At 40.3% G+C, this 115343-nt stretch carries 93 protein-coding genes, 1 tRNA gene and 6 pseudogenes (2 of these 100 only partly in view); 55 read left to right on the top strand and 45 right to left on the bottom strand.

Features of this window, described 5'->3' with window-relative positions; genetic code table 11:
- The 4 genes from xseA to hppD form a co-directional block, all read left to right on the top strand.
- Window positions 1–314: the 3' portion of an exodeoxyribonuclease VII large subunit gene (xseA, locus tag NG743_RS05675; RefSeq protein WP_257121665.1), read on the top strand. 907 nt of this gene lie to the left of the window's left edge; the window shows 314 of its 1221 coding nt (coding positions 908–1221); the start codon falls outside the window, past its left edge; the stop codon is at window positions 312–314.
- A gap of 68 nt (window positions 315–382) precedes the next feature.
- On the top strand, window positions 383–1732 hold the full coding sequence (locus tag NG743_RS05670) for an NYN domain-containing protein (RefSeq protein WP_257121664.1): 1350 nt from the start codon (window positions 383–385) through the stop codon (window positions 1730–1732).
- Between the two features lie 314 nt (window positions 1733–2046).
- Window positions 2047–2757 carry an SDR family oxidoreductase gene (locus NG743_RS05665; protein WP_257122123.1) on the top strand — a complete coding sequence of 237 codons (711 nt, stop codon included), beginning with the start codon at window positions 2047–2049 and terminating at the stop codon, window positions 2755–2757.
- Between the two features lie 47 nt (window positions 2758–2804).
- Window positions 2805–3866, top strand: a complete 1062-nt coding sequence (hppD, locus tag NG743_RS05660; RefSeq protein ID WP_257121663.1) for a 4-hydroxyphenylpyruvate dioxygenase — start codon at window positions 2805–2807, stop codon at window positions 3864–3866.
- Window positions 3867–4316: 450 nt separating this feature from the next.
- On the opposite strand, the gene NG743_RS05655 is transcribed toward hppD, so the two are convergent.
- The 4 genes from NG743_RS05655 to NG743_RS05640 form a co-directional block, all read right to left on the bottom strand.
- Entirely contained in the window at window positions 4317–18086 is a 13770-nt protein-coding gene (locus NG743_RS05655) for a DUF11 domain-containing protein (RefSeq protein WP_257121662.1), read from the bottom strand.
- A 47-nt stretch (window positions 18087–18133) separates the two neighbouring features.
- On the bottom strand, window positions 18134–18859 hold the full coding sequence (locus NG743_RS05650; RefSeq protein WP_257121661.1) for a hypothetical protein: 726 nt from the start codon (window positions 18857–18859) through the stop codon (window positions 18134–18136).
- Between the two features lie 789 nt (window positions 18860–19648).
- On the bottom strand, window positions 19649–20128 hold the full coding sequence (locus tag NG743_RS05645; protein WP_257121660.1) for an SH3 domain-containing protein: 480 nt from the start codon (window positions 20126–20128) through the stop codon (window positions 19649–19651).
- Window positions 20129–20256: 128 nt separating this feature from the next.
- Window positions 20257–21768 carry a Ycf46 family AAA ATPase gene (locus NG743_RS05640; RefSeq protein ID WP_027404491.1) on the bottom strand — a complete coding sequence of 504 codons (1512 nt, stop codon included), beginning with the start codon at window positions 21766–21768 and terminating at the stop codon, window positions 20257–20259.
- A gap of 189 nt (window positions 21769–21957) precedes the next feature.
- Between NG743_RS05640 and glcD the strand changes: the two genes are divergently transcribed.
- The 4 genes from glcD (at window position 21958) to NG743_RS05620 (ending at window position 25732) form a co-directional block, all read left to right on the top strand.
- On the top strand, window positions 21958–23427 hold the full coding sequence (gene glcD, locus NG743_RS05635; RefSeq protein WP_027404492.1) for a glycolate oxidase subunit GlcD: 1470 nt from the start codon (window positions 21958–21960) through the stop codon (window positions 23425–23427).
- Between the two features lie 77 nt (window positions 23428–23504).
- Complete coding sequence (locus tag NG743_RS05630; RefSeq protein WP_193963769.1) at window positions 23505–23654, top strand: hypothetical protein; 150 nt, start codon at window positions 23505–23507, stop codon at window positions 23652–23654.
- Between the two features lie 249 nt (window positions 23655–23903).
- Window positions 23904–25145 (top strand): glycoside hydrolase family 10-like protein, encoded by a 1242-nt coding sequence (locus NG743_RS05625; protein WP_027404493.1) that lies wholly within the window; start codon window positions 23904–23906, stop codon window positions 25143–25145.
- Entirely contained in the window at window positions 25145–25732 is a 588-nt protein-coding gene (locus NG743_RS05620; RefSeq protein WP_035083301.1) for a hypothetical protein, read from the top strand. The genes NG743_RS05625 and NG743_RS05620 overlap by 1 nt, the downstream gene beginning before the upstream one ends.
- A gap of 339 nt (window positions 25733–26071) precedes the next feature.
- Here the strand turns inward: NG743_RS05620 and cysS are convergent, their stop codons facing one another.
- Entirely contained in the window at window positions 26072–27535 is a 1464-nt protein-coding gene (cysS, locus tag NG743_RS05615) for a cysteine--tRNA ligase (RefSeq protein WP_193963281.1), read from the bottom strand.
- A 471-nt stretch (window positions 27536–28006) separates the two neighbouring features.
- Here cysS and NG743_RS05610 point away from each other — a divergent pair, with 471 nt between their 5' ends.
- Entirely contained in the window at window positions 28007–29125 is a 1119-nt protein-coding gene (locus NG743_RS05610) for a CobW family GTP-binding protein (protein WP_027404496.1), read from the top strand.
- A 230-nt stretch (window positions 29126–29355) separates the two neighbouring features.
- On the opposite strand, the gene NG743_RS05605 is transcribed toward NG743_RS05610, so the two are convergent.
- The 4 genes from NG743_RS05605 to hemC form a co-directional block, all read right to left on the bottom strand.
- Window positions 29356–29907: an SMI1/KNR4 family protein gene (locus NG743_RS05605; protein WP_080683952.1), complete on the bottom strand. Its 552-nt coding sequence runs from the start codon at window positions 29905–29907 to the stop codon at window positions 29356–29358.
- A 94-nt stretch (window positions 29908–30001) separates the two neighbouring features.
- On the bottom strand, window positions 30002–31495 hold the full coding sequence (gene glgA, locus NG743_RS05600; RefSeq protein ID WP_051424469.1) for a glycogen synthase GlgA: 1494 nt from the start codon (window positions 31493–31495) through the stop codon (window positions 30002–30004).
- Entirely contained in the window at window positions 31492–31659 is a 168-nt protein-coding gene (locus tag NG743_RS05595; protein WP_257121659.1) for a hypothetical protein, read from the bottom strand. The genes glgA and NG743_RS05595 overlap by 4 nt, the downstream gene beginning before the upstream one ends.
- 85 nt (window positions 31660–31744) lie before the next feature.
- On the bottom strand, window positions 31745–32713 hold the full coding sequence (hemC, locus tag NG743_RS05590) for a hydroxymethylbilane synthase (RefSeq protein WP_257121658.1): 969 nt from the start codon (window positions 32711–32713) through the stop codon (window positions 31745–31747).
- Window positions 32714–33163: 450 nt separating this feature from the next.
- On the opposite strand from hemC, the gene NG743_RS26655 reads away from it, so the two are divergent.
- Window positions 33164–33346 (top strand): hypothetical protein, encoded by a 183-nt coding sequence (locus NG743_RS26655; RefSeq protein WP_306459827.1) that lies wholly within the window; start codon window positions 33164–33166, stop codon window positions 33344–33346.
- On the opposite strand, the gene NG743_RS05580 is transcribed toward NG743_RS26655, so the two are convergent.
- From NG743_RS05580 to NG743_RS05560, 5 genes are all read right to left on the bottom strand, one after another.
- Window positions 33343–33717 (bottom strand): hypothetical protein, encoded by a 375-nt coding sequence (locus tag NG743_RS05580; RefSeq protein ID WP_193964968.1) that lies wholly within the window; start codon window positions 33715–33717, stop codon window positions 33343–33345. The two genes, NG743_RS26655 and NG743_RS05580, sit on opposite strands and share 4 nt — an antisense overlap.
- A gap of 362 nt (window positions 33718–34079) precedes the next feature.
- Window positions 34080–34481, bottom strand: coding sequence for a CAAD domain-containing protein (locus NG743_RS05575; protein ID WP_236630643.1), 402 nt, complete (start codon window positions 34479–34481; stop codon window positions 34080–34082).
- A 212-nt stretch (window positions 34482–34693) separates the two neighbouring features.
- Window positions 34694–35101, bottom strand: coding sequence for a GFA family protein (locus NG743_RS05570; RefSeq protein ID WP_027404500.1), 408 nt, complete (start codon window positions 35099–35101; stop codon window positions 34694–34696).
- A gap of 239 nt (window positions 35102–35340) precedes the next feature.
- Entirely contained in the window at window positions 35341–36549 is a 1209-nt protein-coding gene (locus NG743_RS05565; RefSeq protein WP_257121657.1) for a tetratricopeptide repeat protein, read from the bottom strand.
- 655 nt (window positions 36550–37204) lie between these two features.
- On the bottom strand, window positions 37205–39112 hold the full coding sequence (locus tag NG743_RS05560; protein ID WP_257121656.1) for a hypothetical protein: 1908 nt from the start codon (window positions 39110–39112) through the stop codon (window positions 37205–37207).
- Between the two features lie 309 nt (window positions 39113–39421).
- Here NG743_RS05560 and NG743_RS05555 point away from each other — a divergent pair, with 309 nt between their 5' ends.
- From NG743_RS05555 to NG743_RS05540, 4 genes are all read left to right on the top strand, one after another.
- Window positions 39422–40654, top strand: coding sequence for an ATP-grasp domain-containing protein (locus NG743_RS05555; RefSeq protein WP_257121655.1), 1233 nt, complete (start codon window positions 39422–39424; stop codon window positions 40652–40654).
- Window positions 40655–40738: 84 nt separating this feature from the next.
- A complete protein-coding gene (locus NG743_RS05550) occupies window positions 40739–41623 on the top strand; it encodes a succinate--CoA ligase subunit alpha (protein WP_193963666.1) in 885 nt (294 codons plus the stop codon).
- 185 nt (window positions 41624–41808) lie between these two features.
- Window positions 41809–43092 (top strand): carboxyl-terminal processing protease CtpC, encoded by a 1284-nt coding sequence (ctpC, locus tag NG743_RS05545; RefSeq protein WP_257121654.1) that lies wholly within the window; start codon window positions 41809–41811, stop codon window positions 43090–43092.
- A gap of 217 nt (window positions 43093–43309) precedes the next feature.
- Entirely contained in the window at window positions 43310–43459 is a 150-nt protein-coding gene (locus NG743_RS05540) for a hypothetical protein (RefSeq protein ID WP_160170657.1), read from the top strand.
- Window positions 43460–43650: 191 nt separating this feature from the next.
- On the opposite strand, the gene NG743_RS05535 is transcribed toward NG743_RS05540, so the two are convergent.
- Complete coding sequence (locus NG743_RS05535) at window positions 43651–44076, bottom strand: hypothetical protein (RefSeq protein ID WP_027404505.1); 426 nt, start codon at window positions 44074–44076, stop codon at window positions 43651–43653.
- 400 nt (window positions 44077–44476) lie between these two features.
- Here NG743_RS05535 and sat point away from each other — a divergent pair, with 400 nt between their 5' ends.
- The 3 genes and pseudogenes from sat (at window position 44477) to NG743_RS05520 (ending at window position 49276) form a co-directional block, all read left to right on the top strand.
- The gene (sat, locus tag NG743_RS05530; RefSeq protein WP_027404506.1) at window positions 44477–45652 is read left to right on the top strand and encodes a sulfate adenylyltransferase; all 1176 of its coding nucleotides are present in this window, start codon (window positions 44477–44479) and stop codon (window positions 45650–45652) included.
- 460 nt (window positions 45653–46112) lie between these two features.
- Window positions 46113–48242 (top strand): caspase family protein, encoded by a 2130-nt coding sequence (locus NG743_RS05525; RefSeq protein ID WP_257122122.1) that lies wholly within the window; start codon window positions 46113–46115, stop codon window positions 48240–48242.
- Between the two features lie 249 nt (window positions 48243–48491).
- A pseudogene (locus tag NG743_RS05520) lies at window positions 48492–49276 on the top strand (Uma2 family endonuclease).
- A 34-nt stretch (window positions 49277–49310) separates the two neighbouring features.
- Here NG743_RS05520 and NG743_RS05515 read toward each other — a convergent pair.
- Window positions 49311–49478: pseudogene (locus NG743_RS05515) on the bottom strand (magnesium-protoporphyrin IX monomethyl ester (oxidative) cyclase); the annotation flags it as partial.
- 176 nt (window positions 49479–49654) lie between these two features.
- On the opposite strand from NG743_RS05515, the gene NG743_RS05510 reads away from it, so the two are divergent.
- Window positions 49655–50167: a hypothetical protein gene (locus NG743_RS05510; protein WP_027404510.1), complete on the top strand. Its 513-nt coding sequence runs from the start codon at window positions 49655–49657 to the stop codon at window positions 50165–50167.
- Window positions 50168–50286: 119 nt separating this feature from the next.
- A pseudogene (locus NG743_RS05505) lies at window positions 50287–50382 on the top strand (coproporphyrinogen III oxidase); the annotation flags it as partial.
- A gap of 159 nt (window positions 50383–50541) precedes the next feature.
- Here NG743_RS05505 and NG743_RS05500 read toward each other — a convergent pair.
- The 5 genes from NG743_RS05500 to NG743_RS05480 form a co-directional block, all read right to left on the bottom strand.
- Window positions 50542–51414, bottom strand: coding sequence for an S-methyl-5'-thioadenosine phosphorylase (locus tag NG743_RS05500; RefSeq protein WP_027404511.1), 873 nt, complete (start codon window positions 51412–51414; stop codon window positions 50542–50544).
- Window positions 51415–51995: 581 nt separating this feature from the next.
- Window positions 51996–54284 (bottom strand): pentapeptide repeat-containing protein, encoded by a 2289-nt coding sequence (locus tag NG743_RS05495; RefSeq protein WP_152540515.1) that lies wholly within the window; start codon window positions 54282–54284, stop codon window positions 51996–51998.
- A gap of 16 nt (window positions 54285–54300) precedes the next feature.
- Window positions 54301–55293 carry a zinc-dependent alcohol dehydrogenase family protein gene (locus tag NG743_RS05490; RefSeq protein WP_027404513.1) on the bottom strand — a complete coding sequence of 331 codons (993 nt, stop codon included), beginning with the start codon at window positions 55291–55293 and terminating at the stop codon, window positions 54301–54303.
- A gap of 112 nt (window positions 55294–55405) precedes the next feature.
- On the bottom strand, window positions 55406–56038 hold the full coding sequence (locus tag NG743_RS05485) for an ExbD/TolR family protein (protein ID WP_027404514.1): 633 nt from the start codon (window positions 56036–56038) through the stop codon (window positions 55406–55408).
- Window positions 56028–56870, bottom strand: coding sequence for a MotA/TolQ/ExbB proton channel family protein (locus tag NG743_RS05480; protein ID WP_027404515.1), 843 nt, complete (start codon window positions 56868–56870; stop codon window positions 56028–56030). The genes NG743_RS05485 and NG743_RS05480 overlap by 11 nt, the downstream gene beginning before the upstream one ends.
- 186 nt (window positions 56871–57056) lie before the next feature.
- On the opposite strand from NG743_RS05480, the gene NG743_RS05475 reads away from it, so the two are divergent.
- Window positions 57057–57365: a YkvA family protein gene (locus NG743_RS05475; RefSeq protein ID WP_027404516.1), complete on the top strand. Its 309-nt coding sequence runs from the start codon at window positions 57057–57059 to the stop codon at window positions 57363–57365.
- 633 nt (window positions 57366–57998) lie between these two features.
- On the top strand, window positions 57999–58664 hold the full coding sequence (locus tag NG743_RS05470; protein ID WP_027404517.1) for an N-acetylmannosamine-6-phosphate 2-epimerase: 666 nt from the start codon (window positions 57999–58001) through the stop codon (window positions 58662–58664).
- 405 nt (window positions 58665–59069) lie between these two features.
- Here NG743_RS05470 and modB read toward each other — a convergent pair whose 3' ends face one another.
- The 4 genes from modB to NG743_RS05450 all read right to left on the bottom strand — a co-directional run bounded on the left by modB (window position 59070) and on the right by NG743_RS05450 (window position 63345).
- Window positions 59070–60866 carry a molybdate ABC transporter permease subunit gene (gene modB / locus NG743_RS05465; protein ID WP_257121653.1) on the bottom strand — a complete coding sequence of 599 codons (1797 nt, stop codon included), beginning with the start codon at window positions 60864–60866 and terminating at the stop codon, window positions 59070–59072.
- Between the two features lie 43 nt (window positions 60867–60909).
- Complete coding sequence (modA, locus tag NG743_RS05460) at window positions 60910–61704, bottom strand: molybdate ABC transporter substrate-binding protein (RefSeq protein ID WP_027404519.1); 795 nt, start codon at window positions 61702–61704, stop codon at window positions 60910–60912.
- A gap of 383 nt (window positions 61705–62087) precedes the next feature.
- Window positions 62088–62921: a M56 family metallopeptidase gene (locus NG743_RS05455; RefSeq protein ID WP_193963132.1), complete on the bottom strand. Its 834-nt coding sequence runs from the start codon at window positions 62919–62921 to the stop codon at window positions 62088–62090.
- 4 nt (window positions 62922–62925) lie between these two features.
- A complete protein-coding gene (locus tag NG743_RS05450; protein ID WP_027404521.1) occupies window positions 62926–63345 on the bottom strand; it encodes a BlaI/MecI/CopY family transcriptional regulator in 420 nt (139 codons plus the stop codon).
- A gap of 461 nt (window positions 63346–63806) precedes the next feature.
- Between NG743_RS05450 and NG743_RS05445 the strand changes: the two genes are divergently transcribed.
- The 11 genes and pseudogenes from NG743_RS05445 to NG743_RS05395 all read left to right on the top strand — a co-directional run.
- On the top strand, window positions 63807–64928 hold the full coding sequence (locus NG743_RS05445; protein ID WP_257121652.1) for a sensor histidine kinase KdpD: 1122 nt from the start codon (window positions 63807–63809) through the stop codon (window positions 64926–64928).
- 283 nt (window positions 64929–65211) lie between these two features.
- Entirely contained in the window at window positions 65212–65742 is a 531-nt protein-coding gene (locus NG743_RS05440; protein WP_027404523.1) for a universal stress protein, read from the top strand.
- A 257-nt stretch (window positions 65743–65999) separates the two neighbouring features.
- On the top strand, window positions 66000–66512 hold the full coding sequence (gene hoxE, locus NG743_RS05435; protein WP_027404524.1) for a bidirectional hydrogenase complex protein HoxE: 513 nt from the start codon (window positions 66000–66002) through the stop codon (window positions 66510–66512).
- Complete coding sequence (locus NG743_RS05430) at window positions 66499–68106, top strand: NuoF family protein (protein ID WP_027404525.1); 1608 nt, start codon at window positions 66499–66501, stop codon at window positions 68104–68106. The genes hoxE and NG743_RS05430 overlap by 14 nt, the downstream gene beginning before the upstream one ends.
- 25 nt (window positions 68107–68131) lie before the next feature.
- Window positions 68132–68266, top strand: coding sequence for an alpha/beta hydrolase (locus NG743_RS05425; RefSeq protein WP_257121651.1), 135 nt, complete (start codon window positions 68132–68134; stop codon window positions 68264–68266).
- Window positions 68263–68979, top strand: coding sequence for a bidirectional hydrogenase complex protein HoxU (gene hoxU / locus NG743_RS05420; protein ID WP_257121650.1), 717 nt, complete (start codon window positions 68263–68265; stop codon window positions 68977–68979). Before NG743_RS05425 ends, hoxU begins: the two co-directional genes overlap by 4 nt.
- A 35-nt stretch (window positions 68980–69014) precedes the next feature.
- Window positions 69015–69536: a DUF3122 domain-containing protein gene (locus NG743_RS05415; protein WP_027404527.1), complete on the top strand. Its 522-nt coding sequence runs from the start codon at window positions 69015–69017 to the stop codon at window positions 69534–69536.
- 12 nt (window positions 69537–69548) lie between these two features.
- Window positions 69549–70094 (top strand): NADH-quinone oxidoreductase subunit B family protein, encoded by a 546-nt coding sequence (locus NG743_RS05410; protein ID WP_027404528.1) that lies wholly within the window; start codon window positions 69549–69551, stop codon window positions 70092–70094.
- 158 nt (window positions 70095–70252) lie between these two features.
- Window positions 70253–70867 (top strand): CP12 domain-containing protein, encoded by a 615-nt coding sequence (locus tag NG743_RS05405; RefSeq protein WP_027404529.1) that lies wholly within the window; start codon window positions 70253–70255, stop codon window positions 70865–70867.
- Between the two features lie 117 nt (window positions 70868–70984).
- On the top strand, window positions 70985–72433 hold the full coding sequence (locus NG743_RS05400) for a Ni/Fe hydrogenase subunit alpha (RefSeq protein WP_193962342.1): 1449 nt from the start codon (window positions 70985–70987) through the stop codon (window positions 72431–72433).
- A 40-nt stretch (window positions 72434–72473) separates the two neighbouring features.
- Window positions 72474–72596: pseudogene (locus NG743_RS05395) on the top strand (Uma2 family endonuclease); the annotation flags it as partial.
- 132 nt (window positions 72597–72728) lie between these two features.
- Here the strand turns inward: NG743_RS05395 and NG743_RS05390 are convergent.
- Window positions 72729–73118: an Alr5209 family pentapeptide repeat protein gene (locus NG743_RS05390; RefSeq protein WP_193962341.1), complete on the bottom strand. Its 390-nt coding sequence runs from the start codon at window positions 73116–73118 to the stop codon at window positions 72729–72731.
- 359 nt (window positions 73119–73477) lie between these two features.
- On the opposite strand from NG743_RS05390, the gene NG743_RS05385 reads away from it, so the two are divergent.
- The 5 genes from NG743_RS05385 to NG743_RS05365 all read left to right on the top strand — a co-directional run bounded on the left by NG743_RS05385 (window position 73478) and on the right by NG743_RS05365 (window position 79123).
- The gene (locus NG743_RS05385; protein ID WP_027404532.1) at window positions 73478–73921 is read left to right on the top strand and encodes a hydrogenase maturation protease; all 444 of its coding nucleotides are present in this window, start codon (window positions 73478–73480) and stop codon (window positions 73919–73921) included.
- Between the two features lie 106 nt (window positions 73922–74027).
- Window positions 74028–76781 carry a bifunctional acetate--CoA ligase family protein/GNAT family N-acetyltransferase gene (locus NG743_RS05380; RefSeq protein WP_257121649.1) on the top strand — a complete coding sequence of 918 codons (2754 nt, stop codon included), beginning with the start codon at window positions 74028–74030 and terminating at the stop codon, window positions 76779–76781.
- Window positions 76782–76898: 117 nt separating this feature from the next.
- Complete coding sequence (locus NG743_RS05375) at window positions 76899–78311, top strand: glycosyltransferase family 2 protein (RefSeq protein ID WP_193962339.1); 1413 nt, start codon at window positions 76899–76901, stop codon at window positions 78309–78311.
- A gap of 360 nt (window positions 78312–78671) precedes the next feature.
- Window positions 78672–78902, top strand: coding sequence for a type II toxin-antitoxin system HicA family toxin (locus NG743_RS05370; RefSeq protein WP_257121648.1), 231 nt, complete (start codon window positions 78672–78674; stop codon window positions 78900–78902).
- The gene (locus NG743_RS05365) at window positions 78899–79123 is read left to right on the top strand and encodes a type II toxin-antitoxin system HicB family antitoxin (RefSeq protein ID WP_193962338.1); all 225 of its coding nucleotides are present in this window, start codon (window positions 78899–78901) and stop codon (window positions 79121–79123) included. The genes NG743_RS05370 and NG743_RS05365 overlap by 4 nt, the downstream gene beginning before the upstream one ends.
- Before the next feature lie 33 nt (window positions 79124–79156).
- On the opposite strand, the gene NG743_RS05360 is transcribed toward NG743_RS05365, so the two are convergent.
- Window positions 79157–79633 (bottom strand): DUF29 domain-containing protein, encoded by a 477-nt coding sequence (locus NG743_RS05360; RefSeq protein WP_257121647.1) that lies wholly within the window; start codon window positions 79631–79633, stop codon window positions 79157–79159.
- A 125-nt stretch (window positions 79634–79758) separates the two neighbouring features.
- On the opposite strand from NG743_RS05360, the gene NG743_RS05355 reads away from it, so the two are divergent.
- The 4 genes from NG743_RS05355 (at window position 79759) to NG743_RS05340 (ending at window position 81455) form a co-directional block, all read left to right on the top strand.
- Window positions 79759–79983: a DUF433 domain-containing protein gene (locus tag NG743_RS05355; protein ID WP_193962337.1), complete on the top strand. Its 225-nt coding sequence runs from the start codon at window positions 79759–79761 to the stop codon at window positions 79981–79983.
- 166 nt (window positions 79984–80149) lie between these two features.
- Window positions 80150–80407, top strand: a complete 258-nt coding sequence (locus tag NG743_RS05350; RefSeq protein ID WP_257121646.1) for a hypothetical protein — start codon at window positions 80150–80152, stop codon at window positions 80405–80407.
- Window positions 80408–80475: 68 nt separating this feature from the next.
- Window positions 80476–80826: a hypothetical protein gene (locus NG743_RS05345; RefSeq protein WP_257121645.1), complete on the top strand. Its 351-nt coding sequence runs from the start codon at window positions 80476–80478 to the stop codon at window positions 80824–80826.
- Between the two features lie 143 nt (window positions 80827–80969).
- Complete coding sequence (locus NG743_RS05340; protein ID WP_193962335.1) at window positions 80970–81455, top strand: GNAT family N-acetyltransferase; 486 nt, start codon at window positions 80970–80972, stop codon at window positions 81453–81455.
- A 72-nt stretch (window positions 81456–81527) separates the two neighbouring features.
- Here NG743_RS05340 and NG743_RS05335 read toward each other — a convergent pair whose 3' ends face one another.
- The 4 genes from NG743_RS05335 to NG743_RS05320 form a co-directional block, all read right to left on the bottom strand.
- The gene (locus NG743_RS05335; RefSeq protein ID WP_193962334.1) at window positions 81528–82025 is read right to left on the bottom strand and encodes a PIN domain-containing protein; all 498 of its coding nucleotides are present in this window, start codon (window positions 82023–82025) and stop codon (window positions 81528–81530) included.
- Window positions 82018–82272 carry a UPF0175 family protein gene (locus NG743_RS05330; protein ID WP_027404542.1) on the bottom strand — a complete coding sequence of 85 codons (255 nt, stop codon included), beginning with the start codon at window positions 82270–82272 and terminating at the stop codon, window positions 82018–82020. The genes NG743_RS05335 and NG743_RS05330 overlap by 8 nt, the downstream gene beginning before the upstream one ends.
- A gap of 187 nt (window positions 82273–82459) precedes the next feature.
- The gene (locus NG743_RS05325; protein WP_257121644.1) at window positions 82460–83710 is read right to left on the bottom strand and encodes a DNA-processing protein DprA; all 1251 of its coding nucleotides are present in this window, start codon (window positions 83708–83710) and stop codon (window positions 82460–82462) included.
- Between the two features lie 6 nt (window positions 83711–83716).
- Complete coding sequence (locus tag NG743_RS05320) at window positions 83717–85840, bottom strand: RecQ family ATP-dependent DNA helicase (protein ID WP_257121643.1); 2124 nt, start codon at window positions 85838–85840, stop codon at window positions 83717–83719.
- A gap of 184 nt (window positions 85841–86024) precedes the next feature.
- On the opposite strand from NG743_RS05320, the gene NG743_RS05315 reads away from it, so the two are divergent.
- Both NG743_RS05315 and NG743_RS05310 read left to right on the top strand, forming a co-directional pair.
- On the top strand, window positions 86025–86249 hold the full coding sequence (locus tag NG743_RS05315) for an addiction module protein (protein ID WP_027404545.1): 225 nt from the start codon (window positions 86025–86027) through the stop codon (window positions 86247–86249).
- Window positions 86246–86425 carry a hypothetical protein gene (locus NG743_RS05310; protein WP_027404546.1) on the top strand — a complete coding sequence of 60 codons (180 nt, stop codon included), beginning with the start codon at window positions 86246–86248 and terminating at the stop codon, window positions 86423–86425. Before NG743_RS05315 ends, NG743_RS05310 begins: the two co-directional genes overlap by 4 nt.
- Before the next feature lie 305 nt (window positions 86426–86730).
- Here NG743_RS05310 and NG743_RS05305 read toward each other — a convergent pair whose 3' ends face one another.
- From NG743_RS05305 to NG743_RS05285, 5 genes are all read right to left on the bottom strand, one after another.
- Window positions 86731–87555 (bottom strand): Rpn family recombination-promoting nuclease/putative transposase, encoded by an 825-nt coding sequence (locus NG743_RS05305; protein ID WP_257121642.1) that lies wholly within the window; start codon window positions 87553–87555, stop codon window positions 86731–86733.
- 119 nt (window positions 87556–87674) lie between these two features.
- Complete coding sequence (locus tag NG743_RS05300; protein WP_257121641.1) at window positions 87675–88571, bottom strand: Rpn family recombination-promoting nuclease/putative transposase; 897 nt, start codon at window positions 88569–88571, stop codon at window positions 87675–87677.
- Between the two features lie 125 nt (window positions 88572–88696).
- Window positions 88697–89533, bottom strand: coding sequence for an Rpn family recombination-promoting nuclease/putative transposase (locus NG743_RS05295; protein ID WP_015079796.1), 837 nt, complete (start codon window positions 89531–89533; stop codon window positions 88697–88699).
- Between the two features lie 125 nt (window positions 89534–89658).
- Window positions 89659–90519, bottom strand: a complete 861-nt coding sequence (locus NG743_RS05290) for an Rpn family recombination-promoting nuclease/putative transposase (RefSeq protein WP_257121640.1) — start codon at window positions 90517–90519, stop codon at window positions 89659–89661.
- Between the two features lie 172 nt (window positions 90520–90691).
- Window positions 90692–90838 (bottom strand): hypothetical protein, encoded by a 147-nt coding sequence (locus tag NG743_RS05285; RefSeq protein ID WP_173401727.1) that lies wholly within the window; start codon window positions 90836–90838, stop codon window positions 90692–90694.
- A 336-nt stretch (window positions 90839–91174) separates the two neighbouring features.
- On the opposite strand from NG743_RS05285, the gene NG743_RS05280 reads away from it, so the two are divergent.
- Window positions 91175–92269, top strand: a complete 1095-nt coding sequence (locus tag NG743_RS05280; RefSeq protein WP_027404548.1) for a phosphotransacetylase family protein — start codon at window positions 91175–91177, stop codon at window positions 92267–92269.
- Between the two features lie 51 nt (window positions 92270–92320).
- Here the strand turns inward: NG743_RS05280 and NG743_RS26815 are convergent, their stop codons facing one another.
- Window positions 92321–93244, bottom strand: a complete 924-nt coding sequence (locus NG743_RS26815) for a Ycf66 family protein (RefSeq protein ID WP_193962329.1) — start codon at window positions 93242–93244, stop codon at window positions 92321–92323.
- 465 nt (window positions 93245–93709) lie between these two features.
- On the opposite strand from NG743_RS26815, the gene gnd reads away from it, so the two are divergent.
- Window positions 93710–95140, top strand: a complete 1431-nt coding sequence (gene gnd / locus NG743_RS05270) for an NADP-dependent phosphogluconate dehydrogenase (RefSeq protein WP_168467138.1) — start codon at window positions 93710–93712, stop codon at window positions 95138–95140.
- Between the two features lie 558 nt (window positions 95141–95698).
- Here gnd and NG743_RS05265 read toward each other — a convergent pair.
- Together NG743_RS05265 and NG743_RS05260 are read right to left on the bottom strand one after the other, a co-directional pair.
- A complete protein-coding gene (locus NG743_RS05265) occupies window positions 95699–95950 on the bottom strand; it encodes a DUF4926 domain-containing protein (RefSeq protein ID WP_193964441.1) in 252 nt (83 codons plus the stop codon).
- Between the two features lie 423 nt (window positions 95951–96373).
- Window positions 96374–96655, bottom strand: coding sequence for a DUF6883 domain-containing protein (locus tag NG743_RS05260; protein WP_193964440.1), 282 nt, complete (start codon window positions 96653–96655; stop codon window positions 96374–96376).
- 40 nt (window positions 96656–96695) lie between these two features.
- On the opposite strand from NG743_RS05260, the gene NG743_RS05255 reads away from it, so the two are divergent.
- Both NG743_RS05255 and NG743_RS05250 read left to right on the top strand, forming a co-directional pair.
- Window positions 96696–96938: a hypothetical protein gene (locus tag NG743_RS05255; RefSeq protein WP_039203610.1), complete on the top strand. Its 243-nt coding sequence runs from the start codon at window positions 96696–96698 to the stop codon at window positions 96936–96938.
- 123 nt (window positions 96939–97061) lie between these two features.
- The gene (locus NG743_RS05250) at window positions 97062–97619 is read left to right on the top strand and encodes a Uma2 family endonuclease (RefSeq protein ID WP_053540480.1); all 558 of its coding nucleotides are present in this window, start codon (window positions 97062–97064) and stop codon (window positions 97617–97619) included.
- A gap of 65 nt (window positions 97620–97684) precedes the next feature.
- On the opposite strand, the pseudogene NG743_RS05245 reads toward NG743_RS05250, so the two are convergent.
- Window positions 97685–97795, bottom strand: a pseudogene (locus NG743_RS05245) (transposase); the annotation flags it as partial.
- Window positions 97796–98285: 490 nt separating this feature from the next.
- On the opposite strand from NG743_RS05245, the gene cobN reads away from it, so the two are divergent.
- Together cobN and NG743_RS05235 are read left to right on the top strand one after the other, a co-directional pair.
- Window positions 98286–102020, top strand: coding sequence for a cobaltochelatase subunit CobN (gene cobN, locus NG743_RS05240; protein WP_193962165.1), 3735 nt, complete (start codon window positions 98286–98288; stop codon window positions 102018–102020).
- Window positions 102021–102039: 19 nt separating this feature from the next.
- Entirely contained in the window at window positions 102040–103017 is a 978-nt protein-coding gene (locus tag NG743_RS05235) for a peptidoglycan-binding domain-containing protein (protein ID WP_027404554.1), read from the top strand.
- A 206-nt stretch (window positions 103018–103223) separates the two neighbouring features.
- Here NG743_RS05235 and NG743_RS05230 read toward each other — a convergent pair whose 3' ends face one another.
- From NG743_RS05230 to lipA, 4 genes are all read right to left on the bottom strand, one after another.
- The gene (locus NG743_RS05230) at window positions 103224–103679 is read right to left on the bottom strand and encodes a Fur family transcriptional regulator (protein ID WP_027404555.1); all 456 of its coding nucleotides are present in this window, start codon (window positions 103677–103679) and stop codon (window positions 103224–103226) included.
- 240 nt (window positions 103680–103919) lie between these two features.
- Window positions 103920–105152: an RNA polymerase sigma factor SigC gene (gene sigC / locus NG743_RS05225; RefSeq protein ID WP_027404556.1), complete on the bottom strand. Its 1233-nt coding sequence runs from the start codon at window positions 105150–105152 to the stop codon at window positions 103920–103922.
- Between the two features lie 548 nt (window positions 105153–105700).
- Window positions 105701–106672, bottom strand: a complete 972-nt coding sequence (locus NG743_RS05220; RefSeq protein ID WP_027404557.1) for an NAD(P)H-dependent glycerol-3-phosphate dehydrogenase — start codon at window positions 106670–106672, stop codon at window positions 105701–105703.
- A 27-nt stretch (window positions 106673–106699) separates the two neighbouring features.
- Window positions 106700–107569: a lipoyl synthase gene (gene lipA / locus NG743_RS05215; protein WP_027404558.1), complete on the bottom strand. Its 870-nt coding sequence runs from the start codon at window positions 107567–107569 to the stop codon at window positions 106700–106702.
- 177 nt (window positions 107570–107746) lie between these two features.
- Here lipA and NG743_RS05210 point away from each other — a divergent pair.
- From NG743_RS05210 to NG743_RS05185, 6 genes and pseudogenes are all read left to right on the top strand, one after another.
- Window positions 107747–107820: transfer RNA gene (locus NG743_RS05210), tRNA-Pro, on the top strand.
- Window positions 107821–108277: 457 nt separating this feature from the next.
- Entirely contained in the window at window positions 108278–109792 is a 1515-nt protein-coding gene (locus NG743_RS05205; RefSeq protein WP_257121639.1) for a class I SAM-dependent DNA methyltransferase, read from the top strand.
- Entirely contained in the window at window positions 109789–110109 is a 321-nt protein-coding gene (locus NG743_RS05200; protein ID WP_257121638.1) for a DUF1016 N-terminal domain-containing protein, read from the top strand. Before NG743_RS05205 ends, NG743_RS05200 begins: the two co-directional genes overlap by 4 nt.
- Before the next feature lie 87 nt (window positions 110110–110196).
- The gene (locus NG743_RS05195) at window positions 110197–110421 is read left to right on the top strand and encodes a hypothetical protein (RefSeq protein ID WP_257121637.1); all 225 of its coding nucleotides are present in this window, start codon (window positions 110197–110199) and stop codon (window positions 110419–110421) included.
- Window positions 110422–110439: 18 nt separating this feature from the next.
- Complete coding sequence (locus NG743_RS05190; RefSeq protein ID WP_257121636.1) at window positions 110440–110628, top strand: restriction endonuclease subunit S; 189 nt, start codon at window positions 110440–110442, stop codon at window positions 110626–110628.
- Between the two features lie 265 nt (window positions 110629–110893).
- Window positions 110894–112485 (top strand): annotated as a pseudogene (locus NG743_RS05185) (IS1634 family transposase).
- Window positions 112486–113284: 799 nt separating this feature from the next.
- Here the strand turns inward: NG743_RS05185 and NG743_RS05180 are convergent.
- Window positions 113285–115343, bottom strand: partial view of an arylsulfatase gene (locus NG743_RS05180; protein WP_257121635.1) — the 3' portion only. It continues 296 nt past the right edge of the window; the window shows 2059 of its 2355 coding nt (coding positions 297–2355); its start codon lies beyond the right edge, outside the window — the gene reads right to left on this strand; it ends in the stop codon at window positions 113285–113287.

The raw sequence follows: 115343 nt of genomic DNA, 5'->3' as shown, positions 1-115343 counted from the left end.
AACATCGGTTGCGTCAATTGCGGTTAGATAGACAAGTAGAACAGGAAAGAGACAAGTTATCTTGGAAACAGCGGCAATTATTACAAGTAACAACGGGAAAATTACAACAAGCCAATCAACACTTAGAAATGTTACGCCAAAAATTGGCTAGTATTGACCCTCAATCTGTATTACAGCGTGGTTACGCAGTAGTGATAACAGAAAATGGTGTAATTCCTCATTCTGTATCAGAATTAACTATAGGAGAAAATTTAGTGATTCAGTTGGCACAAGGTAAGGTAACAGTTAAAGTTATAGAAGTTACTGAAAGTTAAATTCTGGAAAAGTATATTTTCAGACTTCAGACTTTATGCCCAGGATGCTCTACTCTATGATGTAAGCTATGTCCTATCATGATTCTGCCTTACTACAAAAAATTTCCGTCGAGATTTGTCAATCAATTATTGCCATTCAACAACAGCAACCAGAATTACTGATTGCAAAATATCGGACTATTAACTGGCAAATATCTACAAATAAATCGGCTCTAAGTGCAAAATTTAGAGCTATACTCAGCCAAACTCAAAGCTGGGACGAATTATTACAAAAACTGCAATCATCACTTAAAGCAGTGCTTGTTCCCGCAGCTTTTGATTCACAAATAATATCAGATTTAATATCTGTTATTGAGCAGTTAAATTCCGAAAATATTGATGTAAATGCTAACCATTTACTTCAACGACAATCTGTAAATATAACTATTTTGCTTTTAGATGCAGAAAACTTACAACTGAACACGAATACAGAAAAGTTTTTAACTACAATTTGTAATTCTCCTGTACAAGTTAAAATTGCTTTTGCTAATTGGTCAAATCGCGGAAAATTGGATGTAGAATTACATGAACGTGGCTATGATTTAATTCATGTTCCTGCTGGTAGAGATAATGCTGATGGTAAAATGATTGCGGTGGGTTCTTCTATTCATGAGCGCTATCCTAATGTTAAGGAAGTGTTTGTTTGTTCCTCAGATAAGGTAATGACCAACTTATGTAATACGTTACAGCAAAATGGGATATTAGTTTATCAAGTTAGTCAACATGGAGAAAATATTAAGGTATTTAATAGTGCAACCAATGAAACTGTTAATTATTCTCTGAAACCTGCGCCAGAAATACCTTCTATAGAGCAGTTTATTTTTCAAATCAAGGGTTTGATTAAATTACAACAAAAGCAAACTGCTAGTTATTGGGTGAAACTTTCGATTCTGTCTAAATTATTTAAAAGCAAACATCAATTAACTATTAGTCAAATTATTGCTCATCATTTTCCTGGTAAAAAAGCCAAAGATGTATTTATTAACTATCCATCTGAGATTGTCATTCATCAAATTGATGAGAAATCTGAATTATATGTCACAATCTTTGAACATCAACAAATCCAATCAGAAGATAGTCAAGCTAATGTAAAAGCTACAATATCAAGCGGATTACCTGCTATTAATTCTGCCGCAGATTTAGAACAGGCGATTAAAAATATTTTGACAGCTTTAAGTAAATTAGATAATCAGCAATTTGTAGATATTAGTATTTTGGGTAGTAAGTTTTATCAGCAATATGGTCAACCGATTACGGAACAAATAAAACAATTGCAGATTGGTGGTAGTTTTGTGAAGTTTTTACATTCTTGTAATTCTTTGCAAATTCAGCAGCTAGGTAAAAGATGGGAGGTGGGTGTGAAAAAATCTGAACTATGATTTGTCTGATTTATTTGATTGGGATGATGAAACATAGAATACCGAGATAGGTTAGAGAACTCCACAAAAAAGATGAACTGCTTGCAGCAGCGCCTCGCTATCCAATCTTGTGGGATGGGCATCTTGCCCGTCCTTGTATTATTAGCGGGCTTTTCCACCCGCACCACAAGAAATTTTGGGATACTTTTTTAATTGGAGAACTCTTAATAATTCTTTTTTCCTTATTCCCTCTTTCTGACTCCTTCTTCTGGTTAAACCCAGAATACCGAGATAGACTGTACTATAAATATAGTCTGTAAAGAAATGTAAATATGATGATGTTACAAGATAAAGTTATTGTCATTGTCGGTGCTACTGGTGGTATTGGTGCTACTTTAACTCGTAAGTTGTCCTCCACTGGTGCGCGGTTGGTACTTGCGGCTAGAGACAGGGAAAGTTTAGCTGCATTAGCAAATGGATTATCAGCAGATGTGCTGACAGTTCCCACCGATATTACTCAACCTCAACAGGTGGAAGCGTTAATCCAAGCAACAATATCCCAGTTTGGACAAATTGATGTCCTGGTAAATGCAGCCGGAGCGGGGATTCTCAAAGCCTACAACAACATTGAATCAGCAGATTTAGAAGCAATGCTGGATCTAAATTTAAAAGGCTGTTTTTACACGACTCAAGCAGCAGCGAAGGAGATGCAAAAACGGAAATCTGGTCATATTTGTAATGTTGTCGGTATTCTTGGTAAACATTCAATGCCTATGGCTGCGGCTTATTCTGCATCTAAGTTCGGTGTGGTGGGTTTTAGTAAATGTATAGCGGAAGAACTGAAACGTTTTGGGGTGAAAATGACACTTTTTTACTTTGGAGGGATAGATTCTCCTTTTTGGGATAAGGTAAATTTAAAAGTAGATCGGAGTAAGATGCTGAGTTGTGAGACTGCGGCAAGTGCTATTTTTTATGCTTTATCGGCTGAACCACAGGCTATACCTATGGAAATTAATATTCAACCTGAGAGTCATTTATTTTTTTAGTATGTGATAGATCAAGGTGATAGTAAATACTGGATTTAAAAGAAATTATGCTGCAAATTGATCACGTTCACTTTTATGTCGAAGATGCCCAAAGGTGGCGAGATTGGTTTGTATATTGTCTTGGTTTTCAAGCAGTGAATGATGGTATTTTTCCCAGGTTTTTTCATCATCCAAAATCCTTACATACTTGTACAGAAGTGGTGAAAAGTGGATCTGTCTACTTTTTGCTTTCTTCTGCAATTTTACCGACTAGTCCGGTGGCTGAGTTTTTACGTGAACATCCTCCTGGTGTGGCTGATATAGCTTTTGTAGTTGATGACGTGGAAGATGTGATAGCAAGGGCTATAAGCAATGGTGCAAGGATTCTCCAACCTGTTCAAGATGGTGGATTTTGTCAGTATGCTAAAATTGCTGCTTGGGGTGGTTTAAATCATACGTTAATTAGTAGGAAAAAGGCAAAAATAGTAGAGGTTGACAATATTTCCCGTCATTTCATTACTGCTATTGATCATTTAGTTTTAAATGTGGGTGTGGGTGAGTTGGCAATTGCTGTTAATTGGTATGAAAAAATATTTGATTTTCAACCTCAACAAAGTTTTAATATTAAAACTGATCGTTCCGGTTTGCATAGTCAGGTAATGATTTCTCCTAATGGCAATATTCAATTACCAATTAATGAACCGGCTTCACCTAGTTCGCAAATTCAGGAGTTTTTGGAGGTGAACAGAGGTGCAGGTATTCAACATATTGCTTTATTAATACCTGATCTTGTTGATGCAATTTCTCGGTTTCGGGCTGCTGGTTTATCTTTTCTGTCTGTTCCTCAAAATTACTATTTCCAACTCCAACAACGATATAAATTTTCTCTGTCAACTGAAGAATTGCAAGCCATATCTGACCAAGAAATTCTGGTAGACTGGCATGAAGATTCTCAACCAGGGCAGTTATTATTGCAAATTTTTAGTCAACCAATTTTTTTTAAACCAACTTTTTTCTTTGAGTTTATTGAACGTCGTTCTCTTGCCCAAGGTTTTGGGGAAGGTAACTTTCTGGCTTTATTTCAAGCCATTGAACGCGAGCAAATTAACCGCGGTTTTGTCAGCGGTTAATAGACTGGTAATTGGGGAATATGTAGACAAATTTTCCAGATGTCAAACAATTTTGCTTTACAAGAATACCCGGTAAGCGTAAAGCTCAGTCACTTCAGTGCTGAGATATAAGCGACACGGGCGGTTTTAACCGCCTTCAGTCATGTACTATCAAAGAACTACAAAAAAGTGCGCTGAAAAAATCATAATATATCACCTTCTGGGTGACTTAGGGACTTCCAATTAAAAAAATACCCAAAAATTTCTTGTGGTGCGGGACGAAAAGCCCGCTAATCATCAAGGACGGGCAGGATGCCCATCCCACAAAATTGGGTAATTTGTTTTTTTTGTGTTCCCTAAGGAATGTGGATTTATTAACTTACAATTCTTGATAACGACCGTCTAACCTAATGTTAAATTACATCCATCAAGATTTGCACTTTATTTAATCCTCATTCCTAAGAACCCTACCTAGAAGATATTGTTGTTGTAATTATCCAGGTGTGTGTGAATAGTGATGCCAGCGTCTATAGGATAGAGAACGTCGGTGTTCGATTTATAGAGGTTCGGTAAATTCGATGCACTGGAAATACCAGATTTCCAGTAGGAAGATGTAGTTAGAATCCTTGGAGTCCGTGAATTGGAGGTTTCGTTACCTGTTAATCCTTGCAGATAGCCATCACCTTTGCCATCCCTATTTTGATCTGGCGTTAAGGCTTGCAGCCAGTGAATTCCCTCGTTGATATAGTCACGAGCATCTTGATCGTTAGAATTAGGGGTATCAATCGAATTACCAGCGAGGTAATTCAGCCAGCTAGTCACTAAATCCCGTCCGAGTATGTAACGCGCATCTCGGTTGTTGGGGTGCATTGAGGAATCAACAATCTGAAGTGCCTGTGCGCGGGTGTAGAAGAGGGTATCTTCTCCTCGGTCAGTTTTGCCATTGCGATTGTAGTCTCCTATGAGCAGTCCCACTCCGTATCTACGGGTAACCGGATCTAAGGCTTTTCCGGGACGGGCAGAGTTGGTATAGGGTGAGAGTAAGAGGTCGCTATCTGGGAAATTCGGCCTTGTTTTTTGGGAGGGTTCGTTACCTTGGATGCCGTCCCAGAATTTCTGCCATTTGGTGTTTTGCCAAAAATAAGCATTGCGGACACCGGGTGCGGACATGATTGTGTCAATATCGGTGGCAGTGTTGTTTTCGAGGTTGGTGTCGGTGAAGTCAGAAGGGGCGGTAACCGTCGCGGTATTGGTTAAGGTTCTATGATAGTCGGAAACTTTGTGGCTGGCAGGTCCACCAACTACTGTTCCCGTCACTTTGTAGGTGATGCTACTACCCGCTGGCAGGGTTACGTAATCCTCGATATTGTCAGTTCCTCTGGCTTCATTGTCTGTGGCTCCCTTAGCTGCCTTGCTTGTCCACTTCACGTCTGTCAGGTTGCTGGGGAATAAATCCTCTACCAGCGCGTGAGTAGCGGTATCAGGACCATAATTGCTAACTACAATGGTATAAGTTACCAATTGTCCGGGTACTACTTTGGTCAGGTAATCGGTCTTGTCAATGGTCAGGTCTGCGGAACGACCAACTAGTGTGGCTTCAATGTCAGTGTTGTTAGTCGTATCTGGGTCTGGATCTTGACCTGTTACCACTACCTTATTGTTCAAGGTTGTCCCAGCAACCACATCAGGTGCTACATAAACCTTGACATCGAAGGTGCGATTGCCGCCCGCAACGATATCGGTATCGCTGGAGAAGAGTACGCTTCCCGTAAGGACACCGTTGCCACCATTGGTTGAGTCGGTGTCGGTATCGTTGCCAACAACAGTTTTGATGTCCCCGTTATTAGCAAAGACGAAGGTCAGCCCCGTCGGCAAGGTATCCGTAATTGTCCAACCAGAGGAGTCAGATGTGCCCAGGTTGGTGACGGTGAAGGTGTAGTCAAAGGCTTGACCAGCAATGGCTGTGATGCCCGCATCATCTTTGATAATCTTCAGGTCAGCCGAACGGTCAACGGGGGTTTCCTCGTTATCGGTGTTATTGCCCGGAACGGGGTCTGGGTCTTGACCTAGTACGGTCGCATCATTGGATAGGACAGCATCACCAGACAGGTTCGCCGCCGCCGTCACGTTGATGGTCAGCGCCTTGGAAGACCCTGCCGCCAAATCGTTGTTGGTGGTGATGGTCAGCGCCCGCGTGGCAGCGTTGTAGGTGACATCAATACCAGCACCTAAAGCGTTAGCTCCAGTCAAACCAGTGTAGCTCAAACCAACTGGTAAGGTATCCGTAATTGTCCAACCAGAGGAGTCAGATGTGCCCAGGTTGGTGACGGTGAAGGTGTAGTTAAAGGCTTGACCAGCAATGGCTGTGATGCCCGCATCATCCTTGATAATCTTCAGGTCAGCCGAACGGTCAACGGGGGTTTCCTCGTTATCGGTGTTATTGCCCGGAACGGGGTCTGGGTCTTGACCTAGTACGGTCGCATCATTGGATAGGACAGCATCACCAGACAGGTTCGCCGCCGCCGTCACGTTGATGGTCAGCGCCTTGGAAGACCCTGCCGCCAAATCGTTGTTGGTGGTGATGGTCAGCGCCCGCGTGGCAGCGTTGTAGGTGACATCAATACCAGCACCTAAAGCGTTAGCTCCAGTCAAACCAGTGTAGCTCAAACCAACTGGTAAGGTATCCGTAATTGTCCAACCAGAGGAGTCAGATGTGCCCAGGTTGGTGACGGTGAAGGTGTAGTTAAAGGCTTGACCAGCAATGGCTGTGATGCCCGCATCATCCTTGATAATCTTCAGGTCAGCCGAACGGTCAACGGGGGTTTCCTCGTTATCGGTGTTATTGCCCGGAACGGGGTCTGGGTCTTGACCTAGTACGGTCGCATCATTGGATAGGACAGCATCACCAGACAGGTTCGCCGCCGCCGTCACGTTGATGGTCAGAGGTACGGAACCATTGACCGCCAAATCGTTGTTGGTGGTGATGGTCAGCGCCCGCGTGGCAGCGTTGTAGGTGACATCAATACCAGCACCTAAAGCGTTAGCTCCAGTCAAACCAGTGTAGCTCAAACCAACTGGTAAGGTATCCGTAATTGTCCAACCAGAGGAGTCAGATGTGCCCAGGTTGGTGACGGTGAAGGTGTAGTTAAAGGCTTGACCAGCAATGGCTGTGATGCCCGCATCATCCTTGATAATCTTCAGGTCAGCCGAACGGTCAACGGGGGTTTCCTCGTTATCGGTGTTATTGCCCGGAACGGGGTCTGGGTCTTGACCTAGTACGGTCGCATCATTGGATAGGACAGCATCACCAGACAGGTTCGCCGCCGCCGTCACGTTGATGGTCAGAGGTACGGAACCATTGACCGCCAAATCGTTGTTGGTGGTGATGGTCAGCGCCCGCGTGGCAGCGTTGTAGGTGACATCAATACCAGCACCTAAAGCGTTAGCTCCAGTCAAACCAGTGTAGCTCAAACCAACTGGTAAGGTATCCGTAATTGTCCAACCAGAGGAGTCAGATGTGCCCAGGTTGGTGACGGTGAAGGTGTAGTTAAAGGCTTGACCAGCAATGGCTGTGATGCCCGCATCATCCTTGATAATCTTCAGGTCAGCCGAACGGTCAACGGGGGTTTCCTCGTTATCGGTGTTATTGCCCGGAACGGGGTCTGGGTCTTGACCTAGTACGGTCGCATCATTGGATAGGACAGCATCACCAGACAGGTTCGCCGCCGCCGTCACGTTGATGGTCAGAGGTACGGAACCATTGACCGCCAAATCGTTGTTGGTGGTGATGGTCAGCGCCCGCGTGGCAGCGTTGTAGGTGACATCAATACCAGCACCTAAAGCGTTAGCTCCAGTCAAACCAGTGTAGCTCAAACCAACTGGTAAGGTATCCGTAATTGTCCAACCAGAGGAGTCAGATGTGCCCAGGTTGGTGACGGTGAAGGTGTAGTTAAAGGCTTGACCAGCAATGGCTGTGATGCCCGCATCATCCTTGATAATCTTCAGGTCAGCCGAACGGTCAACGGGGGTTTCCTCGTTATCGGTGTTATTGCCCGGAACGGGGTCTGGGTCTTGACCTAGTACGGTCGCATCATTGGATAGGACAGCATCACCAGACAGGTTCGCCGCCGCCGTCACGTTGATGGTCAGAGGTACGGAACCATTGACCGCCAAATCGTTGTTGGTGGTGATGGTCAGCGCCCGCGTGGCAGCGTTGTAGGTGACATCAATACCAGCACCTAAAGCGTTAGCTCCAGTCAAACCAGTGTAGCTCAAACCAACTGGTAAGGTATCCGTAATTGTCCAACCAGAGGAGTCAGATGTGCCCAGGTTGGTGACGGTGAAGGTGTAGTTAAAGGCTTGACCAGCAATGGCTGTGATGCCCGCATCATCCTTGATAATCTTCAGGTCAGCCGAACGGTCAACGGGGGTTTCCTCGTTATCGGTGTTATTGCCCGGAACGGGGTCTGGGTCTTGACCTAGTACGGTCGCATCATTGGATAGGACAGCATCACCAGACAGGTTCGCCGCCGCCGTCACGTTGATGGTCAGCGCCTTGGAAGACCCTGCCGCCAAATCGTTGTTGGTGGTGATGGTCAGCGCCCGCGTGGCAGCGTTGTAGGTGACATCAATACCAGCACCTAAAGCGTTAGCTCCAGTCAAACCAGTGTAGCTCAAACCAACTGGTAAGGTATCCGTAATTGTCCAACCAGAGGAGTCAGATGTGCCCAGGTTGGTGACGGTGAAGGTGTAGTTAAAGGCTTGACCAGCAATGGCTGTGATGCCCGCATCATCCTTGATAATCTTCAGGTCAGCCGAACGGTCAACGGGGGTTTCCTCGTTATCGGTGTTATTGCCCGGAACGGGGTCTGGGTCTTGACCTAGTACGGTCGCATCATTGGATAGGACAGCATCACCAGACAGGTTCGCCGCCGCCGTCACGTTGATGGTCAGAGGTACGGAACCATTGACCGCCAAATCGTTGTTGGTGGTGATGGTCAGCGCCCGCGTGGCAGCGTTGTAGGTGACATCAATACCAGCACCTAAAGCGTTAGCTCCAGTCAAACCAGTGTAGCTCAAACCAACTGGTAAGGTATCCGTAATTGTCCAACCAGAGGAGTCAGATGTGCCCAGGTTGGTGACGGTGAAGGTGTAGTTAAAGGCTTGACCAGCAATGGCTGTGATGCCCGCATCATCCTTGATAATCTTCAGGTCAGCCGAACGGTCAACGGGGGTTTCCTCGTTATCGGTGTTATTGCCCGGAACGGGGTCTGGGTCTTGACCTAGTACGGTCGCATCATTGGATAGGACAGCATCACCAGACAGGTTCGCCGCCGCCGTCACGTTGATGGTCAGCGCCTTGGAAGACCCTGCCGCCAAATCGTTGTTGGTGGTGATGGTCAGCGCCCGCGTGGCAGCGTTGTAGGTGACATCAATACCAGCACCTAAAGCGTTAGCTCCAGTCAAACCAGTGTAGCTCAAACCAACTGGTAAGGTATCCGTAATTGTCCAACCAGAGGAGTCAGATGTGCCCAGGTTGGTGACGGTGAAGGTGTAGTTAAAGGCTTGACCAGCAATGGCTGTGATGCCCGCATCATCCTTGATAATCTTCAGGTCAGCCGAACGGTCAACGGGGGTTTCCTCGTTATCGGTGTTATTGCCCGGAACGGGGTCTGGGTCTTGACCTAGTACGGTCGCATCATTGGATAGGACAGCATCACCAGACAGGTTCGCCGCCGCCGTCACGTTGATGGTCAGAGGTACGGAACCATTGACCGCCAAATCGTTGTTGGTGGTGATGGTCAGCGCCCGCGTGGCAGCGTTGTAGGTGACATCAATACCAGCACCTAAAGCGTTAGCTCCAGTCAAACCAGTGTAGCTCAAACCAACTGGTAAGGTATCCGTAATTGTCCAACCAGAGGAGTCAGATGTGCCCAGGTTGGTGACGGTGAAGGTGTAGTTAAAGGCTTGACCAGCAATGGCTGTGATGCCCGCATCATCCTTGATAATCTTCAGGTCAGCCGAACGGTCAACGGGGGTTTCCTCGTTATCGGTGTTATTGCCCGGAACGGGGTCTGGGTCTTGACCTAGTACGGTCGCATCATTGGATAGGACAGCATCACCAGACAGGTTCGCCGCCGCCGTCACGTTGATGGTCAGAGGTACGGAACCATTGACCGCCAAATCGTTGTTGGTGGTGATGGTCAGCACCCGCGTGGCAGCGTTGTAGGTGACATCAATACCAGCACCTAAAGCGTTAGCTCCAGTCAAACCAGTGTAGCTCAAACCAACTGGTAAGGTATCCGTAATTGTCCAACCAGAGGAGTCAGATGTGCCCAGGTTGGTGACGGTGAAGGTGTAGTTAAAGGCTTGACCAGCAATGGCTGTGATGCCCGCATCATCCTTGATAATCTTCAGGTCAGCCGAACGGTCAACGGGGGTTTCCTCGTTATCGGTGTTATTGCCCGGAACGGGGTCTGGGTCTTGACCTAGTACGGTCGCATCATTGGATAGGACAGCATCACCAGACAGGTTCGCCGCCGCCGTCACGTTGATGGTCAGAGGTACGGAACCATTGACCGCCAAATCGTTGTTGGTGGTGATGGTCAGCGCCCGCGTGGCAGCGTTGTAGGTGACATCAATACCAGCACCTAAAGCGTTAGCTCCAGTCAAACCAGTGTAGCTCAAACCAACTGGTAAGGTATCCGTAATTGTCCAACCAGAGGAGTCAGATGTGCCCAGGTTGGTGACGGTGAAGGTGTAGTTAAAGGCTTGACCAGCAATGGCTATGATGCCCGCATCATCCTTGATAATCTTCAGGTCAGCCGAACGGTCAACGGGGGTTTCCTCGTTATCGGTGTTATTGCCCGGAACGGGGTCTGGGTCTTGACCTAGTACGGTCGCATCATTGGATAGGACAGCATCACCAGACAGGTTCGCCGCCGCCGTCACGTTGATGGTCAGCGCCTTGGAAGACCCTGCCGCCAAATCGTTGTTGGTGGTGATGGTCAGCGCCCGCGTGGCAGCGTTGTAGGTGACATCAATACCAGCACCTAAAGCGTTAGCTCCAGTCAAACCAGTGTAGCTCAAACCAACTGGTAAGGTATCCGTAATTGTCCAACCAGAGGAGTCAGATGTGCCCAGGTTGGTGACGGTGAAGGTGTAGTTAAAGGCTTGACCAGCAATGGCTGTGATGCCCGCATCATCCTTGATAATCTTCAGGTCAGCCGAACGGTCAACGGGGGTTTCCTCGTTATCGGTGTTATTGCCCGGAACGGGGTCTGGGTCTTGACCTAGTACGGTCGCATCATTGGATAGGACAGCATCACCAGACAGGTTCGCCGCCGCCGTCACGTTGATGGTCAGCGCCTTGGAAGACCCTGCCGCCAAATCGTTGTTGGTGGTGATGGTCAGCGCCCGCGTGGCAGCGTTGTAGGTGACATCAATACCAGCACCTAAAGCGTTAGCTCCAGTCAAACCAGTGTAGCTCAAACCAACTGGTAAGGTATCCGTAATTGTCCAACCAGAGGAGTCAGATGTGCCCAGGTTGGTGACGGTGAAGGTGTAGTTAAAGGCTTGACCAGCAATGGCTGTGATGCCCGCATCATCCTTGATAATCTTCAGGTCAGCCGAACGGTCAACGGGGGTTTCCTCGTTATCGGTGTTATTGCCCGGAACGGGGTCTGGGTCTTGACCTAGTACGGTCGCATCATTGGATAGGACAGCATCACCAGACAGGTTCGCCGCCGCCGTCACGTTGATGGTCAGAGGTACGGAACCATTGACCGCCAAATCGTTGTTGGTGGTGATGGTCAGCGCCCGCGTGGCAGCGTTGTAGGTGACATCAATACCAGCACCTAAAGCGTTAGCTCCAGTCAAACCAGTGTAGCTCAAACCAACTGGTAAGGTATCCGTAATTGTCCAACCAGAGGAGTCAGATGTGCCCAGGTTGGTGACGGTGAAGGTGTAGTTAAAGGCTTGACCAGCAATGGCTGTGATGCCCGCATCATCCTTGATAATCTTCAGGTCAGCCGAACGGTCAACGGGGGTTTCCTCGTTATCGGTGTTATTGCCCGGAACGGGGTCTGGGTCTTGACCTAGTACGGTCGCATCATTGGATAGGACAGCATCACCAGACAGGTTCGCCGCCGCCGTCACGTTGATGGTCAGCGCCTTGGAAGACCCTGCCGCCAAATCGTTGTTGGTGGTGATGGTCAGCGCCCGCGTGGCAGCGTTGTAGGTGACATCAATACCAGCACCTAAAGCGTTAGCTCCAGTCAAACCAGTGTAGCTCAAACCAACTGGTAAGGTATCCGTAATTGTCCAACCAGAGGAGTCAGATGTGCCCAGGTTGGTGACGGTGAAGGTGTAGTTAAAGGCTTGACCAGCAATGGCTGTGATGCCCGCATCATCCTTGATAATCTTCAGGTCAGCCGAACGGTCAACGGGGGTTTCCTCGTTATCGGTGTTATTGCCCGGAACGGGGTCTGGGTCTTGACCTAGTACGGTCGCATCATTGGATAGGACAGCATCACCAGACAGGTTCGCCGCCGCCGTCACGTTGATGGTCAGAGGTACGGAACCATTGACCGCCAAATCGTTGTTGGTGGTGATGGTCAGCGCCCGCGTGGCAGCGTTGTAGGTGACATCAATACCAGCACCTAAAGCGTTAGCTCCAGTCAAACCAGTGTAGCTCAAACCAACTGGTAAGGTATCCGTAATTGTCCAACCAGAGGAGTCAGATGTGCCCAGGTTGGTGACGGTGAAGGTGTAGTTAAAGGCTTGACCAGCAATGGCTGTGATGCCCGCATCATCCTTGATAATCTTCAGGTCAGCCGAACGGTCAACGGGGGTTTCCTCGTTATCGGTGTTATTGCCCGGAACGGGGTCTGGGTCTTGACCTAGTACGGTCGCATCATTGGATAGGACAGCATCACCAGACAGGTTCGCCGCCGCCGTCACGTTGATGGTCAGAGGTACGGAACCATTGACCGCCAAATCGTTGTTGGTGGTGATGGTCAGCGCCCGCGTGGCAGCGTTGTAGGTGACATCAATACCAGCACCTAAAGCGTTAGCTCCAGTCAAACCAGTGTAGCTCAAACCAACTGGTAAGGTATCCGTAATTGTCCAACCAGAGGAGTCAGATGTGCCCAGGTTGGTGACGGTGAAGGTGTAGTTAAAGGCTTGACCAGCAATGGCTGTGATGCCCGCATCATCCTTGATAATCTTCAGGTCAGCCGAACGGTCAACGGGGGTTTCCTCGTTATCGGTGTTATTGCCCGGAACGGGGTCTGGGTCTTGACCTAGTACGGTCGCATCATTGGATAGGACAGCATCACCAGACAGGTTCGCCGCCGCCGTCACGTTGATGGTCAGCGCCTTGGAAGACCCTGCCGCCAAATCGTTGTTGGTGGTGATGGTCAGCGCCCGCGTGGCAGCGTTGTAGGTGACATCAATACCAGCACCTAAAGCGTTAGCTCCAGTCAAACCAGTGTAGCTCAAACCAACTGGTAAGGTATCCGTAATTGTCCAACCAGAGGAGTCAGATGTGCCCAGGTTGGTGACGGTGAAGGTGTAGTTAAAGGCTTGACCAGCAATGGCTGTGATGCCCGCATCATCCTTGATAATCTTCAGGTCAGCCGAACGGTCAACGGGGGTTTCCTCGTTATCGGTGTTATTGCCCGGAACGGGGTCTGGGTCTTGACCTAGTACGGTCGCATCATTGGATAGGACAGCATCACCAGACAGGTTCGCCGCCGCCGTCACGTTGATGGTCAGAGGTACGGAACCATTGACCGCCAAATCGTTGTTGGTGGTGATGGTCAGCGCCCGCGTGGCAGCGTTGTAGGTGACATCAATACCAGCACCTAAAGCGTTAGCTCCAGTCAAACCAGTGTAGCTCAAACCAACTGGTAAGGTATCCGTAATTGTCCAACCAGAGGAGTCAGATGTGCCCAGGTTGGTGACGGTGAAGGTGTAGTTAAAGGCTTGACCAGCAATGGCTGTGATGCCCGCATCATCCTTGATAATCTTCAGGTCAGCCGAACGGTCAACGGGGGTTTCCTCGTTATCGGTGTTATTGCCCGGAACGGGGTCTGGGTCTTGACCTAGTACGGTCGCATCATTGGATAGGACAGCATCACCAGACAGGTTCGCCGCCGCCGTCACGTTGATGGTCAGCGCCTTGGAAGACCCTGCCGCCAAATCGTTGTTGGTGGTGATGGTCAGCGCCCGCGTGGCAGCGTTGTAGGTGACATCAATACCAGCACCTAAAGCGTTAGCTCCAGTCAAACCAGTGTAGCTCAAACCAACTGGTAAGGTATCCGTAATTGTCCAACCAGAGGAGTCAGATGTGCCCAGGTTGGTGACGGTGAAGGTGTAGTTAAAGGCTTGACCAGCAATGGCTGTGATGCCCGCATCATCCTTGATAATCTTCAGGTCAGCCGAACGGTCAACGGGGGTTTCCTCGTTATCGGTGTTATTGCCCGGAACGGGGTCTGGGTCTTGACCTAGTACGGTCGCATCATTGGATAGGACAGCATCACCAGACAGGTTCGCCGCCGCCGTCACGTTGATGGTCAGAGGTACGGAACCATTGACCGCCAAATCGTTGTTGGTGGTGATGGTCAGCGCCCGCGTGGCAGCGTTGTAGGTGACATCAATACCAGCACCTAAAGCGTTAGCTCCAGTCAAACCAGTGTAGCTCAAACCAACTGGTAAGGTATCCGTAATTGTCCAACCAGAGGAGTCAGATGTGCCCAGGTTGGTGACGGTGAAGGTGTAGTTAAAGGCTTGACCAGCAATGGCTGTGATGCCCGCATCATCCTTGATAATCTTCAGGTCAGCCGAACGGTCAACGGGGGTTTCCTCGTTATCGGTGTTATTGCCCGGAACGGGGTCTGGGTCTTGACCTAGTACGGTCGCATCATTGGATAGGACAGCATCACCAGACAGGTTCGCCGCCGCCGTCACGTTGATGGTCAGAGGTACGGAACCATTGACCGCCAAATCGTTGTTGGTGGTGATGGTCAGCACCCGCGTGGCAGCGTTGTAGGTGACATCAATACCAGCACCTAAAGCGTTAGCTCCAGTCAAACCAGTGTAGCTCAAACCAACTGGTAAGGTATCCGTAATTGTCCAACCAGAGGAGTCAGATGTGCCCAGGTTGGTGACGGTGAAGGTGTAGTTAAAGGCTTGACCAGCAATGGCTGTGATGCCCGCATCATCCTTGATAATCTTCAGGTCAGCCGAACGGTCAACGGGGGTTTCCTCGTTATCGGTGTTATTGCCCGGAACGGGGTCTGGGTCTTGACCTAGTACGGTCGCATCATTGGATAGGACAGCATCACCAGACAGGTTCGCCGCCGCCGTCACGTTGATGGTCAGAGGTACGGAACCATTGACCGCCAAATCGTTGTTGGTGGTGATGGTCAGCGCCCGCGTGGCAGCGTTGTAGGTGACATCAATACCAGCACCTAAAGCGTTAGCTCCAGTCAAACCAGTGTAGCTCAAACCAACTGGTAAGGTATCCGTAATTGTCCAACCAGAGGAGTCAGATGTGCCCAGGTTGGTGACGGTGAAGGTGTAGTTAAAGGCTTGACCAGCAATGGCTATGATGCCCGCATCATCCTTGATAATCTTCAGGTCAGCCGAACGGTCAACGGGGGTTTCCTCGTTATCGGTGTTATTGCCCGGAACGGGGTCTGGGTCTTGACCTAGTACGGTCGCATCATTGGATAGGACAGCATCACCAGACAGGTTCGCCGCCGCCGTCACGTTGATGGTCAGCGCCTTGGAAGACCCTGCCGCCAAATCGTTGTTGGTGGTGATGGTCAGCGCCCGCGTGGCAGCGTTGTAGGTGACATCAATACCAGCACCTAAAGCGTTAGCTCCAGTCAAACCAGTGTAGCTCAAACCAACTGGTAAGGTATCCGTAATTGTCCAACCAGAGGAGTCAGATGTGCCCAGGTTGGTGACGGTGAAGGTGTAGTTAAAGGCTTGACCAGCAATGGCTGTGATGCCCGCATCATCCTTGATAATCTTCAGGTCAGCCGAACGGTCAACGGGGGTTTCCTCGTTATCGGTGTTATTGCCCGGAACGGGGTCTGGGTCTTGACCTAGTACGGTCGCATCATTGGATAGGACAGCATCACCAGACAGGTTCGCCGCCGCCGTCACGTTGATGGTCAGCGCCTTGGAAGACCCTGCCGCCAAATCGTTGTTGGTGGTGATGGTCAGCGCCCGCGTGGCAGCGTTGTAGGTGACATCAATACCAGCACCTAAAGCGTTAGCTCCAGTCAAACCAGTGTAGCTCAAACCAACTGGTAAGGTATCCGTAATTGTCCAACCAGAGGAGTCAGATGTGCCCAGGTTGGTGACGGTGAAGGTGTAGTTAAAGGCTTGACCAGCAATGGCTGTGATGCCCGCATCATCCTTGATAATCTTCAGGTCAGCCGAACGGTCAACGGGGGTTTCCTCGTTATCGGTGTTATTGCCCGGAACGGGGTCTGGGTCTTGACCTAGTACGGTCGCATCATTGGATAGGACAGCATCACCAGACAGGTTCGCCGCCGCCGTCACGTTGATGGTCAGAGGTACGGAACCATTGACCGCCAAATCGTTGTTGGTGGTGATGGTCAGCGCCCGCGTGGCAGCGTTGTAGGTGACATCAATACCAGCACCTAAAGCGTTAGCTCCAGTCAAACCAGTGTAGCTCAAACCAACTGGTAAGGTATCCGTAATTGTCCAACCAGAGGAGTCAGATGTGCCCAGGTTGGTGACGGTGAAGGTGTAGTTAAAGGCTTGACCAGCAATGGCTGTGATGCCCGCATCATCCTTGATAATCTTCAGGTCAGCGTTCTGCTGCCGATTGCCGAAATTGAAAGTCGTAATAATGGGCGTTGTTTCGTTGATGGTTGCGGTGTAATACCCAAGACCGTTATCTGGCGATGTTGGGGTCGTAGGGGTCGTAGCAGTCCATCCAAGCTGGAGTACCTCCCGAACGAAGTATGTTCCACGTATTACTGAAGTACCTGTAGCACCCGAGAACATATAGTTGCCGGAGGCATCTGTAGTTCTGGTTCCAACTAAAGTATCAGCAGTAGTACCACTACTGGCAGTAACTGGTTCAAAGATACCGTCGCCGTCGTCCTTATACAGCTGGATTTCCCACCCAGGTAGTTTAGACTCCGTGCCGTTTAAAGTTGTACTGCCATCTGCATCGTTCCACTTGTAACCAGAGATAGATCCCTGCGTGACAGCCCCTGGAGCAAGTTGAACATTGCCTCCCCCTCCAATCGCAGGACCTATTGGCCCATTCTCTACGCTCGACTGGAGAGACAAACCTGTAAACCCGTCTGCTCCCTGTGTTCCAGGAGCCACTTCACCCGGCAACGCAAGACGAAGCCCATAATAGATTGTGGCATCGCTGTTAGTCGCAGTAAAGGTGACTAATGCCCGCTTCTCCACATCTGAACTGCTAATTGTTCCGCTATCAATAAACACATTGCCAACGCTTGTCACATCGGCATCATTCATTGAATTGTTATTGAAGTCAGAAGTGTAGAAAAATCCACTCGTGCCAGTCCCGGTCATTGGTGTGGTATCAACTAGAGGACCACCACTGCTTGCGGGGAATAGCAATGTCGGTTGAACTGACTGGTTATAAGTGCCGATAGCAACATACCCGCCAGCATTGGAAGTAGCTTGATAAGCATTAAAGCTAATCTTGAAGGTGTAGGTAGTACCTACCGTCAAACCCTTAAAGTAGACTGCATGGGGTACATAGTCACCTTCTAAATAGAGGCCTTGCCCTTGATTAATTCCTCCATTTGCCCATTCGACTCCGGCTGAGACTATATTCTCCCAACCACGATAATCTGTTTGGAGTGCATCCATAAACATCGTCGTCGCTGCCTGACCATCCGGACCCGTCGCCGTCAAATTCAAGGTCGCATTCAACGCATCGGGAGTACCGCTACCAGTGCCATTGTTATCCGTCGGCACGCGCCAGGCTACCAACACCTGTCCATCGGGTATGCCATCCGAGTCACCAGATCCCCCATCTGTAACAGAAAAGGGCTTATAAACATCTGCCTCTCCATCATCTCCTGGATCGTTGGGGTCATCTTCGATCGCAAATGTAATCGTTGAGCCTACAGCGAAGCCCCTCGCCGTAATCACAACGATATCACCAGGGCTGTAATTGGATTTATCCGTGCTGACTGTCCGGTTATTTGTCATGACTATTTGCTCTGAGTAAAATAGTTGAATTGAAGTGAATTTCCCACCTATAGGGCAAGGGCAGGGAAGACACTGATCGCATTTCCCGTGGTCTGTGCTAAAAACTGGCTGTCAATCAACTCCTCATAGGCAGCTAAATCCTGCTGCCAGTGAGCGATCGCCTGATTTAAATTCTCCAAACGTTCCTCCCCTGATTCACCACTCACTTCATGGTGGAAATTGCCGGCAAACAACACTGCGGGAACTTCTTCATCTAGCATTTTTAGCTTCACCTCATTAATACCCAATCGCAGTTGGCAGCTTTCTAAGGTGTAAATCAAGTTAATTCCCGCCTGCATCGGTGCAGTGCCGAAATTCTGCCAGCTACCTTGGACAAGAATTGTTTCCGTAATATATTTGTAAGCGGCATCTGGCTGACCTTCAAAGGTGACAAACCGCTGAGGATTGATGCCCACCGCTTGGTAATCAAGATTAGGCAAAACGGCAGCATAGCGGCGAGCAATGTCGGCAATCTGCATCTCTTCAAGGTGGTTGCTTATGCCTTGGGAAAAGCTCACCATTTCCGACTGCGCCGACATCCTGATGCCATTTTTGAAGATAATGTGAGTCCCTCGTGGGGATATGACCGGAGGACGCGCCAATTCCCAGTCTGTGGGAATTACACCACTACCATTCAGGAAATCTGGAGTTAACAGGGTCGAACTGTGGTTTCTAATAGCTAAGACAATGGATATATCCTGAATATGTGCAGTTTCATGAAAGTTTTTTAGCATCAATCAATTACTCCTTTCTAAGGTATTGAAGTTAAGATCAATCGAAATTACTAGTAGACAACGCCGAAAATAACCAATCATTAAAAATTCCTAAAAAGCTGATTTAGTAGGCTCTTGAAGTCTCTCCAAGTAGAGCAAATACCCTTGTTTAATCTGCTTTTTACATTTTTAATTGTTAATTCTAACGTCCTGTACTATTCCTAATAAATACCTGATTTATTCAGCTTTCATGTATTAGGCAAGGTTGATTTTTTGCAGCGTAAAGCTATTACTCATAATTAATCACGACACTTTTCATAACCTTTGTGGAAAATACAAACATTATGATGCCAAGCAATTTTTATCCACAAATAAGCAAGTGGAAAATTATGAGAAACTCCTTGCTCGTTAAAACCCATCGGTTCAACAGCATTGTGTTTTGGTTGATAAGCCCGTTACTTTATGTAGGTATAGTACCCACACAAATATATTATTAATTGACAATCTCTTTTACCCTGAGATTTCAGAACAAACATAACATGGATATCTTTACTTAGCAATAACTATTCTCAAAATTTTCCAGCCAAATTGGCGATTTTCATCCGATAAAACCCTTACCGGAAAAAGAACCTGCTAGAGAATATACAAGCTACTTGATTATAAATAGAGGCAATATTTGATAATAATATGCAACAAAAGGTCTGTTTAATGTCTCTGGTGCTAGGTTTGATATCGTTTGATATTGGAGGAGGTTGGGGGTTGGGTTCTTGTATTTCACTCAACCAAGAACCGCCATAAGCTAAAATTTGCTCACTGAGAACGTTGAATGTTACCTGATTTTACCCAACCTTCTTTATCGGTATTAGGAATGCGAATTTTTTGCCATTTTTTATCGGCGCTTTCTTCTAAAATAATTACTTTTTTATTACCACCAACTCCACCAATAGTGGAAGAATTTGCGTCTGGTTCAGACCGCATACTTAACCCATCTGCCCAAGTGACAGTTCCTTCGTAGGCATCTGGAGGTAGTGGTTTGGGTGATTCTGTGGGTGTGGGAGTAGCCATAGGACTAGATGTGGGTTTGGGAGTAGTTGGTTTTTTAGGTGGAGATTTGGCAATGGCTTTGGGCTTTTTGGCTGAGAAAGAAGGATTATCGTTAGGATACATTGGTTTGGGAGGAGTTACGGCGGTACGGTTAACAAAATAGAGGGCAACTGTTAAGCCAGTACCTAATAAAACTGCGATCGCTAAGACAAAACCGAGTATAACTTTAAGTAAGTTTGTCAGCATATAGTAGGGAATTGGTAATTGGTAATTGGTAATTGGTAATTGGTTAGTTTTTTTCTTCTTCCTTCTTCCTTCTTTCTTTTCTTACTTCTGATAAAGGGCGCGGGGCCCGCGCCCCTACCTCCTGACTCCTATAATTGACGTTGAATGCGATCGCTTAAAGGACTATATTTAGATGCTAGACGCGCCCTACCGGCGGCTGCCCATTCTTGGAGTTTTTGAATCTGTTCCACAGCGGTTCGCGCTAAGGGGATAATTTGACTGGCAGCTTCTAAAATATCATCAGTGGTGAAATCACGGTTTTGACTAAAGCCAATGTGCATGGCTTCAATTAACGTTTGTTCAATTTCTGCACCGGAAAAATCGGGAGTTTCGTAGGCTAATCTTTCGATTTCATAGCTGTTCAAATTATGGGGACGCAATCGGGATAAATGCACATTGAAAATAGCTTTTCTTTCTTCTTGGCTGGGTAAACCGACAAAGAAAATTTCATCAAATCGCCCTTTTCGTAACATTTCTGGTGGTAAAGCCTGAATATCGTTAGCAGTAGCTACGACAAAGACAGGGGAAGTTTTTTCCGCTAACCAATTAATAAAAGTCCCAAATACTCGGCTTGTAGTTCCCGCATCACCTTTGCTACCCAAACCAGAAAAAGCCTTATCAATTTCATCAATCCAGAGTATACAGGGAGCGAGCGCTTCTGCGACTTGAATCATTTGCCGAGTGCGGGATTCTGACTCACCCACCAAACCGCCAAATAGCCGCCCTACGTCTAATCGTAACAGAGGTAAGTGCCAATGGTGAGCGATCGCCTTGGCGGTTAAAGATTTCCCAGTTCCCTGAATTCCCACCAACATTAACCCACGAGGATGAGGTAAACCGTATTGTCGGGCTTTTTCGCTAAACGAACCCCCACGCCGAATTAACCAATCCTTCAAATTATCCAAACCACCAATATCAGTAATTTCTTCAGTGGCGGGGTAAAAATCAAGAATTTGGGTTTGGCGGATAGTTTGCCGCTTTTCTGCCAAAACTAAATCTACATCTTCTGGTTCTAATTGTCCATGAGTGGCGATTCCTCGCGCCAATACCCGGCGGATTCTTTCCATAGACAACCCTTGACAAGAACGCACCAAATCATCCAAAAACTTGCCAACAGGTGGATTTCCAGTAGCTTGTAACAACCGTTCCACCTCCGTTTTGATTTCCGGGGCGTTAGGTAAAGGAAACTCAACCACCGTCAGCACTTCCGTTAAATCATCAGGAATAGCAACGCGAGGGGATAATAAGACAATATTTTTCGGTTGGGATTTCAGGAGTCGGGCTAAATTACGGAGTTTGCGAGAAATAGCCACATCATCCAAAAATCTATGATAATCTCGTAAAATCAATACCGCAGGTGCAGCGGCAGTCAACTTTTCCACAAACTCCAAAGCCTGTAAAGGATTGCGTTTACCAAACCCCACATCATTCGGACTACCCTGATAACCGTCCACAAAATCCCAAGTATACACCGGACGATTACCTTGATTTGTCGCCTCTTCCCGAATCGCCGCCTCTACCCGTTCCTCCTCATAAGTAGGAATATAAATCAACGGATAACGGGCGCGGAGTAACAATTTAAACTCATCACGAAAATTCATAAAAACAAGTATGGCTAAAGCCGTATTATCAAAATCAATAAGGTTTAGTATAATACTATATCCGATTGTACACCCCCCATTGAGAATCAATGCAGACTTACCAGAGTGAAATTAAAAAATCAAAGATTATAAACTCTTACTCTCTGCGACTCTGCGCCTCTGCGTGAAACAAATCCAAAATAAAAATCCATGCTTACCCAAGATAAAAAACAAATCAACTGGAAACCTATTATCAAAAAATTTGTCGCTGTAGTTGGTGAAAAAGGCGTAGTTCAACGTAAAGAAGAACTCCTCACCTATGAATGTGACGGTTTAACCAGCTACAAACAACGTCCCCCAGTTGCAGTATTACCCAGAACCACAGAACAAGTATCAGAAATTGTCAAAATTTGCAATCAATACTCCGTTCCTTTTATCGCTAGAGGTTCAGGAACAGGTTTATCTGGTGGTGCTTTACCAACAGAAAATTCCGTTTTGATTGTCACTTCTTTAATGCGACAAATCCTCAGCATTGACGTAGAAAATCAACGGGCCGTAGTGCAACCAGGAGTAATTAATAGTTGGGTGACACAAGCAGTTAGCGGTGCTGGGTTTTATTTTGCCCCTGACCCTTCCAGTCAAATTATTTGTTCCATTGGTGGCAATATTGCCGAAAATTCTGGGGGAGTCCATTGTTTAAAATATGGTGTAACAACAAATCATGTTTTAGGTTTAAAACTTGTGCTTCCTGACGGTGAAATAGTTGATGTTGGTGGACAAATTCCTGAAATGCCGGGTTATGATTTAACAGGTGTATTTGTCGGTTCAGAAGGAACATTAGGGATTGCCACAGAAATCACCTTAAAAATCCTCAAAAGTGCCGAATCAATTTGTGTATTACTCGCAGATTTTACCAGCGTAGATGCTGCGGCTGCCACTGTTTCTGATATTATCAGCGCGGGGATTATTCCTGGTGGCATGGAAATGATGGATAATATTAGTATTAATGCTGTAGAAGATGTTGTTGCCACTAATTGTTATCCCCGTGATGCCACAGCTATTTTATTAGTAGAAATTGATGGTTTAGAAGTAGAAGTTTCTGCAAATAAACAGCGAGTTATAGAAATTTGTCGCCAAAATGGGGCACGAAATGTCACCAGTGCTAGTGACCCAGAAACTAGATTAAAATTATGGAAAGGCAGAAAAGCGGCTTTTGCGGCTGCGGGACATATTAGCCCTGATTATTATGTGCAAGATGGCGTAATTCCTCGGACTCAATTACCTTATGTCCTCCAAGAAATTGAGAGATTAAGTCATGAATATGGTTATCCTATTGCCAATGTTTTTCATGCTGGAGATGGGAATTTGCACCCATTAATTTTATTTGATAATTCTGTACATGGAGAATTAGAAAAAGTCGAAGAATTAGGGGGAGAGATTCTCCGGCTATGCGTAAGAGTAGGTGGTAGTATTTCCGGTGAACATGGTATTGGTGCTGATAAGAAATGCTATATGCCAGATATGTTTAGCGAAGCTGATTTAGAGACTATGCAATGGGTAAGACAGGTATTTAATCCCCAAGGTTTAGCAAATCCCGGCAAGATTTTCCCCACACCCCGCACTTGTGGAGAAGCAGCGAAAGCCTCCATTCAACAATTCCCAGGAGTAGAAAGATTCTAAGTAGGGTGAGGTTTCCCCGCCCAGAAATGAAAAAGAAATCTCTCTATTTCTCCTCCCTCTGCGTCCTCTGCGCCTCTGTGGTTCGTTTTTTTCATTTATTGCTTATTTTTGGTAAGTTTCAACAAGTAGATGCTACTGACTCTCGTGAAAAAGGAGGAACAGGTTTAGATTTAGCTATTTGTCGGAGTATTAGTATTACAAATAACAGAAATGCTGCAATGAAATAATGTTCTATGGCATTACTCAGATCCAAGGCTGCAAGGCTGAAAATATCCTCACGGGGGAGGAGAAGCAGTTTTGCCATCTTCAAAAAATCTTTAGAATTCTTCACATATCACTTATAATTCTAAAAGATACATAAATATTGTGTCTTTTTTACTGTTTTATTAAAAAATATCCATATCTTTATCTAATCCCCATAATAAAATTAGATTTTGTAGTTATATGGATATTAGCAATCTCGATTTATTTAACAAATGAATTCTGTATTTCAGCAAGTTTTCGGATATTTTGTATGTTTGGGATTTGTCATCAGTTTAACAATATTCCCCATTTTTGCAAATCCTGATTATACTCAAAATTCAAATTCTTTACCTGTAACTACAGAAATTCGTGGTGTTTGGCTGACTAATGTTGCCAGTGGTGTTTTTTATATCCCTTGGGGTATTGATAGGGCAATAAATCAATTAGCCAACCTCAATTTTAATACTATTTATCCGGTAGTGTGGAATCGAGGTTACACCTTTTATAAAAGTCCTTTAGCCAAAAAAATCACAGGTTCAGATAGTCAACCTTTGCTGAATTTTATTCATGGTAAAAATGATTTTTTAGCCAAGGTAGTTAAATTGGCTAGAAGTAAAGATTTGACAATAATTCCTTGGTTTGAATATGGGTTAATGACTCCTCCTGATTCTGCGTTAGCTAAACTACATCCAGACTGGTTAACTATTGGACAAAAGGGTGTAGAATCCATATCTGAAAACTTACTAGAAGATATGATTAATGGTGTTTATAAACAAGCTTGGCTAAATCCTCTACATCCTCAAGTTCAGAACTTTATTCGTGGGTTAATTTTAGAAGTTGTCAAAAATTATAATGTAGATGGTATTCAAATTGATGATCATTTTGGAATGCCTGTACAGCTTGGTTATGATGCTTTTACGGTAAACCTTTATCAAAAAGAACATCGAGGAAAAAAACCACCAACTAATCCTTTTGATTCAGAATGGATGCGCTGGAGGGCTAATAAAATTACTGCATTTATGAACAGTATTTCTAAATCTGTAAAAGCAATTAAACCCTATGCCAAAATATCTCTTTCTCCCAACTCACAGTATTTTGCTTATAAATACTATTTACAAGATTGGGAAAATTGGGTAAAACAAGATCTAATAGATGAGTTGATTTTACAGGTATACAGAAGTGAAAAAACCTCTTTTATCACAGAAATGTCCAAACCATCAATAAAATTGGCTATGAAGAAAATTCCTGTAGCTATTGGTATCTCAACCGGAAATTTATTAAAGCCTGTAGAGATTGATCAAGTTAAGGAACAAATAAAAATAGTCCGCAAGCAAAAACTTGCTGGTTTCTCTTTTTTCTATTGGGAAAGTTTATGGGGTTATATTACTCCCGAATCGCCTTATCAACGTCGTCGGGCGTTTCTCCAGATGTTTGATACTCAAGCTGTTAGACCATTAAAATTGAAGAAAATATAATGCAATTATCATCTGTTAAATCTAATTATATAAGTTTAAATTTTACGTTTAAATGGGTTTTTGCTACTTTCCTGGGGTTTTTATTGAGTTTATTAATGATTGAAGTCAGTGAAAAACCAGATATGAGTGTTTTAGAAGCTGCTATAGGGAGTTTAACAATTTCTATCCCCCAAAGTTATCTTCTCAGACAATCTATTTTTCCTGGAAAATGGGTACTATCTACTCTTTTTTCTTGGATAATTATTGCAGTAATAGGTGTTGGTGTTTTGGGCTGGACTGTGACTATTTCTGCGTTTCTACCTACGCGAATTTTTTTAGGCATTATTGTTGGTGGTATTGGTGGTTTATTAATTGGTATATCACAATGGTGTTTGGCTATTCCCCCATCATTTCCTTCAGCATGGAAATGGATATTTGTCAATATTATAAGTTGGATGATAGCTATGCCTATTGGTTCAACTATCGGCTTATTTTTGCACAGAATTACTAATTTATTTTTAGGGGAAGTAGTGGGATTAGCTATTACCTGGTTATTGGTGGCAATATTAACAGGAATCTCTGCGGTGAAAATAATTAAAGATTTATAGGGTTTGCTGATATACTCAAAACGGCTAGAAGCTGGACTTTTTTATCATACAAAGAACAAGTTCAAAGCCTCTCCAGTATTAAATATTATTCCTTTTCCCTCTCCTCTTAGGCTACGATGTACACACAAGTTATCGAATCACCATTATTCTTCAAATTACCCCACACTAACCCTCCCCGATGCTTTGGGGAGGGAACTAATTTTTCTGCTTTCCCCCCTTTATGAGGTGGGTAATTTAACTTTGATTAGACATCTCCAGAAAAGATGTAGAGACGTTCCATGGAACGTCTCTACAAAGGCAGGACAAGCCGCATCTTATTTTTGGTTCCTAATTCTTGATTTATCCTTTGTGCCAGCGTGTACCTTCTTTGCTATCTATTAAGGTAATGCCTTTTGTGAATAATTGATCACGAATTCTATCAGATTCAGCAAAGTCTTTGGCTTTTCTTGCTGCTTGTCTTTGTTGAATTAGTTCCTCAATTTCCACATCACTGAATCCATCCTGTACAGGTGTTTCTGTTTCTGGTTTAGCAGTTAAACCCAGAACATCTGCTAATGTAATTAAAGTTTGCCATTTTTCCAGTAATTCATGGGCGGAAGTTTCTGTTTTACCTTGATGAACAATAATATTTCCTTCCCGAATTAATTCTTTTGCTAATTCAAAAATTACTGCTAATCCACCAGGGAAATTAAAATCATCATCAACAGCTTCTTTGAATTTCTCAATCTCAGAATTTTGGATTTTGGATTTTGGATTTTGGATGAGGTTAGATTCATCCCACCCTAATTTTTTACCATGTTGATAACCAAAAAGTAATCCTTCCTTGATGGTATGCCAGCCATTTGTGGCGGCTAATATAGCATCATCGGTAAAATCTATAGGTTTGCGATATTGTGCCATCATCACAAATAATCTTACCGCCATTGGGTCTACACCCCGATCTAATAATTGACGAATGGTGATAAAATTACCCAAAGATTTGGACATTTTTTCCCCATCTACCTTCACCATGCCATTGTGTAACCAATAATTAGCTAAAGGTTTTCCGGTAACGGCTTCCGATTGAGCAATTTCGTTTTCATGGTGGGGGAAAATTAAGTCAGCACCACCAGCATGAATATCTATAGTATCACCCAGGCGATCGCGCACCATCGCCGAGCATTCAATATGCCATCCTGGACGACCTTTTCCCCAGGGAGACTCCCACGCAGGTTCACCGGGTTTTGCAGCCTTCCACAGAGCAAAATCAAAGGGGTATCGCTTCTTTTGATATTCTGCATCTTCGACATTTACCCGTTCACTTGCACCAGCTTGCATATCCTCTAATTTGCGTCCCGAAAGTTTGCCATATTCAGCAAAATTCTGGACTGCATAATACACATCACCAGCAGACGGATACGCAAAACCTTTGTGTTCTAAATCGTGAATTAATCTTTGAATCCCATTCATTGTATGTGTCGCGCGGGGATATTCATCAGCCTCTTTAATCCCCAACCGGGACATATCCTCAAAATAAGCTTGAATATATCGTTCTGCAACAACTTCCATCGAAGAATCTTCTTCTCGTGCGCGTTTAAGAATTTTATCATCAATATCAGTAAAATTTTGGATATAACGCACATCATAACCAATAAACTGAAGGTAACGACGCACCACATCCCAAACAATACAAGCTCTAGCATGACCCAAATGGCAGTAATCATAAACCGTCACACCGCAGTAATACATCTTAACCTTTCCAGGTTCGACAGTGGTAAATTGTTCTTGACGACGGGTAAGAGTATTGTAAATAGATAGGGTCATAATAGAGTAATGCGGAAATCGGACGATAAACAATAATAACCCAACTTGATGACAATGGCGTAAATGAAAATTTTAGTAGCTAATAATTGGCTATAATTCTTATTAGTAAAACTCCGTAATCTTGTTCAGCACTTACGCTACTGGCAAATTGGTAGGGTGCGTCAGAGTGCATAAATCTTGTAAATAAACAGATTATTAATATCTGACGCACCCTACAACTATAATCATTATTAGTAAAACTTCGTAATCTTGTTAACACTTGGAGGTAATACCAATTTTATATGAGGCTACACAGAATCATAGAATCCATTAATTCATCCGGCTTTATCTGCGTTTATCTGCGTTTATCTGCGGTCAATTATTCTGGAAATATTATTCTACGCAGCTTCATCTTAATTTAGTGTTACTCTAATGCCGAGTGGACAAAACCAAGATAAAATTGAGAATACACCAAAATCCCCCTTCATGACTATGCCAACAACAGTTAATTCCGAATCTCACGCAATGGAAGTTGCCAAGCAAGGTTTACCAGTTACCATTATTACAGGTTTTCTTGGTAGCGGTAAGACCACCTTACTCAACCATATTCTCACAAATCAGCAAGGTGTAAAAACTGCGGTTTTAGTGAATGAATTTGGCGAAATTGGCATTGATAATGAATTGGTTATTTCCACTGACGAAAACATGGTGGAATTAAGTAATGGTTGTATTTGTTGCACCATTAATAATGACTTAGTTGATGCTGTTTACAAAGTTTTGGAAAGAGAAGAAAAGCTAGATTATCTAGTTGTAGAAACAACAGGTTTAGCAGATCCTTTACCTGTGGCTATGACATTTCTAGGTTCAGAATTACGAGATTTAACTCGGTTAGATTCTATTATTACTGTAGTTGATGCAGCAAATTATAGCTTAGATTTATTCAATTCTGAAGCGGCTTTGAGTCAAATTACTTATGGTGATGTGATTATTCTCAATAAAACTGATTTGGTTGATGAACCAACCTTACAGGATTTAGAGAAAAAAATTAACAATATCAAAGAAGGTTCCAGAATTATTCGCACAACAAAATCCCAAGTTCCCCTTCCTTTGATTCTGAGTGTCGGGTTGTTTGAATCTGATAAATATTTTGATAACCACGCAGAAGAACATCATGATCATGATCACCATGATCATGCTGATTGTGGACACGAAAATCACGACGATCATGATCATTCTACCTGTGGACATGACCACCATGATCATGAACATCATCACCATTCTGACCATTTAGAAAATGATGGTTTTCTCTCTATTTCTTTCCAAAGTGATAAACCTTTTTCAATTAAAAAGTTTCAACATTTTCTAGATAACCAATTATCCACAAATGTCTTCCGTGCTAAGGGGATTATGTGGTTTGATGAAAGTCCGCAACGACATATTTTCCATCTTTGTGGTAAACGCTTTACTATTGATGATGATCAATGGAAAGGTGAAAAGAAAAATCAATTAGTGTTAATTGGTCAAAATCTAGATACCGAAACCTTACTCCAGCAGTTAGAAAACTGTATTTGTCTTCCTTCGGTAACTAGAGGTAAGGGATTTGGCAAGTAGTAAGTAATTGGACAAAAATATTTACAGTCATTGCGAGGGAAGGGAAGCAATCACAACCCTTGGAATTGCTTGATTTCACTTCGTTCCATATGGCTAACGCCACGCTGCGCTAACGCAATGACATTGTGTAATTAATTCTGTCTCACTACTTAATTAGTTGTTTTCTGATCATATCTAGACCCCCAACCATTGGTGTCAATTTAAGCTCAAATCCCTACCACATCTCGTTCCTAGTCTCTGACTAGGAATGCAGTTGATGAGGCTCTGCCTCTAATATTATTGAAGGCAGAGCCTTCTATAAGCATCAAGGACTGTAAATAAAGATTGACTTCCACAGATAAAAAGTCACTAAACTGATTATGACTTTTGACAAAATCAGGCTGTTCTTGTCCTTCGCAATATGAGTAAGTTGGTGGGTTATCACCTTCTGAAAGTCTGAAAAAGCTGAACTGATATCCCTGGTGCATGAAAAATACAAAAGCATCCTCTGGTAAAGCTTGAGGAAAATCATTTTCTACTAAAAGTTGTTTAGCCCATTCTTGAATTTGTGGCAAATGCTGGTAAAAGCAATCTGAACCACGTAAAAACTTACCTGCCCCATGCCCCATCATTTTTAGAAAGTCTTTGTAAGTGCTGGGCAGCTTAATACCTAGTTGTCGTTCAAGTTGAATTATTTCTAAATCTGAACAGGGGGAAAGAGGATTGTCATTAAAAATAAGATTAAGTCGTGCTGGCACGTTACAAATTTTGCGAATTTCTGCGACGCGCTCTAACCAATCCATCTTTTCTTAATTTTATACTATCGTGGATTAAAAAGGGGCATTTCAAATAAATACCCCATTAATACTGTCTAAAATTCCAACTTACTACAACACCTTAAACTAATTTTGGTTTTGGTTTTAGTTCTAGTGTTGGTTTTAGTTCTAGTTTTGGTTCTGGTTTTAGTTCTAGTGTTGGTTTTGGTTCTGGCGTTAGTTCTAGGATTGCTTCGGGTTCTGGTAAACCATAGATAGAACGATAAAGCTTATCGTACTCTTTAGCGGATTGATACCAACTGAAGTTTGCACTCATCCCCCGTTTTTGTAATTCTTGCCATTGGGGTTTGAAACGGAAACCTTCCCAAGCGCGAATCATGCAGGTGAATAAGTCCAGAGGTTCATAGCGGTCAAAGCAATAACCTGTACCCGCTTCATTGACTGGATCAAAGTGGCTGACGGTATCCACTAATCCCCCTGTACGACGGACAATGGGAACAGAACCGTAACGCAAAGCCATCATTTGGCTGATGCCGCAGGGTTCAAAGCGGCTAGGCATTAAGAAGGCATCTGTACCTGCGTAAATGCGACGGGAAAGAGCATCATTATACAGGAGATAGGTAGCCATGCGTCCAGGATAACGGGATGCGAGTTGCCACATTTGGGTTTCATAATAGCGATCGCCTGTTCCCAAAAGGACAAACTGAGCATCTGTATAAGCCATGAAGCGGTCAAGGATTTGTAATACTAAATCCATCCCTTTCTGTTCTACTAACCTTGTCACCATGCCGATTAAAAAGGCATTGGAATTAACTTCTAAACCCACCTCTTCTTGCAGAGCTATTTTGTTAGCTTTGCGTTTATCTAAAGTATCTATGGTAAAGGGTTGAGCAATGTATTTATCATTGGCTGGATCATAAATATCGGTATCTATGCCGTTGATTATCCCTGATAATTTGCCACTAACAAAAGATAATAACCCTTCTATTTGTTCACCATAGGCAGGTGTTTTGATTTGTTCGGCATAGGTGGGAGACACTGTATTTACTTTATTGGCAAACTGGACAGCGGCTGCCATTGTATTGTGTCCTTGCATATACCAGGGACACCAAGTAATTTTCTCTAAATACCAACGCCAAGGACCTTGATAAGCGAGGTTGTGAATGGTGAATACAGTAGTGATATCTGGAGATTGATTCAACCAGACTGGTAACATTCCTGTATGCCAATCATGACAATGGACAATTTCCGGTTTCCAGTAATTCCAGCAAAATTCCGCCGCACCATTGGAAAATAAGGTAAATCTCCAATCTTCATCTTCTCCACCATAAACCCGCCGAGGCAGAAAAGCTGGATGCTCAAATAAATACAGAGGAACATCAGTACCAGGCAGTACACCTTCGTAAACCGCAAACTCCTGGAACATGGCTGAACCTTTCCAAATGGGTTCTTTAGGAACTGTCATTTTGTCAGGAACAAAGCCATAGTAAGGCATAAAAATCCGCACATCATGACCCATTGCTCTCAAAACTTTGGGTAATGCGCCGACAACATCCCCCATGCCGCCAACTTTGGCAATGGGAGCAGCTTCTGCCGCTACAAATAAAATTTTCATGGTAATTGGTAATTGGTGATTGGTAATTGGTAATTGGTAATTGGTAATTGGTAATTGGTAATTGGTAATTGGTAATTGGTAATTGGTAATTGGTAATTGGTAATTGGTAATTGGTAATTGGTAATTGGTAATTGGTAATTAAACTCTCTTCTCTTGGCTGTCACCTGTCACCTGTCACCTGTCACCTGTCACCTGTCACCTGTCACCTGTCACCTGTCACCTGTCACCTATCACCTGTAACCTATCACCTTATGATCCTCGTTGAATCTCGGTAAAGATTTTTTCTAGGATTTCTGTAGCGCCTTTTTCTCTGAGAATGCCAGCTAGTTGTGCGCCTAACTTTTCAGCATCAGCAGCCGCACCGCTGACGGTATCTTTAACTATTTGTTGACCATCAACACTGGCAACCAGACCTTTTAATGTTAATTGATCACCATTAATTTCTGTATTTACACCAATGGGAACTTGACAACCGCCTTCTAAAACTCGTAGAAATGATCTTTCTGCTAGACAGCGATCGCGTGTTTGCTGGTGTTCAATAGCTTTCAGTAAGCCAATTACCTCAGTGTCATCTGCACGGCATTCTATCCCTAAAGCACCTTGTCCAACAGCATGGAGGGAGATTTCGGGGGTGAGAATTTGATGGATGCGATCGCTCATTTCCAATCTTTCTAAACCAGCAACCGCTAAAATCAAAGCATCATACTCACCAGCATCCAATTTATCCATGCGTGTGATCAAATTTCCCCGCACATCCTTAAACGTAAAATGAGGAAACTTATGGCGTAACTGTGCCAATCTTCGCAAAGAAGAAGTCCCAATTACCGCACCCGCTGGTAAAGTCTCCAGTTTTTCACCTTGATACTTTTTATGCAGCACCACCGCATCTGCGGGGTTTTCCCGTTCTGTAATCGCTGCTAGGATCAACCCTTCTGGTAAATTAGTCGGTAGATCCTTGAGAGAATGCACAGCAAAATCAATATCTTTATTGATCATGCCCAATTCCAGTTCCTTAGTAAATAGTCCTTTATCGCCAATTTTAGCCAAGGCTACATCCAGGATTTTGTCCCCTTGGGTAGACATGGTATGGACTTCAAAAGTAATATCGGGAAAGCTTTTCTGGAGTTCCGCTTGTACCCAGTATGTTTGAACTAAAGCTAGTTGGCTTTTACGTGAACCAATACGAATAGTGCGTGCAGGACTAGAAACTGAAGTCATAAAACTATTTGTCAAACCAGGCGATAAACTAACATTTATCTAGACTACCGCAGGGAGTGACTTACTGGATTAAATCGGGATAATTCCGTGAAGATTTTCTGTGCCAGTAACTTTACATTTATTTACAATTCTTGAAATAGATCCCCGACTTCTTTGAGAAGTCGGGGATCTGGAAATTATGGAAATTAAAATATAATGAAATTCGTAAAACGATTATTGGATCTTTGCTGGAAATTTATATTACTTTAACTTTCAAGAAAAACGCATTCGCTATTTTCCCCTTGGTTCTACAACCTTCCGTAAACAAGCGAAAAGAGGAGGAGTAGAACCAGATGAATCCTACTGTCTAGGCATAGAAAAAGAAGTTCTTGATTTTGCCATTGAAGTTGTAGTCACCAGTCGGGGAATTGATAAATTAGAAGTTTACAAAAGATTAGGTGTAACGGAAGTTTGGTTTTTCAAAACAATCAATTTGCCGTTTATCATCTGCGCGGTGAAAATTATGAATTGGTTAAAAAAAGTGAATTATTGCCAAACTTAGATTTGTCAATTTCGGCGCAATACGTAGTAGCAGATGGTCTTCTAGATGCCGCCATAGCCTTTCGGGAGAAAATCAAAGAAATGGTAAATTAGATTATTCCTGGTCCTCTACCTCGCTTATCAAAATTCTCTGTTAATAGACCTGTTTTATCTTCATTTACTTCTCGCAATTCCTGTATCCGTTCGGCTTTTTCTTGTTCTGCTATCTCCCGCGCATCACCAGGAACTTCATAATACATTTCCGGTTCAACTGGATAATTATTCAACAACCCTTCTTTGTCCACAGTATAACCGTCCGTTGTCCGAATACTGTAAACATTGGTTTGGTCATCAGTAGACACACTGGCAAGATCCTCTTCTGTTGGCAGGTGTTTATAACTTGCTCCCTCTCTTTTCATTCTTGCTGCTGTTTCTGCGGGGATTATGCCCCGATCATAGGTATCTGCGCTAATCTTTTCATTCATAAAACCTCGCGGTAAGTGGGAAACTCAGCGTCTTTAGGGCTGGGTTACTGACACAATTAGCTTTTTTTCAGCATTACACAAATCAGATTAGAATTTTCTAACAAATAAACCTACTGTCTTTGGGAATAATTGCCAAAAATATTTTGATAAAAATTATCTATCTATAGATAGATTTTACATAGTCAAATCCAAAATAAAAATGTAGGCTAGTCTATAGCTAACCTACATTTTAATATCCCCAAAAAAAATCTGGCGTTGGTGAATGAAAGTATGAATTAGTCTTACGCAAAGGCGCAAATATTAAGAGTTTCAGAAAGGGAATTTTTGATTTTCATACCTCAATTCAGCAATACCAAAAATCTTTATCCTAGAGATTGTTGTTTGAAGGCGTTAAATTTCTGAGCTAATTCTTGCCGAGTCTCATATTTGAGGAAATAACGGAAACTAAACCAGATAGAATAAAACAAGCCAATCAACTCTAAAATCGGTTGTAGCAACGGTAAATCATTAACAGCATCTAGTAATGCGATCGCTACCTTAACTGTGACAAAAGCTGATAAAATTAAGGCTACAGTAATTAAACCCCGTTTATTGTTGTTAAAAAAACTGCCTAAATCATCTGGCAGTCGGTTTAAAAATTCAACAATTTGTCTAATAATTTGCTGCCATTGAGATTCAGATTTCTGCGCCGCAGGTAGTTTTGGTAAACTTTGTGGTGGAGAATAATTTCCCTGTTCTGGTTGCTGTGCTTGAGTTTCCATCATAGTTATCCTTTAGGAATTACAACATTTTTGAAAAATGAATTAACGTGATTAAAATATAGCAGGTTAGAGGCTAAATTCCAATTATTAAAAAACAAATTTATTTGATACTAAATTAAGATGAAGCTGGCTAGAATAAGATGTTAAGAATAATTGACCGCAGATAAACGCAGATAAACGCGGATAAATACGGATGATTATGATTTTGTGCAGCTTCACATAAAATTGCTATCACCTGCCTTTAATTTATGAATATTTTCCTCCCAATTTGCACCATCAAAAGGTAAAATTTCAAAATTTCTCAGCACATTTTCATCTAAACACCGCACATTAATATCAATACAATCAGGGTGACTACGGGGAATATAAAAGGAATGAATTCCACAGACTCCGCAAAACTTATGTTGTGCGACTCCTGTATTAAATTTGTAAGTTTTTAAAACATCTTCCCCTTGTAGCAAAGTAAACTGGTTTTGGTTAACAATCAAATGTAAAAATCCTTTTTTGGAACAAATTGAACAATTACAATCATCAACTTTGTGATTATTAACTACTACCCGAAACCGCACCGCACCACAGTGACAACCACCTTCATAAGTAACAGATTGATCTTTACTTAACATTAAGTTTCTCCAGTTGATTAACGCGAATTGTGAGGTTGATGTATCAAATATTTTTTACCCCTCCCTAACCCTCCCCGATGCTTTGGGGAGGGAACTAATTTTCATCTCGTTCCCAGTCTCTGACTGGGAATGAATTCTAGAAGGCTCTGCCTTCAATGATATTAGAGGCAGAGCCTCATCAACTGCATTCCTAGTCAGAGACTCCCCCACTCCCCCTACTCCCCCCACTCCCCCACTCCCTACCCTGGTTGCCACATATACCTTTCCTGTTCTTGGGAATTATAGATAAATACAGGAAGTTGGGCATTTTGACTAATGGCTTTGAGAGCATCTTTCAAGCTTTGGAAGTGACTTTGTATTTGTGGATTATTGGCTTGAAATAATCGGTCATACTCAGGAGTTAAGCGGACACTAATTTTCTGATCCTCAATACTAAAAGTACAAATTCTAATGGTATTTGTACAAGTACTTTTGAGTTCAACGCGGGTTTGAGTTAAATCCCCATAGATTTGGAATTGTTCTTTATTCAAAGCATCCTGATAATTTTCATTATTGCCCTGTTGTTGATATATTTTTGCTGCTTGTTGAAAATCAGATCTCGCTTGAAATTTGTCTCCTAAAGTAGCGTATGCGTTTCCCCGGTTGTAGTAGGCATCAGCATAGTTAGGATTAATCTTGATAGCTCGGTTGTAATCTTGTATTGCTGCTTGTTTATCTCCTAAAGCATCACGGGCATTTCCCCGGTTGTAGTAGGCATCAGCATAGTTAGGATTAATTTTGAGAGATTGGTTGTAGTCTTGTATCGCCGCTTGTTTATCTTCTAAATCATAACGGGCATTTCCTCTATTGTTGTAGGCATCGGCATAGTTAGGATTAATTTTGAGAGATTGGTTGTAATCTTGTATCGCCGCTTGTTTATCTCCTAAAGCAGAAAGGGCATTTCCCCGGCTGTAGTAGGCATCAGCATAGTTAGGATTAATTTTGAGAGATTGGTTGTAATCTTGTATCGCCGCTTGTTTATCTCCTAAATTATAATAAGCATTACCGCGATATAATAAGGCTTCAGAATTATTAGGAGTAAGGCGAATTACTTCGTCATAAGCTAATATTGCCCCGCGATAATCTCCTATTTCATACTTATCCACAGCCTGAACTAAGAAATCATCAGCTTTTAGTTTTGTCGTCTTTAGTGGCTCAGAGAAACCTTGAGAAAGTTGAATTAAAATATTAATAGGAATACCGGACTTTCTTCCAGATTTGACAGTCGCACTAGAGGTATTGATCTTATCAAAATCAATATCAAGTTTAAAATTTTGGTTCTCAACCAGAGTTCCTTCAGCGTGGCTGGGTTGGTTGGTAGTCGCAATTGTCGTTAATGCTGTCAGGGACGCGAGAATAACAATTTGCGTCAACCCTATCCACCCTTGACTAAATAACCTTTGGTTCATAACTTTAGGTGATTTTTGTGATATTAATTTTATACTCTTCTTATAATAAATTATATATAAACGTAGACAAGTTTAGGCAACTCACGGACTAATTTATATTCAAAACGTCTTAATCCTGTGATTCTATAGTAGGGGTTTAGCACTGCTCATTGGTGTCAACTTAACGTAAAACTCATAGCCCGCCTGGGAATGAATTCCCAGTCTAATAGCAAAAGTCATCTGAAGATGACTAAAAATCCCCAGTTTACTTTAGTAAACTTTGGCTATTAGCCCTGAAATTCATTTCTGGGTGGGCGTGGAAGCCAACAAATCAGCTATCTGTAGCCTAAGTTGACACCAATGAGCACTGCTAAACCCCTACACTACACATCTCGGTTTTTAACTAAATATTTAGGCACTATGAATTTTGAAAGTTAATCTTCTCCATGACTAATCCCCAAAACCAGTTACTATGTGAAGGCTCTGCCTTCAATGATATTAGAGGCAGAGCCTCATCAACTGCATTCCTAGTCAGAGACTAGGAACGAGGTGTGGTAAGGATTTGAGATTAGGTTGACACCATTAGGTATTAAGAATCCCCCACTCCCCCACTCCCCCCACTCCCCCTACTCCCCCTACTCCCCCCACTCCCCCACTCCCTACCCTGGTTGCCACACTACCTTTCCTGTCCTTGGGAATTATAGATGAATACAGGAAGTTGGGCATTTTGACTAATGGCTTTGAGAGCATCTTTCAAGCTTTGGAAGTGACTTTGTATTTGTGGATTATTGGCTTGAAATAATCGGTCATACTCAGGAGTTAAGCGGACACTAATTTTCTGATCCTCAATACTAAAAGTACAAATTCTAATGGTATTTGTACAAGTGCTTTTTAACTCAACGCGGGTTTGAGTTAAATCCCCATAGATTTGGAATTGTTCTTGTGCCTGTTTCAGAGATGTTGTATAGGTTTCAATCAGGGGTTTAGCTTGATTGAAATAGAAAGTATCTTGACTCACTTGTTTAGCACTTTCTACAGCCTGTTCCCAAGACTTAACCGCACTTTGCCATTGATTTTGATTACCATAGCTTTTGGCTTGACTAGCGGCTTTAATAGCTTGTTGATAGGATGTGGCTGCTAATTGTTCTTTTTTGGCGCGATCGCGGGCTACAATAATTTTTGGTTGGTATTCTGCCAACAGCTTGCGGGCATCCTCAGATCCTAAACTACCTATAGGAATAATTTTGAGGGTACTAATTGCTGTCTGGAAATCAGATTCTACCTTTTGCCATTCAGGGGCAGATTTAGCCGTGATTTGACGTTTAGTAGCGGCTTCTGCGAGAGTTGTGGCATTGGCGATTTTCTGTAACCAGGTTTCTTCTTTGAGCAACTCATCATTAACACTTTTTAAAGTATTTTGATAACTTGGTAAATTAGCTTTTACCAATCCATAGAGTTCATTACTAGGCTTAATTATCTCTAATGAGGTGATTGCCTGTCTCCACAACTTTTGTCTATTACGTAACTCATCTAAACTCTTAGCAGGGGTTTGAGTTGCTTTTTGGGCTGAAGATGCCATTTGTAAGGCTTTTAGCACCTGGTTGATTTTCGTTGACTGTTCAGAAAAACTATTAACTAATAGCTGAGAGTCTTGATAACGGGGAGACCACTGAGGAATATTTTGTAAATCGGCAACTACCCCATCTAGTTGTTGTTGCACTGTTAATAAGTCTCTTTCTGATTTGGTACGTTTGATCTGCTGCTGATACTCATTTTTAAATTGCTGGGCTGTTTGCAATTCTTTACATTCAGAAATTATACAACCACGATGGAGAACGAAAGTACCACCACCGGAAAGAATAGCAATTACTACAGCCGTACCAATCATAATCGGTAAGGGAGGAAGTGATAATGATAACTGTCTTTTTTTGGGTTGATCGGGAATATTCGCAAAGGGATCAAAATTTTCTTCAATATCCTCCATTGTCTGAGATTCATCCGCAGATAAATTTGAGTCTGGCATTGATGAATAGTCTGAAAAAGATTCTGCGGAATTAGAGAAAAATGAATCAGCAATGGGTTCTTGTTCCGTTTCTGTAAATGGAGGTGATGGTGTTTGCAGATCAGAATTGAGGAAGAGGGTGTCCCTAGTGTGTCCTATTTCCACCGTTTCCCTATCTGCCTCTTTGCTGGGGATCTGAAAACCATATTCAGTTTCCCTATCTGTATCTTCACTAGGCATCTGAAAACCATATTCAGTTTCCCTATCTGTATCTTCACTAGGCATCTGAAAATCTAGGAAGTGTTGAGTATAGGGGCGCTTTTCTCCAAAAATTCTCAAGAAAAATCTTACCGGTTGGGTTTGGTAGCTAAATTGCCATTGTAGTGCTTGTTCTAACACCTCAAAAACTTGCTGTGTATTAACCGTGACCTCAGCAGGGTGTTGAGTTAAAATCATCAATTCATCATTTTGGACAGCGCATTTTACCTGGAAATCTTTACTATCAAGCACTTGGGCAACTAATCTTTCTTGTAAGATATCGCCTAAAACTTTGAGATCGTCTTGTTGAACTGTTACTTTCATAAAGCGTTACCGCCACTCTTTCTATATAGTTTTGATTATCGAAGGTACTGGGGATGGGATGCAAATCCTAGTTTTACATCTTATAGAATCAGTTTCTAGCAGAATGTTAAATTTGTCACGAAGAACACAGTCTAGGGTAATGATTTAGACTTCTATTTTTTTATACAGCTAGATTATAAATGAGACAATCCAATGGCAAAATAAATTTTCAGTTCAGCAAAACCAAATTCTATAATTTTCGGCATTGGGTAAAATATCGGATAGCATCAGAGAAAGCGCGTCGGACTTGTTAATACAAGGTGTGTCTCAATGGATTTATTAGAGTACCAAGTTAAAGAATGGTTTGGTAAAATTGGGATTCCTGTTTTACCATCTCAAAGAATAGACCATCCTACAGATTTAAAACGGTTAAAAATTCGTTACCCGATTGTGCTGAAATCTCAGGTGCAAGCGGGGGAAAGGGAAAAGGCGGGTGGAGTTAGGGTTGTAGAAACCACAATTGATGCGATCGCTACAGCACAGAATATATTTAATCTACCAATTTGGGGGCAACTGCCAGAAGTTTTATTGGCAGAATCAAAATATGATGCCCAGGAAGAATTTTATCTAGCTGTAGTTTTAGATACTGCGCTGTGTCGTCCCGTTTTATTGGGTTGCACAGAAGCAAATATTGACTGGGAGACAGCGGGAGAAAAAATTCAGCACGTTGTGGTGCAACAGGAATTTTCTCCATTTTATGCTAGACGACTGGCTTTAAAAATGGGCTTACAGGGGGCGTTGATGCAGACTGTGAGTGATATTGTGGAGAAACTGTACCAGTTATTTGTCCAAAAGGATTTGGATTTGGTGGAGATTCATCCCCTGGGTGTGAACTCTGCGGGTCAAGTGATGGCTTTGAATGGTAAGGTTACGGTTAATAAACAGGCTATTAACCGTCATCCTGAAATAGCCGATATGGCTACCAAGATGGTTGGTCTTCTTCATGGTAATAAAAAAAATAACGGTTTGTTGAGTAGGTGGGATGGGATAGAAATGCAGGGTAAAATCTGCATAATAGGCAATGGTAAAGGTTCTGTTTTAACAACATTGGATGAGGTTGTTAATGCTCATGGGAATCCTGGTAAATGTGTCAATTTGCGCCATACTTTCATGAGTGATACAACACAGACTACTTTTAGCGATCGCCTGATTAGTTGTTTGACCAATTTGGTAAATGATCAGAATACTCAAGTTATTTTACTCAACTTTTTGGGGACTATTCCGCAAGTTGACCAACTCCCAGAAATTATTAGCCAATTTCTCCATTCAGACAGAAGCCAAATCACATCGGGTGTGTCAGCCGCCAATGGGAATAAAAGTCAGCAACCATTGAATTTACCCTGGTTAATCCTCCGTTTAGCTGGTTCGGAATTCAATCATGTCAGAGAAGAGTTAGCCACAGGGAAAACCTCTGATCAATTACTAATAGTTGTAGAAAATTTAGATGAAGCAGTCAAGGAAGCAGTTCGTTTAGCAAAGACTCCAGGGGTAAAAAAAAGGTAAGAAGCAAAAGGCAAAAGGCGATATTTGTACCAATTACCAATTACCAATTACAACTGACAACTAACAACTGACAACTGACAAACTATGAACTTAACACCAGAAAGTAAAGTTTTAATCCAGGGATTTTGTGAATTTATTTCCGCAACCCATATTGCTCAAATGCAAGCTTATGGCACAAATTTAGTAGCTGGTGTCAAGCCTGGTTATGGTGGACAAAAAATATATAATCTACCAGTATTTGATTTAGTAGAGGAGGCTGTTGCCAAATTTGGACAGATTGACACCACAATTATTTGTGTTCAACCTTATCAAGTTTTGGATGCAGCATTAGAAGCGATCGCCTCTAATATCCCCCAAATTATCATTACTACCGCTGGTGTTCCACCACTGGACATGGTACAACTTCTTCGCAAAACAGAAGCTTGTGAGACTTTGATTATTGGACCCAATAGTCCAGGAATCATCGTTCCGGGGAAAATTCTCCTGGGTATTCAACCTAGCGAATTTTATATTCCTGGTTCTGTGGGTATTGTTAGTCGTAGTAGTACCCTCACCTACGAAGTCGCCTGGGAATTAACAAAAGCGGGTTTAGGACAATCAATTAGTGTCAGTATTGGTAGTGATGCTATTGTTGGCTCTTCATTCCTCCAATGGTTACAAATTCTCGATGAAGACGAAACCACAGAAGCGATTGTTTTAATCGGACAACCTGGTGGGGGAAGCGAAGAAGCAGCAGCACAATATATTACAGAAACAATTGATAAACCTGTAATTGCCTATATTGCCGGTAGACACGCACCACCGACGCGAAATTGGCAACAAACAGGGACTTTAGCAACTGTAATTGGACGTTCTGCAACTTTTGGTACAGCAGAAAATAAATTAGCTGCTTTTAAGTCCGCAAAAATTCCCGTTGCTGATAGTCCCTCTCAAATTCCTGAATTACTGAAAAAAATGGCAACATCTTAGTTTTAACAGAAAAACCGTCAACGCTCTCCCTTGACGGTCTAACAGCTTACAATTCAGAGGGAACAGGGAACAGGAAAGGAATACAGAGATTTCTGTTTATAAGAAAATATCAATTACCAATTAGCGATCGCTGTGTTAGATTGGGCATACTTGATATATATTTTTCCTTTGACACGGCTGCCATTATGGTAATTACAAAAAGTAAACTGGTTTTGAGTGCTACAGTGGTAACGCTTTCTACAATTGCCGTTACCGGTTTGGGTATTCACTCAATTGGTAAGGCTTCATTTAAAGATAGTCACAAGGATTTGATAGATGAAGTATGGCAAATTATTTACTACCGATATGTAGATGGTACTTTTAATCAGGTGGATTGGCAAGCTGTACGCAAGGAATATTTAAGCAAGTCCTATACTGATGATAAAGCAGCCTACAAGTCTGTCCGGGAAATGCTGAAAAAGCTAGAAGACCCCTACACCCGGTTCATGAACCCAGAAGAATTCAAAAATATGCAAGTTGATACCTCTGGAGAACTTACAGGTATTGGTATCACCATCAGTCAAGATGCAAAAACAAAACAACTGATTGTTATCGCCCCAATTGAGGATACACCCGCATTTAAAGCCGGGATTTTAGCTAAAGATATTATTCTTGAGATTGATGGCAAAAGCACCAAAGGCATGGACACCAATGACGCGGTAGCCCTCATTCGTGGAGAATCAGGCAGCAAGGTGAAACTGACAATTTTGCGGAATGGTCAGAAAAAACAATTTAATATTCAACGAGCGCGGATTGAAATTCATCCCGTTCGCTTTTCGGAAAAGAAAACCCCAGCCGGAAATATTGGCTATATTCGCTTGAATCAATTCAGCGCCAATGCCAGCAAAGAAATGAAAAATGCTATTGAAAAGTTAGAGGCTAAAAAGGTTTCTGGTTATATTCTAGATTTACGTGGTAATCCCGGTGGACTGCTATACGCGAGTATCGAAATTGCTCAAATGTGGATAAATAAAGGCACAATTGTTTCTACTATTGACCGTCAAGGTACACAGGATAAACAAGTTGCCAATAGCACGGCTCTGACTGATAAACCTTTGATGATATTAGTAGATAAAGGTTCAGCTAGTGCTAGTGAAATTCTTTCTGGGGCATTGCAAGATAATAAACGGGCAACTTTAGTAGGAAATCAAACTTTTGGTAAGGGTCTAGTCCAGTCCGTACAACCTTTAAAATCTGGCGCTGGTTTGGCTGTAACTATTGCTAAATATCATACTCCCAGTGGGAAAGATATTAATAAACATGGTATTGATCCAGACGTGAAGGTAGAATTGACTGATGCCCAACGTCAAGAGTTATGGTTAGGTGGAAAAGATAAATTAGCGACTCTTGAAGATCCTCAATTTGCTAAAGCTGTGGAATTATTGGGTAAACAATCTGCTGAAAATACCAAGACAATTAGGAAAAATTAATTGATTAAGTAGGTTGGCGTTGAAAATTGTTGTTATGAGTAGTGAGACAGAATTAATTACACAATGTCATTGCGTAAGCGTTGCGTGGCGTTAGCCATATGGAAGGAAGTGAAATGAAGCAATCGCCAGGGTTGTGATTGCTTCCCTTCCCTCGCAATGACTGTAAATATTTTTGTCCAATTATTTATTCTCGAATCCTCTTCCTACGTAGGAAAATATGGCTAACGCTACGCTTTCCTATCAGGAATCAAAGCGGATGCCTATAGTTACCCTGATAAATTGTTTCTTTTATTGCCTGATATTATGGCGATCGCATCGAATCATAGCACATATAGGTGATAAATCAATGCGATCGCTAATTATTTAGGCGTTGCTGATTATAGGGTATGAATTTTAGTCTTACGCAAAGGCGCAATTATACTTCGTGATCTCGAAGAGTAGACGCACTGAGGTAAGAGTTTTAAAGGTTCAATTTGGGGATTTCATACCTCAATATGGCTACGCCACGCAGGCTATCACCAAGCCAGTTTTACTCCTGACTCTATGACCTCTGCTGTATTATTTATACCGCCGTTGTGAATTGTTAAATCGGTATTCAGTCCCAACTTTAAGCTGATTGCCATTATAGCGGGGAGTCATCAACAAAGAAGAATCATAGGGATTGGGTAAATCAGGTGTCCGCAGATAGGGATCATTTAATGTTTGTTGAGCCATAGCATCAAGATAAAGTGTATTTACCAACTCAGCATCTTTAGCGATTTCATTGTCAGTAAAAGTAGTACCAAATTTTTCCCCAGGTCCAATTAAAGCATCTACTTTACGATTTAAACTGCCATTGTCATAAAAATTGGGATCATGGCGAAAATAAGCTCGTTCAAACATACTACTGGTTGTTCCAGTCTCAGCTTTAGCAACTGAAGGTAAGAAAAAATTGGTAGCGAGAAGTACCAGTACCCCACTCAAAACTGGAAATTTTATCCCCATATTATCAACTCCTCTATGTTTGGGTGAATCTTCTATTGATACTCAATTTGAAAACTCTCTTGAGTTTAAACCTTGGGTAACACAACTTTTATTTTAATCATTTGTAATGTCTTACAGAAGGAGTTCAGGAGGTAGGGGCGCAGGGCCTGCGCCCATTCAGGAGTTCAGGAGGAAGAAAGAAGAAAGAAGGAAGAAGGAAGAAGGAAAAAATTTCTCCCCCACTCCCCCTACTCCCCCCACTCCCCCTACTCCCCCACTCCCCCACTCCCCCCACTCCCCCACTCCTTCTAATCTCACCCTTTCCGACCGGCAAAGGAAAAAAATTCACAGAAATTTAACAATGTGTACCAATAATTTGGTAACTTAATACATAGTTTGCAACAATTAGGGAAAAATTACGTTGAGTTACCATCCAGATGCCATTGCCGCCCACGGTGGAGAGTTAATTAACCGGGTTGCTTCCTCAGCACAAAGAGAACTATTTCTCTCCAAAGCTGACTTTTTACCGCGTGTGGAACTTGATGAGCGAGCAGTTTCCGATTTAGAAATGATTGCCATTGGTGGTTTTAGTCCTTTGACTGGTTTCATGAACCAAGCAAACTATAACCGAGTCGTTACAGAAATGCGGTTAGCTAACGGTATTGTCTGGTCAATTCCTATTACACTGTCTGTAACGGAAGAAGTAGCAGCCCCTCTACAAAAAGGCGGTTTAGTGCGTCTGGATAATCCCAGAGGCGAGTTTATTGGGGTATTAGAACTCACTGAAAAGTATACCTACGACAAACAACAGGAAGCCATCAATGTTTATCGCACTGATGATCTTAAACATCCTGGGGTACAGGTGGTTTATAATCAAGGTTCTATCAACCTAGCAGGTGATATTTGGCTATTACAACGTGATTCTCATCCCCATTTTCCCAGCTACCAAATTGACCCCGCTGCGTCACGGGAAATGTTTCGAGAAAAAGGTTGGAAAACAATTGTGGGTTTCCAAACTCGCAATCCTATCCACCGCGCCCATGAATATATTCAAAAATGCGCTTTAGAAACTGTAGATGGTCTATTTTTGCATCCATTGGTAGGGGCAACTAAGGAGGATGACATCGCCGCTGATGTGCGGATGCGTTGTTATGAAATTTTACTAGAACACTATTACCCTGTAGATAGAGTAATTTTGGCAATTAACCCAGCAGCGATGCGCTATGCAGGTCCAAGAGAAGCCATTTTCCATGCTTTAGTGCGGAAAAATTACGGCTGTACACATTTTATCGTCGGACGTGATCATGCTGGTGTCGGTGACTACTACGGCACTTATGACGCTCAGTATATCTTCGATGAATTTGCCCCTGAAGAGTTGGGAATTGTGCCAATGAAGTTTGAACACGCTTTCTATTGTAAGCGCACCAAACAAATGGCCACAACTAAAACCAGTCCTAGTAGTCCAGAGGAACGAGTTCATCTGTCGGGAACAAAGGTACGGGAAATGTTACGTCGAGGTGAATTACCACCGCCAGAATTTTCTCGTCCAGAAGTTGCGGCTGAGTTGACCCGGGCTATGCAAATATCACCTAAGTAATGGGACAGAATTAATTACACAATGTCATTGCGTTAGCGCAGCGTGGCGTTAGCCATATGAAACGAAGTGAAATCAAGCAATTCCAAGGGTTGTGACTGCTTCCCTTCCCTCGCAATGACTGTAAATATTTTTGTCCAATTACTTGTATTAGTTTAGATTCAGATCAAGAACTTTACTTGTAAAAATAAAGTGCGGATGGATGATGAATCCCCAGGATCTTCTGGTAAGATATTGAGTATCTTGACCATCAATGCCATAAGCGAAAACCAAGCTAATAGGTATATGTCGCAAGCAAAAGATTTGGGTCTTGGGGATCAGGACTCCTGCCCTTGGAGGGAATGTAAGTCCAATAGAACTACGAAGTTCTAGAGGCTACTCCCGATGAATTGGGAAGCTCCGTCCGTCTTACGGCGGAGTAATTCAAGCTATTAGCTAATGGGCTGGAGTCTGATTGCTAATGATGAAACGGCGTAGGTTTTTACAACAAATTAGCGGCTTACTAGCAGCATTGGGGTTAGCTGAGACTGAGTGGTTGAGTTTGGGAAATCCCTATTACCAAGCTTTAGCACAATCTCACCAGCGGAAGTTAGCATTATTGATAGGCATTAATCAATATCCACAAAGTCCCGCTCTGGGGGGTTGTGTAACTGATGTGGAATTGCAAACAGAACTGTTAATTAATCGTTGTGGTTTTGCAGCAGCGGATATTCTAACTTTAACTGATGAACAAGCTAGTAAAGATTTTATTACAGCGGCTTTTTTAGATCACTTGGGTAAGCAAGCCAAATCTGGAGATGTGGTGATTTTCCATTTTTCCGGCTATGGGACTCGCGTTGATTTGGGGACGGGAATATTAGCAAATGCCATAGTTCCTGTTGATGAGAATAATTTATTAGGCACAAAATCGAGAAACTATTTATTGACAGAAACTCTGTTATTATTATTGCGATCGCTCCCTACAAATCAAGTTACGGCAATATTAGATACCAGTTACAATCATGCTCCTAAATTAAAACCCACTGGTTTACGAGTGCGTACCCGACCACAATCATCAGCAGCAATTTTACAAATAGAGGAATCAGAGTTTTTATCCCAACTGAAAAATCGGCAATTAGCTAATCATCATCCTCTGATTATCAACGCTACCGCAGCACCAAATCAACAGGCAGGAGAATTTATTTTCTCTAATGGCACTGTGGGATTATTAACTTATGCTTTAACTCAATATTTGTGGGAAACTACCCCAGCTAAAACAATTTCGGTTTTTCTTTCTGGTGTTGCTACTTCCATGTATCAGTTGGGTGGAAAACAACAACCAAGTCTATTAAATGAGTTAAATAAATTTCCCAATGCTTTAATTATTGATTATTTTCCGATTGATAACTTGAGAAGTATTGGGGTGATTCAAGCCGTAGAAGAAGATGGCAAAATATTCAAGTTATGGTTGGGGGGATTACCTCTCCACGTTCTCACTAATTATGGCGTAAATTCTCGGTTAATTTTGCAGACAGGGGCAGAGTTAACTGTTAAATCACGAAGTGGGTTAGTAGCTAAAGCTCAATTGACAAATAGGGAGATTACCAATCTCCCTCAAGTTGGGCAAATAGTCCAAGAAAGTATACGCATATTACCCCGTAATATTTTTGTGAATGTGGCGTTAGATGAGCATTTGGAAAGAATTGAAGTGGTAGATGCTACTAGCGTTTTTTCAGGAATTAGCCGAATCGCTAATATTATCACCACACAAGAAACCGCTGATTATGTATTTGGTAAAGTTGCCCAAGTTCCTAGCCGTTATGGTCTTTTTTGCCTGGGTGGTGAACCAATTATTAATACTATCGGGGAAGTTGGGGAAGCGGTGAAGGTGGCAGTACAGCGATTAACACCGCAATTTTCGACTTTGCTGGCATCAAAGTTGTGGCAGTTGACAGAAAATCAAGGTTCTTCCCGTTTACCTGTGAGGGCGACTTTAGAGGTTGTTAATAGTATTGTCCCCCGTGTGTTTATGGTGCGGGACACTTTGGGAACTGCTAGTCAGGATAACATATTGCAACCACCTGGCTACGAGGGAATTGCTATGCCGACAATTCCTCTGGGTAGTCGTTTGCAATATAAGGTTGAAAATTTGAGCGATCGCCCTATATACTTAATTTTAGTGGGTTTAAATAATAATCAAAATGCCTTTGCTTTTTATCCTTGGGAAGTTTTTCCAGAAACAGAAATTCCTCCCACTAAACCCCAACTAATAGAAATTCTCATTCCTCCAGGTCAAACTATGAAAATACCAGATAATCAATCTGAACCTGGTTGGTTATTACCCACACGTTATACTTTTTGTGAACACCAAATTATTCTGAGTACCGCACCGTTTCAGGAAACTCTCGCGGCATTAGCTACTACCAAATATTCTACCACAGATCAACAGGCTATTAGTCCTCTAGTCAATCCTTTGGAAGTTGCCCAAGCGATATTACAAGATTTACATAATGCTAGTAAAGTGAAAACTGATATGAATATTACTACCAATGATGCCTATATTTTGGCTGTTAATAACTGGGCGAGTTTGAACTTTAGTTTTCAAGTTGTTTAGGAAGTAGGGGCGTAGGGACTGCGCCCATTCAGGAGTTTAGAATAAAGAATATTTTCCTTTTATTTTCTCTGCTATATCAAGTTTTCTGTAGCCTGAATCCTTACTTTAGAAATGCAAATATCTAAACTTCGTTAATTGTCACTTGATTTTGGATTTGGAATTACCCAATTGTTTTAATCTAAAATCTAACATCCCCAGTCATATCCATGACAAGCTATACTAAAATTTAATCTATTATTTATGTTTCCTATGGTTGTAAGTGCTTCGACCACCAAAATCACTTGGGAACTCTTACCCGAAGACTTCATTTTAGACGATGAACCTGTGGATAATGTCAATCAACCCAGTCTGGCAGCAGCACTCACAGAAAGCCTAGAACTTGCTGGCAAACTTCCAGAAACTGCCCTTGCTACCACCAATTACGGCATCTGCGCCACAGTAAATGATAAATTTGTCATCAAAGCCCCTGACTGGGCTTACGTGCCGCAAATTACAGTGCCTAGAGAACAAATCCAACGCAGTTACACCCCCACAAACAGGGACAAATTCCAGCGGTGGTAATGGAATTTCTTTCTGATCCAGATGGTAGTGAATATTCTAATAAACACACCTATCCTCCTGGAAAATGGTTTTATTATGAACAAGTTTTACAAGTTCCTAACTACATCATTTTTCAACCAGATATTGGTGAATTAGAAATATATCACTTGCATGAACATGGACACTATAAATTGCGTTCCTCAGATGAAAATAACCGTTATTGGTTAACTGAAATGGAATTATTTATTGGTGTTTGGCAAGGAAAACGCGAAAACCGTCAAGGTTATTGGTTACGCTGGTGGGATCAAGATGGTAATTTGCTACTTTGGGGTTCTGAGTTAGTGCAACAAGAACGACTTGCTAAAGAACAAGAACGACTAGCAAAAGAAACTGCTCAACGCCAAGTTAACCAAGAACGACTTGCTAAAGAAACTGCCTTAAAACGCTTGGAACAGTTAGAGAAACGCCTGCGAGATGCTGGCATTTCTGACTAACTTTTATTCAGATCCCCGACTTCTTAAAGAAGTCGGGGATCTTTGCTTTTACCTTTCGTGATAATTCCTTAAATAACAAAAATCCCGAAAACTCGGAAATACAAGAACGTTCCAAATATTCAATAAAAGCTCGTCTTGCTTCCCCATCAATATGTTCCCACGACTGTTCAAATTCTTCATCTCTAACAAAATGATGCCGATTATCGCTTGGGGAGAGTCCCACCTCTAGTTGACACGAACAATTCATGTCCTAACTACCTTGACCGTTGCTATAATTAGGAGGCTGAAAACCTCTTTTCTGTTCCCCGTTCCCCGTTCCTTTGCCATAACGACAATTTTTAACGCCAACCTACTTAATCAAACTGTTATTCATTCTCTATGTTAAACCTAGCCAACATTCAAACCCTAGCTCAAGAATACAGTCCCCAGGAACTTTTTGCAGCTTTGATGTGGCAACGTCGCTTTAATGAGTTTAATGGGGAGGAGGTGATTAGGGATCTTAGTCAATATTCTCATCTATGGGCAAGTTTTCTGTTTACGAAACCAATTTTTGCACCAGATGAAAATGGTTTAAGTTTTGGTGGTTTGGTAGATACTTTATTGGCAATGGCAAATTATCGCCCAATGCCAGAATCGAGTACAATACACTTTGTAGCTTATCCTGGAGATACTCTGTACATTTTGACAGAAAACCAAGATACTATTGTGTCTCAGCTTTTGGATTTGGGTAAAAAGTGGCGTGCAGATTCAGTGGATATTACTGATGGTAATAATGAAGAGTATGGTTTGCGACTTAGGCGACAGTTACGAATGAGATTGGAAGCAGGTTTGGAAGGTGAGTCGCTTTGGCAACAGCGAGATGCTGTGGTTATTACTTATTGGTGGGATTAATGATTAAAAAAATGTCAATCTCCATCCTATAAATCCTTTAATCCTGGACATCCTGATTCTAAACAAATCAGGAAAATGTTAAGATTGATGTATCGCTTTTCTGGAGTTATGGGGAATGCGATCGCCAGCGTCAATTCCAACAATTCCAATTATACCGTAGAGGTCGTTACGTTGAATTTAACTTAGTCTATGACCGGGGAACAATATTTGGTTTACTGATGGTAGAGCAGAATCTATTTGAGGAGCATTATCCATCCAATGTAGACCGATTTTTTGGGTAGCTGGACATCGCTTACATCGTAACCACAAGAAATAGATTTTGATGAATAAAAGCTGCATTTTATTTTTACCCTCATCCCCAATCCCCTATTCCCTTACAAATACTTCTCCAACAACAAAGCCAGCTTCTCTTTCGTTGCTGCTGGTGCATTTGCTAAATTCGTCAAAATCGCATACTTCAAAGCCGAATGCGCCTCACTAGCAGGGGGATTTGCACTTAACCGCTTCACAGTTTCTTGAATTACCTTTTGTGCATTCGCCGCATTCTTGTGTAAATTCCCAATCACCATTTCCACCGTCACGCTATCATGATCGGGATGCCAAGAATCATAATCCGTCACCAGCGCCAAGGTTGCATAAGCGATTTCCGCTTCTCTGGCTAACTTTGCTTCGGGTAAATTTGTCATCCCGATTACCGTAGCACCCCAACTCCGATAGAGATGAGATTCAGCCTGAGTGGAAAAAGCCGGTCCCTCCATACATACGTAAGTACCACCATCATGTAACGTGACATCTGGTAAATTTAAAGAAGCGATCGCCTCCCTCAAAATCCCAGCCAAATTCTGGCAAATCGGCTCACCAAAGGCAATATGCGCCACAATTCCCTCACCAAAGAAGGTAGAAATACTATTCTTGGTTCGATCAATAAACTGATCAGGAATTACCATATCTAGGGGTTTAGCTTCAGCCTTCAAAGAACCCACAGCGCTCGCAGAGATTAAGTATTCTACACCCAATTGCTTCATCGCGTAAATATTAGCCCGAAATGGCAACTCAGAAGGTAACAACGTATGATTACGACCATGACGCGCTAAAAATGCCACGCGAGTTTCCTCTAAAGTTCCGAGAATAATCGCATCTGACGGTGAACCAAAAGGGGTAGAAATCTCTATTTCCTCCACATCTTTCAGTGCTTCCATCTTATATAACCCGCTTCCACCTATGATTCCAATTCTAGCTATGGTCATAAACTATCTAATTTCTCACTAATTGAACTCACAAGTAATTTTACCTAAAAACTGTCCCTTGATAAATGCACAAAATTCACAGATAAGCAGGTTGGCGTTGAAAATTGTCGTTATAGCAAGACAATAGGCAATAGGCAAGAGTAAAGAAGTTTTCAGAGATTTTACGTTTCTTTAAGTAATTGGACAAAAATATTTACAGTCATTGCGAGCGAAGGGAAGCAATCACAACCCTGGCGATTGCTTCATTTCACTCCGTTATATATGGCTAACGCAACGCTTACGCAATGACATTATGTAATTAATTCTGTCTCACTACTTACAGAGTTTGGTTTTATTGTGTTCACCTACTTACTACAGCGATTTCCAATCATATAAGGTACATCTTAGCCCCCTCATCGCACCCCCCTAAATCCCCCCGCAGCGGGGGGAAGAAAAGGATAAGCTTTTGATACTGGAGGGGGTTGGGGGTGGGGTTCTTGTTCCGGGTTTGATGACAATTTGCTGTAATTTGTGAGAAATCCGGGTGTAGGGACACGAATATAAAAATCTCCGAATTTTTCAAAAAATTAGGGATATTTAACTTATTTTAGATAAATTAATAAATTTAATCCAGGAATTGTCCGCGAAAGTGTCCAACCCGCTAAAATAATGTAAAGTAACCCTAAACTCCACTGATACCAAGCCAAAATAGAAATAATTCCTGGTAAATGTTCATCACGTAACCGAATATCATTAAATCCTAATCTCACCAAATTATTCAAACTAAAATCATAATAATTCAGCCAATTCCAACGCCTATCCCATAATAGCGGCATATATCTTTCCCGAAAACTGGGATTTCTAGGAATCACGGGTAATCTCCCAATTAATAATCTTAGCTGTCTTAATGTTCCATCTTCTCGAAAATAAGAAACATCCATTAAATCGTGATAACGCCCTTGTTTATAAAGTCGCCACAATAAAATCCCCGGTAGGGGAAAAATAATCATAAATAAACACAATAAAGTTAACCAAGGACTACCAGAATTCCGAAAAATTGCTAATAAACTACCAGATATTGAACCAATAAAACTCAATAATATACAAACAGTTTCATAATATCTAGGAATAATTGCTACAGGAGACAACCGACGACAACGATCAACTAACCAAAATAATACACCAAAACAGGAAATAACTACACCACCCACACCAAATACTAACCAAAAATTTGTCCCATAACCACTCAATAACAATAATAAACTCAATAACAACCAATTTAAAGATTTAACTAACCACCCACTAAAAACTAGAGGTTCAGTAGCAACAATTCTCTCCCTTAACTGATTATATATTTCCAAATCCACATCAGGTAAAACTAGTAACTCGCTAATATTCCGAAAATGTTTAATTTGACGATATTGATTAATTTCAGCCGCTTGAGTTGCAGAAAAACCTAAATTTATTAACCTATTCACAGCAGCAGTATTAATATTGATAGCTAACAACTGATGACTTAATTCAATTAATCTTAACCGTTGTTTCGTATATTCCAACTGATTTGCATCACTAACCTGCTGTTGTAACCGGAAATTTTGACTTAAATTCCGCAAAATATTTTGATTACCTCGTAATCTTAGCACAATCAACTTTTTACCAATTTCGCCAACATTACCTAAAATTTTTGCTTGATTAGAATTAAAAACCAACCCAGAAACATTTAAAAATGCTGCTTCTGCAAACTTGACATCACTAAAATCAGCTTGATTGAGAATACTTGCACTCTGCAAATCTACAGATTCATTAAACTCAGATTCTCTAAAAATTAGAGCTTGCTTAAAAATAGCATCTTTCATTAATAAAGATTGATGAAAATTCACCTGATTAAAATTAACTTGATTATTAAAAATAGCACTAGAAAAATCAGCTTTTTTTTGCCAATAACTACTATTAAACCTAACTACTTGTTGAAATTTTCCTTGATTAAATTTTACATCATCACAAAATACATCACCTTGAAAATTAGCAGTATCTAGAAACTTAATATTTTGAAAGTTGGCTTTCTCAAAGAAAATGCTACCTTCAAAACTACTCAGGGCGTGAAAAATAGCCCCACTAAAACTCACAGTTCTACCAAATCTGGATTCGTCCCAATTAATAGGTTTTAAAAAATTTGCCCCTTGAGCATTTACAGGTTGGAGAAAGAACGTATTCGGGAATTTTACTTCCCCATTAAAACGACTTCCTACCATAATTAAAGCCCCGCGAAATACAGCAATACTACTAGAGTTATTGGACTGATTGTTCAACAAAGATTTACAATCTTTAGCATTAGGAAAAGCTCTTGCTAAAGATTGCAAACATATTGAACGTAAACTTTCTAACTGTTGCTGTTCTGTATGTGTGAAAATTTGGGCTATTCCTTGAGCATAAAGAGGAGTTCGTAAACCCAAATCACTGCCATAAAAATCACCTTCAATTACAGAATTACTCAAATCTAAACCCAAAGCTGTCGCCCCAGTTTTTTGTAATTCTTTTCTGAGTAATTGATAAAAATTATCCCGAAAAATAGCATTTTCTGGACGTAAATCAATCACCATTTTTTTTAAATCTACAGTTAAATTACCATCTCGTAAAATTGGTGTTTTAACTCGTTCTTGTAATAATTCCCAAGTTAAAGTGATAGGTTCGTTGGGAACTGCAAAAGTAGGAACAGGAAGTAAAAATATAGCAAATATACAAACAAAACTTATGACTGCGGACTTAGATATGATGATTTTTCCTAATTCCGCAGATAATAAGTTGATTTTTTTAACCGTGTTTTTTATTTGCCAAAGGTGAGAAAAATCCCATCTTTGTAAATAGCTAAGGTGACAAAATAATCTCAACAAATTCCCTACTTAATGATTAATTCAATAAAACAACCTTACCCAGGACAGAACCAGTTTCCACTAAAGCGTGTGCTTTTGCGGCTGAGGCTAAAGGGAAGGTCTGACTAACTTCAATTTTTAACTTCCCTGCATCTATCCAATTAGCACATTCTTGTAAAATATCCCCATGATGTGTTAATAATTCCATATTTCCTAACAACAACGGTGTTAGCATTAGTTCTAAACTAATGCGGAGATTTCTGGTTCTAGCAACTTTCCAAACAGTGTTAGCTTTTGGTTCTAGAATAGTCACAATATCGCCATAAAGTCGCACTGCGGGAAAAGATTTTTCCAAGGTATCACCACCCACAGTATCAAAAACTAAATCTGCACCTGCACCATTAGTCCAATCTAATACAGATGCGACAAAATCAGTTTCTTTGTAAAAAATCACCTTATCAGCACCAAGTTGAGTGACAAAATTAGCCTTTTCTCGTGAACTCACCGTAGTCGCTACTTCAGCGCCTTTGAGTTTAGCCAATTGAATAGCCACATGACCAACACCACCCGCACCAGCATGAACTAATACCTTTTGTCCTGGTTCAAGTCTTCCCCGTTCATATAAAGCTTCCCAAGCAGTAATTAAAACCAGAGGTGCTGCGGCTGCTTGTGCAAAAGAAACAGATTTGGGTTTCAATGCCACACATCTTTCATCAACAATGATATATTCAGCATAATTTCCTGGACTTGCACCCAAACCACCATAGCAAAAATATACTTCATCACCAACGCCAAATTTTTGGACATCATTACCCACAGCTTCTACTATACCTGCACCATCACAGCCTAAAATAGTTGGCATTTGTTCCGGGAAAAATGTCCCCCGCTGTCGTAATTTAGTATCAATGGGATTAACACCGGCGGCGAAAATTCTGACTAAGATTTCTTTATTTGTTGGTATAGGTTGAGGAACTTCTTGTAGTTCTAAAACTTCTGGTTTACCTACTGCGGTCATTAATATTGCTTTCATAATTTTTCTCTTAGATACACTTATTTAATTTTACCTAAAAATATCCCCATAACTTCCTAATTTTTCAGGAAAATATGGGGAGAAAATATCCGAAATATCTGACAAAATGGGTTTAATTTTGAGGAGAAGAATTATTTGTTCCTGGTGTTACAGGTGTTTGAGGTAAAGTACCAGAATTAATTCCGTTTCCAGGCGTGGGTAAGGGATTAGGGTTAATCGGTGGTAAAGACCTCAAATTTTCCGGTGAGTTAATTTCTGGATTGGTGGGATTATTCGGTATGGGAGGAGTAGGGAAATTGGGTAAATTTGTCAATGGTTGAGATGAACCGGGGATAATTCCCAAAGATACACGATTTCCTCCTACTTTTCTCAGCAAGTCTAAGGTTTGAATTACGTCGTTATAAGTAGCTGTCCGCGACGCATTCAATACTAAAATCCCGTCTGGATTTGTTTGGATGTATTGTTTTAAACGTGCTTCTAATTCCTCCCGTTTCACAGGTTCTTTTTCGATGTAAGTTAATCCAATAGCATCAATTGTTACAGGTAATATTTTGCTTTTAATTTGGGAATTAGCGGCAGAATTTTCGCCTGTACTAGCTTTGGGTAAGTCAACATTAATTGCTTGCTGACGGGTAAATTGTAAAGCTGCCAATAGAAAGAATGTCAGAATACAAAAAACAACATCAATTAGGGGGATAATTTGAATCTGAAGGTCTTCACCGGGGGTCTCTAGCTTAACTTTCATCTTCTGGTTTTTCTCCAAAGTTCAAATTGGCATCATCAACCTTGTTATCGGGCAAATTTGCTGAATTGACAAGGTTTAAATCGTAATTATCAATTGGCTTATTTGGGTCATTTTCTGGGTCTTGAATAAATGTTCTTGATTCTAGCTGAGAAGATGAATCGAAATTTGTAGAGGTGCGTTTCGAGAATCTGCCCGTGTTAATTATTTTAGGTTCGGGAGGATATTGACGGTAAAGCAGTTCTAATTCATTGCCGGCTTTGTTGAAAATTTTAACTTGGTTAACAACAAAACTTTGAAATAAGCGGTAGAATACTAAACTGGCGATCGCTACTATTAATCCGGCTGCTGTACTAATTAACGATTCCCCAATCCCTGTGGTGACACCGGCTGTAGATTCAGTTCCCAAATCACCAATACGAATTGCACCTAAAGAACGAATCAAACCTAAAACTGTCCCCAATAATCCTAACAGTGGTGAAAGGGCAATCACCGCTTCTAAAAGTTTTTCACCCCGACGCATTCCGGCTATTTCGTCGGCTGCGGTGGATTCTAGGGCTAATCTAAAGGTTTCTGGATCGTTTTTTTGCAAGCTTAAGGGTGCGTATAAAAACCTGCCAACGGGCTGTTTTATAGCTTGTTCAGCCATTGCTTCAGCGATTCCCCAATCCTCACCAGCAGCATCTATAACCCGATTGACTATTTCTTTTTCCTGGGCAAGAATCCGTAACCAGAACCATAGACGTTCAAAAATCACACTTAGTGATAGAACTGACAAAACTAGCAAAGGCCACATAGCAGGCCCGCCCTTCTTAAACAAATCTAAAATATCCACTGTGTAGGTTTCCTCTCTCCATTCCGAGTAGTCAAGGCATTTTCATTTTAAAGAGTTTTGCATTACTCACAAACTTTTCTGATTAATTACTAAGGAGTAACATCTTCTATACACAATATGGCGGTTATTCCCACCGGGAGTTTAAATGATTATTTGCCAAAATAAAAAAATCACTGGAGGTTAAGAATGAACTTCTCAATTCAATCCCTGTATACATGGTATCGGAACACACTACGCAATCCTAAATACCGTTGGTGGATAATTATCGGCACAGTAGCCTATTTAATTAGCCCTTTAGATATTTCTCCAGATTTTATTCCTATTATTGGTCAAATTGACGATGTTTTACTGTTGAGTTTATTCGTTTCCGAAGTTTCTTCCTTAGTTCTTGATGGTTGGAAGGCAAAAAAAGGAACCGTAGAAAATAGTACCACCAATCCGGCTAATCATGCCGCTGCCGAAACTGTGGATGTTGATTCTATCCCTGTTAAGTAGGGTTTGCTGAATAAGTTGTCTGTGAGGGCAGGGAACAGGGAACTCTTAACTGGGAATAGGGAACAGTTTTATACTAAACACGGGTGAGATTTAAACTTTTGCTAGATGACAAAGAACCCAGATGTGTAGGGGTAAAGCAAGAGCTTCATTGGTGTCAACTTAAGCTCAAATCCCTACCACATCTTGTTCCTAGTCTCTGACTAGGAACGCAGTTGATGAGGCTCTGCCTCTAATATTATTGAAGGCAGAGCCTTCTAGAATTCATTCCCAGTCTCTGACTGGGAATGAGATGATATGGCTAACGCCAGGCAACGCTTACGCAATGACATTGTGTAATTAATTCTGTCTCACTACTTATCAAATATTTTTACCCCTCCCTAACCCTCCCCTTTACAAGGGGAGGGAACTGGATTTTTATTGTTTTCCCCCTTTACAAGGGGAAAGGGGGGTAGCAATGTGATGAAAATTACGGAATACCACTTTTAAAACATTTGTATGATAAAAAAAGTCCAGCTTCTAGCCGTTTTGAGTATATCTTGTTTTTCAGTCAGGAATATCCTTAATTTTGCCCCCATATTAACATAATCCTTAGATAGGTTTTTCCGTATTTACCCTTACAATTAAAAATAAAACATGACTAATTTACCCAAAGGATTAATTGTTTCCTGTCAAGCACCTGTAAACTCCCCATTACATGATCCTTATGTAATTTCTGCAATGGCACAAGCAGCAGTGAATAATGGGGCTGTAGCTGTAAGAATTGACACGCCCAGTCACATTCAATCCGTGCGGGAAAAAGTCCAAGTTCCGATTATTGGACTTTGGAAACAAGTAATAACTGGTTCTGATGTTTATATTACACCACAATTTCATCATGCTGTGGCTGTATCTGAAGCAGGTGCAGATATTATTGCCATAGATGCTACTACGAGAAATCGCCCCGGTGATGAAAAGTTGGCAGATATTATTACTCTAATTCATCAGCAGTTAAATAAGCCAGTTATGGCAGATGTAGATACTTACGAGGCTGCACAATTAGCTGTTAATGCCGGTGCGGATATTGTGGGAACTACTCTTTTTGGCTACACAACAGCAACTCAAAACTTTTCTCCTCCTGGTTGGGAATTACTCACCCAAATCGTAGAAAATCTGGATACTTTTGTGATTTGTGAAGGTGGTGTTTCTTCCCCAGAAATGGCTAGAAAAGCTTTGGATTTAGGCGCTAATGCTGTTGTTGTTGGTGGGGCAATTACTGGAATTGATTTGTTAGTTAAAGCTTATATAGCGGTTCTTGGCTGAGTGAAAGACAATAACCCCTCCCCGCAAGCAAGGAGGGGGCTTATGATGTATCTTATTCAAGTGCATACCGCTAAGTAGTGAGACAGAATTAATTACACAATGTCATTGGGAATGGAACGAAGTGAAATGAAGCAATCGCAAGGGTTGTGATTGCTTCCCTTCGCTCGCAATGACTGTAAATATTTTTGTCCAATTACTTACATCAGGGGAGTCTTGATTAAAGAATCTCAGTGTCTTTAGACCTGAGAGGTTGGTTGAAAACTTTTTCGTGTGGGATCTGACACCCGCAGATCCCCCTAAATCCCCCTTGAAAAGGGGGACTTTAAGGAATTTAGCCCCCCTTTGTAAGGGGGGTTGGGGGGATCTCGATTAATTCTGATACTTTTCAAACATCCTCTGAGAGTGTCAATCCATTAAGAGTAATTGCGAAGGTTCTAATTGCACATACCAGGGAAAAGGTTGATTTTGAATATTTTCCCATTTTTCTTTATATATTTCTCCTTGTAAGTGATAATCATGGGGATGATTACCAAAAGAATGTAGTTTGAGAAATACTGTCATGCGGTGAGGTGTTTCACTGGTACGCACTAAATAACAGGGAAAGGTGTTTACTTTTTGCGGATCTTTAGTGAAAATTAAATGATGAGCGCGAATACCAACATGAGATAATCCTGAAGGCATTTTTTCTCTGACTTGGAGGGTGCAATCCCAATCAATTGCTTCTATTTGTTGAGGAGATAAAATACTAGCACGGGAAAAGTTTTTACAACCTGTAAGTTGGGCGACATTTATACTTGCAGGATGTTGAAAAATCTCATATTTAGAACCATGATGTGCTTCTTTTCCCTGTTCTAATACTAATAGATTGGGACATAGCCGATAGGCTTCTTCCATATTATGAGTAACAAATAAAGTTACTCCAGAATAATCATCGAGAATTTCAGTAACTTGTTGTTCTAATTGACTGCGGAGATGGGTATCTAAAGCGGAAAATGGTTCATCTAAAAGTAGTGCTTCTGGTTTGCTTGCTAAAGCCCTAGCTAATGCTACCCGTTGCTGTTGTCCCCCGGAAAGTTGATGCGGATAGCGATCGCCAAATCCTTGTAATTGCATAGTTATTAACTGCTTTTCTACCTCTTCCTTAACATTTACAGATTTGGGTATGCCAAAAGCGATATTTTCCGCCACAGTAATATGTGGAAATAGGGCATAGTTTTGGAATAAAAAACCAATTCGGCGTTGATGAATGGGTAGATCAATTTTCTTTTCTGAGTCAAATAATACCCGATTATTTAAAACTATTTGTCCTTTATTTGGTGTTTCTATGCCGGCAATACAACGCAAAATCATACTTTTTCCTGCCCCAGAACCTCCCAATAATCCCAATGGTTGATTATTAGTATTTAAGGCAACTTGAAGATGAAAATTAGCGAGTCTTTTGTCAATATCTAAAAATAAGCCATTTGGGGAATAATCTTTTAATAATAAAGAAGATTTATTTGCTAATTCTATTTGCTTTTGAGATGGTTTTGTCAATCTTGATTTATATGCAAGTTCTTGCCAAAAATTAGCTAGAATAATCCCTGAAAGGGAAATGATCATCATGGTAATTGACCAAAACCAAGCTTCATTTATTGCCCCAGCTTCTACTGCGAAATATATCGCCATTGGTATAGTTTGCGTTTGTCCAGGGATATTTCCTGCTAACATCAAAGTTGCCCCAAATTCACCTAAAGCCCGCGCAAATGCTAAGGTGGTAGCAGCAATAATCCCCGGAAATGCTAGGGGTAAACTAATGCGCCAAAAAATTGTCAATTCCTTCGCACCTAATGTTCTGGCTACGCGCAGTAAATTGGTATCAATTTGACTGAAAGCTGCTAATGCAGTTTTATACATCAATGGGAATGAAACTACTATAGCAGCGATCGCCGCACCATACCAAGTAAATACAATTGTCGTATTGAACGGTTCTAGTAGTTTACCCACTGGACCATTTTTCCCAAAGAATATCAGCAGTAAAAACCCAACCACAGTGGGGGGTAAAATCAACGGTGCGACAAATATCCCCTCAATTAAGGATTTACCTTTACCACGATATCCCAACATCCAATAAGCAGCAAATATACCCAAGAAAAAAGTAATAAATGTTGCTAATAAAGCCGTTTTTAACGATATCCAAAGCGGTGATAAATCCTGTGGCATAGTTTTAATAAAGATGTTTGTTACTTAATTAACTCAATTATGACTAAGGCAGAATAAACCCATATTTTTTGAATACGGATTTGGCTTGATTGCTAGATAAAAATTGAGAAAATTCTTTAGCAGTATCAACATTTTTGCTACGTTTAACAACTGCTAAGGGATAAATAATGGGAGAGTGGTATTTTTCATCGGCTGTAACTACAATTTTTACCTGATTAGAGATTTTAGCATCCGTTATATAAACTAACCCTGCATCAACATTACCAGTTTCTACAGATGCTAAAACCTGACGCACGTTATTTGCAAAAACCAGTTTTGATTTAATTTCTGACCAAATTTTTAACTTTTCTAATACTTGTTGTCCATATTGTCCTGCGGGTACAGTTCTGGGTTCACCAATGGCGATTTTTTTGACTTTGGCATCTTTGAGACTGTAGAAACTAGTGATACCAGCGGCATTTTTAGGGACTATTAAAACTAATTTGTTTTTAGCGATGATATTCCGAGTTCCTACCACCAAAAGTCCTTTTTGTTCTAAAGCATCTACTTGTTTTTTTGCCGCAGATATAAAAATATCCGCCGGCGCACCTTGTTCTATTTGCTGCTGTAATGCACCGGAACTACCAAAGTTATAATTTATTTTGACGTTTGTTTTACTTTGTTGGTAAAGGGGTTTAATTTCTTCTAGTGCCTCTTTTAAACTAGCAGCGGCGGATATAATTAAATTTGTATTAGGTTGTGCGAAAATCGGCGATGAAATTAGGCTGGGTAAGCCAATTGTCAGCAGCAAAGTGACTAAGGCTGTAGTAATAAAGACTAATAATTTTCTGCTTTTCATTGGTAAACAGGATGGGGGAAATTTTTAGTGTTGGTGTTAACTTGGTATACTTTTACCAAGATTACTATATTAGTTACCAATTATCTTGGTAAAACTGCATTGAGAAAATAAACCAATACTGCTCGGTTAAGCCTCAAAACCCCACAAAATCCTTGATAATGTTGGGTTTCGCTATCGCTCAACCCAACCTACATTTCCTTAACCGACAAGTATTGGAAAATAAACCTATCTCAGATGATTTATCTTAAAAATTGGACAAAAACTGTATTTAAGATTACTTTTTGCTAGATTATTGAATAAGTATCTATAATATTTACCAACTTAATTGGTAGTTGTATCAATTGAGTTTTTTCCTCCTCTCTATAAAATAGAGAGGAAATCATTCAAGTGTGAAATATGACGGTAATTAGGGGGAGAAAGGCGAGGAGAAAAATCCGCCAGGAGGGTAATTGTGCTACTGATATTGGTTCAGGTGGTGTTAATAGGGCTTCGATTCTTTGTTCCAAGCGATCGCCTGTACCCAAAGCTGCACAACAAATATCTGAGGTAATGGAGTTGTTACTAACGACTAATAATAAAGATTCTGCTAGTGTTAGAGGATCTACTTGTGATGCGGCGTAACTATCAGCCCGTAATTCTCGCAAAACTAACAATTCTTGCCATAAAGGCTCGGTATTCGGCAACCAGGCGGTACAAGAACGCATCCAGCCCAGCCAAAAGAACCAAAACGTATCCCTATACTGATAATGCCCTTGTTCGTGGGCTAAAACACTTTCTAGATGGGCTGGAGAGAGAATTTGTAGTAGTCCTTGACTAATGACTAATTCAGGTTGCCAAAAACCCATTTGTCCAGCAAATAAAGCTTGAGTTTCTAGGAGTCGGGCAGATTTACCATTTAGGGTAATTTGGGGACATTCACGGGCAGATTTAATGGCTTTCCAACCCTGGAAAGCTAGTTTGATACCAAAGATATTAAAAAATCCCAGAAAAATTAAGGCGAGGAGATAGCTAAAAGAGTCGGTATACATTCCCCCCATTTTTCCCTGGGTCCCCATGCAGACTACAGAGGTGACTGTCATGAAGATGAGTAAGGGGGGAAAAAGGAATAAAAATAGGGTTTTCTGCCAGCGTAAATGCCAATTTCCCTGGGGAATTTTGCCAAAGAATCGCAACCACCAAGCAATGGTAACAGCGGTGATAATCATGAGTAAGTGCATAATGTTACTTTTCTCCTCTAGCTTCCCGTGCTGCTTGGATGCGTTTAGCGATCGCTTCGATTTGGTCACTAGCAGCTTGATCTAAACTATCAGCAAATGCCGCAATCACATCAGGATTTCCCACTGCTAAAAATCGCTGTAATTGATCATGTGCCTTAATTACCTCTGCTTGTTGCTTAGTCAATAAAGGCTGCCAATAAAAGGCTTTCCCTTGTTTATTGCAAGCTAACCAGCCTTTTTCCGTCAGCCGACGCAGAACTGTAGTTACAGAAGTATAAGCCAATTCGCGGTTAGGATCAGCTAAAATGCGATCGTGTACATCTTTGACAGTAACAGAACTCAGTTCCCAGACGATATTGAGAATTTCTGCTTCCAATGGACCAAGAGACATTTGTTTGGGACGATAATCGGGTAAAGGAGCCATATTGATAATTGAAGATGTCATCTGGATTTTATCGCTTCCAGGTTTATTTATCGGTCACTTTTTCAGATTTAATATTATTCTTGCCTCCCTCCAATTCTTCCTCCTGACTCCTGATTGGGCGCAGGACCTGCGCCCTTACCTCCTGACTCCTAGTAGTTCGTCAAATTTATTTTGACGGGTAATAATCGGAAAAAACTTCTGTTCTTCCCTCCCCTACCCCCCTACCTCCCCTACCTCCCCTACCTCCCCTACCCCCCTACCTCCCCTACCCCCCTACCTCCCCTACCTCCCCTACCCCCCTACCTCCCCTACCTCCCCTACCTCCCCTACCCCCCTACCTCCCCTACCTCCCCTACCTCCCCTACCTCCCCTACCCCCCTGCTTGCCTTCACCCGTCATTTTAGGGTTGACAGACTACTAGCCCGAATGAAAAGACTTTTCCGCAAACCCTAGTTATTATTATGTCTTATCTCCATACGCCCTCCCCTGACAGTTCTTATATTCGTCCTGCTCGACGTGGAAAGCATAAAATATTCATTGGTATGGCTCCTGGTGTGGGAAAAACTTACAGAATGCTAGAAGAAGCACGTCAACTGCAACAAGAAGGTATTGATGTTGTTATTGGCATTATTGAAACTCATGGACGCAAAGATACTGCTGTCAAAGCTATAGGATTAGAAGTAGTTCCGCAAAAAGCCAATATTCATAAAAATATCAACCTCCAAGAAATGGACACAGAGGCAATTTTAAACCGCTCTCCCCAATTGGTATTAGTTGATGAATTAGCACATACAAATATTCCTGGTTCACCTAGAGAAAAACGCTATCAAGATGTAGAATTGATTTTAGCAGCCGGCATAGATGTTTACTCTACTGTGAATATTCAACATTTAGAAAGTTTGAATGATTTAGTAGCCGGAATTACGGGTGTTGTCGTCCGAGAACGCATTCCAGATCGGTTGCTGGATGAAGCTGATGCTGTGGTTGTCATTGATGTAACTCCAGAAACTTTAGAAGAACGGTTACGGGAGGGCAAAATTTATGCTGCTAATAAAATTGAGCAATCTTTAGAAAACTTTTTTCAGCGTCGTAACCTCATTGCTTTGCGAGAATTAGCATTAAGAGAAGTTGCAGATACAGTTGAGGAAGAGGCAAATACTTCCATCTCTCCTGGGCAAATTCGCACTGTTCATGAACGGGTTTTGATATGTGTATCTACCTATCCAAATTCGATTCAATTATTACGGCGGGGGGCGCGAATTGCTAATTATATGAATGCCAAGTTATATACTGTATTCATTGCCGATCCTGAACGGTTTTTGACTAAAGAAGAAAGTTTACATATTCATACTTGTGAGAAACTATGCCGAGAATTTGGTGGTGAATTTCTTCATGTTAAAAGTAACAATGTCGCTCAGGCGATCGCCCAAGTTGCCGCAACTAATCATATCACCCAAATAGTCATCGGCGAAAGTCAACAACCCCGATGGAAAAGATTTTTTAAACGCTCTTTCACACAACGCTTGCTGGAGTTAATTAGAGATCAGCACATAGATTTACATATTATCGCTACAGAGAAATAAATTTTAATATTTGTTAATCTATCTTAGATAAGATGCAATTTTTTTCTGGTTTGTATAGTGTAAATATGAAACCTTAATGGCCAAATTTTTGACCGATAAATCCAGGATATTCCAGTTAGACAAAGTGTAAAATTTAATTACGAAACTATGGTATATAAGGCTGCTACTCCCGACTTATGCTGTACAATTGTTAGTGAATATTAAGGATGCTTTTACCAAACATTAACCTAAAAAGCCGAATATACTCATTATCATTAGTTAGCAAACTAACATCGAGGTATATATGTTTAAGAAAATTTTAGTCGCAGTAGATCGCTCGGATATGAGTATAAAAGTTTTTGAGCAAGCTTTATCTTTAGCCAAGATCACATCTGCGAATTTAATGTTACTGCACGTTTTATCACAGGAAGAGGAAGGTAGTCCAGAGGCACTGGTGTTCCCTAATATTGACTACTATCCCGGCTGGAACGAGCAAAGTTTTAAATTATACCAAGAGCATTGGGAAAAATTTAAAAACGAAGGTTGGCAAATGTTACAGTCATGGAGCGCCCAAGCTAATACTTCTGGTGTTAATACAGAATTTACCCAAAATACTGGTAGTCCAGGACGAATGATTTGTGAATTAGCCACTGACTGGAATGCTGACTTAATTATCATGGGAAGACGGGGACGTTCTGGACTAGCGGAATTTTTTCTCGGTAGTGTGAGTAATTATGTTTTACATCATGCACCTTGTTCAGTGCAGATTGTCCATATTCCTACGAGTTCCCAAGCGGCAAATGTTTCTTCAGCAGCTACTACAGTTAGTAAGTAATGCTAGGTGAGGCTGCATAGAATCAGATTTCCAGAATTATTAACCGCAGATGAACGCAGACAAAGACGGATGAATTAAGTAATTGGACAAAAATATTTACAGTCATTGCGAGCGAAGGGAAGCAATCACAACCCTGGCGATTGCTTCATTTCACTTCGTTCCATTTGCAATGACATTGTGTAACTAATTCTGTCTCACTACTTAATGGCTTTTATGATTCTGATTCTGTGCAGCCTTAAATAAAGGTTTGAAAAAGTATGAAAACATCAGTTCCACCTTCTTTAACTCATCCCAGTGGAGACAAGCGTTTAAAGATGTTAGACGCAACTATTAAGCGTCATCAATATCAACAAGATGCACTTATTGAAATTCTGCATCGGGCTTCTGAATTATTTGGTTATTTAGAACTGGATTTATTGCTGTACATTTCCCATAGCCTGAAGTTACCACCTAGTCGCGTTTATGGGGTGGCTACTTTCTATCATTTGTTTTCCCTAGCACCGAAAGGGGTTCATAATTGTGTGGTTTGTACGGGTACAGCTTGTTATGTCAAAGGCTCAACAGCGATCTTAACCCAGTTGGAAAAAGTTACGCAGATTCACGCAGGAGAAACTACCGCAAATGGTCAAATTTCTGTGATGACGGCTAGATGTTTGGGGGCTTGTGGAATTGCCCCTGCGGTAGTGTTTGATGGCACTATTTTAGGTAATCAAACCCCGGAATCAGTTTGCGAAAAAGTGGGAGAATGGTGGCAAAATGGAACTAAGTGAATTATTAGAAATTGCCCAAAAGGAACTTTCTCAACGGAAATCTGTGCAAATTCGGTGTTGTACTGCTGCGGGTTGTCTCTCTGCTGATTCTCAAGCTGTGAAAGATCATCTCGAAGCAGCCGTGAAAGCTGCGGGTTTACAAGATACTGTCCAAGTTTCTGGGGTGGGTTGTATGCGTCTATGCTGTCATGGACCATTGGTACAGGTGGAAAACTGGGAAAATCCGCCCGCATCAAAATTGTATCAAAAAGTTACCCCAGAAAATGCAGCAGCAATTATGGCAGGGGTAAATGGAGAAGTCACAAATTTACAAGAGGGTGATTTAAATCAGCCATTTTTTAGCCGTCAATTACCGATTGTTCTAGAAAACAGTGGTAAAATTGACCCGGAACGGATTCAAGCTTACATTGCATCTGATGGTTATCAAGCCCTTTACCAAGTGCTGCGGGAAATGAAACCCAGTCAGGTAGTGGAAACTATTACTAAAAGCGGTTTAAGGGGGCGCGGTGGTGCTGGTTATCCCACAGGTTTAAAATGGGGAACGGTAGCAAAATCAAAGGCTGAGAAGAAGTTTGTAATTTGCAATGCTGATGAAGGTGATCCCGGTGCATTCATGGATAGGAGTGTATTAGAAAGTGATCCCCATCGGGTTTTGGAAGGGATGGCGATCGCTGCCTACTCCATCGGGGCAAATCAAGGCTATATTTATGTTAGGGCAGAATATCCCATTGCTATTAAACGTCTAGAAATTGCTATTCATCAAGCCCAACACTTAGGGCTTTTAGGTTCACAAATCTTTGATTCTCCCTTTGATTTTAAAGTAGAAATCCGTATCGGTGCAGGTGCTTATGTCTGCGGTGAAGAAACGGCGTTAATGGCTTCAATTGAAGGTAAACGTGGTCTCCCCCATCCCCGCCCCCCATACCCGGCTGAGTCGGGTTTATGGGGCTATCCAACGTTAATTAACAATGTGGAAACCTTTGCCAATATCGCCCCGATTATCCGTAAAGGTGCTGATTGGTTTGCTAATATCGGTACTGTTAAAAGCAAAGGCACAAAAGTATTTGCATTAGCTGGAAAAATCCGCAATACGGGTTTAATTGAAGTCCCAATGGGAACATCTTTACAAGTAATTGTTGAGGAAATGGGAGGAGGTGTTCCCGACAATGGTATAGCTAAAGCAGTACAAACCGGCGGACCTTCAGGGGGATGTATTCCTGCATCGGCTTTTGCTACACCTGTGGATTATGAATCTTTAACCGCCTTGGGTTCAATGATGGGTTCGGGGGGAATGATTGTCATGGATAAAACTACAAATATGGTAGATGTCGCCCGCTTTTTCATGGAATTCTGCATGGATGAATCTTGCGGTAAGTGCATTCCTTGTCGTGTGGGAACTGTGCAATTACACGGTTTATTAACAAAGATTAGTCAAGGAAAAGGTTCACTCGCTGATTTAGATTTATTGGAGGAACTTTGCGACATGGTAAAACACACCAGTTTATGTGGTTTAGGACAGTCTGCACCAAATCCAGTTTTTAGCACTTTGCAATATTTTCGAGATGAATATTTGTCATTAGTCATTAGTCATTAGTCATTAGTCATTAGTCATTAGTCAGTTGTCATTACCTATTACCTATTACCCATTACCCATTACCCATTACCTATTACCTATTACCTATTACCTATTACCCATTACCCATTACCCATTACCCATTACCCATTACCCATTACCCATTACCAAATTACTATGACTGTAAAAACTTTAACAATAAATGGGGAATTGATTAGCGCTCGTGAGGATGAAACATTACTAGAAGCAGCGCAGGAAGCTAGTATTCATATTCCTACATTATGTCATTTAGAAGGTGTGGGTGATATTGGTGCTTGTCGTTTATGTTTGGTGGAAATTGCAGGAAGTAATAAATTACAACCCGCTTGCGTAACTAAAGTTACAGAAGGAATGGAGGTGAATACAAATAGCGATCGCTTACAAAAATACCGGCGGACAATTGTAGAAATGTTATTTGCCGAAGGTAATCACATTTGCTCAGTTTGTGTTGCTAATGGTAACTGTGAATTACAAGATTTAGCTATAGAAATGGGTATGGATCATCTCCGCTTAGAATATCAAAATCCTCAGCGAACTGTTGACACTTCCCATCATCTTTTTGGCATAGATCATAATCGTTGTGTGCTTTGCACTCGCTGTATTCGTGTCTGTGATGAAATTGAAGGCGCACATACTTGGGATATGGCAGGAAGAGGCTCAAAATCTCATGTAATTACTGATTTAAATCAACCTTGGGGAACTTCCCAAACCTGTACTTCCTGCGGTAAATGTGTGAATGCCTGTCCCACAGGAGCGTTATTTGATAAGGGTGCAAGTGTTGGTGAAATGAAACATGATCGGGGCAAAATTGAATTTTTAGTAACTGCACGACAGAAAAAACAATGGAATTTTTAGTCATTAGTCATTAGCATAATTTAAAATGAAATCTCATGTTACTGCATATTCAACAAATATTTAAGCGAATTCTATTAGTAGGGATATTGACAACATTTATATTCCTTGGTTTAGCAAATCTATCATCTGCAAAAGTAATTGCTGCTGTTACTCAGATAGGAAATCCTCCCGAAGAAATTATTTACCGTTCACAAGTGAAATTAGATGATCAATCAGGAAAAGTCTGGCAAGTTGTATTATTTAAACAAGTGTATTTAGATCAACCATCTAATATCAATCTTCGTCTAGTTGGCTTTCCTGGTTCTGCGGAATTAATTCACCCTCAACCATTAAGAATTACTACCAATACAGGTAAACTCTGGAATGCTAATGATATATTTTTAGATGCAGCCCCAGCACCAACTGTTGGTCAATATGATTTAACAGAAATCTTACCTCAATTACCTCCAGAATCTTTAACTTTATCTATACCCCTTCCCAGTACAAACTTCATTAATATCGCAGTTCCGATTCATGTTGTCAAAGAATGGCAATCATTAATTTCCACTGAAAACTGAAAAGGTGAAAAAATGACTAAAATCAAATTAGCAACAGTTTGGTTAGGTGGGTGTTCTGGTTGTCATATGTCTTTTCTCGATTTGGACGAATGGTTAATATATTTAGCCGCACAAGTAGATATAGTTTATAGTCCCTTTGCTGATATTAAAGAATATCCCGAAGGTGTAGATATCGTATTAGTTGAAGGTGCGATCGCCAATGAAGAACATTTAGAATTAATTTACAAAATCAGAAACCGGACTAAAACAATAATTTCCTTTGGTGATTGTGCTGTTACTGGTAATGTTACCGCTTTACGTAATCTTGCAGGTGGTGCTGAACCAGCCCTACAATTAGCTTATATTCAAGAAGCAGATATTAATCAACAAATTCCCAATTCCCCAGGAATTGTTCCCCCTTTACTAGATACAGTTGTCCCTGTGCATAAGGTAGTACCAGTTGATATTTATTTACCCGGTTGTCCCCCTTCCGCAACTAGAATTCGTGCCGCACTTGAACCACTATTAAAAGGAGAAAAACCGGAAATTGTCGGCAGAGAAATGATTAAATTTGGTTAACTAGTAATCATAACCAAATAAATACATCCATTATAGCCCCCTCCTTGCTTGCGGGGAGGGGGTTGGGGGCGGGGTTCTTATATTTAACTCAACAGATAACCCCTATATCTTCTTTCTTCCTCCTAACTCCTGACTCCTATTTTTTTCCGAGGTGAATTATGTTAACAGCAGCAGATGTAATGACCAAAGATGTGGCAATGATTCGCAGTTCAGCAACAGTCAAAGAAGCAGTTGATTTAATGAAAGCAAGAGATTGGAGAGCATTAATTGTAGATCGTCGTCATGAACAAGATGCTTATGGAATTATCACAGAAAGCGACATTGTTTATAAGGTAATTTCCTATAGCAAAGATCCAAATAAAATCCGTGTTTATGAAATTATGACTAAACCTTGTATTGTCGTTAATCCAGAATTGGGTTTAGAATATGTAGCCAGATTATTTGCTAATCATCATCTCCGACGTGCGCCTGTAATTAGTGGTAAATTATTAGGAATAATCTCACTTACTGACATCTTAGCCAGAAGTAGTTGTTTAGAACAACCGCGCTCATTTTTATTAGAACAAGAATTACAAGATGAAATTAAAAAAGCTCGAATTGTTTGTGCAGAAAAAGGCATCAATTCCGCAGAATGTGCAGCCGCTTGGGATGTAGTAGAAGAAATTCAAGCCGAAATTGCCCACCAACTCGCTGAAAAACCTCTAAAAACTGCCTTTGAAGATTACTGTGATGAATATCCAGAATTCACAGAATCTAGGTTTTATGATTTGTAATCCGTAGGTTGGGTTGACGCTAGGAAACCCAACATGATCATTATCGAAGATTTTGTTGGGTTTCACTTTGTTCTACCCAACCTACAATTGTTTATTATTACCAATTACAAATTAATTATGCAAACAATCATTATTGACCCCGTTACTCGCATTGAGGGACACGCGAAAATCAGCATTTATTTAGATGATGAAGGACAAGTAAATGATGCTCGATTTCATGTTACGGAATTTCGCGGTTTTGAAAAATTTTGTGTTGGTCGTCCGTTTCCAGAAATGCCGGGAATTACGGCGAGAATTTGCGGTATTTGTCCAGTCAGTCACTTATTAGCATCAGCCAAAACAGGTGATCGCATTTTAGCCGTCACAATCCCCAAAACAGCCACCCAATTACGCCGTTTGATGAATTTAGGGCAAATCATCCAATCTCATGCCCTCAGCTTCTTTCACCTCAGCGCACCGGATCTATTATTAGGCATGGATAGCGAACCCGAAAACCGCAATATCTTTGGTTTAATTGCCGCTGAACCGGAATTAGCCAGAGGTGGAATCCGTTTACGGCAATTTGGACAAGAAATCATTGAATTATTAGGAGGAAAAAAAATTCATCCTTCCTGGGCTGTTCCTGGTGGAGTTCGTGACCCTTTAACCACAGAAAATCGCACCCACATTCAGCAAAAAATTCCTGAAGCCAAAGCCACTGTAATTAGTGCCATAGCTTTATTTAAAACCCTATTAAAAACTTATGAAAAAGAAGCAAAAACTTTTGGTAATTTTCCGAGTTTATTCATGGGTTTAGTTAGTTCTGAAGGTTTATGGGAAACTTATGATGGACATATCCGATTTGTTGATAGTGGAGGAAACATTGTTGCTGATAATCTTGATGCTGCTAACTATCATGAATTTATTGGTGAAGCAGTCCAAGCAGATTCTTATTTAAAATCACCTTATTATCTTCCTTTAGGTTATCCCGATACCACAGATCATTGTCGTTTAGATAGTGGAATGTATCGCGTTGGACCATTAGCTAGATTAAATATTTGTAGTCAGATTGGCACACCTTTAGCAGACACAGAATTAAAAGAATTTCGTAGTTATGGAACCGGAACTGTTAAATCATCATTTTTCTATCATTATGCGCGGTTGATTGAAATTTTAGCATCAATTGAACATATAGAGATTATCCTTGATGACCCAGATATTTTATCAAATCGTCTCTGTGCTGAAGCTGGTATTAATTGCCTAGAAGCAGTTGGTGTTAGTGAAGCCCCAAGAGGGACATTATTTCATCATTATCAAGTTGATGAAAATGGTTTAATGTTAAAAGTAAATTTAATTATTGCTACTGGTCAAAATAACTTAGCCATGAATCGGACAGTTGCCCAAATTGCCCGTCATTTTATCCAAGGTGATCAAATAAAAGAAGGAATATTAAACCGAGTTGAAGCCGGAATTAGGGCTTTTGATCCTTGTTTGAGTTGTTCAACTCATGCAATGGGACAAATGCCTTTATTAATAGAAGTAGTAAATAACAATGGTGCTGTAGTTAATCAAATTTATCGTAATTAAGTATTTAGATCCCCGACTTCTTGAAGAAGTCGGGGATCTAGACTTACAAGGTAAATTTGGCTATCGTCACAAATCAATTATTCTCCCTAATGAGTCTGTCAAATTGCCATCTTTCCCGGAATTAATCTTAGATTTAACTAAAGTATTTCCAGGAAAAAATTAAGTTATAAAATTAAAATTTGCAAAAATTGAGAAAATGTGCTATTTTAATTGTCAAGTGATAGGCTAGGCTAATTATAACAATTTAAAAAAATACTAGTATAAGAATTAGCGGCTGATATAGCCGCACCAGTATCTATAGTTCACTCATACTTACACCTGCTGCAATAGGGTCAAAATTCTTGGGAAAATGGGTGTTATGATCACAGTCTGCCTTTTTTAAATGCGTCCCTTCTAGATTAGCTTGACGCAAATTCGCGGAAAATAACATTGCTCCACGTAAATCTGCATTTTGTAAATTAGCTTCACTTAAATCAGCAAAACTCAAATCACATCCTCGCAGATTTGCACCCCTAAGGTTGGCTCTACTCAAATCAGCATAGCTGAAATCAGAGCCTTTTAAATCCAAACTTTGTAAATTAGCATCACCTAATTCTGCTCTTTCAAAGTCTCTTTTTCCCATCATATATTCTTCTACAATCCTAGCAGCACTATTAATTGGTTGTTGAAAATTCACTTCAGGCATAAAACAGCCTCACAATTTATCTAAGAAGTTTAATGGTTTAATGGAAACCATCCAGATTCATAATATTATAACAAATAAGTCAGAAAATAAATGTCCTGTTCACATAAGTTAGTTTTGAAAATTTTTGTGTTTTCTCATAATGTACTCAAATTTTGCTCTTAAGTAGGTGAACACAATAAAACCAATCTATGTAAAGAAAAGTAAAATCGCCCAAACCCTCTTCACTCTTGCCTCTTGCCTTGCCATAACGACGATTTTCAATGCTAACCTACTTAGTCTCATATTCAAAATTAAGCTGAAACTGTATGGAACAAAATTTCCAGAATAGTTAACCGCAGATAAACACAGATAAATTAAAAATGATGAAAACTACAATAGTCATTGGCTATGGAAATGAATTACTCAGTGATGATGCTATTGGTCCTAGAGTAGCAAATCTCATCAATCTCTGGCATCTATCTAATGTCCAAGCTTTAGCAGTTCACCAACTCACTCCAGAATTAGCAGCAAATTTGGCAAATGTCAATTTAGCAATTTTTGTAGATGCTAGTTTGAATTCAGAATTGCAAAATGTGCAAGTAGAACCTATACTACCTAATGAATCTAGGATGATCATAGGACATAGCATTAAGCCTACATATCTTTTAGCCTTAACGAAATCTCTCTATAGTTATAGTCCACCAGCTTGGTTAATAACAGTACCAGGGGTTAACTTTGAATTAGGAGATTGTCTTTCACCAATAGCAGAACAAGGAATTAGTATAGCTTTAACAAAAATCATTAACATTATTAATAAAGGATAAAAAACTCCATTTCTCTTCCTCTCTGCGACTCTGCGACTCTGCGTGAAACAAATTCATACCTTCATTCAGCAAAATCCAAAATAATCACAAATTCATAGGAGTATGTATGGAAACACCTAACCAAAGAATTAGCAATAAAGTTTATGATATCGTTAATCCCCTAGATGCGATATTTATTCCCAAAACTGTAGCCGTAATTGGTGCTACTGAAAAACCCGGAAGTGTAGGAAGAACTTTGCTTTGGAACTTAATCACTAATCCCTTTGGAGGAACAGTTTTTCCGATTAATCCTCAGCGTCATAGCGTATTAGGAATTAAAGCTTATCCGACTATTTTGGATGCTCCCGAAAAAATAGATTTAGCCGTTATCGTTACACCAGCACAAACTGTACCCCAAATTATATCTGATTGCGTTAATGCTGGAATAAAAGGAGCAATCATTATTTCCGCTGGTTTTAAAGAAGCTGGAGAAAAAGGTATCGCTTTAGAACAGGAAATTATCCAACAAGCACAAAGAGGAAAAATTAGAATTATCGGACCTAATTGTTTAGGAGTAATGAATCCAATTTCTGGTTTAAATGCTACCTTTGCCAGTAAAATGGCGCGTCCAGGAAATGTTGGTTTTATTAGTCAAAGTGGAGCTTTATGTACAGCAATTTTAGACTGGAGTTTTCAAGAGAATGTAGGTTTTAGCACCTTTATTTCCATTGGTTCAATGTTAGATATTAGTTGGGGAGATTTAATTTATTATCTTGGTGATGACCCCCATACTAAAAGTATTGTAATTTATATGGAATCCATTGGGAATGCGCGTTCCTTCCTATCAGCAGCGCGAGAAGTGGCTTTAACAAAACCGATAATTGTGATTAAAGCTGGTCGGACACCAGCCGCAGCTAAAGCAGCCGCTTCTCACACAGGATCATTAGCAGGAAGTGATGCTGTTTTAGATGCAGCTTTTCGCCGTTGTGGGGTGTTACGAGTCAATAGTATTTCTGATTTATTTGATATGTCAGAAGTATTAGCAAAACAACCCCGTCCCCAAGGTCCCCGGCTAACAATTTTAACTAATGCTGGCGGTCCGGGAGTATTAGCAACGGATACATTAATTGAAAGTGGAGGAGAATTAGCAGCAATTTCTCCAGAAATAATGACTTCCTTAAATGACATTTTACCACCGCAATGGAGTCATAATAATCCTATTGATATTTTAGGGGATGCTGACCCCCAACGTTATACAAAAGCCTTAGAAATTGCGGCGCAAGATCCCAATAGTGATGGTTTATTAGTGATTTTAACACCCCAATCAATGACAGATCCTACCCAAACAGCGGCACAACTAAAACCCTACGCACAAATGTCAAATAAGCCAATTTTAGCTAGTTGGATGGGTGGTGCAGATATAGCCGAGGGAGAACAAATTCTTAACAATCAAGGTATTCCCACTTATGCTTATCCTGATACAGCAGCGCGAGTATTTAGTTATATGTGGAAGTCGAGTTATAACCTGCGCGGTATTTATGAAACTCCGGTTTTACCAACATTAATTTGTGATGTGAATACTCGCAATTGTGCTAAAGTGGAAAATATTATTCAAGCTGCAAAAACAGCAGGAAGAACAATTCTCACGGAATTTGAATCTAAGGAAATTTTAGCCGCTTACGGTATCCCTGTGGTGGCTGGTTGCATTGCGGAAACTGTGGATAAAGCGGTTGAATGTGCAGAAAATTTAGGTTATCCGGTAGTTTTAAAACTTTATTCTCAGACAATTACCCATAAAACTGATGTGGGTGGTGTGCAATTAAATTTGCAAAATGCAGAATCGGTAAAATGTGCTTTTCAAAATATTCAAAAATCCGTAAAAGAGAAAGCCAAAGCGGAAGATTTTTTGGGTGTAACTGTACAATCAATGATCAAAACTGATGGCTATGAATTGATTATTGGCAGTAGTTTAGATCCCCAATTCGGTCCAATATTATTATTCGGTGCTGGGGGACAATTGGTGGAGGTTTTTCAGGATAGTTCTATTGGCCTTCCTCCCCTCAATACTACCTTAGCCCGGCGGATGATGGAACAAACCAAAATTTATAAAGCTTTGCAAGGAGTGAGAGGACGGAAAAGTATTGATATTGCTGCTCTTGAACAATTAATGGTAGAATTTAGTCAATTAGTTGTGGAACAACCTGGGATTAAAGAAATTGATATTAATCCCTTGTTGGCTATTCCTCCCACTCCTATACATCCTGGAGGATTAATTGCTTTAGATGCCAGGATAGTTTTGCATTATGCTGATATTCAAGAAAGTCAATTACCAAAATTAGCTATTCGTCCCTATCCTAGTCAATATATTAGTGATTGGAAATTGAACAATGGTACACCAATTACTATTCGTCCTATTCGTCCCGAAGACGAACCTTTAATGGTAGAATTTCACAAGACCTTATCAGAAGAAAGTGTTTATTTCCGCTATTTCCATCTCATTAAATTGAGTCAACGCATTACCCATGAACGACTAACACGAATATGCTTTATTGACTATGATCGAGAAATGGCTTTAGTTGCAGAATACCAAAATCCCGAAACAGAAAATAGGCAGATTTTAGCAGTAGGAAGATTAACTAAATTACATGGTAGTAATGCGGCAGAATTTGCTATGCTAGTTAGCGACAAATTTCAATATCAAGGCTTAGGGACAGAATTACTCCGCAGATTGCTAGAAGTTGGTAAAAACGAGAAAAGTTGCTGTATCTATGCTGATATTTTAGCTGACAATTCAGGTATGCAGCGAGTATGTGAAAAACTTGGGTTCCAAATCACAAATACAAGTGATGCAACAATATTGAGGGCAGAAATTAAACTTTAAATGGGGGTTGCTGAAAAAATTTTTCAGCAAGTTTTAATTAGGTAGCCAGTAATCTGTTACAGTATTAATCTGTAAATAAAAGCTACATAGCATAGATGTTTTTGAATTATGTAACCTATGCCGGCGAATTCCTGTCCTGAAAATGATGCTTATAACGGAAACTCTGATCCCCTTGACTCTATCTTTACTGACCTATCAGTAGATGAGGAATCAGAAGTAAGGACGGGTTCCGCGTCTCTACCACCAGGCCGATTTAAAGGACGTAGAGGCAAAGCTGCTCTAGTTTTAACTATAGTCTGGAGTGGTACTATTACCTTGCATTTAGTTTCCTGGGGTTCGATATTTGTCCTCGGACTGACAACAATGCTAGGTATTCATGCTTTGGGGATTATTTTTGCCAAACCCCGTCACCATTCCCAAGAGATAGAGGGGGATTTGCCTTTTGTCTCTGTGTTAGTGGCTGCTAAAAATGAGGAAGCGGTAATTGGCAGATTAGTTAAGAATCTGTGTAATCTGGAATACGGTAATGGTCAATATGAAGTCTGGATTATTGATGATAATAGTACAGACAATACACCCCAATTACTCGCCCAACTCAAGCAGGAATATCAACAACTCAATGTATTTAGGCGTGATTCTGACGCTATTGGCGGCAAATCGGGGGCATTAAATCAAGTATTACCACTGACAAAGGGAGACATTATTGCTGTATTTGATGCTGATGCCCAAGTTACACCGGATTTGCTATTACAAATAGTTCCTTTATTTCAAAAAGAACAGGTAGGGGCGGTACAAATGCGTAAAGCGATCGCCAATGCTAAGGAAAATTTTTGGACTAAGGGACAAATGGCGGAAATGTTGTTGGATATTTGGTTTCAACAACAGCGCACTGCTATTGGTGGTATCGGTGAACTCCGAGGTAATGGTCAATTTGTCCGTCGTCAAGCCTTGGCTAGTTGCGGTGGTTGGAATGAGGAAACTATCACTGATGATCTGGATTTAACTATCCGGTTACATCTGGATAAATGGGATATTGAATGCGTTTTTTATCCGCCAGTGGAAGAAGAAGGTGTCACCAATGCTACAGCCCTTTGGCATCAACGTAACCGATGGGCAGAAGGTGGTTATCAACGTTATTTAGACTACTGGGATCTCATCCTCAAAAACCGCATGGGGACAAGGAAAACCTGGGATTTGTTGATCTTTATGGTAACAATGTATATTTTACCGACAGCAGCAATACCAGATATATTAATGGCGATCGCTCGTCATCGTCCCCCCGTATTAGGTCCTGTAACTGGCTTATCTTTGGGAATGTCAGTAGTAGGAATGTTTGCTGGTTTAAAGCACGTTCGTTCCGATCAACAATTTAAACCATTTACCTATTTAATGGTACTTTTCCAAACCCTCCGCGGCAGTTTATATATGTTGCATTGGTTAGTAGTTATGAGTAGCACAACGGCGCGAATGTCTTTCCGACCAAAACGCCTCAAATGGGTGAAAACTGTCCATACAGGTGTTGAGAAATAAGGAAATAATCAACCGCAGGGCTTGCACTCATGTACATGGACTGCACTCAATTACAAGTAAGTAATTGGACAAAAATATTTACAGTCATTGCGAGGGAAGGGAAGCAATCACAACCCTTGGAATTGCTTCATTTCACTTCGTTCCATATGGCTAACGCCACGCAACGCTAACGCAATGACATTGTGTAATTAATTCTGTCTCACTACTTAAACCTGTGTTGTGGACAGAGTTTGAAGGGTGAAATATCAAAAATTTCATCCTTCATTTTTTTGTGATGAATCTTAATATTTATCTTCTTCATCCCCACATCTTGTATTGTATACTACTTGCGGTTAAATTAGTAGTGTATTAGTATGAGATATGTCCAAGGAAATCCGAGAATTAAAAAGCTTATTACTTCAAGCTGGGTTTACCTGTCGGACGGGGAAAGGCAGTCATACTAACTGGTATCATCCCTTACTTACTGGGAGAGTTACTATATCAGGTAAAGATGGAAAAGATGCTAAAGAATATCAGGAAAAAGATGTTAATAACGCTATCAAAAGAATAGAAGAAATTAAAAAGGTTCAAGAGGAAGAAGAAGAAGAATGAATTATCATTACACGGTAATTATTCAGTGGTCTCAGGAAGATAATTGTTTTGTTGTCAGTCTACCTGAATGGGGGGAGTTTTGCCATACACATGGGGACACATATCAAGAAGCTTTAGAAAATGCTCAGGAAGTCTTAGAAATGTTAATTGAATCTTGTTTAGAAGATGGTGAACCCCTCCCAGAACCAAAAACTTTAGGTAAGTCTTTATCAGCAGCTTAATTTTTAGGAGACTTACACAAATGGTACAAAATTTCATCCTTCATTTTTTTGTATTGGCAACCAATCATCTAAAATTTGTTCTAGTGAACCAATGGGGATAATGGGAAATATGTCAATAGGAAGTTGAGAGCGATCGCTTGCTTCTAATCTAGCATCTTGATAACATTCATCAAATATTTCTAAAATGTAAGGTTTTAAACTTGGACTATCTTTAAGAGAATTCTTAATCTGTTTGCGAAATGTCCTAATTTCCCCTAGCCAATATCCTTGATTACGTTCTCTTTCACTATCCCAATATTTGAGTTTTAGTAGATGGACAAACAGCTTAGTTAATAAACTTTCAATTGCTCGTTTCTCACTTCTACCCATAGTTTCTAATTCTTCTAATAAATTCTCTAAATCAACAGCGGAAAATTGTCCTGTGCGAAGTTGGTTAATGGTTGTTCTTATCCACAGGTAATAGTCTTGATCGTATAAGGTTTGAGTTGTTGGTTGTGTTGATGTAACCATATACTGGTGAGGATTTTACTATTTCTTTTATTTTAGGTTAATTTAGTGATTACTGTTATTAATTGAGTTGCAGATTTTACAACCTTGATTTATGCTGAAAACAAGAGTTTATGAAATCAGCTTATATGTCAAATTTACTGGCAAGAATTACAATTAATCCTAAACAATGTGGTGGTCGTCCTTGTATTCGGGGGATGAGAATTAGGGTATCAGATGTATTAGATTTGCTTGCTGCTGGTTTAAGTGCTGAAGAAATTCTAGAAGAAATGCCGGATCTTGAAGCTGATGATCTCAAAGCAGCACTTTTATACGCTTCACGAAAACTCAATCATCCAGTGTTAGTTGCATGATTATCTGGGTTGATGCACATTTATCACCATCTATTGCTACTTGGATTACTCAAACATTCGATTTTATAGATTAGCCCTTTTTTATTTATCACAAGTTTGCTAGATATGCTTGACTTATGCGTATACTATCTACTAATTTAGATACATTAGTTCAATAAATAGACTTATGAGCATAGTTAATATCACATTTGACTCAAATGTTTTTCCTAAAGTGGTCAATCCAAATCCAGATAAATTCCCAGATGAACAGGCTCTCCCAAGTTTCCAAATAATAAATTCATCCATTAAAAATGGATATGCAAAAGGTTTCTTGGCTGAGACAGTTTTTACTATAGAAGCTATTAAAAAGATAGACAGACATAAATTTTTTAGAAACTATAATCTACCCTATACAGTTACAGAATATATTGGACTTCTCCGGTAAAGATTGTAGAGACGTTCCATGGAACGTCTCTACAAGGGGTTCAAACGACGCACATTTAATTTTCGGAGATGTCTATTGAGGGAGACATTAGAGGAATTAGATTGAATCTTGATCAAGATAATACTTCTCATCCTGGCAATAATACTTGTAATCCCCACTTAACATCACAGTTCAATGATGCTTTGGAGTTAGGATTCAAAATCTTACCATGTAAAAGATTCGGTTGGATAGAAAATCCTGACTTAGAAAGTGAGTGGTTTATAAAATTAACCCATACAGAAATATCTCTTTATGAAGAAACATTTGGAGAAGTGGTTGATAAAATTAAGAATTGTTGCTGCGGTAGTTACGATTTAGAAGAAATTGGAAATCGCTATACTAGCGGTACGGAACATTGGATAAAAATTCTTACAGCATAATGCAAACGCCACAAAGCCTTTATTCAACAAAAAGCATAATTATCCTGTATATTTGTTTAAAATGAATTTTGGCAAAGTTATCAGCACATTTTAAATGAAGCTTAAAATCTGTTGACTCAATTAATAAATATGGATAAACTCAGATGTGTAAAGATACTGAAATCAACGCTTTAGATATGTCATCCCAAGAGGAAAACCCGCAAGGAGAAGTCAGTATTGATGACACTATGGATTGCGTAACATTCGAGTTGGAGGGTGAAAATCTCATATTTAAGAGAATCCCCAACAAATATGGTCAAGAAGGGATGACTTTTGGTCTTTTTCGAGAGGATGGAACTCAACTTGGAGAAAGTTTCTGTAGAGTAGACAGATTTAACAAACGAGCTTGGTACTTGGATACTATATACACTTTAGTAGAGTTTGAACGGCAGGGGTATGGCACGCCACTACTAGAATATACCTGTCAAGCACTCTGGCAAAGAAAGAAAACAGCTATTATTCTCGAGAGACCAGGAGACTCTATTGCTGCTGACGGCTTTAATCGAAAAGAATGGTATGAAAGACATGGGTTTGAGTCTTCACCTGAGCCTTTAACTTTTATGTCCCGCGACTATACTGAAAACGGCTGAGATTTGAACTTTTACAAAATAACAAAAAAGCTAGATGTGTAGGGGTTTAGCACTGCTAAACCCCTACCTATATTAAAATTCCCCAGCTTCTTTAAGTGCGAAATCAATCACTCGTTGACTTAAACGAATATTGTGATTGAGCATTTTTTCAATCGCAGTTTTGATAGATAGGGGATATCCTTCTTTTTTAGCACGTAGCAAAATTCCAATTGAACCCGTAACTGCAAGACCACTTAATCTAGCTATTCTTCTTCCTACCGCTTCATCTATACAGACTGTAGAAATATTTTTATTTAATGCTAATTGAATTACAGAAGCTTCTCCTATATCTAAAGAATTCAGAAGTATAGGAGAAATATTTACAGGAACACTTTGCTTTTTTAGCCAAAAATCCGCTTGAAATTCAGTTACACTCAAACCTGTTGTACCACCAATGAGTATTTCTTGAGAGACTTCAAAGGGAACAATAACATTTGTATATAAAGACTGTAAAACATTAAAATCCCCCATAGCAGCAACAATAGCAATTAAAGGAGAAGTATTAATCACAATTTCACTCGTGTTAGGCATTTTCTATATCTGATAATAATTCCTCTGCACTTAAATCAATTAATGGCACTCCATAATCATTTAATTTGAGAATAAAAGTTACTCTCTCTACTCCCAGTAACGCCGCAGCCATACCAGAAGAAAGACGTTTCATTTCATATAGTTTAACTGCCATTGCCCATTTTGCTTCTTGTTCAAACTGTTCTCTAGTTTTACCAACAGCATCAGGTAAAGTTTCAGGGTAGTTAATTTTGAGTTGCAAAGACATGATGTATTGTACAGCAAAGGTTTATAAAATAATAACAAAGATAATGATTAACTCAAAGCGTAAGGCGGATATCTGGGTTGTGGTGCGATTCCTAGGTCGCGCTTCGCTATCGCTCCCTGAAATTAACTCAAAGCTGAGAGCGATCGCCTACACTAGAAAATAGGTGTATGCCTTATTTTCTTATTGATTATAACAAAGAAAGTTGAGTATCTGCCTGATTAACCACATAAGCAACTCGCTTTTCTATTTTTGTTTTTATTATTTTCCCTTCATTTATAGCTCTTATTAACCAATCATCCATCTGTACTTTTCTCACTTGTAGAGAGTCCGCCAGAGATTTTGCATCCTGGGGTTGCTGTAAATGATTGAGAATTACAGGTAAAACGACATTATAAATATCTTTGGGAATAGTTGTTAAATCTTGTGGAATAGTATTAACATTCTGTTCTGGCTGTTTTGTCATTACTTCATTTTTTACAAGTTCAAAATCAGCAATATTTTTTGTTAACATTTGTCGCAAATTACTATTTTCAAATTCTGAAGGAAACGGTTTTGCACCTTGATTATATAATTGCTGATTTCCTTCTGGTACTGGAGATGACATTTTCACAAATACAGAAATTTCTTTCAGTTTAGATAATGCTTCTACTGCACCAAACCAAGTTCCACCTTTACCAAAAGTAGAATTAACAACTAGGGCATAATCTGCTAAACTATAAATATATTTATTCCGTCCCATCGCGTTACCTGTATTAAAACCAGCATCAGGATCATAGCTAGAAATTAAAGTTAATCTACCTTCTTGAATACTAGAACGATATTTACTATTTACTGCTGCTTTAGTCAAGCTATCAGCTAATACACCAACAGACGTTCCTCCATGATCCAAAATACCTAACATTGATTCTTGATCTATTCCCCTTGCACCACCAGAAATAACCTGTATGCTTTGTTGAGAACAAGTTTGGGCAACTCTGCGTGTGTAGTGAATAATATCCTCATCTACATCACGAGAACCTACAACTGCTAGTCCTCCTAAAGATAATAATTCTGCATTCCCAACCCCATAAATAATCGCTGGGGCTGAATGTTTCAATATTTGCTTAAAACGCTTGGGATATTTAGCATCACTGCGTCCCAATATCCATAAACCGCGACTTGTCCATTTTTCCACTGCTAAACTTAACATTGCACCCCGTTGTAATAAACCTACAAGCCTATCAGGATTAAGTTTATTATTAGTTATTTTTTGTAACTCTGCTTTTGCTGTTATTTCCAATAAATCTGCTGGACGCTTATGATTTTCTCGCAACCAATCTGTTAACAAGTTATATTCACCCAGAGTCAAGGGTAGCGGTTCAATTTGGCGATTTTGTCCAAAACTGGCACACAACAGCAAAATTGCTTGAGTATCTGGTGCTAGAACATGATTTAACATAATTTTCTAATCCGATTGACCTAATGAATTAAGAGCTAATGCTACAGGATAAACTAATCCACTTCCAGCATGACGCAAAAGTGCTGCAATGACAGTAAAAGTCCAACGGGAATCTACCATATCATCAATTAAGAATACATTACCACTCATGCCTTCCCAAGCATCAATTGCAAAAGATCCATCTAAATTATGAGCTTGTTGATAACTGTTACTCATATTTTTTTGTAACTGAGTTTGACGAATTTTGCGAACAATAGGTTTAAATGGTAAGCCTAATTCCCCAGCTACTCTTTGCGCGAAGTTAGGTACAAGTTTTAGACGATTTAAGGAAGGAACGCACGTTACCCAGGTGGGGAAAGGTTGAGGTTTCCAGCGTTGAATCATCTCAACAGTAGCCCGTACAAGTGCATCATCAAAATGATTATCTTGATATTTTCCACGCTTGACCAATTCGCCCCAACCTGCATCACCCCATAGAGATAATGTTCTTCCTGGTTCTGCTCTTAAATTGTCTCTAATGTTTCCAGAAAATTTATAATTTAGTAATGCTTGTGGTGGCCATTGTTTGCGCGGTTCAATAATTTGGTTACTCCGACGTAAATATAAAATTGCTTGATTTACAAATTCATCTGCAAAAGTTTCTGGTAATAATGGCTTACCCAAACATATAGCACATTTACCACATTCTTCTGGATTTGGATCATCTAATTCTGTTGCTAAAAAAGCCATTAAGCATTGTTGACTTTGCATATAATCTAACATTCGCAGTTGTTCTTGTCGGCGAATTTGTGTTAAAAGTTCAATTTTTCCAGTATTGTATTGATATTTTATTGGGTTAAGATACCATTTTGAAGATTGTTTACTTACAGGTGCAGGAAATTCCAGAGATAAAATTTTTAAAACTTTATCAATTTGTCCTCTTGAAAGATTGAGTTGCTGTTCTAATTGAGGAATAGAAAAACCATCAACAGCTTTTTCTAGTTCATTCAAAACTTTTTGTGTATGAATTTCTGGAGGAAATGCTGTATTAATGAAGTAATTATTAATTTCATCATCTTCATCACCACTCAAGAGAATACCATAGGCTGTTTCTAATGCTCTACCGGCTCTACCTACTTGCTGATAATAATGTACAACAGAACTAGGTCTTTGATAATGAATGACAAAACCTAAATCTGGTTTATCAAAACCCATTCCTAAAGCTGTAGTTGCGACTAATGCTTTAATTTCATTATTCAGTAATTCGTCTTCTAATCCTATGCGAACTTCAGTATCTAAATCTCCATAATAGGCTTTAGCATTGATACCTTGGGTCTTTAACCAATCAGCAACTCTTTGAGCATCCCTTACAGTTAATGCGTAAATAATACCACTTCCAGGTAACTGGGGCAAATGTTGAGCTAACCAAGCTAATCTTGCTGCTTGACTAGGAAGATAAATGTTTTGTAAACGCAAACTTTTTCTAGTTAAATCACCTCTAGAAATACGAAGATTTGCTCCTAATTGAGCTTTAATATCATCAACTACTCGGTTATTAGCTGTAGCGGTTGTAGTCAAAATAGGAATATTTTTGGGTAATCCTTCTAAAATTCTGACAATGCGGCGATAGTCAGGACGAAAATCATGTCCCCAGTCAGAAATACAATGAGCTTCATCAACTACAAATAATCCAATTTTTTGAGATAATGGTAAAAGAATGTTTTCTCTAAATTCCTCATTAGCTAATCTTTCAGGGGAAATTAGTAGAATATCTACTTGATTTGCTAACAACTTTGTTTCGACAAATTTCCAATTATCTGTATTACTAGAATTAATTGTTTCGGCTTTGACTCCAATACGTTGTGCTGCTGTAATTTGGTTTCGCATTAATGCTAAAAGGGGGGAAATCAAAAGAGTACAACCAGCACCTTGATCTCGTAACAAGCGAGTTGCTAAAAAATAAACCAGACTTTTTCCCCAACCTGTGCGTTGAACGACGAGTAACCGTGATTTGTTCAGTAGTAAGTCTTCAATAGCTTCCCATTGTCCATCACGAAAATCAGCGTTTGGATTATTCAAAGCCTGACGTAGAAGAAATAATGCTTTTTCTCTGAGCATGGTTGTCTTATATGCTGAGTATCTACTTATCATACTGTTGTACCATAAAAGATAACCAACACTATTTATATTGGGGCAATCAATATATTTATGCTTACTATAAAGATGAAGCGATGTTTGGGATGTGATGCGATGCTTAAGATAAATCAATCTGTTGTGCGATCGCTTATCCTAGAAAATATATGTATACCTTATCTTCCTATTGAGGTCAGTTAACATGGATATCAGTGTAACTTTAAATGAAATCAAAGCCCTGAGTATTGCCGATAGAATTCGGATTGTACAAGATATTTTAGGAAGTATCGCAGCAGAACAGGCTTATCCCGATTTAACAACAGCACAAAAACGAGAACTTGATCGTCGGATTACTGATTATGAAACAAATCCAGATGATGTCATGACATGGGAGGAAATTAAATCGTCAATTAGAGGACAACAATGAATTATGTCCTAGTTTTTCGTCCAGAAGTTCGTGAAGAACTGAATGATGCGTATAATTGGTATCAAAGTCAGCAAACAGGACTTGGTGATGAGTTTTTAGACTGCGTGGATAATATGCTAAATCGGATTTGTCAAATGCCAGAATCCTATGCAGTTGTGTATCTTGATGTTCGATGAACAGTGGTGCGACGTTTTCCCTACGCTATATACTACCGAATTGTGTCAAGTCGTGTGATTGTGACAGCAATTTTTCACAGTCGAAGAGATCCAAAATCATGGCAAACGCGAATCTAAAAGACAGAAGTTAATCGTAACAGCCTAATTATTAATTAACAGAGTGCGATTCCTAGGTCGCGCTTCGCTATCGCACCCTCAAATTAACTCAAAGCATGAAGCGATAGCGAAGCGCTCCGTAGGAATCGCCTTCCGTGGGGTTAAAGTCGGTAATGCGATCGCAAAGTCTATCAATTGGCATGATTCACTCAAATTCTTTTAATAGTTTCATAAGATAAACCAGTTGATTCTGCAATAATTTCTATAGCTATATTTTGCTCTTTCAATGCTTTGGCAACCTTCTCAATACCGGACTTCTCACCTTCTTCAAAGGCTGTATCAAATACATTTTTCACTTCTAAATACTGGACTAAACTCTTCTTATATTGTTCATACTGCTCCACATTTAAGTGAGATATTTCCGCTATTTCAAACCCTTTTTGAAATATTGGTTCATTTAATATCACGGGTATATGATTAAAACTTTCTAAGTTCTTCAAAAAATACAGCCATTTATCAAAATGCGTTATTAATTCATTTTCTTGTTTATTGAATAACGGCATTTGTAAAAATTTAAAGTTTAACTTATCAAAGAAAATATCACCATCTTGATCTTTTAGACATACATCGCGCCTAAATTTAGATGTTGTATTTTCATCATACTCAAAATCTAAAATGGCGATAAAATAGACGGGTAGTAAAAAGAAATTCCAATCGCCTTTTTCTGATTGTTCACGAATGGGGAATGTGGAATAAAATAAGGCTCTATCTTTGAAATGCTTGATTTTTGCTTTTTGCATTTCCACAATAAACTTATCACCAGTTTTACTTTCGCAGTAAATATCAAATATGGCTTTACGTTCTGCTATGGTATCAGCTAGATTTTCCGGATTTTTAAAGGTTAATTGTTGAATTTGATGATGTATTGGTAGAAGTTGGTTGAGAAAATCCATGAGTAAATCTTTACTGCCTTCTTCTCCGAACAGTTTCTTAAAACCAAAATCTGTATAAGGATTAAAGTATTTTGCAGCCATAACTACTCCTTCAAGATTATTTTAACGAAATACTCACTGAATAACTTTAGAGAACTCTGTTTAATATTTCCTGTATAGCACAAAAAATGGGCGTAAGTCTATCAATTGGCATGATTAACTTAAATTCTTTTAATAGCTTCGTATGATAAACCAGTTGATTCTGCAATAATTTCTATGGCTATATTTTGCTCTTTCAAAGCTTTAGCAACTTTCTCAATACCTTTCTCAATACCTTTCTCAATACCTTTCTCAATACCTTTCTCAATACCTTTCTCAATACCTTTCTCAATACCAGCTTTCTCACCTTCTTCAAAGGCTGTATCAAATACATTTTTCACTTCTAAATACTGGACTAAACTCTTCTTATATTGTTCATACTGCTCCACATTTAAGTGAGATATTTCCGCTATTTCAAACCCTTTCTGAAATATTGGTTCATTTAATATCACGGGTATATGATTAAAACTTTCTAAGTTCTTCAAAAAATACAGCCATTTATCAAAATGCGTTATTAATTCATTTTCTTGTTTATTGAATAACGGCATTTGTAAAAATTTAAAGTTTAACTTATCAAAGAAAATATCACCATCTTGATCTTTTAGACATACATCGCGCCTAAATTTAGATGTTGTATTTTCGTCATACTCGAAATCTAAAATGGCGATAAAATAGACGGGTAGTAAAAAGAAATTCCAATCGCCTTTTTCTGATTGTTCACGAATGGGGAATGTGGAATAAAATAAGGCTCTATCTTTGAAATGCTTGATTTTTGCTTTTTGCATTTCCACAATAAACTTATCACCAGTTTTACTTTCGCAGTAAATATCAAATATGGCTTTACGTTCTGCTATGGTATCAGCTAGATTTTCTGGATTTTTAAAGGTTAATTGTTGAATTTGATGATGTATTGGTAGAAGTTGGTTGAGAAAATCCATGAGTAGATCTTTACTGCCTTCTTCTCCGAACAGTTTCTTAAAACCGAAATCTGTATAAGGATTAAAGTATTTTGCGGACATAACTACTCCTCCAAGATTATTTTCATGAAATACTCGCTGAATAACTATGTATTTAGAAAACTCTGTCTAATATTTCCTGTATAGCACAAAAAATGGGCGCAAGTCTATCAATTGGTATAATTCGCTCAAATTCTTTTAATAGCTTCATAAGATAAACCAGTTGATTCTGCAATAATTTCTATAGCTATATTTTGCTCTTTCAATGCTTTGGCAACCTTCTCAATGCCCTTTTCAATACCGGCCTTCTCACCTTCTTCAAAGGCTGTATCAAATACATTTTTCACTTCTAAATACTGGACTAAACTCTTCTTATATTGTTCATACTGCTCCACATTTAAGTGAGATATTTCCGCTATTTCAAAGCCTTTCTGAAATATTGGTTCATTTAATATCACGGGTATATGATTAAAACTTTCTAAGTTCTTCAAAAAATACAGCCATTTATCAAAATGCGTTATTAATTCATTTTCTTGTTTATTGAATAACGGCATTTGTAAAAATTTAAAGTTTAACTTATCAAAGAAAATATCACCATCTTGATCTTTTAGACACACATCGCGCCTAAATTTAGATGTTGTATTTTCATCATACTCAAAATCTAAAATGGCGATAAAATAGACGGGTAGTAAAAAGAAATTCCAATCGCCTTTTTCTGATTGTTCACGAATGGGGAATGTGGAATAAAATAAGGCTCTATCTTTGAAATGCTTGATTTTTGCTTTTTGCATTTCCACAATAAACTTATCACCAGTTTTACTTTCGCAGTAAATATCAAATATGGCTTTACGTTCTGCTATGGTATCAGCTAGATTTTCCGGATTTTTAAAGGTTAATTGTTGAATTTGATGATGTATTGGTAGAAGTTGGTTGAGAAAATCCATGAGTAGATCTTTACTGCCTTCTTCTCCGAACAGTTTCTTAAAACCGAAATCTGTATAAGGATTAAAGTATTTTGCGGACATAACTACTCCTCCAAGATTATTTTCATGAAATACTCGCTGAATAACTATGTATTTAGAAAACTCTGTCTAATATTTTCTGTATAGCACAAAAAATGGGCGCAAGTCTATCAATTGGTATAATTCGCTTAAATTCTTTTAATAGCTTCATAAGATAAACCAGTTGATTCTACAATAATTTCTATAGCTATATTTTGCTCTTTCAATGCTTTGGCAACCTTCTCAATACCTTTCTCAATACCCTTCTCAATGCCCTTTTCAATACCGGCCTTCTCACCTTCTTCAAAGGCTGTATCAAATACATTTTTCACTTCTAAATACTGGACTAAACTCTTCTTATATTGTTCATACTGCTCCACATTTAAGTGAGATATTTCCGCTATTTCAAAGCCTTTCTGAAATATTGGTTCATTTAATATCACGGGTATATGATTAAAACTTTCTAAGTTCTTCAAAAAATACAGCCATTTATCAAAATGCGTTATTAATTCATTTTCTTGTTTATTGAATAACGGCATTTGTAAAAATTTAAAGTTTAACTTATCAAAGAAAATATCACCATCTTGATCTTTTAGACACACATCGCGCCTAAATTTAGATGTTGTATTTTCATCATACTCAAAATCTAAAATGGCGATAAAATAGACGGGTAGTAAAAAGAAATTCCAATCGCCTTTTTCTGATTGTTCACGAATGGGGAATGTGGAATAAAATAAGGCTCTATCTTTGAAATGCTTGATTTTTGCTTTTTGCATTTCCACAATAAACTTATCACCAGTTTTACTTTCGCAGTAAATATCAAATATGGCTTTACGTTCTGCTATGGTATCAGCTAGATTTTCCGGATTTTTAAAGGTTAATTGTTGAATTTGATGATGTATTGGTAGAAGTTGGTTGAGAAAATCCATGAGTAGATCTTTACTGCCTTCTTCTCCGAACAGTTTCTTAAAACCGAAATCTGTATAAGGATTAAAGTATTTTGCGGACATAACTACTCCTCCAAGATTATTTTAATGAAATACTCGCTGAATAACTATGTATTTAGAAAACTCTGTCTAAGTAGGTTGGCGTTGAAAATTGTCGTTATGGCAAGGCAAAAGGCAAGAGTGAAGAGGGTTTGGGCGATTTTACGTTTCTTTACATAGTTTTGTTTTATTGTGTTCACCTACTTAATATTTTCTGAATCAGAACATTAGTATCTAGAAATAGCTTCATGAAACTATCAGGAGATATACCTTCAGCTTGAGCAATTTCTAAAAGTGCTGCTTTTAGTTCTGGATTAATGGTAATAGTCAGGGTATCTTGCATATTTTATTAGCCAGCTACATACTTTATTGTACAGTATCTATCAAGTCTCGGATTACTGATTACGAAGCAAATCCAGATGATGTCATGACATGGGAGGAAATTAAAGCTTCAATATTATCGCTGTTGTATGATTACAAGCGTAAACTATTTATTTAAACAGATATTTTTATCTTGATCAAAATCCCTACAATAGCTACCACAGCTAGATTTATTCCTAGTTAATTTTTAAAATTTAGACAATTAGGATTGCTAAAGCTATTTACCTTCCCCAGAAAGCACTAAAATTAGTAGGCACCTAGCTGAGTTGTACAAACCTTTGAAATTAGGAGTGCATAAGTGCCAACACTTGCTAAATACTTGCTGGTTGGATCAGTTGAAGCTTACAGTGGCAAATCTGCAACAGTTTTAGGTTTGTCTCATCAGCTAAAACAAAAAGGTTTGGATATTGCTTATGGCAAACCTTTGGGTAATTTTGTCAAGACATCTGCCGGAACAGTAGTTGAAGAAGATGTCCAGTTCATTACTCATAACCTTAACCTGCCAGACAACCGCATTGCTCCCACCTTATTATCTTTGGATGAAATTACCGTCCAGAAACGCTTACAGGGAGAAGATACAACTAACTATCAACAGTTATTAGTACAGAAGTATTCACAAATACCAAAGAGTAATTTGGTAATTTTAGAAGGACCGGCTAACTTATCAGAAGGAAATTTATTTGGATTATCCTTGCTGGAACTAGCAGAAAAATTAGATGCTCCTGTACTCTTAATTAGTCGTTATCAATCACTAACTTCTGTTGAGGCGTTATTATTTGCTAAACAGCAATTAGGTAAACGGTTAATGGGTGTCGTGATTAACGAAGTCCCTCACGAACAATTAGAGTTAGTTCACACACTCTTACGCCCATTTCTAGAAAAACAGGGGATTTCCGTCCTCGCAACATTGCCCAAAAGCGATATCCTTCGCAGTGTGAGCGTCGGGGAATTAGTCAAGCAGTTAAACGCAGAAGTTCTTTGTCGGAGCGATCGCCTAGATTTATTAGTCGAAAGTCTGGCAATTGGGGCGATGAACGTCAACTCCGCCGTCAAATACTTCCGCAAACGTCAGAACATGGCAGTAGTCACAGGAGGCGATCGCGTTGAAATTCAACAAGCAGCCCTAGAAACATCTACCCAATGCCTCATCCTGACTGGACAACTGCCACCTCCTCCATTTATCCTCAACCGTGCCGAAGAGTTAGAAATCCCGATTTTATCAGTGGATCTCGATACCCTCACCACAGTAGAGATCATCGATCGCACCTTTGGTCAAGTCCGCGTCCATGAACCAATTAAAATAGAGTGCATTCGTCAATTAATGTCCGAGCATTTTGATATTGACTGTTTATTATCCCAACTGGGATTTAATCCAGCAGCAGCAATATCATAAATTACCCAGACTCCCTTGATTTATCAGAATCAGCAGCGTAAATCCCCTTAATTACTCCTCAACTGGTTTATTTAAAGGTATTTGTTCTGGCAATGCTTCCCCAACTGGTTTAACTTCCTCAACAGTCATATCAGACTTTTCGGCTGCTTCTGCCGCCAATAACTCCGATGTCACTGAATTTGGGGAACTTACTTCTGGCGCACTTGCCATGTCGCTAGTTTCTTCTCTGGCAATCACCACCTCAGTTTGAGTGATCTCTACCACAGTTTCAGTTTCTCCTGTGATAGACAACTCGGAAATCACCACCTCAGTTTGAGTGATCTCTACCACAGTTTCCTGTGCTGTTGGCGGAATTACCTGTTCTTCCTCTATGACAGTGGGTGGAGTTGGTGCTACTTCTACCACCTCCAACATAGAAGATTGAGCAAAAGTCTCCTCAGACGAAGTTTCAGTTGTAATTGCTGGGGTAGCAGTTACAGACTCATCTAGTAATACTGATGGTGGCGTTGCTTCAGTTCCATTTGTTCGCAAAATCTCTTCAGCAGTTTTAATTACAGGCTTTTTATTCACAGTCTGCTGTATTTTCGCCTTAGCACCACCAAACACACTAGCAACAAAGCTTGATAACTGTCCAAATTTTTCTTTTACAGAAAACTTTGACATTTGTTCTTGAAAACTCACCTTAATTAGCTCAGGACTGGGGAGAGGAGTTTGTTGTCCTGCGGGGGCAAGTTGTCGCCGTAATGAAAGGGTTTGTGCCACAAACCATACCAACATTGCCACGCTAGATACATGACCTAGTAACAGCCCCCCAGTAATTCGAGGTGCAAAAATCCATAACACTAAAGCGTAGAATAGCCCAACACCACTCCAGATAAAATCATTCTTGCGATGGATTTCTGGAAAAAAGAAGGCTGATAAATAAATGGCGAGACTGCCAAAACCGATTACCAACGCTAGAAAATAAGCCAGCATTTTTTAATCCTCCTTACTATTTAATTCGAGAAAGGGAACAGGGAGCAGGGGGTAGGGGAAGTAGGGGGAGTGGGGGAGTGGGGGAGTAGGGGGAGTGGGGGAGTAGGGGGAGTAGGGGGAGTAGGGGGAGTAGGGGAAGTAGGGGGAGTAGGGGGAGTAGGGGGAGTAGGGGAGAAATTTCTTCCTTCTTCCTTCTTCCTTCTGAACTCCTGAACTCGTGAACTCCTGAACTCCTGAACTCGTGAACTCCTGCTATATCTATTTTAATTTTGCAAAATTTGGGACTAAATTGTGGACTTCAATACAAATTAAAATTAATTCATTGATGTGAGTGATGATTTCTTAAATTTTAGAAAAACTCTTAATATCTTCTTTAGGAGTGAAGCCAAAATCTCGGACTACCCTTAAAGAGAAAGGATCTGCAAGAGAAAGAGCCAAACCCAAACAAAAGATTTAAACTGAACTATGACACTACAAAGCTTTGGTGTGATTGGATTAGCAGTTATGGGCGAAAACATCGCACTTAACGTAGAAAGAAATGGCTTCCCAATTGCAGTTTACAACCGCTCTCGTGAAAAAACCGATGCCTTCATGGCGCACCGCGCCCCAGGACGGAACGTTAGAGCCGCTTTTAGCCTCGAACAATTTGTCGCCTCATTGGAACGTCCCCGCAAAATTTTGGTGATGGTACAAGCTGGTAAGCCTGTTGATGCGGTAATTCAACAGCTTAAGCCTTTACTCCAAGAAGGTGATATAATTATTGACGGTGGTAACTCTTGGTTTGAAGACACCGATAGACGCACTCAAGAATTAGAACCCATCGGTTTACGCTATATCGGTATGGGTGTGAGTGGCGGTGAAGAAGGCGCGTTGAATGGTCCTTCTCTCATGCCTGGTGGGACAAGAAGCTCTTATGAGTACCTATCTCCCATTTTCAACAAAATTGCGGCTCAAGTTGATGATGGTCCCTGTGTAACCTACATTGGTCCTGGTGGTTCTGGACACTATGTGAAAATGGTTCATAACGGTATTGAGTACGGTGATATGCAGTTAATTGCAGAAGCCTACGATTTGCTGAAAAATGTGGCTGGTTTAAGTGCAGCACAACTCCATGAAGTCTTTGCTCAATGGAATACAACTGACGAACTCAATTCATTTTTGATTGAGATTACCGCGAATATTTTCCCCTACGTAGATCCAGACACCAAGATTCCTCTCGTTGATTTGATTGTTGACGCAGCCGGTCAAAAGGGAACTGGTCGTTGGACTGTACAAACTGCTTTAGAATTGGGTGTAGCTATTCCGACAATTACAGCAGCGGTAAATGCTCGAATTCTCTCTTCAATTCGAGATGAACGGATTGCTGCTTCTAAGGTCATCACTGGACCAAATGCTAAGTATGGTGGTGATATTGCAGCTTTTGTGAACATGGTGCGTGATGCTCTTTATTGTTCCAAAATCTGTTCTTATGCTCAAGGTATGGCACTCTTATCTACAGCTTCTAAAACCTACAATTGGGAATTAAATCTGGGCGAAATGGCGCGGATTTGGAAAGGTGGTTGTATTATTCGGGCTGGCTTCTTGAATAAGATTAAGAAAGCATTTGACGAAAATCCAGCTTTACCTAACTTGTTGTTAGCACCTGAATTTAAGCAAACAATTCTGGATAGACAAGCTGCTTGGCGAGAAGTAATTGTGACTGCGGCTAAGTTGGGTATTCCTGTACCTGCTTTTAGTGCTTCTCTAGATTACTTCGATAGTTACCGCCGCGATCGCTTGCCACAAAACTTAACTCAAGCACAACGGGACTACTTCGGCGCTCACACCTACAAACGAACTGACAAAGAAGGATCTTTCCACACTGAGTGGGTTCCCATTGCTGAAGCTCAGAAGTAAGATACTTTTGGTTAGGCTGTCAAGTTAATTCTTGCCATTTATTTCGGCAAAATTGCCTGTAGGGGCGGGGTTTCCCCGCCCTTAATTGTAAGATTAATAATAAGTTTTTAGAGTAAGAATTAATTATAAATTTAAATATCATGCGATATCTGAATCTTTAGGTCTGCGTAGCGTCTTGTGAACCGTTAAGGCGAAAAATATACTTACCTGAAGTTGTTACATTTGATTTATTGCAGGATGCCTTTGTTGATATTCGAGATTTTCAAACAACAGGAGTTGTAGCATTTGCAAAGGGACTTCCTTTTACGAAAATGAATGCTGGCAACTATGCCTTACCTGGTAGAGACCGAATTCAAATTAAAGCCGATAACTTGGATCATTGTACTGAGGCAATGAATTTGATAGTTGCAAAATTATAAAACTTAGGATTTTTGGGATTTCTGAAACCAAGTATGAATTTATGTGTAGAGACGTTCCATGGAACGTCTCTACAAGGGTTTTGATATAATCAAAAATCATTTTCATACCTCAAATCAGCAACGCCTGATTTTTTCTACTTTAAGCTGTTTGTCTTGTTTCATATTCAACATTTCCCCAACTTTCAGGAAGAGGATTAACCCAAGAAATAGGAACAGAAACGACATCTAGAGTTTCACTATCTTCAAAGACTTCTAAAATATATCCTGGTTCTGGCTGAGTTTTAGTAGGATTGAGATGATCTAAAACAACCCCCTTATTGCCAGCTTTTACAGGGCTGTTAGGAACATCTCGCTTTAGTTCTACCCATTGGAATAAGGTGGCTGTTGTCATCGTTTAATTCTCCTGTGATCTATCAGGTTTTAAAGTTATAAATCTTAATACTTCTGCTCCCTCATAAGAACTTCCGGTAAGTGGGAAACTCAGTCACTTTAGTGCTGACAGGGAAACGAGACGGGCGGTTTTAACCGCATTGAATCTTAAATTTTAGTCAGGTTTTTTGATTGGAAACCTGAAAAACCAACTCCCATTTCTGGGGTAATGTTAGCTTCGACCTGTTATAAGAGCTTGTTAAGCTTGCAACACTGTTCCAGTGACCTTAGAACTGTTTAATCACAAGCGACAGAGCAGGGAACTAGCTACGCATTCCGGGGTGTCGTGACTCAAATAACGGCTACCCTTAGACTATGCTTAGGGTGGTCTGGTCAGTACAGCTTGTTTGATTTCTCTTGCAAGCTCAGTCCCTTTAGGGCTGGGTTACTGACCCTGTTGCCAGATAGTGATAACCCTAAGTAAGCGGCCATTAGGACCATGCCACTGATTTTTAACAGTAAACTGAGTTCCATAACCAGTTGGGGTAACATCTGCAATTTCAGAACCTTCCACAGCTTTTATTATATCACTCTTGAGAATTTCCCAGTTATATAGGTTATATCCGGCTAAAGCCAAATATCCTGATTTATCACTTTTAGGCTGATACACTAGTAAGTATTTTGTGATCTTAGCATCCTGAATTACTAAATTTGATGGTATTGTCATAACACTTATGTATAATAAATTTATATTTACTATCAAAATAATGAAAAATCAAGAGTTTTTAGGTGAATTTTTATCTCTGCCTACGGAAGCTCAAAATCAAGTAGTCAGCCTGATCGCCTATTTGAAACAAAAGTACATATACACTGAATCTCTCTCTGTGTCACCGGATGTTGATTTAAACAACGATGGGTTTATCGGAATGTGGCAGGATCGTCAAGACTTAGCTAATGCTAATTGGGTACGAAATCTGCGAGAAACAGAGTGGTCAAAAACCCATGACTAATTCAACAATTATGATTAATACTTAGTTTTTAGATTAAAAAGCAATTGTAACTTTAAAAATGTAAAATATTTAATATATTCCCTAGTTTTATCCATCTCGATTAAAATCCAAATAGAGGTGACAATGGTTTTACAATTAGTCAGACACCAATTTACAGTTAAGCAATTTCACCAAATGGCTGAATCTGGTATTTTGTCAGAAAATGATAGATTAGAATTAATTCGGGGGGAAATGATTGATATGTCACCTATTGGCAGAAGACACGCTGGTTGTGTCAATAGATTAGTTAATTTGCTGATTCAGCTTCTCGGAAAGCAAATAGTGCTTGCACCTCAAAATCCTGTAGAATTGGATGAAACCTCTGAACCCCAACCAGATATAGCATTATTAAAACCACGTCCAGACTTTTATAGAAATTCACACCCCCAACCAGAAGATATATTTTTGTTAATAGAAGTTGCCGATACAACGGTAAAATATGATCGGGAAGTGAAAATTCCTTTATATGCAGAAGCAAATATTCCTGAAGTTTGGTTATTAGATGTTAATCAAGAGGTTGTAGAAGTATATCGAAATCCTCTCCAGGGAGTTTATCAAGATGTACAGAAGTTAGTCAAAAATCAAATTTTATCAATTTTAGCTTTTCCTGATGTGCATATTAATGTGACTGAGGTATTTTAATAATCATCTTTATTTGTAGTCTATTAATATGCGGATCACCATTTTTTTCGGCTCTTGCGCTACTTTTATGGAGAATTAATACTAAAGTGCCAGTTTAATAAACTGCGTAATCTGAAATTGCTAAAGTTGCGAAAGCCATATCCAAGTCGTTTAATAAGTTTGAGTTTATTATTCATAAGAATACCCGGTAAGTGGGAAACTCAGTGGCTTGGCTCCCTGAGAGGGAAACGACACGAGTCGCTTGTATCTCAGGTCTAAAGACACTGAGCTTTACGCTTACCGGATGCTCTTGTAAGAGTTTGACATTTAAGAGATTAGTATTAGGGAACACCAAAAAATAAATTACCCAATTTTGTGGGATGGCCATCCTGCCCGTCCTTGATGGTTAGCGGGCAAGATGCCCGCACCACAAAAATTTTTGGGTATTTTTTTAATTGGAAGTCCCTTAAGTAACAAATAAAAAAGCGAGAATCGCGGATTATATGGATTACGCTGATTACACAGATTTTTTTCATTTGCTAAGATAACCAAAATCTGTGTAATTCTTTAATCCTTAGAATCCGCGATTCTCACCTTCTCTGAAAATATGTTGATACCAAGGAGACTTCTAGTCAGCCAAAACTTTTAAAACATCCTCTAAAAATTTCCATCATTAAATTACCAATTATGCACAGAATCAGCGCCACACCAGGCGGATTAAATCAGTCTGAAGGTTTATTTTTCCTCGAACAAACTCCTGCCCCTTTCGTATTGATTACAGCAGCCGATACTGATATTCAAACTCTAGCGGCTGTAGTTCCTAAATTACCTAGTCAATTCCCCGAAATCAGGGTAGCCAACTTATTACAACTACAGCAACAAATAAGTATAGATGCTTATAGTGAACAAGTTTTAGAATCCGCCCAAGTTATTGTGCTTCGTCTCATAGGAGGAAGTTCATACTGGGCTTATGGTTTAGAAGTCGTACAAGAAATTGTACAACGTAATGGCACAACTCTAATTGTCATGCCAGGAGATGACGGACTTGATTTTGATTTAATTTCCAAATCTACGGTTTCTCAAGAAATCGTCCAGAAGATTTGGCAATACTTTCAAGAAGGTGGTACAGAAAATTTCCTCAATGCCTTGCAATTTATTGCTGATACATCCTTATCAACGGCGTTTAATCCCCCACAACCACAACCTGTTCCCCGCGTAGGATTGTACGAAAGAAGTCAGGATGTAGGGGCGCAGGGAATGCGCCCAGTCAGGAGTCAGCCTAAAGTGGGGATTTTGTTTTATCGCGCCCATTATTTAGCAGGAAACACTAAAGTTATTGATGCTTTATGTAATGCTTTGATAGAGAAAAATTTACAGCCTGTACCAGTTTTTGTTTCTTCATTGCGCGAACCTGGTGTTAGTAGTCAATTATGTGAATTATTAGCAGCAAAAGATGATCATTCTGTTAGCTTGTTGATGAATACCACCAGTTTTTCCCTAGCAAGTTTAGAAACAGAAACACCACAAACCGAACTTTGGGAAAAATTAGATGTCCCGGTTTTGCAAGTAATTCTTTGTGCTAGTTCCGTTGAACAATGGGAATCAGAATCACAAGGTTTAACACCCCGTGATATTGCCATAAATGTGGCATTACCAGAAGTAGATGGGCGAATTATTAGTCGGGCTGTGTCTTTCAAAACCTTACAAACTCGGAATAATAAACTAGAAACCGATGTCGTAGTTTATGAACCCGTGAGCGATCGCATTCAATTCGTCGCCCAACTGGCTGCAAACTGGGTAAGATTGCGGGTAAAGCCGCCCCAAGAACGCCGTATAGCCCTAATTTTAGCAAATTACCCCAACACCAACGGCAGGCTTGCCAACGGCGTAGGACTGGACACTCCTGCTAGTTGTGTAGAAATTCTCAAAGCCTTAAAGTTAGCTGGTTATGAATTAGGAACTATTCCCGAAACTGGAGACGAATTAATTCAAATTCTCACATCTAGCGTTACCAATGATCCCGAAGGAAAAGATTGGAAACCAATAAATCAAAGTTTGTCAGCAGCAGAATATCAAAACTATTTTTCCACCCTACCAATAAATATCCAAAAACAAATTATTGCCCGTTGGGGACAACCTATTTTAGACGCAATCCCAAATTGGGCGGTTTCTGGAATTCAATTTGGTAATGTTTTTGTTGGTATTCAACCATCACGAGGTTACGATCTTGATCCTAGTTTAAATTATCACGCCCCCGATTTAGAACCAACCCATAATTATTTAGCCTTTTATGATTGGGTACGAGAATCTTTTCAAGCAGATGCCATAGTTCATGTAGGAAAACATGGCAACTTAGAATGGCTACCAGGAAAAAGTGTCGCCTTATCTAATACTTGTTATCCAGAAATTGCCCTGGGACCAATGCCCCATTTATATCCATTTATTGTTAATGATCCCGGAGAAGGTTCACAGGCAAAAAGACGCGCCCAAGCCGTAATCATTGATCACCTCACACCACCAATGACAAGGGCAGAATTATATGGACCATTGCAACAAGTAGAAAACCTAATTGATGAATATTACGAAGCCGAAAGTTTAGATCCTTCCAGATTACCAACAATACGCGATCGCATTCAAAAACTCGTCATCCAAGAAAACCTGTACAAAGACTTAGGAATCACCAACCCCGAAGACATCGCCAACTTTGAAACCCTGATTTTAAACTCCCTAGACGGTTACTTGTGCGAACTCAAAGAAGCCCAAATCCGCGACGGCTTACACATATTCGGTCAATGTCCCCAAGGAACCCAACTACGAGACCTAATAGTAGCGATCGCCCGCATCCCCAACCGCCATTCTATCGGCATTACCCGCGCCATAGCCAAACAGTGGCAAATAGACATAGACCCCCTCACCGACAACTTCTCAACCCCCCTCTCTGCGCCTCTGCGCCTCTGCGAGAGACTTAAATCCTGCCACATCATCGGCGATGTCGTCGAACTCCTAGAAATAGAAGCCGCCCATTTAGTAGAAGAAGTTATCTCTGGGCGCAGACCCTGCGCCCCTACGGATTGGATCAGCGACAAACTCCTCCCAGCCCTACAAAAAACCAACCAAGAAACCACAAACCTCCTACGGGGACTTGACGGAAAATATGTTCCCAGCGGGGCTTCTGGCGCACCCACCCGCGGACGACCCGAAGTTCTACCCACAGGTAAAAACTTTTACGCCGTTGACATTCGCGCCATACCCACAGAAACCGCCTGGGACATTGGCAGAAAAGCCGCTGAAACCCTGATTGAAACCTACACCCAAGAACATGGAGAATACCCCCAAACCCTGGGTTTATCAGTGTGGGGAACAGCCACCATGCGGACTGGTGGTGATGATATAGCCGAAGCCTTAGCTTTACTTGGTGTGCAACCCGTGTGGGATGGTGCAGCAAGACGAGTAGTAGATTTTGAAATTTTACCCTTGGCGATTATCGGTCGTCCCCGTGTGGATGTCACCCTAAGAATTTCCGGGTTTTTCCGGGATGCTTTCCCCAATTTAATCACTTTATTTGATCAAGCAGTGAAAGCCGTTTCAGCTTTAGATGAACCACCAGACCAAAATCCCTTAGCAGATACAGTTCGTCAAGAAACAGCACAATGGACTCAAGAAGGTTTATCTTTAGAAGTAGCCCAAGAGCGATCGCAATATCGTGTTTTTGGTTCTCAACCAGGGGCTTATGGTGCAGGACTCCAGGGACTAATAGCCTCCCAAAACTGGGAAAATGATCAGGATTTAGCCCAAGCTTACACAAATTGGAGTGCTTACGCCTATTCTTCTAGTGAGGGAACAGGGAACAAAAATGCAGAAGCCTTTGAACAACGCTTAAAGCAAATGCAAATTGTCCTCCACAATCAAGACAACCGAGAACACGATTTACTCGATTCCGACGATTATTATCAATTTCAGGGTGGTTTAACCGCAGCCGTGCGTTCTCTCCAAGGTAAAAATCCCCAAACCTACTTTGGCGACAATTCCAACACATCTCAACCCAAAATCCGCCAACTTAGTGCCGAAATTGCCAGGGTTTATCGTTCCCGCGTCGTTAATCCTAAATGGATAGCTGGAGTCATGCGTCATGGATATAAAGGTGCATTTGAAATGGCTGCAACCGTAGATTTTCTCTTCGCTTACGATGCTACCGCCCAATGTGTCGAAGATTATATGTATCAAGGTGTTGTAGAAGCTTATTTAGAAAATGCTACCGTTTGTGAATTTATTCATGACAAGAATCCCTGGGCATTACGCGATATTGCAGAAAGATTACTAGAAGCCAACCAACGCGGTTTATGGCAGGATGTGAATATACAAACCCTCGAAAACCTCCGCAATTTGGTGCATCAAGCAGAAGCAACTATCGAAGAAAAATAATTTCATTTAGGAACTGGATATGGAAAATCTTGCGTATTTACATTTAGCTTTTGCCAATCAAGACGAAGAAACCACTGAGTTAATATCCCTCAGTTCTTTATTCAAAACAACAGCCGCACCAAATTGGCAACTCTTTTCTAGTAGTGCGTGGAAATACATGATTCCCCTGGCTCTAACTATATCTATTTTGAATAGTGTTAGTAGTGTTTTCGCCTTAGAAAAAAATGATAACGCTGCTACCGTAAACAGTCTCCGACAAAATGAAATATCTCAAATTAAAACCGCCAATAATCAAGTTATCAGTACAGCCCCAATAACCCCCACTACCCCAAATAATATTATTTCCGTGAATAACAAGCGCAAAGACCCCAATCTCCTCAGCAAAGGTGATGAAGGTACGGATGTCAAAGTTTTACAAGAACGCTTGAAAATCGCTGGTTTTTATTATGGTAATTCCACAGGCATTTTTGGTCCAATTACTCACGAAGCAGTAAAAAGATTCCAAAAAGCTTATCAACTCACAGTTGATGGTGTTGTCGGTAAATCCACACTAGCCAAATTACCAGATGTTACCGATGAAAATCAAACAACTACTTCTCAAAAATTAGATCACCCAGATATACTTAGTTTAGGCGATCGCGGTGAAGCCGTCAGAATTCTCCAAGCACAATTAATCACCGCCGGATTTCTCCAAAATCAGCCCAATGGTTACTATGGTTCTAACACAGTTGATGCCGTAAAACGCTTTCAAAAACAACACAAACTAGAAATCAATGGACTGGCTGGACAAACTACCCGTTCTAAGTTACACAGTTTAGTTAAAAACTCTGCCAAAAGTGATTTCACCACTCTAGAAATCCAAAGACGACTACAGGAAAAAGGTTTCTATAAAGGTCAAATCAACGGCATGATGGCATCTGATACCAAAAAAGCAATTAGTCGCGCTCAAGAATTTTATGGTATCAGTCTCAAAGATATTAAAAGCGGAAGTTTTTAATTCCCGCTTTCTCCAAATCATCAGATTCCCCACGAATTGATTCATCCTCCAAATTTTGGGCTAGTACCGCAGAATGGAAGTCAAAAGTCAAAAGTCAAAATTAAGACTGCATAGGCTTTTTGGCTTTTGGAAATGGTTGGTTTATTTACGCCGTGCTGTACTAGTAATTGGTAATTACTCTTGCCTTTTGCCTCTTGCCTTAGTTATTAAATTGGCATCAACGCTCTTTGACACTTAGGACAAACGGCATGAATTGTCATTTGACAATCTAATAAATGAAACCCCTCTTTTTGGGCTGTTTTTCCGCCAATCTTTAAAACTGAGTCATTCTTAAACTCAATAGTCGAATTACAGCGAACACAAATGAGGTGATGATGGTGATGGGGATAAGGCTGATTAATTTCATAATGTTTATGCCCTTCACCCAATTCCAACTCCCGCAAAATCCCCATTCTCGCCATTAACTTTAAAGTGCGATAAATAGTTGATAAACTAATCCCTTCACCATCAGTTTCTAAACGATGATACAGGTCTTCTGCACTTAAATGTTCACCTTGCGGGAGTTCCTGAAAAATATGTAGAATTGTTTCGCGCTGTGGAGTTAAACGCCAGCCACGGTCGTTTAACTCTGCTTTAAGTGAACCAGTTGTGTAGACAGTCATACTAAATTTTCTCAACAAAGCTCATTAATTGAGAATATAACAAATATTTGGCTCGATTTGCAACAATCACCGCTTATTGAGAATATTTGCTAGTGGTCAGTTGTCAGTGGTCAGTTGTCAGTTGTCCGTTGTCAGTTGTCCGTTGTCAGTTGTCCGTTGACTCTTACCTATCACCTATTACCTGTCACCTATTACCTGTCACCTATCACCTATTACCTATTACCTATTACCTATTACCTTCTAACTTAACGACTCTAGATAGTCGCGGACTAGGTTACGACGTTTAGGTTGGCGAAGTTTTTGTAAAGCCTTGGATTCAATTTGTCTGACCCTTTCCCGTGATAAATCAAGGGCGCGACCGATTTCTGCTAAAGAGTAGGCATGACCATCGGACAAGCCAAAGCGCATCGAAATAACATCTCGTTCTCGACTGGTTAAATCATCAAGAAGATTATGCAAATCCTTATGTAAAGATTCTCGCATTAACATCTCCTCTGGGGTAATCGTATCAGTCTCCAGTAATTCGCCTAATTCAGTATCTTTATCCTTCCCTACCTTCGTTTCCAAAGACACAGACCGGGGAACTCTCAATAGCACTTCCCGGACTTGGATAGCTGTCATATCCAACTCAATGGCTAGGTCTTCTAAAGTTGGAGTGCGACCTTTTTCTTGGGCAATTTTCCGTTGCGCCTTTTTAATTTTGTTGAGCTTTTCGGTAATATGGACAGGTAGGCGAATAGTGCGGCTAGAAGTAGCGATCGCCCTGGTAATACCCTGACGAATCCACCAGTAAGCATAGGTACTAAAACGATAACCCTTTGTAGGATCAAACTTCTCAACTGCTCGTTCTAAACCTAAAGTCCCTTCTTGCACCAAATCTAACAATTCCAAACCCCGATTTTGGTACTTTTTGGCAACAGATACCACCAAACGCAAATTCGCCTTAATCATGTGCGATTTGGCTTGTAGTCCTTGAGTTTGAACTTGCTCTAGTTCTTCAACTGTTAAATTAGCAATTTCCGCCCAGCGTCTTTTCCCATTGGCTAAAGTCGGCTTAAGATCAGGTAAATTTATCCCCGCAGTAGTCGCCCAGCGTTCCAAAGAAGGGCGGTGTCCTAGTTCTGATGTCAACCGCTCCTGTACCTCCATTAACCGGGCATAAGGGACAATTACAGCGTCTCCCTCAGTGGCAGCAGCACCAAGCAATAACCGCATCCGTAAATATCGCTGTACTTTTTGGGCTTCAGCAACTTCCTCATCTCGTCCTAATAAGCGGACTCGACCAATTTCTTGCAGATAGAGTCGTACCAAGTCTGTGCTACGTCGGCTAGTTTGCGCGGCTAAGGCTAAGTCTGACTCAACAGCAGCCATATCTAAATCTGGCAAATCATCATTATTGATTTCAATATCCAAGGGTGAACTAGGATTTTGCCCTTCCTGGGCGGCATTTTTATAAAAAGATGTTGCTGGCATGATGTCTCAAATGGCTCCAGTTAACAATAGATTACGGTCAGCTAAAATTACGGTCAGCTAATCAACTGTTGCTATTCCGTAATTTCGTCATGAAATAACATAGTTTGGGCTTCAGTGTACAATTCTTTGCAAAACTTTGTACTAGTCCAAAGATGTCGAAGAGAAGAAAACTTAATTTATCAGCTTTTGGACTGTTTTAACTGGATAGTTATTTTCACCACAGTGTACTAGGTTAGAAAAATACATTCTTAATCAGTTGTTCGTTAGTAGTAGTTATGTAATTGAATAAATAGCTCTGCAAATCTTCAGTCAGAGTTTCCATTAGGAGTTACCTAGTCAATATTACCATGTTTAAAGATATTGACGGTTATTTTTTTAACTGTTCATTAACATACATTTAGTTGTAATGATGTTTATAAACTACATAGTCATATTTACATCACTCAAAAAGTAATTTCCTGACAATTTGATAAATTTCTTCCAGGGATTTTGCGGTAATCGTTTAATTTCAATTGCACACCTTACACTATCAGCATTTCTCCCCCTATTTACCATATTTGTTCTGTAGGAAAATTATCAAATTCGGGCTTGATGTCTCGTAACATCAGTTTATCTAATGCAAGTCTTGGTGTAACTTCTCCTTCCAGCAGTTGGTAAACTTGCTCGGTAATGGGAATAGCAATGCCTTGTTGTTGGGCGATTTCCATTAATACCCGACAAGTGTTCACACCTTCGGCTGTGCCTGGAAGATTTGCCATAACCCCTTGCAACGTTTTTCCATTTGCTAATTGATAACCAACTTGATAATTGCGACTTAACGGGCTGTTGCAGGTTGCTAATAAGTCCCCTAGACCGGATAAGCCATAAAATGTTTCCGTTTTTGCGCCTAAACTCTGACCTATTCGTACCATTTCGGTTAAGCCACGAGTGACTAAGGCAGCTTTGGCATTCGTTCCTAAGTGTAACCCATCACATACACCTGCGGCGATCGCTATCACATTTTTCAGTGTTCCCCCTAATTCTACGCCCACAGGGTCAGGATTAGTATAAACACGAAAGCGACTGGAAGAAAATACTATTTGGACTGTTTGGGCGGCATTGGTATTTTTACTGGCTACTACCGTTGCTGCTGGTAATTCCTGGGCAATTTCCTGGGACAAATTCGGACCTGATAAAACCACCACCGGATGATCAGGAAAAGCTGCTTGCCAAATTTGCGAAGGTGTGTATGTAGTGTGTGGTTCTAGTCCCTTTGTTGCGGTGACAAAGATTGTCTGTGGTGATAGGGGCAAACCCTGCACCCTAGAAGCCACATCTCTCACCCCTTTCATGGAAATAGCCGACAAGATTACTTGAGCATTTTTATCCTCTAATACTTTTTCTAGAGGTTGGCAGTCAGAACGTGACCATAAATGCACCTGATTACCATTAATTGCTGCTAATTTAGCCAGGGCTTTACCCCAAGCACCCCCACCAAGAATAACGACAGATTTTAAATTTTGGATTTTGGAATTGGTCATTAGGGTAAAATAACAACTGACAACTGACTATCTGGGGTAACGTTTCATTAATTCTCTGACTTGCTCTGCATGATAGGAGCTTCTTGTCAATGGTGAAGAAACAACTTGTAAAAATCCTAGTTCTTCGCCAAAAGTTTGCCATGCTGCAAATTGTTCTGGTGTTACGAAGTTAGATACTTGTAAGTGTTTTTGACTAGGTTGGAGATATTGCCCAATTGTCAAAATATCACAATCCACTTTTCGTAGGTCTTCCATAACTTGGCGAATTTCCGCATCTGTTTCACCCAATCCGACCATGATACCAGATTTAGTGTAAGTGCTGGGAGAAATTTGGCGAGAACGTTGTAATAATTCCATTGTCCGCTCATAATCTCCCTGTGGACGCACACGGCGATACAAGCGAGAAATGGTTTCTGTATTGTGGTTAATTACTTCTGGTTTCCCTTGCAGAATTATTTCTAAAGCTTGCCAATTACCGCATAAATCGGGAATTAATACTTCAATAGTAGTATGAGGCGAAATTTCATGAATAGCATTAATACAGTGGACAAACTGAGATGCACCACCATCTGGTAAATCATCTCGGTTGACGGAAGTAATCACGACGTGATTAAGCTGCATCCGTTCCACTGCTTTCGCTAGTCTTGTGGGTTCGGTGGGATCTAATGCTTGGGGTTTCTTTTCAAAGTCAATGTCACAATAAGGACAAGCCCTGGTGCAAGCTGGACCCATAATCAAAAATGTGGCAGTACCCGCGTTAAAGCATTCCCCAATATTGGGACAGGAAGCTTCTTCGCAAACAGTATTCAGGGCTAAATCCCGTAAAATCTCTTTAACGTTACCAACACGCTCCCATTGAGGTGCTTTCACTCTCAACCAGTCTGGTTTTACAGTCACAGTCTACTTTTACCATTTTAGTTATACAAATCTTATGGTAGCAAGCAAAGACCTTTGTAGAAGAGAAAAAATTTGTTATTTTGTTACTAATTGTGGTATTATAGATTTATATTGCCATTTTTTTGGAAAATTGCTCTACTTGGGATCTCCCCAAGACCGTATTTTCCGCTTTTGTGCCGGGATGTGGCGCAGCTTGGTAGCGCACTTCGTTCGGGACGAAGGGGCCGCTGGTTCGAATCCAGTCATCCCGATTTTTAGCCCCTAAAATGCCTGATATTTTGCGAAACTCAAACCTCCATCTCTCTATAAAATTGGGATTTGGAGTGGCAAAACCAAGCGTTAGGTATGATTTCAAGACTTGTGTGTACACCGTAGTTGTAAAGGGGAGGGAACTGGATTTTTATTGTTTCCCCCCTTTCCCCTTGTAAAGGGTGGTAGCAATGTGATGAAAATTAGGGAATACCACTTTTAAAACATCCTCTAAGTAATTGGACAAAAATATTTACAGTCATTGCGAGGGAAGGGAAGCAATCACAACCCTGGCGATTGCTGGATTTCACTTCGTTCCATATGGCTAACGCCACGCAAAGCTTACGCAATGACATTGTGTAATTAATTCTGTCTCACTACTGACAATAATTTATTTAACCTTGTAGGTGTAAAATTTAAGTCCAGCTATTAATAATAAAAATTCTAGAATAAAGCTAAATGTTTGAGCAAACTTTTAAGAATATTGATGATGTTCTCTGGAAAGAGGCAGGTTGTACTACAGAATTAGATTACACTGAGCAAACTTCTTGGCTGCTGTTTTTGAAGTATTTGGATGATTTGGAGCAGGAAAAGGCAGAAAAAGCGGAGTTAACGGGGGAATCATATCAGTTTATCATTGATGAAACCCATCGTTGGTCTGTTTGGGCTGCACCAAAAGATCAAGATGGTAAATTAGATCAAAATCATGCGCTGACTGGTGATGATTTGATTGATTATGTCAACCGCAAGTTATTTCCATATTTACAGGGTTTTAAGGAACGGGCGACTAGTCCAGATACGATAGAATATAAGATTGGCGAGATTTTTAGCGAGATTAAAAATAGGTTTCAAAGTGGTTATAGTTTGCGAGATGCGCTGGAATATATTGACGAGTTAAGATTTAGATCCCAGCAGGAAAAACACGAGTTATCCCATCTCTATGAAGCAAAAATCAAGAATATGGGAAATGCGGGGCGTAATGGTGGGGAATATTATACACCACGTCCTTTAATTCGGGCAATAATTCAGGTGATAAAGCCGAAAATTGGGGAAAAAATTTATGATGGTGCTTGTGGTTCGGCGGGTTTTTTGTGTGAAAGTTACGACTATTTACGTCAAGGAAAATTAACTACTAAACAACTGGAAATTCTCCAGAAAAATACTTTTACGGGTAAGGAAAAGAAGAGTTTAGCTTATGTCATTGCCATCATGAATATGATTTTACATGGCATTGATGCGCCGAATATTATTCATACTAATACTTTGACGGAAAATCTGAGTAGTATTCAGGATAAAGATCGTTTTGATGTGATTTTAGCAAATCCGCCATTTGGAGGGAAGGAACGCAAGGAAGTACAGCAGAATTTTTCGATTAAAACGGGGGAAACGGCTTTTCTGTTTTTGCAGCATTTTATCAAAATTCTCAAGGTTGGCGGTAGGGCGGCGGTAGTTATTAAAAATACTTTTCTTTCTAATTCTGATAATGCTTCGCAGGCTTTGCGTCAAGAGCTTTTGAGTAGTTGTAATTTACATTCTATTTTAGATTGTCCCGGTGGTACTTTTATCGGGGCGGGGGTGAAAACTGTTGTTTTATTTTTTGAAAAGGGAGAACCTGTAGACGCTATTCAGACAACACCGATTTTTAATCAGGGGAAGTCTGTAAATGAACAAATGGCGACTCGGAAAATTTGGTATTATCAATTAGATCCGGGGCGGAATATGGGGAAAACTAATTCCCTGAATGATGATGATTTACAGGAGTTTGTGGAGTTACAAGCTACTTTTGCGGAGTCGGAAAAGTCTTGGTTGGTGGATGTTGCGGATATTGATCAGGAGTCGTTTGATTTATCGGTGAAGAATCCCAATAAGGGGGAGGAAGTGAGGTTAAGAGAACCGCAGGATATTTTAGGTGAAATTACGGCTTTGGATCTGGAAAGTGCGGAGATTTTAGAGCTTATTGGGGGGATGTTGTGAGTGAAATAAGTTCTCAGGATTATGCTAATTTCTGCTATGAGATTAAACAGCGAATCTGCGATCGCCAATTGGCAGCTTTACGCAGTGTAAATCGGGAATTAGTGCGGCTATATTGGGAAATTGGCGAGTTAATTCATCACAAGCAGGAAACCCTGGGCTGGGGTAAGTCTGTGGTGGAAACTCTAGCGCGAGATTTACAAAGTGAGTTTCCAGGACGAAATGGGTTTTCGGCAAATAATCTCTGGTTAATGCGCCAGTTTTACTGTGAATATGTGGATCATCCAAATCTCCAATTATTGATTGGAGAAATTAGGTAGGCAAAAAAATTGACTGTGGGATAGGCAGGAGATAGAATTAGATTAAATCCTGTAATCTTTGTCAAAGTTTTCTATATAACTAATATTATGACTCTCAAAGAACGACTACTCCAGGAAATTGAATATGCACCAGAAACCTTGCTTCAATCCTGTTTAGAATTTATTCTCTCAAAAAAGAACGGATCTCATTTTCCATCTCCAAACGAGGCGAAACAATCAGATAAACCCCTGTGGGAAATTGCTGATGATATTATTGCCACTATTCCCGAAGAATCTTTTGATCTTCTTCCTAATGATGCGGCGGAAATTTAACATTTAACAGGGGAATGTATGCAGTTGATAGTTGATAGTGGACAGTTGCCAGTAGGATGGGAAGTGAAAACCATTGGTGAAGTTTGTAAAACTGGTGCAGGTGGAACACCTCTCAAATCAAAAAAAGAATATTATGAAGGTGGTAAGATTCCTTGGCTTTTAACCCACATTCCGCACCCTGAACTGTCACATATCAAAAAAGCCTAGCGAGTAGTACATAATAACTAAAAATCATTCCAAGGGTAAGAGGCTTAATGACAGTAAGTAGCATTAAGCTGGGCATGGAGTGAGAAAGTGGAACTTCGTAACGGGACTGAAAGAAAGAGAAAATTCGATATGATTAAAAAATTAATTGTTCACAAAAGCAAGAAATGAGAGAATCACAATAGAACAAGTAGAGGAATCTGTTGTGAAATTAAAACCCCAAGAAATAGAAATTCAAAACATAGATCATCTAGGGATAGTAGCAGGGATGATAGATTCAATCGGAATAGTAGAAATAATAAATGAATTAATAGGAGTTGAAAAAGACGAGAAAGTAAGTGCAGGTCAAGTAGTAAAAGCCATGATAATAAACGGGTTAGGATTTGTATCGAAACCCTTATATATGTTTCCCCAATATTTTGAAACAATCGCCTGTGAGCATCTAATAGAAGAGTAAAACCAGAATATCTTAACGACGATAAATTGGGGAGAGTTATGGATAAACTATTTATCAAAGGATTGGATACACTATTTTTTATCATAGCCTTAAAAGCAGCACAAAAATTTGGAGTATCACTGTCAACGTCACATTTAGACTCATCATCAATACACGTGCATGGGCAATATAATACAAGTTTACCAGAAGTAATATTTGAGAATCAAAAAGTAGGAAATAACCAAGAATTAGAAGAATTAGCAGTAAAATCACCAAAAGAGATAACCATCACCTACGGTTATTCCCGTGACCATAGACCAGATTTAAAACAATTCATCATAGAAATGATATGTTCAGGAGATGGAGACATACCAATATTTTTAAAACTAGCATCAGGAAACCAAACAGATTCATCATGCTTTGGTCAAATAGCAGTAGAATATCAAAAACAATTAGAAGTTAATAGTCTCATCGTTGCTGACGCTGCTTTATATACAGAATCAAACCTGAAAATGATGTCAGAATTACGTTGGTTATGTCGAGTACCATTAAGCATAAAAGCAGCAAAATCATTAATATCAACATTACCAGAATCAGAATTTATTGATAGTACAATACCAGGATATAAATTAGCATCAAAAACCGAAAATTATGCAGGGATAGAACAAAGATGGTTAGTAGTGCAAAGTCAAGAAAGAAGAGAATCAGACCTGCGTAAGCTCAGACAAAAAATTACCAAAGCAGAATCAAAAGCTGTGAAAGATTTGAAAAAGTTATCACAAGAGAGATTTGCTTGTGAGGCTGATGCTATCAAGGCATTATCAAAATTATCAAAACAATTCAAATATCATCAAATTAACGAAATTTTGGTTACTCAAATCAAATTTAAGACAAAAGATTCTTCAGAAGAAATATCTTACCAAATATCAGCTACAGTTTCCGAAAATGAAAGTAAAATTAATACAGAATTGCTGAGTGCAGGACGTTTTATTATTGCTACGAATGTTTTAGATTCAAATGAACTTAGCAATGATTCCATGCTGAGTGAATATAAAGCTCAACAGTCTTGTGAGCGGGGGTTCGGTTTTCTTAAAGACCCATTATTTTTTGCAGACAGTATTTTTCTCAAAAGTCCTGAGAGAATAGAGTCTCTGGGAATGATTATGGGTTTATGTCTACTGGTTTATACTTTGGCTCAACGTCAAATTAGAAATGCTCTGAAAGATTCTAAATCAACAATTAAAAATCAATTAGGTAAAGCAACTGACCGTCCTACTTTACGCTGGATTTTTCAATGCTTTCAGTGTATTCATTTAGTTGAATATAACAACGAACAACACGTCTCTAATTGGACTCAAGATAGGGATTTTATTCTGAATCTTTTACCAGATGATTGTTTTCATTACTATCAATTAGCCACTTAATTCTTCTCTCCATTAATTTAATTAATATCAGATTTAGGAGCTAATCTGTTTGATTTATTGCTCTATTTTACTATGTCTATAATTTCGTTTTTTACTTCAATTTATTAGTCTAACTTATAATCTGTATCTTGAATATCTTCATTTATTTATCTTTTTCTCCCTCTGGGTGGTGTTCATTCTTGTTGCTCCTTATTGACAATGGGTTTTGATGCTATTTTTGGTGTTTTTCTTTTTTGCCAATGTATTTTCTCGATAATATGTTATTTTTTATTCTCAATTTTATTTCTTGCCTATGTAATTCCACTCCTGTGACAGTTGGGGTGCGGAATGTGGGATTAAAGAATTAGGTAGCGTTGCTAATATCAGTGAAGTATTTATAGGATTTCAGCAGTATTTGTATTCACAGGATATAGCAGCTTAATTGGGCAGGTTGCGACAATTAAGTAGGTTGGCGTTGAAAATTGTCGTTATAGCGAGGCAAGAGTAAAGAAGTTTTCAGCGATTTTACGTTTCTTTACACAGTTTGGTTTTATTGTGTTCACCTACTTATAAGTAGTGAGACAGAATTAGTTACATAATGCTATTGCATTAGCGCAGCGTGGCGTTAGCCATAGGGAACGAAGTGAAATGAAGCAATCGCCAGGGTTGTGATTGCTTCCCTTCCCTCGCAATGACTGTAAATATTTTTGTCCAAATTACTTAGCGGTTATCGCTAGGATGCAATACAATCTAGGGCGCAGACCCTGCGCCCCTACATTTAATGATAAGTGAGATCACTCACCCTAAAAAGTATTTATCCTTACTGTCGTGCCATAATAGTCCGCATTTCAGCTTCCCGATCTTGAATCAAATCGCCACTGACATCCACCATCACACTATAAATCTTACCCGTAAACTTAAAAGGCGGTTCATAATCCGGCGTAACAGGCGCACCAGGGGCAATTCCACAGGTGATACCACTGGTTAGACCTAGTGCTAAAGGAGTAGTTACAGGTACATCAATCTGCCCCACCAATCTCTCATCAATATACAATTGTCCGCGTCCTGGCGTTCCTTTTCCCTTGGCTAAATCTGGTTGACCCGTGACTTTAAACTCAAAGCGCAACCGATGACGACCTGCTGGCACAGATGACCCAGATTCTACATGATAGAGCGATCGCCCTACATAATTATGAACCCAGTGCAGTTTGCCATTTTGGACATAGAAAGAATAGCCACTATCATTTCCCCCATGAGCCAGTAATATTCCTTCTGCGCCACCTGGGGGAATCTCCACATCAGCCGTAATACTGTGGGGACGATTTAACACCCTTACCGCACTACCGGCGGGAATCGCTTGAGTATCAGGATAATAAACATAGCGGCTACGATTGACCGTAATTTGCGGGCGTTCTTCCGCCAGTCGTTGCGTGCCACGTCCATCCACAGGCAATACATTATACTTACCAGCCTCTACATACCAAGTAGCAATCATCTCAATCAACTTAGGGCGATTAGCAGCCGCAATATTGTGATTTTCCGCAAAATCTGAAGCGACGTGATACAGTTCCCAATGATGAGTATCCAAATCCGTTAGAGTTTCCGCCGAAATCGCCTCACCAAAAAACCGCCCCGCTTCTGTAAATGAAGGACCCGGCCAAGGACAAACCGCCCGCCAACCATCATAGTAAAGAGAACGATGTCCCATCATCTCGAAATACTGGGTAATATGCTTAGTAGGGGCGTTACTATGATTAAAAGTATGGGCAAAACTGACACCTTCAATGGGAGATTGAGTCACACCCTTAATCGTTGTGGGTGGTTCAATTTCCAGTAATTCCAGCACTGTTGGCACAAGGTCAATAGCATGAGCGTACTGAGTCCGAATTTCCCCTTTAGCCTCAATACCCTGACTCCAATGCACAATTAAAGGGTCACTAATTCCCCCTCGATAGGTTTCCCGTTTCCACCGCCGAAAAGGTGTATTCCCTGCCCAAGTCCAGCCCCAAGCATAATGGTTAAAGGTTTCGGCACTACCTAATTTATCTAATGCTTTGAGATTTTCCTCTAGGGATTCTGGCACATTGTTAAAAAACAGGTTCTCATTTACTGAACCAGTCGGACCCCCTTCCGAACTTGCGCCATTGTCCGAGATCACCATAATTACAGTATTCTCGAACTCACCGATAGATTTGAGGAAATCCAGTAAACGACCGATATGGTAGTCAGTATGGGTTAAAAAACCAGCATATACTTCCATCATCCGGGCATAAAGCCGTTTTTCGGCGGCTGGGAGAGTATCCCAGTGAGGAACATCGGGATCATGGCGAGAAAGTTCGGCATCTGCGGGAACAATCCCCATTTCCTGCTGACGGGCAAAAACCTTTTCTCTGTAGGCTTCCCAACCATCATCAAACTGTCCAGCGTAGGCATCAGCCCATTCTTTGGGGACATGATGAGGGGCGTGCATTGCTCCCGGACAGAAATACATGAAAAACGGCTTATTTGGGGCAACCTGCTTGGCATCAGCGATAAAGCTAATGGCTTTGTCTGCTAAATCTTCCGTGAAATGATAGCCTTCTGCGGGGGTCTTTTCTGGCTTGACGGTGTGGTTATCATAAACCAAATCTGGATAATATTGGTGGGTTTCTCCGCCTAAAAAGCCATAAAAACGCTCAAAACCACGACCCAGAGGCCAGCGATCATAGGGTCCTGCGGCTGAAAGTTGGTCTGAGGGGGTTAAATGCCATTTTCCCAAGGCATAGGTGTTATAACCCTTCTGGAGTAATATCTCTGAGAGAAACCCATTTTCAAAGGGAATATTCCCATTTCCTCCGGGATAACCCGTAGACCCTTCTGTAATACAGGACATGGCGTTA

The sequence above is a fragment of the Dolichospermum heterosporum TAC447 genome, from assembly GCF_024584745.1.
In the GTDB taxonomy this organism is placed as follows: domain Bacteria; phylum Cyanobacteriota; class Cyanobacteriia; order Cyanobacteriales; family Nostocaceae; genus Dolichospermum; species Dolichospermum heterosporum.
Note: the sequence above shows the minus strand (reverse complement) of the source record. Positions and strands in the feature narration are given on the sequence as shown.

Bases quoted from the DNA above. Each gene is read 5' to 3' on its own strand.
- NG743_RS05670 (WP_257121664.1), top strand. From the start codon at position 383: ATGTCCTATCATGATTCTGCCTTACTACAAAAAATTTCCGTCGAGATT.
- NG743_RS05665 (WP_257122123.1), top strand. From the start codon at position 2,047: ATGATGTTACAAGATAAAGTTATTGTCATTGTCGGTGCTACTGGTGGT.
- hppD (WP_257121663.1), top strand. From the start codon at position 2,805: ATGCTGCAAATTGATCACGTTCACTTTTATGTCGAAGATGCCCAAAGG.
- NG743_RS05655 (WP_257121662.1), bottom strand. From the start codon at position 18,086: ATGACAAATAACCGGACAGTCAGCACGGATAAATCCAATTACAGCCCT.
- NG743_RS05650 (WP_257121661.1), bottom strand. From the start codon at position 18,859: ATGCTAAAAAACTTTCATGAAACTGCACATATTCAGGATATATCCATT.
- NG743_RS05645 (WP_257121660.1), bottom strand. From the start codon at position 20,128: ATGCTGACAAACTTACTTAAAGTTATACTCGGTTTTGTCTTAGCGATC.
- NG743_RS05640 (WP_027404491.1), bottom strand. From the start codon at position 21,768: ATGAATTTTCGTGATGAGTTTAAATTGTTACTCCGCGCCCGTTATCCG.
- glcD (WP_027404492.1), top strand. From the start codon at position 21,958: ATGCTTACCCAAGATAAAAAACAAATCAACTGGAAACCTATTATCAAA.
- NG743_RS05625 (WP_027404493.1), top strand. From the start codon at position 23,904: ATGAATTCTGTATTTCAGCAAGTTTTCGGATATTTTGTATGTTTGGGA.
- NG743_RS05620 (WP_035083301.1), top strand. From the start codon at position 25,145: ATGCAATTATCATCTGTTAAATCTAATTATATAAGTTTAAATTTTACG.
- cysS (WP_193963281.1), bottom strand. From the start codon at position 27,535: ATGACCCTATCTATTTACAATACTCTTACCCGTCGTCAAGAACAATTT.
- NG743_RS05610 (WP_027404496.1), top strand. From the start codon at position 28,007: ATGCCAACAACAGTTAATTCCGAATCTCACGCAATGGAAGTTGCCAAG.
- NG743_RS05605 (WP_080683952.1), bottom strand. From the start codon at position 29,907: ATGGATTGGTTAGAGCGCGTCGCAGAAATTCGCAAAATTTGTAACGTG.
- glgA (WP_051424469.1), bottom strand. From the start codon at position 31,495: ATGAAAATTTTATTTGTAGCGGCAGAAGCTGCTCCCATTGCCAAAGTT.
- hemC (WP_257121658.1), bottom strand. From the start codon at position 32,713: ATGACTTCAGTTTCTAGTCCTGCACGCACTATTCGTATTGGTTCACGT.
- NG743_RS05580 (WP_193964968.1), bottom strand. From the start codon at position 33,717: ATGAATGAAAAGATTAGCGCAGATACCTATGATCGGGGCATAATCCCC.
- NG743_RS05575 (WP_236630643.1), bottom strand. From the start codon at position 34,481: ATGATGGAAACTCAAGCACAGCAACCAGAACAGGGAAATTATTCTCCA.
- NG743_RS05570 (WP_027404500.1), bottom strand. From the start codon at position 35,101: ATGTTAAGTAAAGATCAATCTGTTACTTATGAAGGTGGTTGTCACTGT.
- NG743_RS05565 (WP_257121657.1), bottom strand. From the start codon at position 36,549: ATGAACCAAAGGTTATTTAGTCAAGGGTGGATAGGGTTGACGCAAATT.
- NG743_RS05560 (WP_257121656.1), bottom strand. From the start codon at position 39,112: ATGAAAGTAACAGTTCAACAAGACGATCTCAAAGTTTTAGGCGATATC.
- NG743_RS05555 (WP_257121655.1), top strand. From the start codon at position 39,422: ATGGATTTATTAGAGTACCAAGTTAAAGAATGGTTTGGTAAAATTGGG.
- NG743_RS05550 (WP_193963666.1), top strand. From the start codon at position 40,739: ATGAACTTAACACCAGAAAGTAAAGTTTTAATCCAGGGATTTTGTGAA.
- ctpC (WP_257121654.1), top strand. From the start codon at position 41,809: ATGGTAATTACAAAAAGTAAACTGGTTTTGAGTGCTACAGTGGTAACG.
- NG743_RS05540 (WP_160170657.1), top strand. From the start codon at position 43,310: ATGGCTAACGCTACGCTTTCCTATCAGGAATCAAAGCGGATGCCTATA.
- NG743_RS05535 (WP_027404505.1), bottom strand. From the start codon at position 44,076: ATGGGGATAAAATTTCCAGTTTTGAGTGGGGTACTGGTACTTCTCGCT.
- NG743_RS05525 (WP_257122122.1), top strand. From the start codon at position 46,113: ATGAAACGGCGTAGGTTTTTACAACAAATTAGCGGCTTACTAGCAGCA.
- NG743_RS05510 (WP_027404510.1), top strand. From the start codon at position 49,655: ATGTTAAACCTAGCCAACATTCAAACCCTAGCTCAAGAATACAGTCCC.
- NG743_RS05500 (WP_027404511.1), bottom strand. From the start codon at position 51,414: ATGACCATAGCTAGAATTGGAATCATAGGTGGAAGCGGGTTATATAAG.
- NG743_RS05490 (WP_027404513.1), bottom strand. From the start codon at position 55,293: ATGAAAGCAATATTAATGACCGCAGTAGGTAAACCAGAAGTTTTAGAA.
- NG743_RS05485 (WP_027404514.1), bottom strand. From the start codon at position 56,038: ATGAAAGTTAAGCTAGAGACCCCCGGTGAAGACCTTCAGATTCAAATT.
- NG743_RS05475 (WP_027404516.1), top strand. From the start codon at position 57,057: ATGAACTTCTCAATTCAATCCCTGTATACATGGTATCGGAACACACTA.
- NG743_RS05470 (WP_027404517.1), top strand. From the start codon at position 57,999: ATGACTAATTTACCCAAAGGATTAATTGTTTCCTGTCAAGCACCTGTA.
- modB (WP_257121653.1), bottom strand. From the start codon at position 60,866: ATGCCACAGGATTTATCACCGCTTTGGATATCGTTAAAAACGGCTTTA.
- modA (WP_027404519.1), bottom strand. From the start codon at position 61,704: ATGAAAAGCAGAAAATTATTAGTCTTTATTACTACAGCCTTAGTCACT.
- NG743_RS05455 (WP_193963132.1), bottom strand. From the start codon at position 62,921: ATGCACTTACTCATGATTATCACCGCTGTTACCATTGCTTGGTGGTTG.
- NG743_RS05450 (WP_027404521.1), bottom strand. From the start codon at position 63,345: ATGGCTCCTTTACCCGATTATCGTCCCAAACAAATGTCTCTTGGTCCA.
- NG743_RS05445 (WP_257121652.1), top strand. From the start codon at position 63,807: ATGTCTTATCTCCATACGCCCTCCCCTGACAGTTCTTATATTCGTCCT.
- NG743_RS05440 (WP_027404523.1), top strand. From the start codon at position 65,212: ATGTTTAAGAAAATTTTAGTCGCAGTAGATCGCTCGGATATGAGTATA.
- hoxE (WP_027404524.1), top strand. From the start codon at position 66,000: ATGAAAACATCAGTTCCACCTTCTTTAACTCATCCCAGTGGAGACAAG.
- NG743_RS05430 (WP_027404525.1), top strand. From the start codon at position 66,499: ATGGAACTAAGTGAATTATTAGAAATTGCCCAAAAGGAACTTTCTCAA.
- hoxU (WP_257121650.1), top strand. From the start codon at position 68,263: ATGACTGTAAAAACTTTAACAATAAATGGGGAATTGATTAGCGCTCGT.
- NG743_RS05415 (WP_027404527.1), top strand. From the start codon at position 69,015: ATGTTACTGCATATTCAACAAATATTTAAGCGAATTCTATTAGTAGGG.
- NG743_RS05410 (WP_027404528.1), top strand. From the start codon at position 69,549: ATGACTAAAATCAAATTAGCAACAGTTTGGTTAGGTGGGTGTTCTGGT.
- NG743_RS05405 (WP_027404529.1), top strand. From the start codon at position 70,253: ATGTTAACAGCAGCAGATGTAATGACCAAAGATGTGGCAATGATTCGC.
- NG743_RS05400 (WP_193962342.1), top strand. From the start codon at position 70,985: ATGCAAACAATCATTATTGACCCCGTTACTCGCATTGAGGGACACGCG.
- NG743_RS05390 (WP_193962341.1), bottom strand. From the start codon at position 73,118: ATGCCTGAAGTGAATTTTCAACAACCAATTAATAGTGCTGCTAGGATT.
- NG743_RS05385 (WP_027404532.1), top strand. From the start codon at position 73,478: ATGATGAAAACTACAATAGTCATTGGCTATGGAAATGAATTACTCAGT.
- NG743_RS05380 (WP_257121649.1), top strand. From the start codon at position 74,028: ATGGAAACACCTAACCAAAGAATTAGCAATAAAGTTTATGATATCGTT.
- NG743_RS05375 (WP_193962339.1), top strand. From the start codon at position 76,899: ATGCCGGCGAATTCCTGTCCTGAAAATGATGCTTATAACGGAAACTCT.
- NG743_RS05370 (WP_257121648.1), top strand. From the start codon at position 78,672: ATGTCCAAGGAAATCCGAGAATTAAAAAGCTTATTACTTCAAGCTGGG.
- NG743_RS05365 (WP_193962338.1), top strand. From the start codon at position 78,899: ATGAATTATCATTACACGGTAATTATTCAGTGGTCTCAGGAAGATAAT.
- NG743_RS05360 (WP_257121647.1), bottom strand. From the start codon at position 79,633: ATGGTTACATCAACACAACCAACAACTCAAACCTTATACGATCAAGAC.
- NG743_RS05355 (WP_193962337.1), top strand. From the start codon at position 79,759: ATGTCAAATTTACTGGCAAGAATTACAATTAATCCTAAACAATGTGGT.
- NG743_RS05350 (WP_257121646.1), top strand. From the start codon at position 80,150: ATGAGCATAGTTAATATCACATTTGACTCAAATGTTTTTCCTAAAGTG.
- NG743_RS05345 (WP_257121645.1), top strand. From the start codon at position 80,476: ATGTCTATTGAGGGAGACATTAGAGGAATTAGATTGAATCTTGATCAA.
- NG743_RS05340 (WP_193962335.1), top strand. From the start codon at position 80,970: ATGTGTAAAGATACTGAAATCAACGCTTTAGATATGTCATCCCAAGAG.
- NG743_RS05335 (WP_193962334.1), bottom strand. From the start codon at position 82,025: ATGCCTAACACGAGTGAAATTGTGATTAATACTTCTCCTTTAATTGCT.
- NG743_RS05330 (WP_027404542.1), bottom strand. From the start codon at position 82,272: ATGTCTTTGCAACTCAAAATTAACTACCCTGAAACTTTACCTGATGCT.
- NG743_RS05325 (WP_257121644.1), bottom strand. From the start codon at position 83,710: ATGTTAAATCATGTTCTAGCACCAGATACTCAAGCAATTTTGCTGTTG.
- NG743_RS05320 (WP_257121643.1), bottom strand. From the start codon at position 85,840: ATGATAAGTAGATACTCAGCATATAAGACAACCATGCTCAGAGAAAAA.
- NG743_RS05315 (WP_027404545.1), top strand. From the start codon at position 86,025: ATGGATATCAGTGTAACTTTAAATGAAATCAAAGCCCTGAGTATTGCC.
- NG743_RS05310 (WP_027404546.1), top strand. From the start codon at position 86,246: ATGAATTATGTCCTAGTTTTTCGTCCAGAAGTTCGTGAAGAACTGAAT.
- NG743_RS05305 (WP_257121642.1), bottom strand. From the start codon at position 87,555: ATGGCTGCAAAATACTTTAATCCTTATACAGATTTTGGTTTTAAGAAA.
- NG743_RS05300 (WP_257121641.1), bottom strand. From the start codon at position 88,571: ATGTCCGCAAAATACTTTAATCCTTATACAGATTTCGGTTTTAAGAAA.
- NG743_RS05295 (WP_015079796.1), bottom strand. From the start codon at position 89,533: ATGTCCGCAAAATACTTTAATCCTTATACAGATTTCGGTTTTAAGAAA.
- NG743_RS05290 (WP_257121640.1), bottom strand. From the start codon at position 90,519: ATGTCCGCAAAATACTTTAATCCTTATACAGATTTCGGTTTTAAGAAA.
- NG743_RS05285 (WP_173401727.1), bottom strand. From the start codon at position 90,838: ATGCAAGATACCCTGACTATTACCATTAATCCAGAACTAAAAGCAGCA.
- NG743_RS26815 (WP_193962329.1), bottom strand. From the start codon at position 93,244: ATGCTGGCTTATTTTCTAGCGTTGGTAATCGGTTTTGGCAGTCTCGCC.
- gnd (WP_168467138.1), top strand. From the start codon at position 93,710: ATGACACTACAAAGCTTTGGTGTGATTGGATTAGCAGTTATGGGCGAA.
- NG743_RS05265 (WP_193964441.1), bottom strand. From the start codon at position 95,950: ATGACAACAGCCACCTTATTCCAATGGGTAGAACTAAAGCGAGATGTT.
- NG743_RS05260 (WP_193964440.1), bottom strand. From the start codon at position 96,655: ATGACAATACCATCAAATTTAGTAATTCAGGATGCTAAGATCACAAAA.
- NG743_RS05255 (WP_039203610.1), top strand. From the start codon at position 96,696: ATGAAAAATCAAGAGTTTTTAGGTGAATTTTTATCTCTGCCTACGGAA.
- NG743_RS05250 (WP_053540480.1), top strand. From the start codon at position 97,062: ATGGTTTTACAATTAGTCAGACACCAATTTACAGTTAAGCAATTTCAC.
- cobN (WP_193962165.1), top strand. From the start codon at position 98,286: ATGCACAGAATCAGCGCCACACCAGGCGGATTAAATCAGTCTGAAGGT.
- NG743_RS05235 (WP_027404554.1), top strand. From the start codon at position 102,040: ATGGAAAATCTTGCGTATTTACATTTAGCTTTTGCCAATCAAGACGAA.
- NG743_RS05230 (WP_027404555.1), bottom strand. From the start codon at position 103,679: ATGACTGTCTACACAACTGGTTCACTTAAAGCAGAGTTAAACGACCGT.
- sigC (WP_027404556.1), bottom strand. From the start codon at position 105,152: ATGCCAGCAACATCTTTTTATAAAAATGCCGCCCAGGAAGGGCAAAAT.
- NG743_RS05220 (WP_027404557.1), bottom strand. From the start codon at position 106,672: ATGACCAATTCCAAAATCCAAAATTTAAAATCTGTCGTTATTCTTGGT.
- NG743_RS05205 (WP_257121639.1), top strand. From the start codon at position 108,278: ATGTTTGAGCAAACTTTTAAGAATATTGATGATGTTCTCTGGAAAGAG.
- NG743_RS05195 (WP_257121637.1), top strand. From the start codon at position 110,197: ATGACTCTCAAAGAACGACTACTCCAGGAAATTGAATATGCACCAGAA.
- NG743_RS05190 (WP_257121636.1), top strand. From the start codon at position 110,440: ATGCAGTTGATAGTTGATAGTGGACAGTTGCCAGTAGGATGGGAAGTG.